The sequence below is a fragment of the Pseudomonas migulae NBRC 103157 genome (genome assembly GCF_002091715.1).
Lineage (GTDB): Bacteria > Pseudomonadota > Gammaproteobacteria > Pseudomonadales > Pseudomonadaceae > Aquipseudomonas > Aquipseudomonas migulae_A.
On sequence record NZ_BDAG01000023.1, the window covers coordinates 1 to 107,524 of the forward strand.

Annotated in this window: 88 protein-coding genes and 2 pseudogenes; 47 read left to right on the forward strand and 43 right to left on the reverse strand. The window is 59.5% G+C overall.

The annotated features are described in order from the left end of the window. Positions 1–230: GntT/GntP/DsdX family permease (locus PMI01S_RS17630; RefSeq protein ID WP_218028108.1), on the reverse strand; the 230-nt coding region annotated here is incomplete at its 3' end. Between the two features lie 403 nt (positions 231–633). Between PMI01S_RS17630 and PMI01S_RS17635 the strand changes: the two genes are divergently transcribed. Genes PMI01S_RS17635 through PMI01S_RS17645 form a run of 3 tightly spaced genes read left to right on the forward strand, consistent with a single transcriptional unit; the run spans position 634 to position 3,259 of the window. Beyond that, positions 634–1,395: a hypothetical protein gene (locus tag PMI01S_RS17635; protein WP_084321257.1), complete on the forward strand. Its 762-nt coding sequence runs from the start codon at positions 634–636 to the stop codon at positions 1,393–1,395. Positions 1,396–1,455: 60 nt separating this feature from the next. Beyond that, positions 1,456–1,782, forward strand: coding sequence for an NIPSNAP family protein (locus PMI01S_RS17640; protein WP_084321258.1), 327 nt, complete (start codon positions 1,456–1,458; stop codon positions 1,780–1,782). A 40-nt stretch (positions 1,783–1,822) separates the two neighbouring features. Continuing rightward, the gene (locus PMI01S_RS17645; RefSeq protein WP_084321259.1) at positions 1,823–3,259 is read left to right on the forward strand and encodes a M15 family metallopeptidase; all 1,437 of its coding nucleotides are present in this window, start codon (positions 1,823–1,825) and stop codon (positions 3,257–3,259) included. Positions 3,260–3,263: 4 nt separating this feature from the next. Here the strand turns inward: PMI01S_RS17645 and PMI01S_RS17650 are convergent, their stop codons facing one another. From PMI01S_RS17650 to ggt, 4 genes are all read right to left on the reverse strand, one after another. Next, the gene (locus PMI01S_RS17650) at positions 3,264–3,722 is read right to left on the reverse strand and encodes a GNAT family N-acetyltransferase (protein ID WP_084321260.1); all 459 of its coding nucleotides are present in this window, start codon (positions 3,720–3,722) and stop codon (positions 3,264–3,266) included. Further along, the gene (locus tag PMI01S_RS17655; RefSeq protein ID WP_084321261.1) at positions 3,623–4,729 is read right to left on the reverse strand and encodes a sterol desaturase family protein; all 1,107 of its coding nucleotides are present in this window, start codon (positions 4,727–4,729) and stop codon (positions 3,623–3,625) included. Before PMI01S_RS17655 ends, PMI01S_RS17650 begins: the two co-directional genes overlap by 100 nt. 410 nt (positions 4,730–5,139) lie before the next feature. After that, the gene (locus PMI01S_RS17660) at positions 5,140–5,673 is read right to left on the reverse strand and encodes a cysteine hydrolase family protein (protein WP_084321262.1); all 534 of its coding nucleotides are present in this window, start codon (positions 5,671–5,673) and stop codon (positions 5,140–5,142) included. Positions 5,674–5,742: 69 nt separating this feature from the next. Then, a complete protein-coding gene (gene ggt, locus PMI01S_RS17665; protein ID WP_084321263.1) occupies positions 5,743–7,470 on the reverse strand; it encodes a gamma-glutamyltransferase in 1,728 nt (575 codons plus the stop codon). Positions 7,471–7,620: 150 nt separating this feature from the next. On the opposite strand from ggt, the gene PMI01S_RS17670 reads away from it, so the two are divergent. After that, positions 7,621–8,133 (forward strand): methylated-DNA--[protein]-cysteine S-methyltransferase, encoded by a 513-nt coding sequence (locus tag PMI01S_RS17670; protein ID WP_084321264.1) that lies wholly within the window; start codon positions 7,621–7,623, stop codon positions 8,131–8,133. Between the two features lie 118 nt (positions 8,134–8,251). Here PMI01S_RS17670 and PMI01S_RS17675 read toward each other — a convergent pair whose 3' ends face one another. Together PMI01S_RS17675 and PMI01S_RS17680 are read right to left on the reverse strand one after the other, a co-directional pair. Further along, the gene (locus tag PMI01S_RS17675; protein WP_084321265.1) at positions 8,252–8,842 is read right to left on the reverse strand and encodes an NUDIX domain-containing protein; all 591 of its coding nucleotides are present in this window, start codon (positions 8,840–8,842) and stop codon (positions 8,252–8,254) included. Positions 8,843–8,894: 52 nt separating this feature from the next. Continuing rightward, positions 8,895–9,332 carry a hemerythrin domain-containing protein gene (locus PMI01S_RS17680; RefSeq protein WP_084321266.1) on the reverse strand — a complete coding sequence of 146 codons (438 nt, stop codon included), beginning with the start codon at positions 9,330–9,332 and terminating at the stop codon, positions 8,895–8,897. A 149-nt stretch (positions 9,333–9,481) separates the two neighbouring features. Between PMI01S_RS17680 and PMI01S_RS17685 the strand changes: the two genes are divergently transcribed. Continuing rightward, on the forward strand, positions 9,482–9,907 hold the full coding sequence (locus PMI01S_RS17685; RefSeq protein WP_084321267.1) for a GNAT family N-acetyltransferase: 426 nt from the start codon (positions 9,482–9,484) through the stop codon (positions 9,905–9,907). A 148-nt stretch (positions 9,908–10,055) separates the two neighbouring features. Here the strand turns inward: PMI01S_RS17685 and PMI01S_RS17690 are convergent, their stop codons facing one another. Next, complete coding sequence (locus PMI01S_RS17690; RefSeq protein WP_084321268.1) at positions 10,056–10,406, reverse strand: hypothetical protein; 351 nt, start codon at positions 10,404–10,406, stop codon at positions 10,056–10,058. Between the two features lie 161 nt (positions 10,407–10,567). Here PMI01S_RS17690 and PMI01S_RS17695 point away from each other — a divergent pair, with 161 nt between their 5' ends. From PMI01S_RS17695 to PMI01S_RS17735, 9 genes are all read left to right on the forward strand, one after another. Then, a complete protein-coding gene (locus tag PMI01S_RS17695; RefSeq protein ID WP_084321269.1) occupies positions 10,568–10,813 on the forward strand; it encodes a hypothetical protein in 246 nt (81 codons plus the stop codon). 20 nt (positions 10,814–10,833) lie between these two features. Next, positions 10,834–11,163, forward strand: a complete 330-nt coding sequence (locus PMI01S_RS17700; RefSeq protein WP_084321270.1) for a DUF6388 family protein — start codon at positions 10,834–10,836, stop codon at positions 11,161–11,163. A gap of 28 nt (positions 11,164–11,191) precedes the next feature. Beyond that, entirely contained in the window at positions 11,192–11,896 is a 705-nt protein-coding gene (locus tag PMI01S_RS17705) for a YoaK family protein (protein ID WP_084321271.1), read from the forward strand. A gap of 189 nt (positions 11,897–12,085) precedes the next feature. Then, positions 12,086–12,478 carry a sulfurtransferase complex subunit TusD gene (gene tusD, locus PMI01S_RS17710; protein WP_084321272.1) on the forward strand — a complete coding sequence of 131 codons (393 nt, stop codon included), beginning with the start codon at positions 12,086–12,088 and terminating at the stop codon, positions 12,476–12,478. Between the two features lies 1 nt (position 12,479). Further along, complete coding sequence (tusC, locus tag PMI01S_RS17715) at positions 12,480–12,842, forward strand: sulfurtransferase complex subunit TusC (RefSeq protein WP_084321273.1); 363 nt, start codon at positions 12,480–12,482, stop codon at positions 12,840–12,842. After that, entirely contained in the window at positions 12,842–13,135 is a 294-nt protein-coding gene (gene tusB, locus PMI01S_RS17720) for a sulfurtransferase complex subunit TusB (protein WP_084321274.1), read from the forward strand. The genes tusC and tusB overlap by 1 nt, the downstream gene beginning before the upstream one ends. Next, the gene (locus PMI01S_RS17725; RefSeq protein WP_084321275.1) at positions 13,132–13,467 is read left to right on the forward strand and encodes a TusE/DsrC/DsvC family sulfur relay protein; all 336 of its coding nucleotides are present in this window, start codon (positions 13,132–13,134) and stop codon (positions 13,465–13,467) included. Before tusB ends, PMI01S_RS17725 begins: the two co-directional genes overlap by 4 nt. Further along, positions 13,464–14,465, forward strand: coding sequence for a glycosyl transferase family protein (locus PMI01S_RS17730; protein ID WP_084321276.1), 1,002 nt, complete (start codon positions 13,464–13,466; stop codon positions 14,463–14,465). The genes PMI01S_RS17725 and PMI01S_RS17730 overlap by 4 nt, the downstream gene beginning before the upstream one ends. Positions 14,466–14,555: 90 nt before the next feature. Further along, positions 14,556–15,563, forward strand: coding sequence for a glutathione S-transferase family protein (locus PMI01S_RS17735; protein ID WP_084321277.1), 1,008 nt, complete (start codon positions 14,556–14,558; stop codon positions 15,561–15,563). A 127-nt stretch (positions 15,564–15,690) separates the two neighbouring features. On the opposite strand, the gene cysG is transcribed toward PMI01S_RS17735, so the two are convergent. The 6 genes from cysG to PMI01S_RS17765 all read right to left on the reverse strand — a co-directional run bounded on the left by cysG (position 15,691) and on the right by PMI01S_RS17765 (position 23,329). Next, positions 15,691–17,085, reverse strand: coding sequence for a siroheme synthase CysG (gene cysG / locus PMI01S_RS17740; protein WP_084321278.1), 1,395 nt, complete (start codon positions 17,083–17,085; stop codon positions 15,691–15,693). Further along, positions 17,086–18,366 (reverse strand): serine--tRNA ligase, encoded by a 1,281-nt coding sequence (gene serS / locus PMI01S_RS17745; protein WP_084321279.1) that lies wholly within the window; start codon positions 18,364–18,366, stop codon positions 17,086–17,088. 15 nt (positions 18,367–18,381) lie between these two features. After that, positions 18,382–18,756, reverse strand: a complete 375-nt coding sequence (crcB, locus tag PMI01S_RS17750; RefSeq protein WP_084321280.1) for a fluoride efflux transporter CrcB — start codon at positions 18,754–18,756, stop codon at positions 18,382–18,384. Next, positions 18,756–20,078, reverse strand: coding sequence for a replication-associated recombination protein A (locus tag PMI01S_RS17755; RefSeq protein WP_084321281.1), 1,323 nt, complete (start codon positions 20,076–20,078; stop codon positions 18,756–18,758). The genes crcB and PMI01S_RS17755 overlap by 1 nt, the downstream gene beginning before the upstream one ends. 153 nt (positions 20,079–20,231) lie before the next feature. Further along, positions 20,232–20,855 carry an outer membrane lipoprotein periplasmic chaperone LolA gene (gene lolA, locus PMI01S_RS17760; protein ID WP_084321282.1) on the reverse strand — a complete coding sequence of 208 codons (624 nt, stop codon included), beginning with the start codon at positions 20,853–20,855 and terminating at the stop codon, positions 20,232–20,234. Positions 20,856–20,920: 65 nt separating this feature from the next. Beyond that, complete coding sequence (locus tag PMI01S_RS17765) at positions 20,921–23,329, reverse strand: DNA translocase FtsK (RefSeq protein WP_084321284.1); 2,409 nt, start codon at positions 23,327–23,329, stop codon at positions 20,921–20,923. Positions 23,330–23,624: 295 nt separating this feature from the next. On the opposite strand from PMI01S_RS17765, the gene trxB reads away from it, so the two are divergent. From trxB to infA, 4 genes are all read left to right on the forward strand, one after another. Then, positions 23,625–24,584, forward strand: a complete 960-nt coding sequence (trxB, locus tag PMI01S_RS17770) for a thioredoxin-disulfide reductase (RefSeq protein WP_084321286.1) — start codon at positions 23,625–23,627, stop codon at positions 24,582–24,584. A gap of 64 nt (positions 24,585–24,648) precedes the next feature. After that, positions 24,649–25,329 carry a leucyl/phenylalanyl-tRNA--protein transferase gene (gene aat / locus PMI01S_RS17775; RefSeq protein ID WP_084321288.1) on the forward strand — a complete coding sequence of 227 codons (681 nt, stop codon included), beginning with the start codon at positions 24,649–24,651 and terminating at the stop codon, positions 25,327–25,329. Positions 25,330–25,386: 57 nt separating this feature from the next. Continuing rightward, positions 25,387–26,094, forward strand: coding sequence for an arginyltransferase (locus PMI01S_RS17780; protein ID WP_084321290.1), 708 nt, complete (start codon positions 25,387–25,389; stop codon positions 26,092–26,094). A gap of 100 nt (positions 26,095–26,194) precedes the next feature. Further along, a complete protein-coding gene (gene infA / locus PMI01S_RS17785) occupies positions 26,195–26,413 on the forward strand; it encodes a translation initiation factor IF-1 (RefSeq protein ID WP_002553999.1) in 219 nt (72 codons plus the stop codon). A 238-nt stretch (positions 26,414–26,651) separates the two neighbouring features. Here infA and clpA read toward each other — a convergent pair whose 3' ends face one another. Together clpA and clpS are read right to left on the reverse strand one after the other, a co-directional pair. Next, on the reverse strand, positions 26,652–28,922 hold the full coding sequence (gene clpA, locus PMI01S_RS17790; protein ID WP_008033994.1) for an ATP-dependent Clp protease ATP-binding subunit ClpA: 2,271 nt from the start codon (positions 28,920–28,922) through the stop codon (positions 26,652–26,654). Positions 28,923–28,952: 30 nt separating this feature from the next. Beyond that, the gene (gene clpS, locus PMI01S_RS17795; protein ID WP_015094394.1) at positions 28,953–29,315 is read right to left on the reverse strand and encodes an ATP-dependent Clp protease adapter ClpS; all 363 of its coding nucleotides are present in this window, start codon (positions 29,313–29,315) and stop codon (positions 28,953–28,955) included. A 225-nt stretch (positions 29,316–29,540) separates the two neighbouring features. On the opposite strand from clpS, the gene PMI01S_RS17800 reads away from it, so the two are divergent. Beyond that, positions 29,541–29,828: a cold shock domain-containing protein gene (locus PMI01S_RS17800; protein ID WP_084321388.1), complete on the forward strand. Its 288-nt coding sequence runs from the start codon at positions 29,541–29,543 to the stop codon at positions 29,826–29,828. A 61-nt stretch (positions 29,829–29,889) separates the two neighbouring features. Here the strand turns inward: PMI01S_RS17800 and icd are convergent, their stop codons facing one another. Next, positions 29,890–31,146 carry an NADP-dependent isocitrate dehydrogenase gene (icd, locus tag PMI01S_RS17805; RefSeq protein WP_084321292.1) on the reverse strand — a complete coding sequence of 419 codons (1,257 nt, stop codon included), beginning with the start codon at positions 31,144–31,146 and terminating at the stop codon, positions 29,890–29,892. A 494-nt stretch (positions 31,147–31,640) separates the two neighbouring features. Here icd and PMI01S_RS17815 point away from each other — a divergent pair, with 494 nt between their 5' ends. From PMI01S_RS17815 to nuoN, 22 genes are all read left to right on the forward strand, one after another. Next, a complete protein-coding gene (locus PMI01S_RS17815) occupies positions 31,641–33,866 on the forward strand; it encodes an NADP-dependent isocitrate dehydrogenase (protein ID WP_084321296.1) in 2,226 nt (741 codons plus the stop codon). A gap of 192 nt (positions 33,867–34,058) precedes the next feature. After that, complete coding sequence (locus tag PMI01S_RS17820) at positions 34,059–34,505, forward strand: NUDIX hydrolase (RefSeq protein WP_084321298.1); 447 nt, start codon at positions 34,059–34,061, stop codon at positions 34,503–34,505. A gap of 59 nt (positions 34,506–34,564) precedes the next feature. Next, on the forward strand, positions 34,565–35,710 hold the full coding sequence (gene mnmA, locus PMI01S_RS17825; protein WP_084321300.1) for a tRNA 2-thiouridine(34) synthase MnmA: 1,146 nt from the start codon (positions 34,565–34,567) through the stop codon (positions 35,708–35,710). Beyond that, positions 35,707–36,330, forward strand: a complete 624-nt coding sequence (gene hflD / locus PMI01S_RS17830) for a high frequency lysogenization protein HflD (protein ID WP_084321302.1) — start codon at positions 35,707–35,709, stop codon at positions 36,328–36,330. The genes mnmA and hflD overlap by 4 nt, the downstream gene beginning before the upstream one ends. A 126-nt stretch (positions 36,331–36,456) precedes the next feature. Then, positions 36,457–37,827 (forward strand): adenylosuccinate lyase, encoded by a 1,371-nt coding sequence (purB, locus tag PMI01S_RS17835; RefSeq protein ID WP_084321304.1) that lies wholly within the window; start codon positions 36,457–36,459, stop codon positions 37,825–37,827. Positions 37,828–37,913: 86 nt separating this feature from the next. Then, positions 37,914–39,083, forward strand: a complete 1,170-nt coding sequence (locus PMI01S_RS17840; RefSeq protein WP_084321306.1) for a ribosomal protein uL16 3-hydroxylase — start codon at positions 37,914–37,916, stop codon at positions 39,081–39,083. Beyond that, on the forward strand, positions 39,076–39,501 hold the full coding sequence (locus PMI01S_RS17845) for a GNAT family N-acetyltransferase (protein WP_084321308.1): 426 nt from the start codon (positions 39,076–39,078) through the stop codon (positions 39,499–39,501). The genes PMI01S_RS17840 and PMI01S_RS17845 overlap by 8 nt, the downstream gene beginning before the upstream one ends. Before the next feature lie 368 nt (positions 39,502–39,869). After that, positions 39,870–40,631 carry a secretin N-terminal domain-containing protein gene (locus PMI01S_RS17850; protein ID WP_084321310.1) on the forward strand — a complete coding sequence of 254 codons (762 nt, stop codon included), beginning with the start codon at positions 39,870–39,872 and terminating at the stop codon, positions 40,629–40,631. 500 nt (positions 40,632–41,131) lie between these two features. After that, positions 41,132–42,457, forward strand: a complete 1,326-nt coding sequence (aceA, locus tag PMI01S_RS17855) for an isocitrate lyase (protein WP_084321312.1) — start codon at positions 41,132–41,134, stop codon at positions 42,455–42,457. Positions 42,458–43,095: 638 nt separating this feature from the next. Continuing rightward, positions 43,096–43,509 (forward strand): NADH-quinone oxidoreductase subunit A, encoded by a 414-nt coding sequence (locus tag PMI01S_RS17860; protein ID WP_003223812.1) that lies wholly within the window; start codon positions 43,096–43,098, stop codon positions 43,507–43,509. 10 nt (positions 43,510–43,519) lie between these two features. Continuing rightward, positions 43,520–44,194 (forward strand): NuoB/complex I 20 kDa subunit family protein, encoded by a 675-nt coding sequence (locus PMI01S_RS17865; RefSeq protein ID WP_084321314.1) that lies wholly within the window; start codon positions 43,520–43,522, stop codon positions 44,192–44,194. Positions 44,195–44,266: 72 nt separating this feature from the next. After that, a complete protein-coding gene (gene nuoC / locus PMI01S_RS17870; RefSeq protein WP_084321316.1) occupies positions 44,267–46,051 on the forward strand; it encodes an NADH-quinone oxidoreductase subunit C/D in 1,785 nt (594 codons plus the stop codon). 2 nt (positions 46,052–46,053) lie between these two features. After that, entirely contained in the window at positions 46,054–46,551 is a 498-nt protein-coding gene (gene nuoE, locus PMI01S_RS17875) for an NADH-quinone oxidoreductase subunit NuoE (RefSeq protein WP_084321318.1), read from the forward strand. Continuing rightward, entirely contained in the window at positions 46,548–47,903 is a 1,356-nt protein-coding gene (nuoF, locus tag PMI01S_RS17880; RefSeq protein ID WP_017339604.1) for an NADH-quinone oxidoreductase subunit NuoF, read from the forward strand. Before nuoE ends, nuoF begins: the two co-directional genes overlap by 4 nt. Before the next feature lie 136 nt (positions 47,904–48,039). After that, on the forward strand, positions 48,040–50,754 hold the full coding sequence (nuoG, locus tag PMI01S_RS17885; RefSeq protein WP_084321320.1) for an NADH-quinone oxidoreductase subunit NuoG: 2,715 nt from the start codon (positions 48,040–48,042) through the stop codon (positions 50,752–50,754). Then, positions 50,751–51,758: an NADH-quinone oxidoreductase subunit NuoH gene (gene nuoH, locus PMI01S_RS17890; RefSeq protein ID WP_084321322.1), complete on the forward strand. Its 1,008-nt coding sequence runs from the start codon at positions 50,751–50,753 to the stop codon at positions 51,756–51,758. Before nuoG ends, nuoH begins: the two co-directional genes overlap by 4 nt. Positions 51,759–51,770: 12 nt before the next feature. Next, on the forward strand, positions 51,771–52,316 hold the full coding sequence (nuoI, locus tag PMI01S_RS17895) for an NADH-quinone oxidoreductase subunit NuoI (RefSeq protein WP_157712570.1): 546 nt from the start codon (positions 51,771–51,773) through the stop codon (positions 52,314–52,316). A gap of 9 nt (positions 52,317–52,325) precedes the next feature. Further along, positions 52,326–52,829 carry an NADH-quinone oxidoreductase subunit J gene (nuoJ, locus tag PMI01S_RS17900; RefSeq protein ID WP_084321326.1) on the forward strand — a complete coding sequence of 168 codons (504 nt, stop codon included), beginning with the start codon at positions 52,326–52,328 and terminating at the stop codon, positions 52,827–52,829. A 2-nt stretch (positions 52,830–52,831) separates the two neighbouring features. Continuing rightward, positions 52,832–53,140 (forward strand): NADH-quinone oxidoreductase subunit NuoK, encoded by a 309-nt coding sequence (gene nuoK, locus PMI01S_RS17905; RefSeq protein ID WP_007940879.1) that lies wholly within the window; start codon positions 52,832–52,834, stop codon positions 53,138–53,140. Then, positions 53,137–54,990 carry an NADH-quinone oxidoreductase subunit L gene (gene nuoL / locus PMI01S_RS17910; protein ID WP_084321328.1) on the forward strand — a complete coding sequence of 618 codons (1,854 nt, stop codon included), beginning with the start codon at positions 53,137–53,139 and terminating at the stop codon, positions 54,988–54,990. The genes nuoK and nuoL overlap by 4 nt, the downstream gene beginning before the upstream one ends. A gap of 40 nt (positions 54,991–55,030) precedes the next feature. Continuing rightward, positions 55,031–56,563, forward strand: a complete 1,533-nt coding sequence (gene nuoM / locus PMI01S_RS17915; protein ID WP_084321330.1) for an NADH-quinone oxidoreductase subunit M — start codon at positions 55,031–55,033, stop codon at positions 56,561–56,563. 7 nt (positions 56,564–56,570) lie between these two features. Continuing rightward, positions 56,571–58,034, forward strand: coding sequence for an NADH-quinone oxidoreductase subunit NuoN (gene nuoN, locus PMI01S_RS17920; RefSeq protein WP_084321332.1), 1,464 nt, complete (start codon positions 56,571–56,573; stop codon positions 58,032–58,034). A 361-nt stretch (positions 58,035–58,395) separates the two neighbouring features. Here the strand turns inward: nuoN and PMI01S_RS17925 are convergent, their stop codons facing one another. From PMI01S_RS17925 to PMI01S_RS17950, 6 genes are all read right to left on the reverse strand, one after another. Continuing rightward, positions 58,396–60,138 carry an ABC transporter substrate-binding protein gene (locus PMI01S_RS17925; protein WP_084321334.1) on the reverse strand — a complete coding sequence of 581 codons (1,743 nt, stop codon included), beginning with the start codon at positions 60,136–60,138 and terminating at the stop codon, positions 58,396–58,398. Between the two features lie 167 nt (positions 60,139–60,305). After that, positions 60,306–60,578 carry a DUF2160 domain-containing protein gene (locus PMI01S_RS17930; RefSeq protein WP_031319023.1) on the reverse strand — a complete coding sequence of 91 codons (273 nt, stop codon included), beginning with the start codon at positions 60,576–60,578 and terminating at the stop codon, positions 60,306–60,308. A 10-nt stretch (positions 60,579–60,588) separates the two neighbouring features. Beyond that, entirely contained in the window at positions 60,589–61,389 is an 801-nt protein-coding gene (locus PMI01S_RS17935; RefSeq protein WP_017339615.1) for a carbohydrate ABC transporter permease, read from the reverse strand. Between the two features lie 8 nt (positions 61,390–61,397). Further along, positions 61,398–62,264: a carbohydrate ABC transporter permease gene (locus tag PMI01S_RS17940; protein WP_084321336.1), complete on the reverse strand. Its 867-nt coding sequence runs from the start codon at positions 62,262–62,264 to the stop codon at positions 61,398–61,400. Continuing rightward, positions 62,261–63,358 (reverse strand): ABC transporter ATP-binding protein, encoded by a 1,098-nt coding sequence (locus tag PMI01S_RS17945; RefSeq protein WP_084321338.1) that lies wholly within the window; start codon positions 63,356–63,358, stop codon positions 62,261–62,263. The genes PMI01S_RS17940 and PMI01S_RS17945 overlap by 4 nt, the downstream gene beginning before the upstream one ends. Next, positions 63,358–64,452: an ABC transporter ATP-binding protein gene (locus PMI01S_RS17950; RefSeq protein WP_084321340.1), complete on the reverse strand. Its 1,095-nt coding sequence runs from the start codon at positions 64,450–64,452 to the stop codon at positions 63,358–63,360. Before PMI01S_RS17950 ends, PMI01S_RS17945 begins: the two co-directional genes overlap by 1 nt. Positions 64,453–64,832: 380 nt before the next feature. Here PMI01S_RS17950 and PMI01S_RS17955 point away from each other — a divergent pair, with 380 nt between their 5' ends. Continuing rightward, entirely contained in the window at positions 64,833–66,680 is a 1,848-nt protein-coding gene (locus tag PMI01S_RS17955; protein WP_084321342.1) for a sigma-54-dependent Fis family transcriptional regulator, read from the forward strand. Positions 66,681–66,780: 100 nt separating this feature from the next. Here PMI01S_RS17955 and PMI01S_RS17960 read toward each other — a convergent pair whose 3' ends face one another. The 4 genes and pseudogenes from PMI01S_RS17960 to PMI01S_RS17975 all read right to left on the reverse strand — a co-directional run bounded on the left by PMI01S_RS17960 (position 66,781) and on the right by PMI01S_RS17975 (position 81,157). Further along, positions 66,781–67,989: an MFS transporter gene (locus PMI01S_RS17960; protein WP_084321344.1), complete on the reverse strand. Its 1,209-nt coding sequence runs from the start codon at positions 67,987–67,989 to the stop codon at positions 66,781–66,783. Positions 67,990–68,148: 159 nt separating this feature from the next. Next, positions 68,149–77,241, reverse strand: a pseudogene (locus tag PMI01S_RS17965) (non-ribosomal peptide synthetase); the annotation flags it as partial. 815 nt (positions 77,242–78,056) lie between these two features. Beyond that, positions 78,057–79,439 (reverse strand): cysteine--tRNA ligase, encoded by a 1,383-nt coding sequence (gene cysS / locus PMI01S_RS17970; RefSeq protein WP_084321348.1) that lies wholly within the window; start codon positions 79,437–79,439, stop codon positions 78,057–78,059. Positions 79,440–79,456: 17 nt separating this feature from the next. Beyond that, on the reverse strand, positions 79,457–81,157 hold the full coding sequence (locus PMI01S_RS17975; protein WP_084321350.1) for a glutamine--tRNA ligase/YqeY domain fusion protein: 1,701 nt from the start codon (positions 81,155–81,157) through the stop codon (positions 79,457–79,459). A gap of 260 nt (positions 81,158–81,417) precedes the next feature. Between PMI01S_RS17975 and PMI01S_RS17980 the strand changes: the two genes are divergently transcribed. Beyond that, entirely contained in the window at positions 81,418–81,924 is a 507-nt protein-coding gene (locus PMI01S_RS17980; protein ID WP_084321352.1) for a peptidylprolyl isomerase, read from the forward strand. After that, the gene (gene lpxH, locus PMI01S_RS17985) at positions 81,921–82,685 is read left to right on the forward strand and encodes a UDP-2,3-diacylglucosamine diphosphatase (protein WP_084321354.1); all 765 of its coding nucleotides are present in this window, start codon (positions 81,921–81,923) and stop codon (positions 82,683–82,685) included. The genes PMI01S_RS17980 and lpxH overlap by 4 nt, the downstream gene beginning before the upstream one ends. 99 nt (positions 82,686–82,784) lie before the next feature. Here the strand turns inward: lpxH and PMI01S_RS17990 are convergent, their stop codons facing one another. The 14 genes and pseudogenes from PMI01S_RS17990 to PMI01S_RS18060 all read right to left on the reverse strand — a co-directional run bounded on the left by PMI01S_RS17990 (position 82,785) and on the right by PMI01S_RS18060 (position 101,498). Continuing rightward, entirely contained in the window at positions 82,785–84,314 is a 1,530-nt protein-coding gene (locus PMI01S_RS17990; protein WP_084321356.1) for a DHA2 family efflux MFS transporter permease subunit, read from the reverse strand. Positions 84,315–84,497: 183 nt separating this feature from the next. Further along, positions 84,498–85,700, reverse strand: a complete 1,203-nt coding sequence (locus tag PMI01S_RS17995) for an HlyD family secretion protein (RefSeq protein ID WP_084321358.1) — start codon at positions 85,698–85,700, stop codon at positions 84,498–84,500. Between the two features lie 15 nt (positions 85,701–85,715). Next, positions 85,716–87,185, reverse strand: coding sequence for an efflux transporter outer membrane subunit (locus tag PMI01S_RS18000; protein WP_084321360.1), 1,470 nt, complete (start codon positions 87,183–87,185; stop codon positions 85,716–85,718). After that, entirely contained in the window at positions 87,182–87,655 is a 474-nt protein-coding gene (locus tag PMI01S_RS18005; protein ID WP_084321362.1) for a MarR family winged helix-turn-helix transcriptional regulator, read from the reverse strand. The genes PMI01S_RS18000 and PMI01S_RS18005 overlap by 4 nt, the downstream gene beginning before the upstream one ends. A 532-nt stretch (positions 87,656–88,187) precedes the next feature. Next, complete coding sequence (locus PMI01S_RS18015; protein WP_084321389.1) at positions 88,188–89,507, reverse strand: OprD family porin; 1,320 nt, start codon at positions 89,505–89,507, stop codon at positions 88,188–88,190. 181 nt (positions 89,508–89,688) lie between these two features. Further along, a complete protein-coding gene (locus PMI01S_RS18020; RefSeq protein ID WP_084321366.1) occupies positions 89,689–90,522 on the reverse strand; it encodes a phosphodiesterase in 834 nt (277 codons plus the stop codon). Between the two features lie 22 nt (positions 90,523–90,544). Beyond that, positions 90,545–91,576: pseudogene (locus tag PMI01S_RS18025) on the reverse strand (ABC transporter ATP-binding protein). Then, the gene (locus PMI01S_RS18030) at positions 91,573–92,367 is read right to left on the reverse strand and encodes an ABC transporter permease (RefSeq protein ID WP_084321368.1); all 795 of its coding nucleotides are present in this window, start codon (positions 92,365–92,367) and stop codon (positions 91,573–91,575) included. Before PMI01S_RS18030 ends, PMI01S_RS18025 begins: the two are co-directional and overlap by 4 nt. After that, positions 92,364–93,224 (reverse strand): ABC transporter permease, encoded by an 861-nt coding sequence (locus PMI01S_RS18035; RefSeq protein WP_084321391.1) that lies wholly within the window; start codon positions 93,222–93,224, stop codon positions 92,364–92,366. The genes PMI01S_RS18030 and PMI01S_RS18035 overlap by 4 nt, the downstream gene beginning before the upstream one ends. 9 nt (positions 93,225–93,233) lie before the next feature. After that, a complete protein-coding gene (locus PMI01S_RS18040) occupies positions 93,234–94,238 on the reverse strand; it encodes an ABC transporter substrate-binding protein (RefSeq protein ID WP_084321370.1) in 1,005 nt (334 codons plus the stop codon). Continuing rightward, positions 94,222–95,241, reverse strand: coding sequence for a LacI family DNA-binding transcriptional regulator (locus PMI01S_RS18045; RefSeq protein WP_084321372.1), 1,020 nt, complete (start codon positions 95,239–95,241; stop codon positions 94,222–94,224). The genes PMI01S_RS18040 and PMI01S_RS18045 overlap by 17 nt, the downstream gene beginning before the upstream one ends. A gap of 141 nt (positions 95,242–95,382) precedes the next feature. Continuing rightward, a complete protein-coding gene (locus PMI01S_RS18050; RefSeq protein ID WP_084321374.1) occupies positions 95,383–99,057 on the reverse strand; it encodes a translocation/assembly module TamB domain-containing protein in 3,675 nt (1,224 codons plus the stop codon). Then, on the reverse strand, positions 99,054–100,781 hold the full coding sequence (locus PMI01S_RS18055) for an autotransporter assembly complex protein TamA (protein WP_084321376.1): 1,728 nt from the start codon (positions 100,779–100,781) through the stop codon (positions 99,054–99,056). Before PMI01S_RS18055 ends, PMI01S_RS18050 begins: the two co-directional genes overlap by 4 nt. 66 nt (positions 100,782–100,847) lie before the next feature. Continuing rightward, a complete protein-coding gene (locus PMI01S_RS18060; RefSeq protein WP_084321378.1) occupies positions 100,848–101,498 on the reverse strand; it encodes a GNAT family N-acetyltransferase in 651 nt (216 codons plus the stop codon). Between the two features lie 348 nt (positions 101,499–101,846). On the opposite strand from PMI01S_RS18060, the gene xthA reads away from it, so the two are divergent. Together xthA and PMI01S_RS18070 are read left to right on the forward strand one after the other, a co-directional pair. Continuing rightward, positions 101,847–102,659 (forward strand): exodeoxyribonuclease III, encoded by an 813-nt coding sequence (gene xthA / locus PMI01S_RS18065; RefSeq protein ID WP_084321380.1) that lies wholly within the window; start codon positions 101,847–101,849, stop codon positions 102,657–102,659. 152 nt (positions 102,660–102,811) lie between these two features. Continuing rightward, on the forward strand, positions 102,812–104,152 hold the full coding sequence (locus PMI01S_RS18070) for a substrate-binding domain-containing protein (RefSeq protein ID WP_084321382.1): 1,341 nt from the start codon (positions 102,812–102,814) through the stop codon (positions 104,150–104,152). Between the two features lie 156 nt (positions 104,153–104,308). Here PMI01S_RS18070 and PMI01S_RS18075 read toward each other — a convergent pair whose 3' ends face one another. Together PMI01S_RS18075 and PMI01S_RS18080 are read right to left on the reverse strand one after the other, a co-directional pair. After that, positions 104,309–104,827: an ankyrin repeat domain-containing protein gene (locus PMI01S_RS18075; RefSeq protein WP_084321384.1), complete on the reverse strand. Its 519-nt coding sequence runs from the start codon at positions 104,825–104,827 to the stop codon at positions 104,309–104,311. 96 nt (positions 104,828–104,923) lie between these two features. Continuing rightward, positions 104,924–106,762, reverse strand: coding sequence for a long-chain-acyl-CoA synthetase (locus tag PMI01S_RS18080; protein WP_084321386.1), 1,839 nt, complete (start codon positions 106,760–106,762; stop codon positions 104,924–104,926). Positions 106,763–107,094: 332 nt separating this feature from the next. Between PMI01S_RS18080 and PMI01S_RS18085 the strand changes: the two genes are divergently transcribed. Then, the gene (locus PMI01S_RS18085) at positions 107,095–107,373 is read left to right on the forward strand and encodes a DUF3509 domain-containing protein (RefSeq protein ID WP_017339634.1); all 279 of its coding nucleotides are present in this window, start codon (positions 107,095–107,097) and stop codon (positions 107,371–107,373) included. Positions 107,374–107,524 lie beyond the last annotated feature (151 nt).

The following is a 107,524-nucleotide window of genomic DNA, read 5'->3' on the forward strand; positions in this document are numbered from 1 at the left end:
ATCGTGCCCAACGCCACCACCAGCGCGATGTGCCCCAGGGTTTTACCGACACCGGCCTCGTACGCACCGACCACCCCGGACGGCGGCATGCCGGCCAGCAGTGCCAGGCCGATGGAGACCAGGGTGATCACGATGAACGGATTGAGTCGATAACGGGCGATCAGAACGATCAGGGCAATGATGGCAATGGCGGCATACACCAGCAGCCAATAGCCGAAGGACAGGGTCATGCGGTACTCCTCGAAAGGGTCACGTCGAATGGGTTGTGAAACTCATAAAACATTTCGAAGAGCGATTTTCAAACGAGGCGAAAGTAATTTTCGTAGAGGGATAAGGGTTGTCGCGTAGAGGTATGGAGGGTCGTGGTTTTTGAAATTGGGTCAGGCGGATTTTCATCGAGCACAGCCTGATTTTCTGCATCAATCTGGCAACCAGAGGTTACATAGCGGATTACCCGAGCAAGAATTGCCAGCTGGTTTTAATGGGAGGTGATCGAACATCGTCGAGCTTTACCTGGCCCGTCGTTACTGGATAATGGCAACCTGCCACTCACCTGGCCTATATCACGGTTCTTTTAACAGCCCGACATTCGCCTTCAAGCACGGACGGCTACACGACAAGGAGTTGGCAGCATTGACGCCACAACAAGATTCCCTCACAGCACCGACCCGCACGCAAAAAGTCACCTCACTGATAACCCGTGGCATGGCTGGACTCGGTGTCGTACTGGGCGCCCTCTGGGCGTTGATCACCTATGCCGTACCCGACCCCAGCGTATTCGGCTTCAGCTTCATCAGTTGGAAAAACGTGGTCTTGCTGGTCAGCACTTTCCTGTTTCTCGGGGTGGTGTCCATCGGCTGGCAAATTCGTAACTTCACACCGATGCTCAGAGGTGTGCTGCAATTTTTCATGGTCGCCGGCCTGTCGTTCGGCTTTTTCATTCTGGGTACGGAATTCGCCAAGCCCTCATTCGAGTTCGCCAAACTGCAATCAAAGGTCGTCGAAAACGAAGCTAGCAACCTGCTGGGCAAGCGCATGGAAGTGCTGGATAACGTGCGCATCGAACTGGAAGGTTGCGAAAACATTGGTCGCTTGCCCACCTGCACCTTCGAGTTGACCAACCTGAACGTCGACCGCAGCTTTCGCTTCGACGATGGCACCATGCTGTTCGACGAATCCGGTGGACCGCTCAAACCCCAATCGATCCGGGTGGGACAGGTCGAGGATAATTACTATCTTCAGTTTCAGTTGATCCGCAACGTACCGACCCGGGTTACCCTGAATTTCCAGCAGAGCAACAGCAAGTTGAGCAAAACGCCCGCGATCAAGCTGGGCTTTCGTGACGGAAATAATGATTCACTGACGCTCAAGTTCAGTGAGATTGTCATGCACTAGGCATCAGCGACTTGCGATCGCCGCGCGAGATCATCGGTTCATACAAAAGGAGAGCGAAACATGATCACCTGTTATCTGAAATACGTACTCGACCCCTACCAGATCGAGGCGTTCGAACACTATGGAAAGTTGTGGATTCCACTCGTTGAAAAATTCGGCGGCCAGCATCACGGCTACTTCCTGCCGTCCGAAGGCGCGAACAATATCGCCATGGCGATGTTCAGCTTTCCAAGCTTTGCAGCCTACGAGCGTTATCGGCAGGACTCCATGAAAGATCCTGAGTGCATCGCGGCGTTCAAGTTCGCTGAAGAGACAAAATGCATCCTCAGTTATGAGCGCAGTTTTTTCAGGCCGGTGTTTGGCGATCAGGCGCAACAACTCGCCTGATGTCGGTCGGCAGTGTGTAGCCCTCACCAGGAGAAATCGCATGGGTTCCCCTTACAAAACCGCACGATCCTGGCTGCAGTCACTGCTGTTCCTGACTATCGTCATCCCCACCGTGACCCGTGCCGAGCCACGGCCCGAGCACATGGTCTACTTGCGTACGATTGATCCGACCATCGAGCAGGACATTCGCTACGCCGGCGCCCACAACTTCACCGGCCACCCACTCGACGGTTACGCAGCCGCCGAATGCCTGATGACGCTCGACGCCGCCAAGGCGCTCGCGCGAGTACAAACAGCGCTGCGCTCGCAGGGTTATGGTTTGAAGGTCTTCGACTGCTATCGACCGAATCGCGCTGTCGCCGATATGGCGCGCTTCGCAAACGAACCGGGCGACCCGCGCAAGGCCGAGTTCTACCCGCGCGTGGACAAGCAGGATTTCTGGCGCCTGGGGTATGTGGCGCGGGTGTCGAATCACTCCCGCGGTTCGACCGTCGACCTGACACTGACCGGACCGAAAGCGTTGCCCGCCGCAACCTGGACGCCTTCGGCCGCGCAGGTCGATTGCACGGCACCCTACGCTCAACGCTGGCATGACGGCGCGCTCGACATGGGCACCGGCTTCGATTGCTTCGATGAGCGGACGCATACCGCCAACCCGACAATCAGCGCGGCCGCGAAGGACAATCGTCAGCGGCTAAGCAGTGCGATGGAAAAAGAAGGGTTTTCCGGGTACTCGAAAGAATGGTGGCACTTCACTTACGCAGGCGCCGGCGCGCCGAACGAAGTCATGAATTTCCCGATCACGCCGCTTAGCGCCAGCGAAGCACTCGACGCCAGCCATCAGCTGATTGTGGTCACCAGCAAAAACTGGGACGACATCCAGGGCACCGCCCAACGCTATGAGCGGGATGGCAAGACCTTTCGAAAATCGGGTAATGCGTTTGCCGTGGTGCTCGGCAAAAACGGCATGGCCTGGGGCAAGGGGTTGAGCAGCGTTGAGCCAGGCGAGGGGCCGGTGAAACGTGAAGGCGACGGAAAAACGCCGGCCGGGGTGTTCACGCTCGGAACGGCATTTGGCTACGACAACACGGCCGAAACGAAACTGCCTTACCTCGCTCTGACGCCGGCCATCGAATGCGTCGACGACAGCCACTCCGCACGCTACAACGAGCTGGTCGACGGCTCGAAGATCGCCAAGGACTGGAACAGCGCCGAACGCATGCGCAGCGAGGAAGGTTATCGCAAGGGCATCGTCATCGAGCACAACACACCGGCGTCCCCCGCCTCGGGCTCGTGCATTTTCTTCCACATCTGGCGCAGCCCGACCTCGCCGACGGCAGGCTGCACGGCCATGGATCAGGCGGACATCTCCCATTTGTTCGACTGGCTCGATCCTCGCCAGTCTCCCTTGCTGGTGCAAATGCCCGAGGCGCAATACGAGCACCTGCGCGAACGCTGGAATCTCCCGGAACGGTGAGACATCAGCCCTGCTTCAAATCGAGGCAATAGGTGTAGTAACCCGTTTCGCGCACGTAGCCCAGGGATTCATACAAGCGTTGTGCCTGGTGATTGTCCGTGGCCGTTTCCAGCACCATGCCTTTGGCGCCGGTCAGCAACGCGAAGGATCGTGCGGTGTTCATCAGCTGCGTCGCGACCCCGCGGCCTCGGGCGGCGGGTGCAGTGAACAGATCGCCGAGCAGCCAGGTGCGGTGCGCATCGATGGAAGAAAAAGTCGGGAACAACTGGACGAAACCCAGCGTTTCGCCGGTGGCGTCCTGGGCGAAGAAGATCACCGATTCATCCCGGGCAAGGCGCTCGGCGATAAAGTCACGCGATTGCGTCAGGTTTGAGGGTTGGCCGTAGAAACCTCGATAGGCGTCGAACAGGCTGGCGACGTTGTCGAGGTGGGTGGCGTCGGCGCGATGGACCTGGACATCCATGAGAGGGGTCTCCGTGAGGCAGCAGTGGTGTGTCGGGCAATGTCGATAAACGGCGTGACGATCAGGCTGTAGACCGTCAGGTATCGGTCGTGATCCTGTTCACCGGTGCCGAACCGGAGGACTTCAGGCCTGGACGTGGTGACGTAGAGCGTACCGAACATCCAGTCCCACAGTGACAGGTTGATACTGAAGTTTTTGTTGAAGTGTTGCGGTGCGTCGCTGTGGTGGATCTGGTGCTGGGCCGGGCTGTTAAGTACGTGCTCGAGCACTGGGCCGTACGACAGCCAGACATGGCTGTGACGCAGGTTTCCCGCCAGCGCATTGAGGATGAACACCAGATACGTCACGCCAAACAGGGAATAGCGGCTGATCTCGCCACCACAGGCATACCAGAAGACGCCGGCATAGGCGCCGATGCCGATGATCGTTGAAAGCTTTTCGACAATCTTCTCGACGAAATGAACCCGACTGGCCGTTGCCGGCACCAGCACCGGCGCCGAATGATGGACTTTGTGAAAGGCCCAGAGCCATCGGGAATGAAAGGCGCGGTGCGCCCAATAGGCCATGAAGTCTTTCACCAGGAAAACGCCGAGGCCGTAGAGCAAGCACAGTGACAGGTTCTGCTCCACTTGCACCCGCGCGCCCCACAGGTTGGTGAAAAAGGTGATGTAGTCACCGGAGCGCAGAACGATCGGGTCTACCAGGCCGACAATCGGCAACACCAACGCCACTTTCAGAATCGCCCGCACAAAGTAGTAGCGGTAATCGAGCAACGCCGAACGATGGAAATACACACGACGCCCGCCGATGAACTGTCCGAACGACTGGGCTTCGGTGAGACCTCGATGCTTTCTGAACCGAAACAGGCCGTAGGCGATGCTGTATGACGAGAACAGAAACAGTAAACCCATGCGCCCGTTCAGATCGAAAAGACCCAGGAACTGGTGAATGACGGGCTCGATCACCCACTCGGTCAGGCCGTTATAGAGCAGCGCAAGGGCATCCAAAATGGACTCGCCTCCATCAATACAAGGAATTGCCAATCATACCCTAACCGAGAACGATTCTTGAGTGTGGTTCCAGTTCGGGTCTCTGCACGTCCCTCCCCTGTGCAGTGAACTGAGGTTGCAGGCGTACATTGCATCTGGTCGGCGACGCGCACCTACTGGTGTCGGAGGGGGTGATACCGGAACGAAGGGGCTGATGTTGGCGACTTGAGGCGGTTGATTGACGGTAGGGGGCGCTTCCTGGCGATGGCGATCATGAGACGGTTATCGCCAGCAAGCCGGCGCCTACAGGATCGGGTTCTCAACGCCGCGGCCGAGGACACCGCAAAACCTTGTAGGAGCCGGCTTGCTGGCGATGGCGTTCGAAAAATCGCCATCGCCAACCAATCTGGCTCCTGCAAAAAACAACGCTAGAACGTGATGGCCGCCGCGGGCGTCACGTCGATCCGTGCCACCGAACCGGTCAGACGCGCCAGGTCCTTGTTGTGCTCGGCGATGATGTCTTCGGCGGCAAGGTTTCCGTTGTCGACAGTGGAGTGAGCGTCAGCCGCCAGCACCACGTCGTACTCCAGTTTCAGTGCCTGACGCACGGTGGCGTTCACGCAATAGTCGGTTTGCAGACCGCAGATGACCAGGCGTTCGAAATCCTCCTTCGGCAGCAGCTTTTGCAGAGTGGTCTGGTAGAACGAATCCGATGTGGTTTTGCGAACCCGCAAGTCCTTCGGCGAGACATCCAGCCCTTCGGCCAGTTGCCAGCCGTCGGCGTTAAACGCCAGCAGACTGCCCTCTTCCTCATGCTGGATCAGCACCACCGGAATCCCGGCCGTTCGGGCGCGGGCGCTGAGACCGTTGATGCGTTCGATGACGCGCGCAATCTCGAAGCACTCGTACTCACCAGCGCAGAGCGCCTGCTGGACGTCGATGATTAACAATGCGGTGGTCATGATTCCTTCCTTGATCTGTCGGTGAGTCAGGGGACAGAAACTAACTCCGTCCCCTTGCGGAAACAACCCTCAATAGCCCAGCGACAACCCGGTGTTACGACGCGGATCGTTCGCCCCGTAGAAACGGTTTTTGCCCACCGGTTTACCGTCCAGCGACGGCGCCCCGACCAGGATGGCCGCGATATGATTGGCATCTTGCGGCCCGGCGAACTTGTGCCCCCAGCTTTCGAGCAGCTTCACCGTGTCCGGACTGGTGGTGAAGGTTTCCAGGTTGGTCTCTTCCGGCAGCCACTGCTGGTGGAAACGCGGCGCATCCACCGCTTCCTGGATGTTCATGCCGTAGTCGATCACGTTGAGGATGGTCAGCAAGGTCGCGGTGATGATGCGACTGCCACCCGGCGTGCCGACAACCATCACCACTTTGCCATCCTTGGTGACGATGGTCGGGCTCATGGACGACAACGGCGCCTTGCCGGGCGCGATGGCGTTGGCCTCCCCTTGCACCAGGCCGTACATGTTCGGCACGCCGATTTTCGAGGTGAAGTCGTCCATTTCGTCATTGAGAATGACCCCGGTCTTGCTGGCCATGACGCCGGCGCCGAACCAGTCGTTCAAGGTGTAGGTCACCGAGACCGCGTTGCCCCACTTGTCGACGATCGAGTAATGGGTGGTGTTGCTGCCTTCGTGGGGCGCGACCCCGGGTTTGAGCTCGCTGGACACAGCGGCCTTCTGTGGGTTGATGGCGGCGCGGATTTTGGTCGCGTAGTTTTTATCCAGCAGATGCGCGATCGGGTTCTTCACGAAGTCCGGGTCGCCGAGGTAGCTGTTGCGGTCCACATACGCGTGGCGCATGGCTTCGATCTGGTAGTGCATGCCCTGCGCCGAGTGGTAGCCCAGGTCCTTCATCGGGTAGCCGTCGAGGATGTTCATGATCTCGCAGATGACCACGCCGCCAGAGCTTGGCGGTGGTGCCGAGACCACGTGGTAACCGCGATAGTCGCACTCGATCGGCGCCAGTTCGCGGGTCTTGTATTTGTCGAGGTCGGCCTGGGTGATGATGCCCTTGTTGGCCTGGCTGGAGGTGACGATGGCATCGGCCACCCAACCCTTGTAGAACCCGCCCGCACCTTTTTCGGAAATTTCCCGCAGGGTCTTGCCCAGGTCTTTTTGAACGAGTTTCTGCCCGACCTGCATCGGCTCGCCGTTGCTCAGGAAGATCGAGCCGGAATCCTTGATGTCCTTCTTGAACACATCGGTGGCGTACTCCAGCAAATCGACATCGCCCTGCTCCAGCGTGAACCCGTCTTCAGCGAGCTTGATGGCCGGTGCGATCACTTCCTTGCGCGGTTTGGTGCCGTACTTGCTCAGTGCCAGTTCCATGCCGGAGACCGTGCCCGGCACGCCGACCGCGAGGTGGCCGCGGGTGCTGAGGTCCGGGACGACATTGCCCGCCTTGTCGAGGTACATGTCGGCAGTCGCGGCCAGGGGCGCTTTTTCGCGGAAGTCGAGGAAGGTCTTGCGCCCGTCCGCCAGTTGAATGGTCATGAAACCGCCGCCACCCAGGTTGCCCGCCGCGGGATACACCACCGCCAGCGCATACCCGACCGCGACGGCGGCATCGACGGCGTTGCCACCGCTCTTGAGCACATCCACACCCACGTGGCTGGCCAGATGCTGGGCGGTGACCACCATGCCGTTTTCGGCGGCGACGGGCGCAACGGAGGCCGCGTGGGCCATCAGGCAGCTGAGCGCCAAGGAGGTCGCTATGAGCGATTTGGCAAAAGGTTCGAACTTCATGAGTCGGTCTCTTTTTGTTTTTAGGGTCGGTAAAAAAAACAGAGAAAACGTATCAAGAGCAGTACGCAGTATGGCTGGGATTACGTATTGCGCCTCCCCGACGAGGCAGTATGCTTGCCCCCTGCTCACCTGTTTTCGGAGTTCGCCGGCATGACGTTTACCTTCACCACCATGGCCTCCCCGGTCGGCGAATTGAAGCTGGTCGCGAACGGCTCGAGACTGGCGGCCATCCTCTGGGAAAACGACAAACCGGGTCGGGTGCGGCTCGGTCCAGTGAGCGAAGCCCCGGACAACCCGATCCTTGTTCGCGCCCGACAACAGTTGACGGAATACTTTGCCGGCACACGAAACCGCTTCGACCTGGAACTGGATTTCGTCGGGACGGACTTCCAGAAGAAGGTGTGGCAAGCGCTGTTGACCATTCCGTTCGGCGAAACCCGCAGCTATAGCCAGATTGCCCAGCAGATCGGCAACCCGAGCGCGGTTCGCGCGGTGGGTGCGGCGAATGGCAAGAACCCGATCTCGATTGTTGCGCCGTGTCATCGGGTGATTGGCGCGTCGGGGAAACTGACGGGTTTTGCAGGCGGGCTTGAGGCGAAGGAATTGTTGCTGACGCTGGAGGGCGGGCAATGGGGTGCAACGGGAAGACTGGAAGGCTTTTGATTTCGCAGGAGCTGCCGCAGGCTGCGATCTTTTGATCTTCCGGTGTTCGCAAAAACGCCAAGAATCAAGATCAAAAGATCGCAGTCTGCGGCAGCTCCTACTGGATTGTGTGCGGTTGTTAAGCCGTGAAGATGTTTTTCATCGCCGCATACTGCAGCAGCATGATGGTCTTCGCATCGCAGATTTCGCCGCGATAAAACGACTCGAGCGCTGCATCGAACGACCACTCCAGCACTTCCAGCTCTTCGGTTTCTTCCTCCAGCCCGCCACCCTCGCTGACTTTCGATGAAGCGTCATATTCGGCGATGAAAAAGTGCAGTTTTTCCGTCACCGAGCCGGGGCTCATGTAGGCCTCGAAAACCTTCTGCACATGGTGCACGCGATAACCGGTTTCCTCTTCCGCTTCATCGCGTATGCGCTCTTGCGGCGCGGCGCCTTCAAGCAACCCCGCCGCCACTTCGATCAGCAAACCGTCGTGACCATTGACGAATACCGGCAAGCGGAACTGCCGCGTCAGCACGACGGTTCTCTTTTCGCGGTTGAACAGCAGAATCGCCGCGCCATTGCCACGGTCGTAGACCTCGCGGGTCTGGCGCTGCCATTCGCCATTGTTGCGCTGATAATCAAAGGTGATTTTCTTCAGCAGGTACCAGTCGTGGGACAGTACCTGGGACTCGATGATGTTGACCCGCTCGGCTGTGTTCGGCATGACAAGGCGTCCTTATATCGTCAGAAGGCGCCCATCTTAGACGAAAATCCCCTCATGACAGTTGAGCCTTGTATTCCTTCTCATATTGCCCGGCGAGCGATTCCTTCTGCTTGTCGTCGAGCAACTTGCCGGCCATCTGGAAGAACTTCTGCTCTTCCTCCTTCAAGTGGTGATGGACCTTCTCGGAAAGTTTCTTCGCGGCCACCAGCCAGGCCGGGCTGGACATCTCGGTCTCGTCGAGTTCCTCCATCATTTCGTCCATCTCGTGGTGTTCGGAAATCGCATGGCGGCTGAGGTCGACACCGCTATCGAATGCCATCAACGGGATATAGAAATGCCGTTCTTCAGCGGTTTCGTGAGCCTGAAGTTCGGACTTGAGCTGTTTGTACGCTTCGACGCGTTCCGGGGTGTCGCCGCTGGTCTTGACCAATGCATCCGCGTAGGTGCGTTGGCGGTCATGGCTTTCGCGCAAGGCTTCAAAAATGTTCAAGGCAGGTGGCCCTCATCGGCTGAGTTCTGGAATGACGTTGTAATGGCTAGACATCTTCGCGCTGGCAACGGTTCCTCTGTTCATCAGGGGATAGAACAATCGTCGCGACCCGGATACGCTCGTGCTTCACCGCCTTAAGGATTTAGCCGATGACACTCAGCATCGAACTGTCACAAAACCCGACACCGGAAGATCGCGAAGCGATCCTTGCACCATTGCGGGCCTACAACGTCGCGCAAGCGGGTGACGGCAAAGCGCAACCGCTGGCCCTGCTGGTGCGCGATGACCAGGGTGAAATCCAGGGCGGACTGTATGGCCGGTTTTTTTATCAGTGGCTGTTTATCGAATTGCTGTCGGTGCCGGAACAGGGTCGGGGACAAGGCCTCGGCGCAAGGCTGATGCAGATGGCTGAAGACCTGGCGCGGGAGAAGGAATGCGTGGGGATCTGGCTGGACACCTTCGATTTTCAGGCGCCGGAGTTTTACAAGAAGCTCGGGTATAGCGAGTTGGGCCAGATCGTTGACTACCCGCCGGGGCATAAGCGGTTCTTTTTCCAGAAGCGCCTGCTCAACTGATCGAGCCCCATTTACCCGATCGACACCGAACAAATGTGGGAGCGGGCTTGCTCGCGAAAGCGGTGGGTCATTAAACATTGATATTGACTGAACCACCGCTTTCGCGACCAAGCGCGCTCCCACAGGGATACTGCGTCAATCCATCAGATCACAGGCAAGTCGCCAACGCCGCCAACCGGCGCTTGGCAACAAAGTCGTCATGCTGCGCGTAGTAACTCAACGTCGTACTCGACGCATCTGCGGTGATGTCCACAAAGGATTCCGCCGAGCGCGTGTAAACAGTCGATCCACCCTTCTTGCCCGGCTGCAGGTACGCGCCCGCATCGACGCCGAACACCGCCTCGTCCTGCCAGGAGAACTGCACGCACTGGGCAACGACTTTTTCCGGCTTGTCCGACGTCAGGGTTTTGTACGGAGTTCCGGTACGGGCATCGTTCATTACAGAACCCGCACATCCCGCCAGCAACGTTGCGGCCAGCGCCACCATCAGAATTCGCATTGCATGTGCTCATCAAGAAAAAGCGGACTGTATCACCGTGGGCGAGCGTATCGTTCTGCTTTACTGAATTTATACCGCGACACCGCGCAACGATTCGCGCACCCTGTCGCGCCATACGCTGCATCGCCCCTCTTTCCGGGCCCATTTTTTCTGGAACGTCCATGACACCCAACGCCGAATTTTACAAACCGACCGCTGAATATGCCGACAAGCTGATCAGCCAGATCGGTCAGACGCCTTCCTGGATCGCCAAGCGAATCGGCGTCACCGACAAGCGGATTCGTTACATCCTCGACGGCGAACGCACCGTCAAGGGCGAAACCACGCCGATCCAGATGACCTACTGCGAGCAGTTTGCCCTCGAATGCCTGGCGGCGGCGGCCAAGGCCAAGAAACAGTCTTCGTAACCCATTCTCAAGGAGCGACCATGGCGGCAACCGAACAGCAACACGAGCAAGCGCTGAAGAAGTTTCTCGATGAGCGCCCCGAATTGCAGCACGAGCTCGACAACCTCAACCCGCTGCTCGCCCAGGTCAAGGGTGAAACAGCGGCGCAATTTCGCGACGAACGCTTGCATGAAGCGTTTGAAGCCGAGGCCGAGCGCCTGGGTTTGTTCGCCTGGGAACTGACTCTGCAACTGACCGCCCCCACGCCTGAAGACTACGAGGCGCAACGCCTGAACGTGCACAGGGAAGTGGCCGAAATGGCAGGGATGGACTGGCGGGAATATTGTGAGTTATACGGATTGAATCCGTAACCGTTGCCGATCAAGGATCCTCTCGCCGATGCTGCCTTCATCCTCCACTATCCACGCCAGTCCGGGACACCTGCACATCCAGAAATGGCGCGGACGCATCGGCCTGTCGCTGGTGGCCGCGCTCTCGGTACTCGCCGGCATGACCGACGCCATCGGCTTCATGGCTAGCGGCGACTTCGTCTCCTTCATGAGCGGCAACACCACCCGCCTCGCCGTGGCGATCAGCGATGGCGACATGGGCCTGACATTGCGTCTGGTGCTCCTCGTGTCGACGTTCATCATCGGTAACGCCTTAGGCATTGTGGTCAGTCGTGTTGGCGGGCGTCGGGCGCTGCCGTTGCTGTTGTGCATCGCCATGCTGTTGTGTGGGGCCGCGACCTGGCCCTACGACGAACAACTGCCGGCGCTGCTGGCAACGATCATTGCCATGGGCATGCTCAATGCCGCTGTCGAAGAGGTGAACGGTCTGCCGGTGGGGCTGACCTACGTCACCGGCGCCCTGTCGCGTTTCGGCCGCGGCCTGGGACGCTGGATGCTCGGCGAGCGGCGTAACGGCTGGCGGGTGCAACTGATCCCCTGGACCGGCATGTTTGCCGGCGCAGTGCTGGGTGCCGTGCTGGAGCATCATCTTGGGCTCAAGGCGCTGTTTGTCAGCGGATTGCTGGCGGGTGCACTGGGGGCGCTGTCGCTGAAGATTCCGCGACGCTGGCAGTTGGGGTATATGCCGCGTTGAGAGGCGTAGCAAATCCGGCATTTAAGTCGACAGACAGACCGCCACCGCTGGCAAGCCAGCGCCTACAGGGGTTTGCGGCGGGTCACGGTCTTGCATAAGACACAGATCCTGTAGGAGCCGGCTTGCTGGCGATGGCGACAACTCGGTCCACGCCTTATCATGGCCGCAGTTTCGCTGATCGAGTCTGTCATGAAGTTCGCCATCGCGCTGTTTTCCGCCGCCCATGCGCCCTCCTCGCGCCGTGCCTTGCTGTTCGCCCAGGCTGCGCTGGCCGGCGGGCATGAAATTGTCCGGCTGTTTTTCTATCAGGACGGCGTGTACAACGCCTCCGCCGCCGTGGTCACGCCGCAGGATGAACAGGATTTGCCCAAGCAATGGCGCGCCTTTGTCACCGAGCACCAGTTGGACGGCGTGGTCTGCATCGCCGCCGCCCTGCGCCGTGGCGTGTTGAACGCAGAAGAAGCCCAACGTTATCAGCGTGAAGCGGTCGCCGTCGGCGCGCCCTGGGAACTGTCCGGGCTCGGCCAGTTGCATGACGCGGTGCAGGAAGCTGACCGCCTGATCTGCTTCGGAGGTGCGTGACATGCCCAAGTCCCTGCTGATTATCAGCCGTCAGGCACCGTGGTCCGGGCCGAATGCGCGGGAAGCGCTGGACATCGTGCTGGCCGGCGGCGCGTTCGACCTGCCGATCGGCCTGCTGTTTCTCGATGACGGGGTATTCCAGCTCACCGCGAAACAGGACGCCAAAGCCCTGCAACAGAAAGACCTGAGCGCCAACCTGCAGGCATTGCCGATGTTCGGCGTTGAAGACCTCTTCGTCTGTGGCGACAGCGCCGCTGAACGCGGTCTGGAGACGACCGGTCTGGCACTCGAAGAAGTCCAGGTACTGAGCGCCCACGACATCACCGCCCTCATTGACCGTTACGACCAGGTGATCACCCTCTGATGTCGACTTTACATGTGTTGTCTCATTCCCCGTTCGGCGACGATCGCCTGACCAGTTGCCTGCGCGTGATCGGCGCAGACGATGCGCTGCTGCTGACCGGCGACGCGGTGTACGCGTTGCAGCCGGGCACCGTGCCCTGCACCGCGCTGAATGCTCGCCACCCGACGCTGTTCGTGCTGGCCGAAGACGCCCGGGCACGCGCGTTGGAGATTCCTGACACCGCCAAGGCCATCGACTACGCAGCCTTCGTCGAACTGTCGATTCACTATGACAAGGTCAACAGTTGGCTATGAATTCACTGACCGTCGGCGCCCGCGCCATCGAGCTGGACAAGGATGGATTCCTGGTTGAACTGAGCGACTGGTCCACCGAAGTGGCCTGCGCCCTCGCCGCCGCAGAAGACATCGAGTTGAGCCCTGACCATTGGGAAATCCTCGAACTGCTGCGCAGTTTCTACGCCGAATTCCAGCTGTCCCCGGCGACGCGCCCGCTGATCAAGTACACCGCGTTGAAGCTCGGCCCGCTGAAAGGCAACAGCTTGCACCTGAACCGACTGTTCAAAGGCACCCCTGCCAAACTCGCCGCGAAACTGGCGGGCCTGCCCAAACCGACGAACTGCTTATGACCGACTACCCAGCGCTGACTCTCGAAACGCCTGCCGAACACCCGTTCGCCCAATTCGTGCGGATCCTCGGCAAAGGCAAGCGTGGCGCCCGGGACCTGACCCGGCAAGAAGCCCGCGAAGCCATGGGCATGGTGCTCGACGACAAGGTCGAGGACACCCAGCTCGGCGCCTTTCTGATGCTGTTGCGGCACAAGGAAGAAAGCGCCGAGGAGATGGCCGGGTTCACCGAAGCCTTGCGTGAACGTTTGCAGGCACCGGCATTGAATGTCGATCTGGACTGGCCGACCTACGCCGGCAAGAAGCGTCATTTGCCGTGGTATCTGCTGGCGGCCAAGTGCCTTGCGCAGAACGGGGTGCGGATTTTCATGCACGGCGGTGGCGCGCACACCGCCGGGCGGCTGTACAGCGAGCAACTGCTGGACGAGTTGAACATCCCGCTGTGCCGCAACTGGCAACAGGTCGGTTCGGCCCTCGATAACGGCGGCCTGGCGTTCATGCCGCTGGTGGATTGGGCGCCGCAACTTCAACGCATGATCGACCTGCGCAACACCCTCGGCCTGCGCTCGCCGATCCACTCCCTGGCGCGAATTCTCAATCCGTTGAACGCTCGCTGTGGCCTGCAAAGCATTTTTCACCCCGGCTATCAGGCGGTGCACCGCGATGCCAGCGGTTTGCTCGGTGACACCGCGATCGTGGTCAAGGGCGATGGCGGCGAGATCGAGATCAACCCGGACGCCGACAGTCACTTGTACGGCACCACCGGTGGCGAGAGCTGGGACGAGGAATGGCCGCAGCTGTCGAGCCAGCGTCACGTAAAACCCGCCTCGCTCGACCCCGAGCATTTAAAAGCCGTATGGCGTGGCGACGTGGTCGACAGTTATCCGCAAATGGCGCTGATCGCGACCATGGCCCTCGCCTTGCGCGGCCTCGGCAAGACTCGCGAGCAAGCCTTCGAAATCGCCCGGAAGTATTGGGACGCTCGGGATAGATCGATTTAACCGATCATAACCCTTTAAGCTTTGCGCTTTTTTATCGAACCTATCGGAATAGACTCCTCTCCAACGCTTATTGGTTAAGGAGTCTTGAACATGGGTTTGTTAGTTGAAGGTCGCTGGCATGACCAGTGGTACGAAAGCAGCAAGGACGGCGCGTTCCAGCGTGAACAGGCGCAGCGTCGCAACTGGTTGACCGCCGACGGCAAACCCGGCCCGACCGGTGTCGGTGGCTTTGCGGCCGAAGCGGGACGCTACCATTTGTATGTGTCCCTCGCCTGTCCGTGGGCGCATCGCACGTTGATCCTGCGCAAACTCAAAGGCCTCGAAAACCTGATCGACGTGTCGGTAGTCAGCTGGTTGATGCTGGAAAACGGCTGGACCTTCGACAAGCACCTGGGCTCGACCGGCGACAAGCTCGATCACTTCGACTTCATGCACCAACGCTATACCGCCGATACCGCCGACTACACCGGCCGCGTTACCGTGCCGGTGCTCTGGGACAAGCAGCAGAATCGCATCGTCAACAATGAGTCGGCGGAGATCATCCGCATGTTCAATGGTGCGTTCGATGAATTGACCGGCAATGACCTGGACTTTTATCCGGCGCCTCTGCGGGGCGAGATCGATGCGCTGAACGAACAGATTTATCCGGCGGTGAACAACGGCGTGTATCGCGCCGGGTTTGCCACGTCGCAAAAGGCTTATGAAGAGGCGTTCGATGAGGTGTTTGCCGAGCTGGATCGGCTGGAAGCGCTGTTGGACGCCAATCGTTATCTGGTGGGTGAATACCTGACGGAAGCGGACATTCGGTTGTTTACCACGCTGATCCGCTTTGATGCGGTGTACCACGGGCACTTCAAGTGCAACCTGCGGCGGATTGCCGATTATCCGAACCTGTCAAACTGGTTGCGCGAGATTTATCAGTGGCCGGGTATTGCCGAGACGGTGGATTTCACCCACATCAAGAATCACTATTACGGCAGTCACAAGACCATCAACCCGACGGGTATCGTGCCGAAAGGGCCGGAGCAGGATTTCACGGCACCCCATGATCGGACGCGGTTGAGCGGGAAAGGGGTTTGGCGCAAGGCCCAGGTTTGATCCGAAATTCGCAGCGGGCTGAGGGCCCTATCGCGAGCAAGCCCGCTCCCACATTTGACCGTATTCTTCTGTTAGAACTCGATCGAATGTGGGAGCGGGCTTGCTCGCGATGGGGGCAACTCGGTCTTCAGACCTGCGCCTGAGCCCCTTCAAACCACGCCAGTTTCTCGCGCAGTTGCACCACTTCCCCGACAATCACCAGCGTCGGCGCATGCACTTCATGCTCCGCCACCAGCCGTGGAAGATCGGCGAGGGTGCCGGTAAACACTCGCTGATTGACCGTGGTGCCCTGCTGGATCAATGCCGCCGGGGTATCCGCCCCGCGACCATGCTTGATCAACTGCTCGCAGATGATCGGCAAGCCCACCAGCCCCATGTAAAACACCAGGGTTTGCGCCGGTGCGACCAGATCGGCCCATGGCAAATCGGTGGAGCCGTCCTTCAAGTGACCGGTGACAAATCGCACCGACTGCGCGTAATCGCGATGGGTCAGCGGAATCCCGGCGTACGCCGCGCAACCGCTGGCCGCCGTGATCCCCGGCACAACCTGGAACGGGATGCCATGGGCCGCCAGTTCTTCGATCTCTTCACCGCCGCGTCCGAAAATAAACGGATCACCGCCCTTCAACCGCACGACACGCTTGCCCTGTTTGGCCAGATCCACCAATTGCTGATTGATCTGATCCTGCGGCACGGCGTGATCGGCGCGACGCTTGCCGACGTAGACCCGCTCGGCATCGCGACGGCATAACTCCAGAATCGCCGGCGCCACCAGACGGTCATACAGCACCACATCGGCTTGCTGCATCAGGCGCAAGGCGCGGAAGGTCAGCAGATCCGGATCACCCGGCCCCGCCCCCACCAAATAGACTTCGCCCACGGCAACAGGCGCTTCGCCATCGATTTTTGCCTGTAACAGACGCTCGGCTTCGGCGCCCTGCCCGGCCAGTTGCCGGTCGGCAATCGGGCCCTGGAACACCTCTTCCCAGAACGCCCGGCGCTGCTGCACATCCGGGAACAGACCTTTGACCTGGTTGCGAAAACGCGCCGCCAGCCCGGCCAGTTGACCGTAGGTCGAAGGAATCCAGGTTTCGATTTTCGCGCGGATCAGACGCGCCAGCACCGGCGCATCACCGCCGCTGGACACGGCGATGATCAGCGGCGAACGGTCGACGATGGCCGGGAAAATCACGCTGCACAGCGCAGGCGCATCCACCACATTGACCGGCACGCAACGCCGATGGGCATCGGCGGACACCTGCGCGTTCAGCGGTTCGTCATCGGTGGCGGCAATGATCAGCCCGCAACCCTGCAGATCCGCTTCGACGTAGCCACGCAACAGGCACTCGCCACCGCTGCCGGTAACCAGCTCACGCAGTTGCGGTTCGATTTCAGGTGCGACCACCCGCAGCAGCGCACCGGCTTCGGCCAGCAGGCGGGATTTGCGCAAGGCAATCTCCCCCCCACCGACGACCAAGACACGACTGCCGCGAAGGTTATGGAACAGCGGCAGATAGTCCATTTAGCCGATGACCTCGAGGCCACCCATGTACGGTTTCAGCACTTCAGGCACTCGGATCGAGCCGTCGGCCTGCTGGTAGTTTTCCAGCACCGCCACCAGCGTACGACCGACCGCCAGACCAGAACCGTTCAGGGTGTGAACCAGTTCAGGCTTGCCGGTTTCCGGGTTACGGAAACGGGCCTGCATACGACGGGCCTGGAAGTCGCCGCAGTTGGAGCACGACGAAATCTCGCGGTATTTGTCCTGGCTCGGGATCCACACTTCCAGGTCGTAGGTCTTGACCGCGCTGAAGCCCATGTCGCCGGTGCACAGGGCAATCGTGCGATAAGGCAGCTCCAGCAGTTGCAGGACTTTTTCGGCGTTGGCAGTCAGGCCTTCCAGCGCTTCCATCGAGGTCGATGGCTCAACGATCTGGACCATTTCAACCTTGTCGAACTGGTGCTGACGGATCATGCCGCGGGTATCGCGACCCGATGCGCCGGCTTCGCTACGGAAGCACGGGGTGTGAGCGACGAACTTGATCGGCAGCAGTTTCGAATCGACGATTTCGCCGGCGACGATGTTGGTCAGCGACACTTCGGCGGTCGGGATCAGGTACAGATCGGCCTCGCCTTCACGAGCGATCTTGAACAGGTCTTCTTCGAATTTCGGTAGTTGACCAGTGCCTTGCAGCGCCGGCGCCTGGACCAGATAAGGCGTGTAAGCCTCTTCGTAACCGTGTTCGCTGGTGTGCAGGTTGATCATGAATTGCGCCAGGGCGCGGTGCAGACGCGCGATCGGGCCGCGCAGCAGGGCGAAACGGGCGCCGGACAGTTTGGCGGCGGTTTCAAAGTCCAGCCAGCCGAACTTCTCGCCCAGGGCGACATGGTCCTGGACCGGGAAATCGAACGCGGTCGGGGTACCCCAGCGGCGCACTTCGACGTTGCCGTCTTCGTCATCGCCGATCGGCACAGACTCGTGCGGCAGGTTCGGGATACCGAGCAGGATCGAATCGAGATCGGTCTGGATCGCGTCCAGCTCGACTTTGCCGGCGCTCAACTCGTTGGCCATGCGCTCGACGTCCGCCATCAACGGCGCGATGTCTTCGCCGCGCTGCTTGGCCTGACCGATGGATTTGGAGCGCGCATTACGTTCAGCCTGCAGTGCTTCGGTGCGGGTCTGGACGGTCTTGCGCTGTTCTTCCAGCGCTTCGATGCGCGCAACATCCAGCGTGTAGCCACGGGATGCCAAGCGGTCCGCTACGTCCTGAAGGTTGCTACGTAACAGTTTGGAATCGAGCATGTCGGTCTCTCGTTATCAAAGTTTGGTCAAGGACAGGCCAGCCCAGGTGGCGAGCAGCCCGCCGAATACGCTGATGCCCGCATAGACTATAGCCAGCGGCATTTGCCCCGTTTCCAGCAGGCGCACCGTATCCAGTGAAAAGGATGAAAAAGTCGTCAGCCCCCCGAGGAAGCCGACCATCAACCCGGCACGCACCTCGATCGGTACTTCCGGGCGTATCAAAAACAGACCGTATAGAACGCCGATCAGCAAACAGCCCACGATATTAACGGCCAGCGTCGCGGTATAGAAGTGCCGCGGCCAATTAGCGTTGATCCAGTTACCTGTGGCAAAGCGCAACAGCGTGCCGGCAACACCGCCGACGGAAACCGCAACGATCAATGGAAGCACTATTTTCTCCGTTGCCGGGGGCTGAGACGGTCCAGTTGCGCAAGGTGATTGAGCTTTTCGCCGATCTTCAACTCCAGGCCACGCGGCACCGGCTGATAGAACGGTTGTGGCTCAAGCTCTTGCGGGAAGTAATCTTCGCCAGCGGCGTAGGCATCTGGCTCATCGTGGGCATAACGGTATTCGTCGCCGTAACCGAGTTGCTTCATCAGCTTGGTCGGCGCGTTTCGCAGGTGCAACGGCACTTCCAGCGAACCATGTTCGGTGGCGCTGCGCATGGCCGCCTTGAAACCCATGTACACCGCATTGCTTTTCGGTGCGCAAGCCAGGTAAGTGATGGCCTGTGCCACCGCCAATTCGCCTTCCGGGCTACCGAGGCGCTCCTGCACTTCCCATGCCGCCAGGCACAGGCTCAATGCGCGCGGATCGGCGTTGCCGATGTCTTCGCTGGCCATGCGCACCACGCGCCGGGCGAGGTACAGCGGATCGCAACCGCCATCGATCATCCGCGCGAACCAGTACAGCGCGCCGTCCGGGTTGGAGCCACGCACCGATTTATGCAGCGCGGAAATCTGGTCGTAGAACGCTTCACCGCCCTTGTCGAACCGGCGACGGGTATCGCCCAATAGGCTTTGCAGCAGATCGACGCCGATCTCGCTGTTGTCTTCGGCGAGGTCCGAGGCGTTTTCCAGCAGATTGAGCAGGCGCCGGCCATCGCCATCGGCGGCGGACAACAGCATCTGGAAACCTTCATCGCTGAGGGTCAGTTGCCGTTTGCCCAGGCCACGCTCTTCGGTGAGCGCGCGATGCACCAGCTTGCGCAGCGCCGCTTCGTCGAGGCTTTTGAGCACGTAGACGCGGGCTCGGGAGAGCAACGCATTGTTGAGTTCGAACGAGGGGTTTTCCGTGGTCGCGCCGATGAAAATCAGCGTGCCGTCTTCAACGTACGGCAGAAACGCATCCTGCTGCGACTTGTTGAAACGATGCACTTCATCGACGAACAGGATGGTGCGCTTGCCGTACTGCCCGGCCTGCTGCTTGGCGATTTCCACCGCCTGGCGGATTTCCTTCACGCCGGCCAGGACTGCCGAGACCGTTTCGAAGTGCGCATCCGAGACTTCCGCCAGCAACCGCGCCAGCGTGGTTTTGCCCACGCCCGGCGGCCCCCAGAAAATCATCGAGTGCAGGGCACCCTGCTCGAGCGCTTCGCGCAATGGCTTGCCGCGAGCGAGCACGTGTTCCTGACCGACGTACTCGTCCAGATTGGCTGCGCGCAAACGGGCGGCCAAAGGCTGAGCTATCGGGGCACTGCGAAACAGGTCCATCACTACCTATAAAACCTCACTATGAACACCGCACTCCCCTGTAGGAGCCGGCTTGCTGGCGATGGTGGGTCAGTCGACATTAATGTTGAATGACAAACCGCTATCGTCGGAGCGCCGCCCGCAGCAAGCCGGCTCCTACAAGGGTTTTGCGGTTTATTCCTGGATCACGTCCGCGCCTTTAGGGATGTCGAACTTGAACTTGGACGCCGGGATCGGCTCGTTGGCCTTCACGCCAGTGAACAGGATATTGGTGCGCTGACCGACGCTGTCGATCAGTTGCATGTCATTGACCAGGCCATTGCGGAACGACAGGCGCAGGCTGTCGAACAGGGTGTCCTTGGATTTCGGCTTCAAGGTGAAGTCAATCACGCCGCCGGCTTCCTTGGCGCTGATGGCGAAGCTCTGGCTGATCTTGGACACGTCACCGGACAGCAACAACGCCGGCGTCTGGCTCAGGCGCAGGTCCAGGGTCTTGATGGTGGCCTGTTCCAGGTCCGGGTCCCACAGCGTGACCTTCTTGCCGTCGGAAACCACGACTTGCTCGGCCGGCGCATCGGTGTGCCAGTAAAACAGGCCAGGACGCTGCAGCGACATTTCACCGGCCGTTTCCTGCAGCTGGGTGCCGCTGCCATCGAGCGTCAACTGCGAGAAGCGCGCGGTCAGGGTCTGGGATTTTTCCAGCAGTTGAGTCAGACGTGCCACGTCCTTGTCATCGGCGTGGGCCGAGAGCGTGGTCAAAGCCAGTACCGGCAGCAACAGCATGCGGATAAGACGCATGGGAGTCCTCATAACATTCGTGGGAGTTCGGACGGTGCGTCACCGCACCATCCTTGCAAATCAAATCAGTCGCGTACCGGGCCAGGCGCCAGGACTTCACGCGAACCGTTGGTATTCATGGACGTCACGACCCCGGCCATTTCCATGGCTTCGATCATGCGTGCGGCCCGGTTGTAGCCGATTTTCAGTTTGCGCTGAACCGCAGAGATGGATGCACGACGGCTTTCCAGCACGAACTGCACCGCTTCGTCGTACAGCGCGTCGGTTTCGGCATCGTCATCACCGCCACCGCCGCCGTTCTCAAAGCCACTGCCAGCCTCTTCGACACCGGCCAGGATCTCGTCGTTGTATTCCGGCGCACCGCGCAGCTTCCAGGCTTCAACCACCCGGTGAACTTCGTCATCGGACACGAACGCACCGTGAACCCGAATCGGCAGACTGGTGCCCGGCGGCATGTAGAGCATGTCACCGTGGCCCAGCAGTTGCTCGGCGCCGCCCTGGTCGATGATGGTCCGGGAGTCGATCTTGCTCGACACCTGGAATGCCATGCGCGTCGGAATGTTCGCCTTGATCAGACCGGTGATCACGTCAACCGACGGACGCTGGGTCGCAAGGATCAAGTGGATACCGGCCGCACGGGCCTTCTGGGCGATACGGGCAATCAGCTCTTCAACCTTCTTGCCGACGATCATCATCATGTCGGCAAATTCGTCGACGACCACAACGATGGTCGGCAGCTTGGTCAGCAGCGGAGCTTCGTCGTGAATGCTTTCGCGCTTGTACAACGGGTCGGTCAGCGGCGTGCCGGCGTCCTGGGCTTCCTTGACCTTGGCATTGAAGCCGGACAGGTTTCGCACGCCCATCTTCGCCATCAGCTTGTAGCGACGCTCCATCTCCGCCACGCTCCAGCGCAGGGCGTTGGCCGCGTCCTTCATGTCGGTCACGACCGGGCACAGCAGATGCGGAATGCCTTCGTAGATCGACAGCTCAAGCATTTTCGGGTCGATCATGATCAGCTTGGCGTCTTCCGGGCCGGACTTGAACAGGATCGACAGGATCATTGCGTTCACACCCACCGACTTACCGGAACCGGTCGTACCGGCCACCAGCAAGTGGGGCATTTTCGCCAGGTCGGTGATGACCGGTTTGCCGCCGATGTCGTGGCCCAGGGCCAAAGTCACCGGGGACTTGAAGTTGTCGTATTCAGGGGTCGACAGCACTTCGGAGAAGCGCACGATCTGCCGGTCTTCGTTCGGAATCTCGATACCGACGGTGGTCTTGCCCGGAATCACTTCCACCACCCGCACGCTGGTCACGGCCAGGGAACGCGCCAGGTCTTTCGCCAGGTTGGCGATACGGCTGACCTTGACCCCGGCCGCAGGCTGGATTTCGTAACGGGTAATCACCGGCCCCGGATGAATCGAATCCACCGAGACTTCGACGCCGAATTCCTTGAGCTTGATTTCCAGCAAATGGCCAACGGCTGCCAGGGATTCAGGCGAGTAATTGAGTTGTTTCTTTTCCGCGGGATCGAGAATCGAGATCGGCGGCAAAGTGCCTTCGACGGCACTGTCGACGAACAGCGGCGCCTGTTTCTCTTTTTCCACGCGCTGGCTTGGCGCGGCGGGTTTCGGCGGTGCGGGGGCAATCACCGGCGGCACCTGCTTCTCGCGATCCGACATGTGCTTGCTCAGGGCCTGCTCGCGCTCGATCAGGCGTTCCTTGACCTTGGCTTGCTCACGCTTGTCGGTAACGGTCGGCGCGACCACGTCATGCACGCGATCGTCGACTTCGCGCAACTGCGCAACCAGTTGCTTGCGCTCGACACGGGCGGCCCACCAGCGATTGGCCGCGCCCTGGAACAGTTCGAACAGGTCGAGGGTGATCTTGCCGGTGACGTCCATCACCTTGAACCACGACAGGTCGGTGAATACCGTAAGGCCGAACAGGAACAGTGCGATGAACAGCAAGGTGCTGCCCTGAATGTTCAACGCGTTCCTGGCCAGGTCGCCAAGGCTTTCGCCCAGCGCACCGCCCGCACCGGCCGGCAGACCGGTCGCGGCATGGAAGTGGATATGCGCGAGCGCCGCGCCCGACAGCACGAGGAACACCAGACCGATCAGACGCCAGGAGAACAGCCAGCCGCTCCACTGCCACGGCTCGTGGCGTTGACGGAAGATCTGATAGGCCTTGATCGCCAGCAACAGCGGGAAGATGTAAGCGAAGTAACCCAGCACCATGAACAGGATATCGGCGCTGTAGGAGCCGACCGGTCCGCCGAAGTTTTGAACATCGTCGATCTTGCTGTTATGGCTCCAGCCCGGATCGTCCTTGCCGTAAGTCAACAAGGCCATCATCAGGAACAGGCACAAGCCGCCGATGGCGATCAATGCACCTTCCTTGAGTCGGTAGTGCAAATGCTGGCGCCAAAGCGGAACGACGGCTGGTTTAGGTGCTGCGGTGGATTTCTTCAAAACGCTTCTTTTCCTGCGCCTTTGGCGCGTCCATCTGTTGAATGACTATAAAAAACTGCCCAATCCAGGCAGGTAAAAAAGTTAACAGGCGCAACTGGGACTACTTTTAACACTGCACTCCGGTTTTTATAAACACGGCGTGCACTGAATATTCAAGTGACCGGCTCGCATTGTACGGGTTTGTTCGTACGATGCCATGCTGGCAGGCTATGGATCAGCATAGCTAACCGCGCACCACCTGCGATTCAATTTGAGCACGCATTCTCTTTTGTGACAAAGGCTTATGAGGTGTTTTATGAGCGAATCCAAGCATTGCCGCCTGATCATTCTGGGTTCCGGCCCTGCCGGTTACAGCGCGGCCGTTTATGCCGCCCGCGCCAACCTCAAACCGGTGGTCATTACCGGGATACAGGCAGGTGGCCAGCTCACCACCACCGTCGAAGTCGACAACTGGCCCGGCGATGTCGAAGGCCTGACCGGGCCGGTACTGATGGAACGCATGCAAAAACACGCCGAGCGCTTTGACACAGAGATCGTTTACGACCACATCCACACAGCCAAGTTGCAACAACGCCCGTTCGAACTTACCGGTGACGGCGGCACTTACACGTGCGATGCACTGATCATCGCCACGGGCGCTTCGGCGCAATACCTGGGCCTGCCCTCGGAAGAAGCCTTTGCCGGCAGAGGGGTTTCAGCCTGCGCGACGTGTGACGGGTTCTTCTATCGCAATCAGGTGGTCGCCGTCATCGGTGGCGGCAATACCGCCGTTGAAGAAGCGCTGTACTTGTCCAACATCGCCAAGGAAGTTCACCTGATCCATCGACGCGACAAGTTGCGCTCGGAGAAAATCCTTCAGGACAAACTCTTCGAAAAAGCCGCCAATGGCAATATTCGCCTGCACTGGAATCAAAATCTCGACGAAGTCCTGGGCGATGCCAGCGGCGTGACCGGCGCCCGCCTGCGCGACAGCCATACCGGCGAAACCAGCGAACTGTCGCTGGCCGGCGTGTTCATCGCCATCGGTCACAAGCCCAACACTGACCTGTTCATCGGTCAACTGGACATGCACGACGGCTATCTGCGCGTCAGGGGCGGCAGCGAGGGCGATGCCACGGCCACCGAGATCCCCGGCGTGTTTGCCGCCGGCGATGTAGCGGATCACGTTTATCGCCAGGCCGTCACCTCCGCCGGGGCCGGTTGCATGGCCGCGCTGGACGCCGAAAAATACCTCGACGACATTCCGACCGTTTGACGGCAAACTTCACGGTGGGCGCACCCGCCCACCACTGCCCTCCCCTTCTGTAAGCCCGGATGCCATGCTGACTTGGTTACAACGCAACACCCTGACGTTCCCGCCGCTGGAAAAAGCCATGCGCGATCCCAACGGATTGCTGGCTGCGGGCGGCGATCTGTCCGCCGATCGCCTGATTCAGGCTTATCGCCACGGCTGTTTTCCCTGGTTCTCGGAAGGCCAGCCGATTCTCTGGTGGTCGCCGGATCCGCGCACCGTGCTGTTTCCCGACGAACTGCATGTTTCGCGCAGCCTCAACAAACTGCTGCGTCAGCAACGCTATCAAGTGACCTTTGATCAGGATTTTGCCGCGGTCATTCGCGCGTGCGCTGCACCGCGCGATTATGCCGACGGGACCTGGATCACCGAAGCGATGCAAAACGCCTATCTCGCGCTGCACCAGCGGGGCTACGCGCATTCGGTGGAGGTCTGGGATCAGGGTGAACTGGTCGGCGGGCTCTACGGCCTGGCGATGGGTCAGCTGTTTTTCGGCGAATCCATGTTCAGCCGCGCCGACAACGCCTCCAAATTCGGCTTTGCCACCCTGGTCAAACATCTGAAAGACTCGGGTTTCGTACTGATCGACTGCCAGATGCCCACCGACCATTTGCACAGCCTGGGCGCCCGCGCCATTCCTCGTCGCGAGTTTGCCCGCTATCTTGCGCAGCATCTGGACCAACCCAGCCGTGCCACCTGGGTTTGCTGAGCGACTTTTGCATCAGTGGCTTACACTTAATTCAAAGCTTATCCCCGAGGGTTGATCATGACCGAGTTGGCGCGTTTGAAGTTTTATGCCACTCAGCCCCACTCTTGCAGTTATCTGCCCGAGGAGCAGGCCACAACGCTGTTCCTCGACCCTAGCCAGCCCATGGATGTGCATGTCTATGCAGACCTGTCTGAAATGGGTTTTCGTCGCAGCGGCGATCATCTTTATCGGCCACATTGCCAGAATTGCAATGCGTGCGTGCCGGCGCGTATTCCGGTGACGCAATTTACGCCCAACCGCCAGCAGAAACGCATTTTCAAGCGCAACGCTGACTTGCAGATACGCCCTGCCAAACCCAAGTTCAGCGAAGAATACTTCGACCTGTATCAGCGCTACATCGAACAGCGCCATGCCGATGGCGACATGTACCCGCCGAGTCGTGACCAGTTCTCGACGTTCCTGGTGCGTGACCTGCCGTTTTCGCGTTTTTACGAATTTCGCCTGGAAGGCCAACTGCTGGCGGTGGCCGTCACCGACTTGCTGCCGAACGGTCTGTCGGCGGTCTACACCTTCTACGAACCCTCTGAAGAACGCCGCAGCCTGGGGCGCTATGCGATCCTCTGGCAAATCGCCGAGGCGCAGCGCCTGGGGCTTGAAGCGGTCTACCTCGGATACTGGATCAAGAACTGCAAAAAAATGAGCTACAAGACCCAATATCGCCCGATCGAACTGTTGATTAATCAGCGCTGGGTCATCCTGAACTAGAACCCCTTGGCTTAAACCCCATTTTTCGGGCACAATGCACGCCGCTTTTGCCTGGCGCAGTTGCACCGGGCCATTCATTGGACACCGAGGGCTTTACTGCATGTCGAAAGAAGACAGCTTCGAAATGGAAGGCACTGTCGTCGACACCCTGCCCAACACCATGTTTCGCGTGGAGTTGGAAAATGGGCACGTCGTAACCGCGCATATCTCCGGCAAGATGCGCAAGAACTACATTCGTATTCTTACCGGTGACAAAGTGCGCGTCGAGCTGACGCCCTATGACTTGAGCAAAGGGCGCATCACTTACCGCGCTCGCTAATCAAGTCAATACAAGACGCCCGGCTTATGCCGGGCGTTTTTGTGTCTGCGTGATTTAAGGCTGCACACTCGACCAATGTGGGAGCCGGCTTGCTCGCGAAAGCGGTGTATCAGTCGACACTTGTATTGGCTGATACACCGCTTTCGCGAACAAGCCCGCTCCCACAGGGGATCGGTATACATCCGGCATACAGCAAAAAGGCGCCTTTCGGCGCCTTTTGCTTTGTTGCGATTTAACGTCAGGCCATTTCAGCCGTGGTTTCGAACTCGAAGGTCAGCTCGCCGTCCTTCAGGTCGATGTGTACCACGCCGCCATGGTCGGCCAGTTCGCCAAAGAGAATCTCTTCCGCCAGCGGACGCTTGATCTTGTCCTGGATCAAACGCGCCATTGGTCGAGCGCCCATTGCCGAGTCGTAGCCGCCCGCCGCCAGCCAGCTGCGGGCCGCGTCGGTCACTTCCAGCTGCACGCGCTTGTCTTCCAGTTGCGCCTGAAGCTCGGTAAGGAACTTGTCCACCACGCTTTTGATGACCTCATGGCTGAGGCGACCAAACTGGATAATGGTGTCCAGACGGTTGCGGAACTCCGGCGTGAAGCTCTTCTTGATCACTTCCATCGCATCGGACGAGTGGTCCTGATGGGTGAAACCGATCGAAGCACGCGCTGCAGTCTCGGCACCGGCGTTGGTCGTCATGATGACGATCACGTTACGGAAGTCCGCCTTGCGCCCGTTGTTATCGGTCAGCGTACCGTGGTCCATGACCTGCAGCAGCAGGTTGAAGACTTCCGGATGCGCCTTCTCGATCTCATCGAGCAACAGCACGCAGTGAGGCTGCTTGGTGATGGCTTCGGTCAGCAGACCGCCCTGATCGAACCCGACATAGCCAGGAGGCGCACCGATCAGACGCGATACGGTGTGGCGCTCCATGTACTCGGACATGTCGAAGCGAACCAGCTCGATCCCCAACGCCTTGGCCAACTGACGCGCCGCTTCGGTTTTACCGACGCCGGTCGGGCCTGCGAACAGGAACGAACCGACAGGCTTGTCAGGCGACTTGAGGCCGGCACGGGACAGTTTGATCGCAGTCGACAGCGAGTCGATTGCAGCATCCTGACCAAATACCGTCAGCTTCAGGTCACGCTCGAGGTTACGCAGCAGTTCTTTATCGGAACTGGTGACGTGCTTGGGCGGAATCCGCGCGATTTTCGCGACGATGTCCTCGACCTGAGGCACTTCGATGCGTTTCACGCGTTTCTCGATCGGCTGCAGACGCTGGTAAGCGCCCGCCTCGTCGATCACGTCGATGGCCTTGTCCGGCATGTGCCGATCATTGATGTAACGCGAAGCCAGTTCGGCAGCGGCGCGCAGGGCTTCATCACTGTATTCGATATTGTGATGGAGCTCGAAGCGCCCTTTCAGGCCGCGCAGGATGCCGATGGTGTCTTCCACCGACGGCTCCGACACATCCACTTTCTGGAAGCGTCGTGCCAGGGCACGATCCTTCTCGAAGATCCCGCGGAATTCCTGGAAGGTGGTCGAACCGATGCAACGGATATCACCGGACGACAGCAGCGGCTTGAGCAGGTTCGAGGCATCCATGACGCCACCGGACGCAGCACCCGCACCGATGATGGTGTGGATCTCGTCGATGAACAGGATTGCCTGCGGACGTTTTTTCAGCTCGTTGAGCAACGCCTTGAAGCGTTTCTCGAAATCGCCGCGGTATTTGGTCCCGGCCAGCAAGGCGCCCAGATCGAGGGAATACACCACGCTGTTGGCCAGCAGGTCCGGCACCTGGTTGTCGACAATGCGTTTGGCCAGGCCTTCGGCAATCGCGGTTTTACCCACGCCCGCCTCGCCCACCAGCAGCGGATTGTTTTTGCGACGGCGCGCGAGGATCTGCGCGACACGCTCCACTTCGAGCTCACGACCGACCAGCGGATCGATACGACCCTGGCGCGCGAGTTCGTTGAGGTTACTGGCATAAGCATCCAGAGGATTGCCTGAAGAAGAAGACTCACCGCCCTCGTCGTCCTGCATATCTTGCTCACCTTCAGAGTGATCGCCATGCCCCGGCACTTTGGAAATGCCGTGAGCGATGTAATTGACGACATCAATGCGTGCAACGCTCTGCTGTTTCAGCAGGAACACTGCCTGACTTTCTTGCTCACTGAAAATGGCAACCAGCACATTGGCGCCAGTCACTTCGCGTTTGCCCGAGCTCTGTACGTGGAAAACAGCACGCTGCAGAACACGCTGGAAGCCCAGGGTAGGTTGGGTCTCGCGATCCTCGTCATGAATGGGGATCAGCGGCGTGGTGGAGTCGATGAACTCCTGCAGATCATGCTTGAGTTTGTCGAGGTTGGCGCCGCAGGCACGCAAAACGGTGGCGGCAGCCTCATTGTCCAATAAGGCCAGCAGAAGATGTTCGACAGTCATGAACTCATGACGCTTCGAACGGGCCTCCTTGAAGGCAAGATTGAGGGTGACTTCGAGCTCGCGGTTTAACATAGCTTCACCTCATACCCAAGTGGTCGGCGATTAACCGTCCTTCTCGATTTCACAGAGTAGCGGATGCTGGCTTTCCCTGGCGTACTGGTTGACCTGCATGGCCTTGGTCTCGGCAATGTCGCGGGTAAACACTCCACATACTGCCCGCCCTTCTGTGTGGACGGCCAGCATGACCTTGGTCGCCAGCTCGCGATTCAGGTTAAAAAACACCTCGAGCACTTCGACGACGAAATCCATCGGTGTGTAGTCATCATTGAACAAAACCACCTTGTACATCGGCGGCGCCTGTAAAGCAGGCTTGGCCTCCTGAACAGCAATGCCTGCGGAATCGTCGTCGTGTAAATCAGGGCGATCCTGATTGAATGTTAGTCGAATCTGGCTGATTGCATGCATGGAAAGAAAGGTTCGTCAGTTGTGCGAATACAGTAGTGGGGCCTGTTGTGAACGATTTCAACACCGACTGCCCGGTCACCTTGACTATCGGCAAAACGGTGTTACAACCAATAGAGCCCACAGTGGGTAAAAAAGGTCCGCGGAGTCAATCTTATTTACAGGATTCGACTGCGGATGTACTGGATGATACTCCAGTGATGGAGTCTGTTGCAGAGGGATATGAGCATGGCGGTCGGTAAGGTGAAATGGTTCAACAATGCCAAAGGGTTCGGTTTCATTAACACCGACGCCAGAGAAGGTCGTGACGAGGATGGTAAGGATATCGATTTCTTTGCCCACTATTCGGCCATTGAGATGGACGGATACAAGACCCTCAAGGCCGGGCAAATCGTAAATTTCGAGATCATCCAGGGCCCCAAAGGCTTGCACGCCGTGAAGATCACGGCAGCGCCTGCTGAGCATGATCACGCCAAGCCCTCCCATCATGGCCATCATGAAAAGGTATCGAACTGACGCGACCGATCTTCCAGTCATAAAAAAACCGCCCGAAGGCGGTTTTTTTGTGCCAACTCGCTTACATGTGCGAAATCAGCGCGTCGCCGAAGCCGGAAGAAGACACCAGTTTGGCGCCCTCCATCAGACGTTCGAAGTCATAGGTCACGGTCTTCGCGGAGATCGCACCATTGGTGCCCTTGATGATCAGGTCGGCGGCTTCGGTCCAGCCAAGGTGACGCAGCATCATCTCGGCGGAAAGAATCAGCGAACCCGGGTTGACCTGGTCCTTGCCGGCATACTTCGGCGCAGTACCGTGGGTCGCTTCGAACATGGCGATGGTGTCGGACAGGTTGGCACCCGGCGCGATACCGATACCGCCCACTTCCGCCGCCAGGGCGTCGGAGAGGTAGTCGCCGTTCAGGTTCAGGGTCGCGATCACATCGTATTCGGCCGGGCGCAGCAGGATCTGCTGGAGCATGGCGTCGGCGATGGCGTCCTTGACGATGACGTTCTTGCCGGTTTTCGGGTTTTTGAACTGCATCCACGGACCGCCATCGAGCAGGGTCGCGCCGAATTCTTCAGCCGCCACTTCGTAGGCCCATTCCTTGAAGGCACCTTCGGTGAACTTCATGATGTTGCCTTTGTGCACGATGGTCAGCGAGTCGCGATCGTTGTCGACCACGTACTGCAGAGCCTTGCGCGCCAGACGCTTGGTGCCTTGCAGGGACACCGGCTTGACGCCGATACCGCAATTTTCGTCGAAACGGATCTTGGTGACGCCCATTTCTTCTTTGAGGAACTTGATGACCTTGGTCGCTTCCGGCGAACCGGCCTTCCACTCGATACCGGCATAAATGTCTTCCGAGTTTTCGCGGAAGATGGTCATGTCGACGTCGCCTGGTTTCTTGACCGGGCTAGGCACGCCTTCGAACCAGCGCACCGGGCGCAGGCAGACATAAAGGTCGAGTTGCTGACGCAGGGCCACGTTCAGGGAACGGATGCCACCGCCGACCGGCGTGGTCAGAGGGCCCTTGATGGAAACAACGTAATCCTTGACCGCGTCCAGGGTTTCCTGAGGTAGCCAGGTGTCCTGATCGTAAACCTGAGTCGCTTTTTCCCCGGCGTAGACTTCCATCCAGGAAATTTTGCGCTCGCCGCCGTAAGCCTTCTTAACAGCAGCATCGACAACCTTGATCATGACCGGGCTGATATCAACGCCAATACCATCGCCTTCGATGAAGGGGATGATCGGGTTGTTAGGAACATTGAGAGAATGGTCCGCGTTGACGGTGATTTTGTCGCCGACTGCTGGAACCTGAATCTTCTTGTATCCCATGCTGAACTCCATTGTTTGGATTGAACATCTGGCTTCGTTCGAGCGTACCCCAGTTAAATCGGCACGCAAACCCTATGTTCCATCCATCTGCCGCAAAGCTGCACAGTTCGCGACGTACAAGCCTGAATGCAAAGGGAAAAGCGCCAAACTCAAGCACGGTGCAAGACTCTACGCCCCACGCTCCCCTGCGACCTTTAGACCAATGGACGAGAATCGTTGCATATGAACCATCGGCAGATTGCCAGCTACCTATGTATAATGCCGCCCGCTGACCACAGAGTCACGACGGCCGACCTCTCTACTACGAGGCTTGGGGCCTGAAAAAGCAGGGTTGTTACCGCAGCCCACCCGCTTGACGCTTGACCGATGCACCCAACATCACAGCAACGAAACCTCGACATTCGGCTCATGGATGACTTTGAACGAACGCGCTTACCCGGCGCCCCTCGAGTTTCTGCGCACGCTTTAGCAAAGAAGAGAGAGTTAATCCGAATATGCCCACCCGCTCGAAGATCATCTATACCTTCACCGACGAAGCTCCCGCCCTCGCCACCTATTCACTGTTGCCTATCGTAGAAGCGTTCACCGCTTCGGCTGATATCGCCGTTGAAACCCGCGATATCTCTCTTGCAGGGCGCATCCTGGCCAGCTTCCCCGAGCAATTGGGTGACAAAGCCGTAGCCGACCACCTCGCCGAACTGGGCGACCTGGCCGTTACGCCTGAAGCCAACATCATCAAGCTGCCGAACATCAGCGCTTCGGTTCCGCAACTGCAGGCCGCGATCAAAGAGCTGCAAGCCCAGGGCTTCGCACTGCCGGACTACCCGGAAACCGTGACCAGCGACGCCGACAAAGAAGCCAAGTCGCGTTACGACAAGATCAAGGGCAGCGCCGTGAACCCGGTTCTGCGCGAAGGCAACTCCGATCGTCGCGCCCCGCTGTCGGTCAAGAACTACGCACGCAAGCACCCGCACAAAATGGGCGCCTGGGCTGCGGACTCCAAGTCCCACGTCGCGCACATGAGCACCGGTGATTTCTACGGCAGCGAAAAAGCTGCCCTGATCGACGCCGCTGACGCCGTCAAGATCGAACTGATCGCTCAAGACGGCACCATCACCGTCCTGAAAGAAAAGACCACCGTGCAAGCCGGTGAGATCCTCGATTGCGCGGTCATGAGCAAAAACGCGCTGCGCAGCTTCATCGCTGCCGAGATCGAAGACGCCAAAGCCAAGGGCGTGCTGCTGTCGGTTCACCTGAAAGCCACCATGATGAAGGTCTCCGACCCGATCATGTTCGGCCAGATCGTTGCCGAGTTCTATAAAGACGCACTGGCCAAGCACGCTGACGTGCTGGCACAGATCGGCTTCAACCTGAACAACGGCATCGGTGACCTGTACGCTCGCATCAAGGCTTTGCCTGCCGAGCAACAAGCGCAGATCGAAGCGGACATCCAGGCGGTCTACGCCGTTCGTCCGTCGTTGGCCATGGTCAACTCCGACAAAGGCATCACCAACCTGCACGTGCCAAGCGACGTGATCGTCGACGCCTCGATGCCGGCGATGATCCGTGACTCCGGCAAGATGTGGGGCACTGACGGTCAGCTGCACGACACCAAGGCTGTGATCCCGGATCGCTGCTACGCCACCATCTACCAGGCGGTGATCGAAGACTGCAAGCAACACGGCGCTTTCGATCCGACCACCATGGGCAGCGTGCCGAACGTTGGCCTGATGGCGAAAAAAGCCGAAGAGTACGGCTCGCACGACAAGACTTTCCAGATCAAGGCAAACGGCGTTGTTCGCGTTACCGACAGCAAAGGCAGCCTGCTGCTGGAGCAATCGGTTGAAGCCGGCGACATCTTCCGCATGTGCCAGACCAAAGACGCGCCGATCCAGGACTGGGTCAAACTGGCCGTCAACCGCGCTCGCGCAAGCAGCACTCCGGCGATTTTCTGGCTGGACCCGATGCGCGCCCACGACGGCGTAGTGATCGAGAAAGTTCAGGCTTACCTGAAGGATCACGACACTGCCGGCCTGGACATCCAGATCATGGCGCCAGTTGACGCGATGAAGTTCACTCTGGACCGTACTCGCGCAGGCAAGGACACCATCTCGGTGACCGGCAACGTATTGCGCGACTACCTGACCGACCTGTTCCCGATCATGGAACTGGGCACCAGCGCCAAGATGCTGTCGATCGTTCCGCTGATGAATGGCGGCGGTCTGTTCGAAACCGGCGCTGGCGGTTCGGCACCGAAGCACGTTCAGCAGCTGCTGGAAGAGAACTTCCTGCGCTGGGATTCCCTGGGCGAGTTCCTGGCCCTGGCCGCCTCCCTCGAGCATCTGGGTGTTACCTACAACAACCCTAAAGCGCTGGTGCTGGCCAAGACCCTGGACCAGGCCACCGGTCAGTTCCTGGACAACAACAAGTCGCCATCGCGCAAAGTCGGCAACATCGACAACCGCGGGAGCCACTTCTACCTGGCGCTGTACTGGGCTCAGGCCCTGGCCGCCCAGACTGAAGACGCGGCACTGCAAGCGCAGTTCGGCGAACTGGCCAAGACCCTGACCGAGAACGAAGCAACCATCGTTGCCGAGCTCAACGCCGTTCAGGGCAAGCCAGTGGACATCGGCGGTTACTACCACGCCAATGCCGAGCTGATCAGCAAGGCCATGCGCCCGAGCAACACCTTCAACGCCGCGATCGCTGCGCTGGTTTAAGGTTGTAAGGATGCAAAGAAGCCCCGGCCCAGTGCCGGGGTTTCTGTTTCTGCCTGCGCCCCCCTGCAGGAGCCGGCTTGCTGGCGATAGCGGTCTACCATTCAAGATTTTTATTGATTGACACACCACTATCGCCAGCAAGCCGACTCCTACAGAGATCAGTTTTCACAATTCAACATTTGAGGAAGCCTCATGGATTGGAAACCCCACATCACCGTCGCCACCATCGTCGAAGACAACGGCTGTTTCCTGATGGTCGAAGAAACCAAACACGGACGAACGGTACTCAACCAGCCCGCGGGTCACCTCGACCCGGACGAAACCCTGATCGAAGCCGCCGTACGCGAAACCCTTGAGGAAACCGGCTGGGACGTCGAGCCGACTGGCGTGGTGGGCATTTACCTCTACACTGCCCCAAGCAACGGCGTGACCTACCAGCGGGTCTGCTTCAGTGCAAAACCGCTCAAGCATCACCCCGACTATCAGCTGGACGACGGTATTGTCGGCGCAAAATGGCTGACACGTGACGAACTGCTGGAACAGCGCGCAAACTGGCGCAGTGAGCTGATCATCCGCTGTATCGATGATTATCTGGACGGCAAACACTTCAGTCTCGAACTGATCCGCCCTTCTCTTTAGCCTTGCGGGCTTCGGCCTGCTAGAATCGCGTCCTTTTTCAAGACACTCATTGAATCCCTATGCGTGATCCAGCCCCTTCTGACACACAAAAGAAGCGCGTCATTGTCGGTATGTCCGGCGGCGTGGACTCTTCCGTTTCCGCTCTCCTGCTGATCGAGCAGGGTTATGAGGTGGAAGGCCTGTTCATGAAGAACTGGGAAGAAGACGATGGAACGGAATACTGCACCGCCATGGATGACCTGGCGGACGCCCAGGCCGTGTGCGACAAGATTGGCATCAAGCTGCACACCGCCAACTTCGCCGCCGAGTACTGGGACAACGTGTTCGAGCACTTCCTCGCCGAATACAAGGCCGGTCGAACGCCAAACCCGGACATCCTGTGCAACCGCGAGATCAAGTTCAAGGCGTTCCTCGACTACGCCATGGTGCTGGGCGCCGACCTGATCGCCACCGGTCACTACGTGCGCCGCCGCGACATCGATGGCCGCACCGAGCTGCTCAAGGGCCTGGATCCGAACAAGGACCAGAGCTATTTCCTGCACGCCGTCGGCGGCGAACAGATCGCCAAGACGCTGTTCCCGGTCGGCGAACTGGAAAAACCCCAGGTCCGCGCGATTGCCGAGAAATACGAACTGGCGACCGCAAAGAAAAAGGATTCCACCGGGATCTGCTTTATCGGCGAGCGCCGTTTCAGCGATTTCCTCAAGCAATACCTTCCGGCCCAGCCCGGCGAAATCAAGACCACCGAAGGTGAAGTCATCGGCCGCCACCACGGCTTGATGTACCACACCATCGGCCAGCGCCAGGGCCTCGGCATCGGCGGCTTGAAAGACGCCAGCGACGAGCCGTGGTACGTGCTGATCAAAGACCTGGAGCACAACGAATTGATCGTTGGCCAGGGCAATGACCACCCTTACCTGTTTTCCCGCGCCCTGCTCGCCTCGGACATCTATTGGGTCAACCCGATCGACCTGACCGAGCCGCGCAAGCTGACCGCCAAAGTCCGCTATCGCCAGAGCGACCAGCCTTGCACGCTGGAAAAGACTGCCACCGGCTACCGCGCGACCTTCGATGACCCGCAACGCGCGGTCACCCCGGGTCAGTCCGTGGTGTTCTACGACGGTGAAATCTGCCTTGGTGGCGGCGTGATCGAAGTGGCGGAACCGTGGACCAGCAAAGGCACTCTTCAAGGCGCGCAGCAATGAGCCCGACTCAAGAGCAACTGACGGCGCTGGGCGGCGTATTTCTCGCTGCCGTGCTGGTCGACAAGATCGCCAAGACCGGCCAGACCACCGAAGCCGGCCTGACGTGCATGCTCGGCAGCCTGTTGATTCGCGACCCCAAGGACACGCTGGAAGTCTACGGCGGCGACGACATCAACTTGCGCGAAGGCTACCGCGCCTTGATTGGTGCCCTTGAGCGCGACCCGAGCACCCTTCAGCGCGAACCGCTGCGTTACGCCCTGGCGATGCTCGGGCTGGAGCGCCAACTGGCCAAGCGCAGCGACATGCTGGACGTAATCGGCAAGCGCCTGCCGCAGATTCAGTCTCAGGTCGAGCACTTCGGCCCGGCCCACGAAAACGTGATCGCGGCGTGTGGTGCGCTGTATCAGGACACGCTGAGCACCTTGCGCCAACGGATTCAGGTTCACGGTGACATGCGCAACCTGCAGCAACCGAGCAACGCCTCGAAGATCCGCGCGCTGTTGCTGGCGGGGATTCGCTCGGCGCGCCTGTGGCGGCAGTTGGGCGGTCATCGCTGGCAGTTGGTGGTCAGCCGTCGCAAGTTGCTCAAAGAGCTTTACCCGCTGATGCGCAGCAGCTGAACCGCGCCCGCAACACTGCTTTAAATCTGTAACGCGTAATACGCCGGTCAGTTGGCAACGGACCGGCGGATTTTTTCATGTATGATACGCGCCCCATTTCGTTGCCCGACTGTCCGAGAACACCCCATGCAGCTTTCTTCGCTCACTGCGGTTTCCCCTGTTGACGGCCGCTACGCCGGCAAAACCCAGGCCCTGCGCCCAATTTTCAGCGAATACGGTCTGATCCGTGCTCGCGTTCTGGTTGAAGTGCGCTGGCTCCAGCGCCTGGCCGCTCACCCTGCCATCAGCGAAGTGCCGGCGTTCTCCGCCGAAGCCAACGCAGTGCTGAACACCCTGGCGGAAAACTTCTCTCTGGAGCACGCCGAACGCGTCAAAGAGATCGAGCGCACCACCAACCACGACGTCAAAGCCATCGAATACCTGCTCAAAGAGCAAGCGGCCAAGCTGCCTGAACTGGCTGCCGTCAGCGAATTCATCCACTTTGCCTGCACCAGCGAGGACATCAACAACCTGTCCCACGCCCTGATGCTGCGCGAAGGCCGTGATGACGTGATGCTGCCGCTGATGCGCCAGACCGCCGACGCCATCCGCGAACTGGCCATCCGCTTCGCCGACGTGCCAATGCTGTCGCGCACCCACGGTCAGCCGGCCTCGCCGACCACCCTGGGCAAAGAGCTGGCAAACGTGGTTTACCGTCTGGAGCGTCAAATCGCTCAGGTCGCTGCCGTTCCGCTGCTGGGCAAGATCAACGGCGCTGTCGGCAACTACAACGCTCACCTGTCGGCCTACCCTGAGATCGACTGGGAAGCCAACGCCCGCGCCTTCATCGAAGACGAACTGGGCCTGGGCTTCAACCCGTACACCACGCAGATCGAACCGCACGACTACATCGCCGAGCTGTTCGACGCGATCGCCCGTTTCAACACGATCCTGATCGACTTCGACCGCGACATCTGGGGCTACATCTCCCTGGGTTATTTCAAGCAGCGCACCATCGCTGGCGAAATCGGTTCGTCGACCATGCCGCACAAGGTCAACCCGATCGACTTCGAAAACTCCGAAGGCAACCTGGGTATCGCCAACGCACTGTTCCAGCACCTGGCGAGCAAGTTGCCGATCTCCCGCTGGCAGCGCGACCTGACCGACTCCACCGTCCTGCGTAACCTCGGCGTCGGTTTCGCCCACAGCGTGATCGCGTACGAAGCCAGCCTCAAAGGCATCAGCAAACTGGAGCTCAACGCTCAAAAGATCGCTGCTGACCTCGACGCTTGCTGGGAAGTCCTGGCCGAACCGATCCAGACCGTCATGCGTCGCTACAACATCGAAAACCCGTACGAGAAGCTGAAAGAGTTGACCCGCGGCAAGGGCATCAGCCCTGAAGCGCTGCAAACTTTCATCGATGGCCTGGACATGCCTGCCGCTGCCAAGGCCGAGCTGAAATTGCTCACCCCGGCGAACTACATCGGCAACGCTGTAGAGCAAGCCAAGCGCATCTGATCGACCGCTTTACCCGTTTGAGACGCCCGGCAGCGCCGGGCGTTTTTATTCCCGTCTGAAAAGTGCTTTTTTTCAATAGGTTACACATGAATCCTGATATTCCTCTTCAACTTCTGGGTGGCATCACGGCGCGCGAATTCCTGCGTGACTACTGGCAGAAAAAACCGCTGCTGATCCGTCAGGCGATCCCTGATTTCGAAAGCCCGATCGACGCCGACGAACTGGCCGGCCTGGCGCTGGAAGAAGAAGTTGAATCGCGCCTGATCATCGAACACGGCGAGCGTCCTTGGGAATTGCGCCGCGGCCCGTTCGCCGAAGATGAATTCAGCAAATTGCCGGAACGCGAGTGGACCCTGCTGGTTCAAGCGGTTGACCAGTTCGTGCCGGAAGTCAGCGAATTGCTGGAACAGTTCCGCTTCCTGCCGAGCTGGCGCATCGACGACGTAATGATCAGCTTCGCCGCCCCTGGTGGCAGCGTCGGTCCGCACTTCGATAACTACGACGTGTTCCTGCTGCAGGGCCACGGCAAGCGCAACTGGAAAATCGGCCAGATGTGCAACTCCGAGAGCCCGCTGCTGCAACACGCGGACCTGCGCATCCTCGCCGACTTCGAAGCCACCGATGAGTGGGTACTGGAACCGGGCGACATGCTGTACCTGCCGCCGCGCCTGGCTCATTGCGGCGTGGCCGTTGACGATTGCCTGACCTATTCCGTCGGTTTCCGTGCGCCGAGCGCCGCTGAAGTGCTGACCCACTTCACCGACTTCCTCAGCCAGTTCCTGACGGACGAAGAGCGTTACACCGACGCCGACGCCCTGCCTGCAGTCGATCCGCATCAGATCCAGCACGACGCCCTTGATCGCTTGAAAGGCCTGCTGGCCGAGCACATGAGCGATGAGCGCCTGCTGCTGACCTGGTTCGGCCAGTTCATGACCGAGCCGCGCTACCCGGAACTGGTGGTCGGCCCGGAAGAAATCGAAGAAGAAGACCTGCTCGCCAGCCTCGAGCAAGGCGCTGTGCTGATCCGCAACCCAAGTGCACGCCTGGCATGGTCCGAAGTCGATGACGACCTGCTGCTGTTCGCCAGTGGCCAGAGCCGTTACCTGCCGGGCAAGCTGCGCGAGCTGCTGAAAATGATCTGCGCCGCCGATTCGCTGCACATCGACAACCTCGGCGAGTGGCTGAGCGATGAAGACGGTCGCGGCCTGCTGTGTGAACTGATCAAGCAAGGAAGCCTGGGGTTCGCTGATGAATAAAATTCACGTACGTGTCGCAGACTGGCAAAAGGACAACGCCGAGGTCCGGCGCATTCGTGAGACGGTGTTCATCGCCGAGCAATCCGTTCCGCCCGAGCTGGAATGGGATGCCGATGACGCAACAGCGGTGCACTTTCTGGCCTTCGAAGGCGACTTTCCGATTGGCACCGCCCGCCTGTTGCCCGACGGGAATGTCGGCCGGGTGTCGGTGCTGAAAGACTGGCGTGGCTTGAAGGTAGGCGATGCGCTGATGCAAGCGGTGATCGGTGAAGCCGAGAAGCGCGGGCTGAAACAGCAGATGCTGAGCGCGCAGGTTCAGGCTACGGCGTTCTATGAGCGCCTGGGCTTCAGCCTGGTCAGTGAGGAGTTCCTGGAAGCCGGGATTCCGCATGTGGACATGGTGCGGCACTCGGCTTAAAACCGCGGCGCAGCCTTCGCGAGCAAGTCGAATCGTCGCACCATCGCTCCCACACTGGATTGATGGTGCTGCTGCAATTTGTCACAACACCCTAATCCCTGTGGGAGCAGGCTTGCCCGCGAAGAGGCCCGAAAGAACGCCACAAAACGCCCCGCCATTTTCGGATGCCGGGGCGTTTTGCTGCCTGTGGTTCAACTTGCCCCACGACGGGCCGACAAACTGGCAATATCAACACACTCTGTAGGAGCGAGCTTGCTCGCGAAAAATTCACAGGCGCCGCATTTTTCCAGAGAGCACGCGCCATCGTTCACGACCATCGCGAGCAAGCTCGCTCCTACACACAAACCTCAAGGCCGGAGATAACGGATATGTCCCTACGCACCCTGCTCACCACGCTGCTACTGACCTGCAGTTTTTCGGTCATGGCCGCCACCGAGATCGTGCCGTTGAACTACCACACCAGCGCCGACATGCTGCCGATGGCCCAGGATTTCATCGGCAAGGATGGCCAGGTCAGCGCCTACGGCAATCAACTGATCGTCAATGCCGATCAGCGCAAGATCGACGAACTTAAGGCGCTTATCGCCCAACTCGACACTCAGCCAAAGCGTTTGCTGATCACCGTCGACACCAACGAAAACAACTTCCAGGACGACCAGGGCTATTCAGTCAATGGCGCCAAACCGAGCCAGACCCGAATCATCAATCGCAGCACCGAAAGCCGTGACGGCGGCATTCAGCAAGTCCAGGCCAGCGAAGGCGCACCGGCACTGATCCAGGTGGGCCAAAGCGTGCCGCTGACCAGCACGCAGATCGATGCCTATGGCGATCCTCGCAGCCAGACCGAATACCGCAACGTCACCCAGGGCTTCTACGTCACCGCGAGCGTCACCGGCGACATCGTTCACCTGTCGATCAGCACAAACCGTGACCGCATGAGCCAGGAGCGTCCCGATGTAGTGAACGTGCAAAGCACCGACACAACCGTCACCGGACGCCTCGGCGAATGGATCACCCTGGCCGGCGTGAACCGCCAGACGCAGGCCGACAAACAGGGCCTGACCCGCAGCTACTCGACTCAGGGACGGGATGACATGACCCTGCGGGTGAAAGTCGATACTTTGGACTAAGCCACCGAAAACTGACTGATTAGTCGTATTAGACCAAAGATGTAGTGCTTGAAAAAAAGCACTACAAAACGTTTGACGAGCCAAAAAAGCGAAGGCATGATGGCCTCGCTCCCGCTAATCAGGGGCCCTGGCAAGGGCCTTCGAAGCGATGCTCGTATCTACCCCGCGAGCCGTTTCGTGTCTGTACCGCCCACAAGGTGTGTTTGACGAGGTTGCCGACTGGAACGAAGTTGTCCCGAGGGACGGAAGCGTATTTAGGTAAACCCGGCATCACACTGAAGTTCGTAAAAAGGCCCACGACGCCCGAATGCGCTCGCCAGTTCGCCCTTACCTGCTCACTTCCCCTCGAGCCCATCGTTCATCCCGTCGCCAACCCCGCCGAATCCGACTTGACCGCCTAAGCTTCTGGTCAGCGAGCAGCCTTTTACGCCTTTCAAATATGCGTAGTTGGCAGGAGCAGGAATTTTCCACCCAAGACCTATGCGACGAGGTTTATCTCCATGGCACTGACACGCGAACAGCAAATTGCAGCCCTCGAAAAAGACTGGGCTGAAAACCCACGCTGGAAAGGCGTGACACGCGCTTACTCCGCTGCTGACGTCGTCCGCCTGCGTGGCTCGGTTCAACCTGAGCACACCTTTGCAAAAATGGGCGCCGAGAAGCTCTGGAACCTGGTAACCCAGGGTGCCAAGCCGTCCTTCCGTCCTGAGAAAGATTTCGTCAACTGCATGGGCGCCCTGACCGGCGGCCAGGCTGTACAACAAGTCAAAGCCGGTATCCAGGCGATCTACCTGTCGGGCTGGCAAGTGGCTGCGGACAACAACTCCGCCGAATCGATGTACCCGGACCAGTCGCTGTACCCGGTGGACTCGGTTCCAACCGTGGTCAAGCGCATCAACAACTCGTTCCGTCGTGCCGACCAGATCCAGTGGAAAGCCGGCAAGAACCCGGGCGACGAAGGTTACATCGACTACTTCGCACCCATCGTGGCTGACGCCGAAGCCGGTTTCGGTGGCGTACTGAACGCTTACGAGCTGATGAAGAGCATGATCGAAGCAGGCGCCGCCGGCGTTCACTTCGAAGACCAACTGGCCTCCGTGAAAAAATGCGGCCACATGGGCGGCAAGGTACTGGTTCCTACCCAGGAAGCTGTACAGAAGCTGACCGCTGCCCGTCTGGCGGCAGACGTTGCCGGTACTCCGACCATCATCCTGGCCCGTACCGACGCTAACGCAGCTGACCTGCTGACTTCCGACTGCGACCCGTACGACCAGCCATTCGTGACTGGCGAACGTACCCAGGAAGGCTTCTACAAAGTGCGCGCCGGCCTGGACCAGGCAATCGCTCGCGGCCTGGCTTACGCACCGTACGCCGACCTGATCTGGTGCGAAACCGCCAAGCCGGATCTGGACGAGGCTCGTCGCTTCGCTGAAGCGATCAAAAAGGAATACCCGGACCAACTGCTGTCGTACAACTGCTCGCCTTCCTTCAACTGGAAGAAAAACCTGGACGACGCGACCATCGCCAAGTTCCAGCGCGAATTGTCCGCCATGGGTTACAAGCACCAGTTCATCACCCTGGCCGGCATTCACAACATGTGGCACAGCATGTTCAACCTGGCGCACGACTACGCCCGCAACGACATGACTGCCTACGTGAAGCTGCAAGAGCAGGAATTCGCTGACGCCGCCAAGGGTTACACCTTCGTGGCTCACCAGCAGGAAGTGGGCACCGGCTACTTCGACGACATGACCACCGTGATTCAAGGTGGCACGTCTTCGGTAACCGCGCTGACCGGTTCGACTGAAGAAGAACAGTTCCACTGATCTGACTCACCGAAACAAACGGCCGTTGCGGACCGAATAAAAAGCTAACCGCAACGCCGCGCATCTGACGCCCCGACTGGTTCGGGGCGTTTTTTTGCCCGCGATTTACCTGCCACCACAACACCCTGTGGGAGCGGGCTTGCTCGCGAAAGCGGTTTATCATTCAACATCTCTGCTGACTGGCCTACCGCTTTCGCGAGCAAGCCCGCTCCCACAGGGGGGTGGTGATTCAGGGAAAATCCTTGATCCAGAGCAGTTTCAAGAGCAGGAAAAAAGGGTAAAAAGACCCCGCCCGCTACTTGCAGTAACGCGCATATAAGACAACTTCCCGGCCGCCCACCCGTTAAACAGTTTAAAAACCAAGCCAAACAATATTGATTATCATTTAGCAACAACTATGTTCGTTACATTCCCTACAAAACATAATTGATGAAAACCCGGCTAATGCCCGCAACGCATGGGCTGCGTGGGTCTGGAGGCTCGCTATGTCCTTATTCCGCTAAATAATTTCGCTATCTGAATTTTACTTGCACGGTGTTGTGCCATAAAATCAGCGGGATTGATTGCTGCGACATATCGTCACTGCTTTGTTTCTTTTCAAGCTCAGAGACCTTTGCTCTCTGTTAAGGATTACCAGCATGCCCGAAGCGACAGGACTCATGGCCCACAACTGGGGCTTTGCCATTTTCCTTCTAGGCGTCGTCGGCCTCTGTGCCTTCATGCTGGGTGTTTCCAGCCTCCTCGGGTCAAAAGCCTGGGGCCGCAGCAAAAACGAACCGTTCGAGTCCGGCATGCTACCTACAGGTGGCGCCCGCTTGCGGCTCTCAGCCAAATTCTATCTGGTCGCGATGCTCTTCGTGATCTTCGATATCGAAGCCCTCTTTCTCTTTGCCTGGTCTGTGTCCGTCCGCGAAAGCGGCTGGACCGGATTCGTCGAAGCTCTCGTTTTCATAGCAATTCTGTTGGCAGGCCTTGTCTACCTATTCCGAGTGGGCGCCCTTGACTGGGCTCCGGAAGCTCGTCGTAAGCGGCAAGCGAAGCTGAAACAATGAGGCTTTGGCAATGCAATACAATCTCACCAGGATCGACCCCGATGCTCCTAACGAGCAGTATCCGATTGGCGAACGGGAAACCGTTTCCGATCCGTTAGAAGATCAAGTCCACAAAAACATCTTCATGGGCAAGCTCGAAGACGTGCTTAACGGCACGATCAACTGGGGGCGCAAGAACTCCCTGTGGCCGTATAACTTCGGTCTTTCGTGCTGCTACGTGGAAATGACCACCGCCTTCACGGCGCCCCACGACATCGCGCGCTTTGGCGCCGAGGTTATCCGGGCATCGCCGCGCCAGGCGGATTTCATGGTTATCGCCGGTACCTGCTTCATCAAGATGGCGCCGATCATCCAGCGTCTCTACGAGCAAATGCTCGAACCTAAATGGGTAATCTCCATGGGTTCGTGCGCCAACTCCGGTGGCATGTACGACATCTACTCTGTCGTTCAAGGGGTGGACAAGTTCCTGCCCGTGGACGTCTACGTGCCTGGCTGCCCGCCCCGCCCTGAAGCTTTTCTGCAAGGCTTGATGCTCTTGCAAGAGTCGATTGGACAGGAGCGTCGTCCGCTTTCCTGGGTCGTTGGTGATCAAGGCGTATACCGCGCCGAGATGCCTACCGAGAAGGAAAAGCGCCGCGAACAGCGAATCGCAGTCACCAACCTGCGCAGCCCCGACGAAGTCTGATCCAGATCTGCTTCTTTAATAGAACGAGACACTGGCTTCATTCTTTACGTTGACCGAAAGCGATAAATAACCATGACTACAGGCAGTGCTCTGTACATCCCGCCTTATAAGGCAGACGACCAGGATGTGGTCGTCGAACTGAACAACCGTTTTGGTCCCGAGGCGTTCACCGCCCAGCCTACCCGCACCGGCATGCCGGTGCTTTGGGTTGCCCGTGCCAAACTCGTCGAAGTCCTGACCTTCCTGCGCAACCTGCCCAAGCCGTATGTCATGCTCTATGACCTGCACGGCGTGGACGAGCGTCTGCGCACCAAGCGTCAAGGGCTGCCGAGCGGCGCCGACTTCACTGTGTTCTATCACCTGATGTCGATCGAACGTAACAGTGACGTGATGATCAAGGTCGCCTTGTCCGAGAGCGACCTCAGCGTACCGACCGTGACCGGCATCTGGCCGAACGCCAACTGGTACGAGCGTGAAGTGTGGGACATGTACGGCATCAACTTTGCCGGCCACCCGCACCTGACCCGCATCATGATGCCGCCGACTTGGGAAGGTCACCCGTTGCGCAAGGACTTCCCGGCCCGTGCCACCGAGTTCGACCCGTTCACCCTGAACCTGGCCAAGCAACAGCTTGAGGAAGAAGCCGCGCGCTTCAAGCCTGAAGACTGGGGCATGAAGCGTTCCGGTGCGAACGAGGACTACATGTTCCTCAACCTCGGCCCCAACCACCCTTCCGCGCACGGTGCGTTCCGCATCATCCTGCAGCTGGACGGTGAAGAGATCGTCGACTGTGTGCCGGACGTCGGTTACCACCACCGTGGTGCCGAGAAGATGGCCGAGCGTCAGTCCTGGCACAGCTTCATCCCGTACACCGACCGTATCGACTACCTCGGCGGCGTGATGAACAACCTGCCGTACGTGCTCTCGGTCGAGAAGCTGGCCGGTATCAAGGTGCCCGAGAAGGTCGACGTCATCCGCATCATGATGGCCGAGTTCTTCCGGATCACCAGCCACCTGCTGTTCCTGGGGACGTACATCCAGGACGTCGGCGCCATGACTCCGGTATTCTTCACCTTCACCGACCGCCAGAAGGCGTACACGGTGATCGAAGCCATTACCGGTTTCCGTCTGCACCCGGCCTGGTACCGCATCGGTGGCGTCGCGCACGACCTGCCGCGCGGTTGGGAAAAACTGGTGAAAGACTTCGTCGAGTGGATGCCAAAGCGTCTGGACGAGTACCAGAAAGCCGCACTGGACAACAGCATCCTGCGTGGCCGGACCATCGGCGTCGCGGCCTACAACACCAAAGAGGCCTTCGAATGGGGCGTCACCGGTGCAGGCCTGCGTTCGACCGGTTGCGATTTCGACCTGCGTAAAGCCCGCCCGTACTCCGGGTACGAGAACTTCGAATTCGAAGTGCCGCTGGCCGCCAATGGCGATGCCTACGATCGTTGCATCGTGCGCGTCGAAGAAATGCGCCAGAGCATCAAGATCATCGAGCAGTGCATGCGCAACATGCCGGAAGGCCCGTACAAGGCGGATCACCCGCTGACCACGCCGCCACCCAAAGAGCGCACCCTGCAACACATCGAGACCCTGATCACGCACTTCCTGCAAGTTTCGTGGGGCCCGGTCATGCCGGCCAACGAATCCTTCCAGATGATCGAAGCGACCAAGGGCATCAACAGTTATTACCTGACGAGCGATGGCGGCACCATGAGCTACCGCACCCGGATTCGCACCCCAAGCTTCCCGCACCTGCAGCAGATCCCTTCGGTGATCAAAGGCAGCATGGTCGCGGACTTGATCGCGTACCTGGGTAGTATCGATTTCGTTATGGCCGACGTGGACCGCTAAGCATGAATAGCACGCTTATCCAGACAGACCGTTTCACCTTGAGTGAAACCGAGCGCTCGGCCATCGAGCACGAGCTGCATCACTACGAAGACCCGCGCGCGGCGTCGATCGAAGCCTTGAAGATCGTCCAGAAGGAACGTGGCTGGGTGCCTGACGGCGCGCTCTACGCCATCGGCGAGATCCTCGGCATCCCGGCGAGCGACGTTGAAGGCGTGGCAACGTTCTATAGCCAGATCTTCCGTCAGCCTGTCGGCCGCCACATCATTCGCGTCTGCGACAGCATGGTCTGCTACATCGGCGGCCATGAATCGGTGGTCAGCGAAATCCAGAGCAAACTCGGCATCGGCCTGGGTCAGACCACCTCCGACGGTCGTTTTACCCTGCTGCCGGTCTGCTGCCTCGGCAACTGTGACAAGGCGCCGGCGTTGATGATCGACGACGACACTTTCGGTGATGTGCAGCCTGCCAGCGTTGCCAAATTGCTCGAGGGCTACGTATGACCCTGACTTCCTTCGGTCCTGCCAACCGCATCAAGCGTTCGGCCGAGACTCACCCGCTCACCTGGCGTCTGCGTGACGACGGCGAAGCTGTCTGGCTCGACGAGTACCAGGCCAAGAACGGTTACGCCGCTGCGCGCAAGGCCTTCGCCGACATGGCTCAGGACGATATCGTCCAGACCGTGAAAGACGCCGGCCTCAAGGGTCGCGGCGGTGCAGGCTTCCCCACCGGCGTGAAGTGGGGCCTGATGCCGAAAGACGAATCCATCAACATCCGCTACCTGCTGTGCAACGCGGATGAAATGGAGCCGAACACCTGGAAAGACCGCATGCTGATGGAGCAACTGCCCCATCTGCTGATCGAAGGCATGCTGATCAGTGCCCGCGCACTGAAAACCTACCGTGGCTACATCTTCCTGCGTGGCGAATACACCACCGCCGCCAAGCACCTCAACCGTGCCGTGGAAGAAGCCAAGGCAGCCGGCCTGCTGGGCAAGAACATCCTGGGCAGCGGCTTCGATTTCGAGCTGTTCGTCCACACCGGCGCCGGACGTTACATCTGCGGTGAAGAAACCGCACTGATCAACTCCCTCGAAGGCCGCCGCGCCAACCCGCGCTCCAAGCCGCCCTTCCCTGCCGCCGTTGGCGTGTGGGGCAAGCCGACTTGCGTGAACAACGTTGAAACCCTGTGCAACGTCCCGGCGATCATCGCCGACGGCGTGGACTGGTACAAATCGTTGGCGCGCGAAGGCAGCGAAGACATGGGCACCAAGCTCATGGGCTTCTCCGGCAAGGTCAAGAACCCGGGCCTGTGGGAATTGCCATTCGGCGTCACCGGTCGCGAGCTGTTCGAAGACTACGCCGGCGGCATGCGCGACGGTTACAAGCTCAAGTGCTGGCAGCCAGGCGGCGCCGGTACCGGTTTCCTGTTGCCGGAACACCTCGACGCACAAATGTACGCCGGCGGCATCGCCAAAGTGGGCACCCGTATGGGTACCGGCCTGGCCATGGCGGTGGACGACAGCGTCAACATGGTGTCCCTGCTGCGCAACATGGAAGAGTTCTTCTCCCGTGAGTCGTGCGGTTTCTGCACCCCGTGCCGTGACGGTCTGCCGTGGAGCGTCAAGCTGCTGCGCGCAATCGAGAACGGTGAAGGGCAAGCCGGCGACATCGAGACCCTGCTGGGTCTGGTCGGTTTCCTCGGCCCAGGCAAGACCTTCTGTGCACACGCACCGGGCGCCGTGGAACCGTTGGGCAGCGCAATCAAATACTTCCGCCATGAGTTCGAAGCCGGCATCGCGCCTACCAGCGCCGTCGTCCCGCCTCTGGCAAGGCCGATCGTAGTCGGCGCTTAACGCTTAAAAAGGCGAAGGGTCCGTGCCCTTCGCCTTTCGTTCGATGACGCCTTTTATGGGCTGTTTGGATTCGGACGAATAACAAGATTCCATTAGCCACGCCCGCTGACACCGGGCCAACGAAGAACTTTGAACCATGGCCACTATCCACGTAGACGGCAAAGAGCTCGAAGTCGATGGGGCAGACAACCTGTTACAGGCATGTCTGTCGCTAGGCCTCGATATCCCATATTTCTGCTGGCACCCAGCCCTTGGCAGCGTTGGCGCTTGCCGCCAGTGTGCGGTCAAGCAGTACACCGACGAGAACGACAAGCGTGGTCGGATCGTCATGTCGTGCATGACGCCAGCTACCGACGGCAGCTGGATCTCCATCGACGACGAAGAAGCGAAAGTATTCCGCGCCAGCGTCGTTGAATGGCTGATGACCAACCACCCGCACGACTGCCCGGTCTGTGAGGAAGGCGGTCACTGCCACCTGCAAGACATGACGGTGATGACCGGCCACAACGAGCGCCGTTATCGCTTCACCAAGCGTACTCACCAGAACCAGCAACTGGGCCCGTTCATTTCTCACGAGATGAACCGCTGCATCGCTTGCTACCGCTGCGTGCGCTTCTATAAGGACTACGCCGGCGGCACCGACCTCGGTGTGTTTGGCGCCCACGACAACGTGTACTTCGGTCGCGTTGAAGACGGCACCCTGGAAAGCGAGTTCTCCGGCAACCTCACCGAGGTCTGCCCGACCGGTGTGTTTACCGACAAGACTCACTCCGAGCGCTATAACCGCAAGTGGGACATGCAGTTCTCGCCGAGCATCTGCCATGGCTGCTCCAGCGGTTGCAACATCTCCCCGGGCGAGCGTTACGGTGAACTGCGTCGTATCGAAAACCGCTTCAACGGTTCGGTCAACCAGTACTTCCTGTGCGACCGTGGCCGTTTCGGCTATGGCTACGTCAACCGCGAAGACCGCCCGCGTCAGCCTTTGCTGGCCAACGGCACCAAGCTGAGCCTCGACGAAGCGCTGGATAAAGCCGCTGACCTGCTGCGTGGTCGCAACATCGTCGGTATCGGGTCGCCGCGTGCCAGCCTCGAAAGCAACTACGCGTTGCGCGAGCTGGTCGGCGCCGAGCACTTCTACTCCGGTATCGAAGCCGAGGAGCTTGAGCGCATTCGCCTGGTCATGCAGGTGTTGAAAGACAGCCCGCTGCCGATCCCGAACATGCGCGACATCGAAGACCACGACGCGATCTTCGTCCTCGGTGAAGACCTGACCCAGACTGCCGCCCGCATGGCGCTGTCCCTGCGTCAATCGGTCAAGGGCAAAGCCGAAGACATGGCCGATGCCATGCGCGTTCAGCCTTGGCTCGACGCCGCGGTGAAGAACATCGGTCAGCACGAACTGAACCCGCTGTTCATCGCCAGCCTGGCTGAAACCAAGCTCGACGACATCGCCGAAGAATGCGTTCACGCAGCTCCCGACGACCTGGCCCGCATCGGTTTCGCCGTGGCTCACGCCCTCGACGCCAGCGCCCCTGCCGTTGAAGGCCTGGACGCTGAAGCCGTTGAACTGGCTCAGCGCATCGCCAATGCCCTGCTGGCCGCCAAGCGTCCGCTGATCATTGCCGGTACGTCCCTGGGTTCCAAAGCGCTGATCGAAGCGGCGGCGAACATCGCCAAGGCCCTGAAGCTGCGCGAGAAGAACGGCTCCATCAGCCTGATCGTGCCAGAGGCCAACAGCCTCGGCCTGGCCATGCTCGGTGGCGAATCGGTCGATGCAGCCCTGCAAGCGGTGATCGAAGGCCGTGCCGACGCCATCGTCGTGCTGGAAAACGATCTGTACACCCGCACCGACAAAGCCAAGGTTGATGCTGCCCTGACCGCCGCGAAAGTGGTGATCGTGGCGGACCATCAGAAGACCGCTACCAGCGATCGCGCGCACCTGGTTCTGCCAGCCGCCAGCTTCGCTGAAGGCGACGGTACGCTGGTCAGCCAGGAAGGTCGTGCCCAGCGCTTCTTCCAGGTCTTCGACCCGAAATACATGGACGCGAGCATCCTGGTTCACGAAGGCTGGCGCTGGCTGCATGCCCTGCGTGCCACCCTGCTGAACCAACCGATCGACTGGACCCAACTGGACCACGTCACCGCTGCCGTCGCTTCGAGCACACCGCAACTGGCGCGCATCGTCGATGCCGCACCGTCCGCCGCGTTCCGCATCAAGGGCATGAAACTGGCCCGCGAACCGCTGCGTTACTCGGGTCGTACCGCCATGCGCGCCGACATCAGCGTGCACGAACCGCGTACCCCGCAAGACAACGACACCGCGTTCAACTTCTCGATGGAAGGTTACTCGGGCTCGGTCGAACCGCGTCAGCAAGTACCATTTGCCTGGTCTCCGGGCTGGAACTCGCCGCAAGCCTGGAACAAGTTCCAGGACGAAGTCGGTGGTCACATCCGCGCTGGCGACCCGGGCACCCGCCTGATCGAAAGCAGCGGCGACTCGCTGAACTGGTTCGCCGCTGTTCCGCGCGCATTCAACCCGGCGCCGGGCACCTGGCAGGTCGTGCCGTTCTTCCACCTGTTCGGCAGCGAAGAGAACTCTTCGAAAGCCGCTCCGGTTCAGGAACGCATTCCGGCTGCCTACGTGGCGCTGGCCAAGTCCGAAGCCGATCGTCTGGGTGTCAATGACGGCGCCATGCTGAGCTTGAACATCGCTGGCCAGACCTTGCGTCTACCGCTGCGCATCAACGAAGAGCTGGGCGCCGGTCTGGTTGCATTGCCTGCGGGCATCGCCGGCATTCCGCCAGCGATCTTTGGCAAATCCGTTGACGGTCTGCAGGAGGCAGCGCTATGACTTGGTTCACTCCTGAAGTGATCAGTGTGATCATCTCGGTCATCCAGGCCATTGTGATCCTGCTCGCCGTTGTGGTGTGCGGCGCGCTGCTGAGCTGGGTCGAGCGTCGTTTGCTCGCCCTCTGGCAGGACCGTTATGGTCCGAACCGCGTCGGCCCGTTCGGCGCGTTCCAGATCGCGGCCGACATGATCAAGATGTTCTTCAAGGAAGACTGGACGCCACCGTTCGCCGACAAGATGATCTTCACCCTGGCACCGGTCGTGGCCATGAGCGCCCTGCTGATTGCCTTCGCGATCATCCCGATCACCCCGACCTGGGGCGTGGCGGACCTGAACATCGGCATCCTGTTCTTCTTCGCCATGGCCGGTCTGTCGGTCTACGCGGTGCTGTTCGCCGGCTGGTCGAGCAACAACAAGTTCGCCCTGCTGGGCAGCTTGCGTGCCTCGGCGCAAACCGTGTCGTACGAAGTGTTCATGGGTCTGTCGCTGATGGGCATCGTGATCCAGGTCGGCTCGTTCAACATGCGCGACATCGTTGATTATCAAGCCCAGAACCTGTGGTTCATCATTCCGCAGATCTTCGGTTTCCTGACCTTCTTCATCGCCGGCGTCGCCGTGACTCACCGTCACCCGTTCGACCAGCCGGAAGCGGAGCAGGAACTGGCCGACGGTTACCACATTGAATACGCCGGCATGAAATGGGGCATGTTCTTCGTCGGCGAGTACATCGGTATCGTGCTGATTTCGGCGCTGCTGGTGACCTTGTTCTTCGGTGGCTGGCACGGTCCGTTCGGCATTCTGCCGCAGATCCCGTTCATCTGGTTCGCGCTGAAAACCGCGTTCTTCATCATGATCTTCATCCTGCTGCGCGCCTCGATTCCGCGCCCACGGTATGACCAAGTGATGGATTTCAGCTGGAAGTTCTGCCTGCCGCTGACCCTCGTCAACATGCTGGTGACCGCTGCGATCGTGTTGCTCAACACGCCCGCCGTCGCGGCTCAGTGAGGATAGAGAATCATGAAGTACATATTTGACATCGTGCATGGCTTCTTCACCCAGCTTCGCAGCCTGGTGATGATTTTCGGCCACGCCTTCCGCAAGCGCGACACGCTGCAGTACCCGGAAGAAGCCGTGTACCTGCCGCCGCGCTACCGTGGCCGTATCGTCCTGACCCGCGACCCTGATGGTGAAGAGCGTTGTGTAGCCTGCAACCTGTGCGCCGTGGCGTGCCCGGTCGGGTGCATCTCGCTGCAGAAAGCTGAAACCGAAGACGGTCGCTGGTACCCGGACTTCTTCCGCATCAACTTCTCGCGCTGCATTTTCTGCGGCCTCTGCGAGGAAGCCTGCCCGACCACCGCGATCCAGCTGACACCGGATTTCGAGATGGCCGAGTTCAAACGTCAGGACCTGGTTTACGAGAAAGAAGATCTGCTGATCTCCGGCCCCGGCAAAAACCCTGATTACAACTTCTATCGTGTTGCAGGTATGGCGATTGCCGGGAAGCCGAAAGGCTCCGCGCAGAATGAAGCCGAACCGATCAACGTGAAGAGCTTGCTGCCTTAAGGAAGAAAGATGGAATTCGCTTTCTATTTCGCATCGGGTATCGCTGTGGTGTCCACGCTTCGCGTGATCACCCACACCAACCCTGTGCACGCCCTGCTCTACCTGATCATTTCGCTGATCGCCGTGGCCATGACGTTCTTCGCCCTCGGCGCACCGTTTGCCGGTGTTCTGGAAGTGATTGCCTACGCTGGCGCCATCATGGTGCTGTTCGTGTTCGTGGTGATGATGCTGAACCTGGGCCCCGCCTCGGTTCAGCAAGAGCGCGTCTGGCTCAAGCCCGGCATCTGGCTCGGCCCGGTGATTCTCGGCACCCTGCTGCTGGTTGAACTGCTGTACGTACTGTTCAGTCACCAGAGCGGCCAAGCCATCGGCCACACCACCGTAGACGCCAAGGCCGTGGGCATCAGCCTGTTCGGTCCGTATCTGCTGGTGGTCGAACTCGCCTCGATGCTGCTGCTGGCCGCAGCCGTCACGGCGTTCCACTTGGGCCGCAACGAAGCCAAGGAGCAATGACGATGCCTGCTATCCCTTTGGAGCATGGTCTGGCGGTCGCCGGCATCCTGTTCTGCCTCGGTCTGGTCGGCCTGATGGTCCGCCGCAACATTCTCTTCGTGCTGATGAGCCTGGAGGTCATGATGAATGCCTCCGCGTTGGCGTTCATCGTTGCCGGTAGCCGCTGGGCGCAGCCGGATGGACAGATCATGTTCATCCTGGTGATCAGCCTGGCAGCCGCCGAGGCCAGTATTGGCCTGGCGATCCTGCTGCAACTGTATCGCCGCTTCCACACGCTCGATATCGACGCTGCCAGTGAGATGCGCGGATGAATCTTCTCTATCTGACTTTCGTATTCCCTCTCATAGGTTTCCTGCTGCTGTCGTTCTCCCGTGGACGCCTCTCGGAAAACCTGTCGGCGCTGATCGGCGTCGGTTCCATCGGTTTGTCTGCCATCGTTACGGCCTACGTGATCTGGCAATTCAACGTCGCGCCACCTGAAGGCGGTCACTACACCCAGGTGTTGTGGCAGTGGATGGCGGTGGAAGGCTTCACGCCTAACTTCGCGCTGTACCTGGACGGCCTGTCCGTGACCATGCTCGGCGTGGTGGTCGGCGTCGGCTTCCTGATCCACCTGTTCGCGTCCTGGTACATGCGCGGTGAAGCCGGTTACTCGCGCTTCTTCGCCTACACCAACCTGTTTATCGCCAGCATGCTGTTCCTGGTGCTGGGCGATAACCTGTTGTTCCTGTACTTCGGCTGGGAAGGCGTGGGCCTGTGCTCGTACCTGTTGATCGGTTTCTACTACAGCAACCGCAACAACGGTAACGCCGCACTGAAAGCCTTTATCGTCACCCGCATCGGCGACGTGTTCATGGCCATCGGCCTGTTCATCCTGTTTGCCCAACTGGGCACGCTGAACGTCCAGGAACTGCTGGTGCTGGCACCGCAGAAATTCCAGGCCGGCGACTTCTGGATGGTCATGGCCACCCTGATGCTGCTGGGCGGCGCTGTCGGTAAATCGGCGCAACTGCCGCTGCAAACCTGGCTGGCGGATGCGATGGCCGGTCCTACCCCGGTTTCGGCACTGATCCACGCCGCGACCATGGTGACCGCCGGTGTCTACCTGATCGCCCGGACCCACGGTCTGTTCACCCTGGCGCCAGAAATCCTGCACCTGGTCGGCATCGTCGGTGGCGTGACCCTGGTTCTTGCCGGTTTTGCCGCACTGGTCCAGACCGACATCAAACGTATCCTCGCCTATTCGACCATGAGCCAGATCGGCTACATGTTCCTGGCGCTGGGCGTGGGTGCCTGGGATGGCGCGATCTTCCACCTGATGACCCACGCATTCTTCAAGGCCCTGCTGTTCCTTGCCTCCGGTGCGGTGATCGTTGCCTGCCACCACGAGCAGAACATCTTCAAGATGGGCGGCCTGTGGAAGAAACTGCCTCTGGCCTACGCCAGCTTCATCGTCGGCGGCGCGGCCCTGGCGGCCCTGCCACTGGTGACCGCAGGCTTCTACTCCAAGGACGAAATCCTCTGGGAAGCGTTCGCCAGCGGCAACAATGGTCTGCTGTACGCAGGTCTGGTCGGTGCGTTCATGACCTCGCTGTACACCTTCCGCCTGATCTTCATCGCGTTCCACGGTGAAGCGAAGACCGAAGCGCACGCCGGTCACGGCATCGCTCACTGGCTGCCACTGTCGGTGCTGATCGTATTGTCCACCGCCATTGGCGCGATGATCGTTCCGCCGCTGCACGGTGTGTTGCCGGAAAGCGTCGGCCACGCTGGCGGCGAAGCCAAGCACAGCCTGGAAATCGCCTCGGGTGCAATCGCCCTGGCCGGTATCCTGCTGGCCGCGCTGCTGTTCCTCGGCAAGCGTCGTTTCGTCACTGCAATCGCCAACAGCGGCATCGGCCGCTTCCTTTCGGCCTGGTGGTTCGCTGCCTGGGGCTTCGACTGGATCTACGACAAACTGTTCGTCAAGCCATACCTGGCGATCAGCCACGTACTGCGCAAAGACCCGCTCGACCAGACCATCGGTCTGATCCCGCGTATGGCCAAAGGCGGTCACACCGCCCTGAGCCGTACCGAAACCGGTCAACTGCGTTGGTACGCGGCATCGATGGCAGCCGGCTCCGTGCTGGTCATCGGCGCCATCGTGCTGGTAGCGGTCTGAATATGAACCTTGCGAACTTGCGAAAGGAATTGAGCCCGTCATGATTCTGCCTTGGCTAATCCTGATCCCCTTCATCGGCGGCCTGCTGTGCTGGATGGGTGAGCGCTTCGGCGCCACCCTCCCCCGCTGGATTGCGCTGATCACCATGTCCCTGTTGCTCGCCCTCGGCCTCTGGCTGTGGGCCAACGGCGACTATTCATTTGCACCAAAGCCTGGCGCCGATCCGACCTGGGTGCTTGAGTTCAAGCACATCTGGATCGAACGCTTCGGCATCAGCGTGCACCTGGCCCTCGACGGCCTGTCGCTGCTGATGATCATGCTGACCGGTCTGCTGGGTGTGCTTTCGGTACTCTGCTCGTGGAAAGAGATTCAACGTCACGTTGGCTTCTTCCACCTGAACCTGATGTGGATCCTGGGCGGTGTCGTCGGCGTATTCCTCGCCCTCGACCTGTTCATGTTCTTCTTCTTCTGGGAAATGATGCTGGTGCCGATGTACTTCCTCATCGCGCTCTGGGGTCACAGTTCTTCGGACGGCAAGAAAACCCGGATCTACGCGGCGACCAAGTTCTTCATCTTCACTCAGGCGTCCGGCCTGATCATGCTGGTGGCGATCCTGGGTCTGGTCCTGGTCAACTTCAACGACACCGGCGTGATTACCTTCAACTACGCCGACCTGTTGAAAACCAAGATGTCGCTGACCACCGAGTACATCCTGATGCTCGGCTTCTTCATCGCCTTCGCGGTGAAGCTGCCAGTGGTGCCGTTCCACTCCTGGTTGCCTGACGCTCACGCCCAGGCGCCAACCGCGGGTTCGGTCGACCTGGCCGGTATTCTGTTGAAAACCGCTGCCTACGGTCTGCTGCGTTTCGCCCTGCCGCTGTTCCCGAATGCCTCGGCCGAGTTCGCGCCGATCGCCATGACCCTCGGTCTGATCGGGATTTTCTACGGCGCGTTCCTGGCCTTCGCACAAACCGACATCAAGCGTCTGATCGCCTTCTCGTCCGTTTCCCACATGGGCTTCGTACTGATCGGCATCTACTCCGGCAGCCAACTGGCGCTGCAGGGCGCGGTGATGCAGATGCTGGCGCACGGTCTGTCGGCCGCGGCACTCTTTATCCTCAGCGGTCAGTTGTACGAACGCACCCACACCCGCGACATGCGTGAAATGGGTGGCCTGTGGTCGAAGATCGCTTACCTGCCGGCCCTCAGCCTGTTCTTTGCAGCGGCGTCCCTGGGCTTGCCGGGTACCGGTAACTTCGTCGGTGAGTTCCTGATCCTGATCGGCACCTTCCCGATCGCTCCATGGATCACCATCATCGCGACGTCGGGCCTGGTGTTCGGTTCGGTCTACTCGCTGATCATGATCCACCGTGCGTACTTCGGTCCGGCCAAATCGGACGCGGTACTGCATGGCATGGACGGTCGCGAACTGATCATGGTGGTCGGGCTTGCGGCGCTGCTGATCTACATCGGCGTGTACCCGCAACCGTTCCTCGATACCTCTGCTGCGACGATGCATGGCGTGCAGCAATGGCTCGGCACCGCCTTCACTCAACTCGCTTCGGCCCGGTAAGAGCGCTATGGAATTCACGACTCAACACTTTATCGCGCTAGCGCCGTTGTTGATCACCAGCGCCACGATCATCGTGGTGATGCTGGCGATTGCCTGGCGCCGCAACCACTCGCAGACCTTCCTGATTTCCGTGGCGGGTCTGAACCTGGCGCTGCTGTCGATCCTGCCAGCCCTGAAAGTCGCACCACTGGCGGTGACGCCACTGCTGCAGATCGATAGCTTCGCCTGCTTGTACATGGCGCTGATCCTGGTCGCCACCCTCGCCTGTGTCACCCTCGCCCACGCCTACCTCGGCGATGGCGGTTCGGGTTATCCGGGCAACCGCGAAGAACTGTACCTGCTGATCCTGATGGCCGCCGCCGGTGGCCTGGTTCTGGTCAGCGCGCAGCACCTGGCCGGGTTGTTCATCGGTCTGGAACTGTTGTCGGTGCCGGTCTACGGTCTGGTGGCTTACGCCTTCTTCAACAAGCGTTCGCTGGAAGCCGGTATCAAGTACATGGTGCTGTCGGCCGCCGGTTCCGCGTTCCTGTTGTTCGGTATGGCCCTGCTCTACGCCGACTCCGGCAGCCTGAGCTTCGTCGGCATCGGCCAGGCCCTCGCGGCCACCGGCCTGCCAAGCTCCCTGGCGCAACTGGGCCTGGGCATGATGCTGATCGGTCTGGCGTTCAAACTGTCGCTGGTACCGTTCCACCTCTGGACCCCGGACGTTTACGAAGGTGCTCCGGCACCGGTGGCGGCGTTCCTGGCGACTGCTTCCAAAGTCGCTGTGTTCGCGGTGATGGTGCGTCTGTTCCAGATCTCGCCGGCGGCGAGCAGCGGTGTACTCAGCGACGTGCTGACCATCATCGCCATCGCGTCGATCCTGTTCGGTAACCTGCTGGCACTGACCCAGAGCAACCTCAAGCGTCTGCTGGGTTACTCGTCCATCGCTCACTTCGGTTACCTGCTGATCGCCTTGGTGGCGAGCAAGGGTCTGGCCGTGGAAGCCATCGGCGTGTACCTGGTCACTTACGTGATCACCAGCCTTGGCGCGTTCGGCGTGATCACCCTGATGTCCTCGCCGTACAACGGCCGTGACGCCGATGCGCTGTACGAATACCGCGGCCTGTTCTGGCGCCGTCCGTACCTGACCGCCGTCCTGACCGTGATGATGCTGTCCCTGGCCGGTATCCCGCTGACCGCGGGCTTCATCGGCAAGTTCTACATCATCGCCACCGGTGTCGAGTCGCACCAATGGTGGCTGGTCGGTTCCCTGGTACTGGGCAGCGCCATCGGCGTCTTCTACTACCTGCGCGTCATGGTCACGCTGTACCTGATCGAACCGAACCTGCGTCGCCACGATGCGCAACTGCACTGGGAACAACGTGCAGGCGGCGTGATGCTGCTGGCCATCGCCGTCCTGGCGTTCTTCCTCGGCCTGTACCCACAGCCGTTGCTGGTACTGGTTCAGCAGTCGGGGTTGGCGGGTTGATCGCTTAGCGATACCCGGTAGAAAACAGAAACGGCACCTTCGGGTGCCGTTTTTGTTATTGAGTCAACATCAAAAGATCGCAGCCTTCGGCAGCTCCTACTTTGGAACGAGGTACACCCTGTAGGAGCTGCCGAAGGCTGCGATCTTCTAACCTTCATACATTTGACCGTCCATTAGATATCGATTGCCAGAGACGGCCTCTTCGCGGGCAAGCCCGCTCCCACAGTTGATCTGCAGTGACCACAAAACTTGAGTCCGACGCCGATCTAATGTGGGAGCGGGCTTGCTCGCGAAGAGGCCTTATCAGACACAAATGAAAACGGCACCTTCCGGTGCCGTTCGCATTTCACCTTCCAAACTTTTACTTACGTGCCGCCTCCCACGATTTCAGCAGTTCGGCATAGTTCACGGTTTCACCCTTAGGCTTCTCGTTCGCCAGTTTCGGTTTCGGTGCACCCGGCTGATCGAACCAGTATTGCGCGTCGCGTTCAGGGTTCATCTTCGGTGCGCAGGTGGCTTGTGCCTTCGAGCGTTCCAGACGGGTCATGATCGCGTCCTGATCCTTGGCCAGGCCATCAAGTGCCTGTTGCGGGGTTTTCTCGCCACTCGCGGCTTCGGCGATGTGGCTCCACCACAGTTGCGCCAGACGCGGATAGTCCGGCACGTTGGTCCCGGTCGGGGTCCACTGCACACGGGCCGGGCTGCGATAGAACTCCACCAGGCCACCGAGTTTCGGTGCCAGGTCGGTCATGGCTTGCGAGTTGATGTCCGACTCGCGGATCGGGGTCAGGCCGACGATGGTTTTCTTCAGCGAAACGGTTTTCGACGTCACAAACTGCGCGTAGAGCCAGGCGGCGAGTTTCTGTTTCTCAGGCGTGGATTTCATGAACGTCCAGGAACCCACGTCCTGATACCCCAGCTTCATGCCCTCCTCCCAGTACGGTCCACGTGGAGATGGCGCCATGCGCCATTTCGGCGTGCCATCGGCGTTCATCACCGCCAGGCCCGGTTTGGTCATGTCGGCAGTGAACGCGGTGTACCAGAAGATCTGCTGGGCGATGTTGCCCTGGGACGGCACCGGACCGGATTCGGAGAAGGTCATGCCTGCCGCTTCCGGTGGCGCGTACTTCTTCAGCCAGTCGACGTATTTGGTGGTGGCAAACACTGCCGCCGGGCCGTTGGTGTCGCCGCCGCGGGTTACGCTGGAGCCGACCGGATGGCAGTCCTCCACGCGGATGCCCCACTCGTCCACCGGCAAACCGTTGGGGATGCCTTTGTCGCCGGCACCGGCCATGGAGAACCAGGCATCGGTGAAGCGCCAGCCCAGGGAGGGGTCTTTCTTGCCGTAGTCCATGTGCCCGTAAACGCGCTTGCCGTCGATTTCCTTGACGTCTTCGCTGAAGAATTTGGCGATGTCTTCATAGGCCGACCAGTTGACCGGTACGCCCAACTCGTAACCGTATTTTTCCTTGAACTTGGCTTTCAGGTCCGCGCGTTCGAACCAGTCGGCACGGAACCAGTACAGGTTGGCGAACTGCTGGTCGGGCAACTGATAGATCTTGCCGTCCGGCGCGGTGGTGAAGGAGATACCGATGAAATCCTTGATGTCCAGGGTCGGCGAGGTGAAGTTCTTGCCCTCATTGGCCATCAGATCGGTGATCGACTCGGTCTTGCCGTAGCGAAAGTGCGTACCGATCAGGTCCGAGTCGTTGACCCAGCCGTCATAGATGTTTTTGTCCGATTGCATCTGGGTCTGCAGCTTTTCCACCACGTCGCCTTCCTGCAGCAGGTCGTGGGTCAGCTTGATCCCGGTGATTTCGGTGAAAGCCTTGGCCAGCGTTTTGGATTCATATTCGTGGGTGGCGATGGTTTCCGACACCACCTTGATGCTCATCCCGCGAAACGGCTCGGCCGCCTTGATGAACCACTTCAACTCTTCGAGTTGTTGTTCGGCCGTCAGCGTGGACGGTTTGAACTCACTGCCGATCCATTTCTTCGCGGCGTCTTCGTAGGCATCGGCCCAGGCCGAAGCGCTCAAACCGCTGAGTGCCAGCATGGCTGCCAATGAAATGCTATGTCGCAGCTTATTGTTTTTGTCGAACATAAGACCTCCTTATTGGTTTTCGGAGCAGGCTCTGTACGAGAGCTGCCTGCGCGTCGATCAGGCTGCGTTAAAAACAGGCTCGGTATGCTCATTGACTGACGTCAACTCCGCTACCTCGCCTGTTTTTGCCTTGCCTGATCGCCGCTCGGCGAGCTCTCGTACAGACCCTAACCCCAACGCATCACAGCCAACAGCCACACCAGGGACAACGCGGACGCTACCCAGATGCTCCAGTCGGTGACGCCGATTACCAGCAAATGCAGGTAGGCGCTGCCGAGAAGACCGATAAACAGCCGATCGCCACGGGTGGTGGCAATCGGCAAAAAACCACGCCGAAGAATGCTCGGCGAACGCAATTCCCAGGTCGTCATGCCGACCAGGATCAAGGCTATGACACAGAAAAACGTTGCCGTCGGGACGGTCCAGCTCATCCATTCCATCATCAGTTCCTCATACCCGGCCCAGGGCAAAGCCCTTGGCCACGTGGTTACGGACAAACCAGATCACCAGCATGCCCGGCAGGATGGTTAACACCCCTGCCGCCGCCAGCACGCCCCAGTCGATGCCGGATGCCGAGACGGTGCGGGTCATGACCGCCGCAATCGGCTTGGCATTCACCGACGTCAGCGTTCGCGCCAGCAGCAGCTCGACCCAGGAAAACATGAAGCAGAAAAACGCCGTCACACCGATCCCCGAGCCAATCAGCGGCACGAAAATCTTCACGAAGAACTTGGGAAAACTGTAGCCATCAATGTAGGCGGTTTCGTCGATTTCCTTCGGAACGCCGGACATGAAGCCCTCGAGAATCCACACCGCCAACGGTACGTTGAACAGGCAATGCGCCAATGCCACCGCGATGTGCGTGTCGAACAGACCGATCGAGGAATACAGCTGGAAGAACGGCAACAGGAACACCGCCGGCGGCGCCATACGGTTGGTCAGCAGCCAGAAGAACAGGTGCTTGTCGCCCAGAAAGCGATAGCGCGAGAACGCATATGCCGCCGGCAACGCCACGCTCAGCGAGATCACCGTGTTCAGACTCACGTAGTACAGCGAGTTGAGGTAACCGGTGTACCAGGCCGGATCGGTGAAGATCACCTTGTAGTTGGCGAACGTGAAATCCTGCGGAAACAGCGTCAGGCCGCTGAGGATTTCGGTGTTGCTCTTGAAGGACATGTTCAGCAGCCAGTAGATCGGCACCAGCAGGAACAGGATGTAGATCAGCAATGGGATCAGCTTTCTCTTGCTCATGATGGGCCTCAGCGGTTGGTGTCAGAGTGAGTCATGGCGGTGTAGAACAGCCAGGACACCAACAGGATGATCAGGAAGTACACCAGCGAGAAAGCCGCCGCCGGGCCCAGGTCGAACTGCCCGATGGCCATCTGCGTCAGGGTCTGGCTGAGGAAGGTCGTGGCATTCCCCGGCCCGCCGCCCGTGAGCACGAACGGCTCGGTGTAGATCATGAAACTGTCCATGAACCGCAGCATCACCGCGATCAACAGCACGCTCTTGAGCTTGGGCAACTGGATGTGTCGGAAAACCGCCCAGGCGGATGCCCGATCAATCCGAGCGGCCTGGTAGTACACGTCCGGAATCGCCCGCAGACCCGAGAAACACAACAACGCCACCAACGACGTCCAGTGCCAGACGTCCATCACCAGCACCGTCACCCAGGCGTCCATGGTATTGGCCGCATAGTTGTAGCTGATGCCCATCGCATTGAGGCTCGACCCGAGCAAACCAATGTCGGCCCGACCGAAAATCTGCCAGATCGTCCCGACCACGTTCCACGGAATCAGCAGCGGAATCGCCAGAATGATCAGCACCAGCGACGACCAGCGCCCCTTGGTCGGCATGGTCAGGGCGATGGCGATACCCAGCGGGATTTCGATCAACAGCACACAGCCGGAATAGATGAACTGACGGAGTAGCGAGTCGTGCAAACGGGGATCGAGCAGCACCTGCCTGTACCAGTCGGCACCGACGAAATAGCGGCTGGACTGGTCGAAGATGTCCTGCACCGAATAGTTGACCACGGTCATCATCGGGATCACCGCACTGAACGCCACCAGCAAAAACACCGGCAGGACCAACCACCAGGCCTTGTTGTTCTGCACCTTGTTCATGGCAGTACCTCCAGCAGGTATTCGTCGGCATAAACCATCAACCACTGCGCAGGGAAGCTGATATACGCCGTGCCTTCCGGCACCGGCTTGTCCTCGGCAAGACGCACTTTCAACGGCGCGCCGTCGAGGTTCAGGGTCATGATCTTGTAGGTGCCAAGGTCTTCGACGTGTATGACCTGTGCCTGCATCGCGTCATCAAACGGCTCGTCCCACACATGCACGAACTCCGGACGGATGCCGACCTTCAAGGTTTTCCACTCGGACTCAGCGATGCGCTGCTGCTGCGCGTCGGACAACGGCAGGTGCGTCGAGGCGAATCCGACGCCACCCGGTTGCGGCTGCACCTCGATCAGGTTCATCCCCGGGCTGCCGATGAAGTAGCCGACAAACGTGTGGCTCGGCCGCTCGAACAATTCTCGCGGCGTACCGAATTGCACGATCTGCCCGCCGTACATCACCGCAATCTTGTCGGCAAAGGTCGAGGCCTCCAGCTGATCGTGGGTGACGTAGACCATGGTGATGTTGAACTGCTCGTGGATCTGCTTGAGCTTGCGCCGCAGCTTCCACTTCAGGTGCGGGTCGATCACGGTCAGCGGTTCATCGAACAGGATCGCCGACACGTCATCACGCACCAATCCGCGACCCATGGAGACTTTCTGTTTTTCGTCGGCGGTGAGGTTGCGCGCCTTTTTGCTCAGCAGCGCCTGGAGGTCGAGCACCTCGGCAATTTCCTGCACCTTGCTGTGAATTTTCGCTTCGGCCATGCCCTGATTGCGCAGCGGAAAGGCCAGGTTATCGAACACCGTCATGGTGTCGTAGACCACCGGAAACTGAAAAACCTGGGCGATGTTGCGCTTCTCCGGGGTCAGGTCGTTGACCGCTTTACCGTCGAACAGGACATGGCCCTGGGACGGACTGAGCAACCCGGAAATGATGTTGAGCAAGGTCGACTTGCCGCAGCCCGAAGGCCCGAGCAAGGCATAGGCTCCGCCCTGCTCCCAGATGTGGTCCATTTCGCGGATCGCGTAATCCTCGGGACCGCTCGGCGTGCGTGTGTAACTGTGGGCGAGGTTCTGCAAACGGATTTCGGCCATCAGGCAACCCTCGCGATACGGCGGCCGGGCGCCTGGACAAGCCGTCCCTGCGCATCGAACACAAACAGTTTATGGGTCGGGATGTAGATGCGAATCGGCGCATCGACGTCGTACTCGTGGACCCCAGGCAAATGCAGCACCAGCAGGAAATGCTCGTTGCGCACGTGCAGGAAGGTTTCCGAACCGCTGATCTCGGCGACCTCGACGGTCACCGCCAGTTCGAGGTCATCGTCGTTGCTCGGCACCAGCGAGATATGACTGGGGCGCACACCAAAGCGAAACTCGCCCTCGCCCACCGGACGCAAATCCACGTTCAGCGGGAAGTGCACGAAGTTGGCGAAGCTGACTTCGTTCCCAGCGATGCGCCCAGGCATCAGGTTGATCGGCGGTTCGGAGAACAGCTCCGCCGCCAGCACGGATTGCGGCTGGTGATAGACCTCGGAGGACTTGCCGCTCTGGATCACCCGGCCTTCATGAAGAATGGTCGTGGTGCCGCCCAGCGCCAGCGCTTCGTTAGGCTCGGTGGTGGCGTAGATGGCGATGGTGTGCCGCGCCTTGAACAGCTCGCGCATTTCCTGGCGCAGCTCTTCGCGCAGTTTGTAGTCGAGGTTGACCAGCGGCTCGTCGAACAGGATCAGCTCGGCGTCCTTGACCAATGCGCGGGCCATGGCCGTGCGCTGTTGCTGACCGCCGGAGAGCTCCAGCGGGTAGCGCTGCAGAAACTTCTCGATGCGCAGCATCTTCGCGGTTTCCAGCACTTTGCTCTGGATCAGCTCGTTGGAAACGCCGCCCTGGCGCAACGGCGAGGCGATGTTCTCGAACACCGTCATGGTCGGGTAATTGATGAACTGCTGATAGACCATCGACACGTTGCGCAACCGCACCGGGCGTTGGGTGACGTCGACGCCGTTCATCAGGATGCGCCCGCTGTCGGGCTTGTCCAACCCGGCCATCAGGCGCATGAGGCTGGTTTTGCCGGACAGCGTGCGGCCGAGCAAAACGTTGAAGGATCCGGGTTCAAAACTTAGGCACGCATCGTCGATCCAGGTCTGACCCTCGACGGTGCGGCTGACGTGCTCCAGAGTGAGTGACATGGCTCGGCCTTTTTATTATTGGAGTCAAGCGACCGGAGCTACAGAGCGACTTTCGTGCCAGAAATTGCAAGTGATTGATGTGGCTTGGAATTCCTTCAACAAGAGAAAAAACGGGGTTCGTTGCTGAACAGAAATGAACAACCGCGACTGAACAATTGAACAGTTCAACGGTTGACAATGAACAATAGTGAACAACACTCTACGGACTGTTCACGGTCCCTGCAGGAGCCGGCTTGCTGGCGATGTCGATGTCGATGACGCCATCGCCAGCAAGCCGGCTCCTACAAAGATGTGGCGCGTCTGAACCATCACGTGCGAAATTCAATGTGATGTGCAAAAAACCATAAAAACAATAAAAGCTTGCTCAGAGATCGACTGCCATGGCCGCACCCGCCTCGCCGCTCTCCCACGACGCCATCATCCAGGACTCCTGGTCCCGTTGCCGCGCGTTCGGTCTCGATCACCAAAGCCCCCCCGCCTTCGATCAACTGCCGGCCGAAGGCATTGCGCAGTTGCTGGAAAGCCAGCATTCACTGGTGCAAACCACCCATCAGGAAGTCCTGCCCTACTACGAGAACATTCTGAGCAATTCCAATTGCCTGATCATGCTCGCCGACAATCAGGGCCAGGTCCTGACTTCCTGGGGCACCCAGCGGTTTATCGAGCCGAGCCTGACCCGCGGTTTCAGCGCTGGCGCGAGCTGGATGGAACGCTGCAGCGGCACCAATGCGATCGGCACCGCACTGGCCTGCGAGCAGGCGGTGCACATCGAGCACGACGAACATTTCCTCAAGGCCAACCGTTTCATGACCGGTTCCGCCGCACCGATTTTCGATGCCGAACGCAAGGTCATCGCTGTGCTGGATGTGTCCAGCGACAGCTACCTGCCGCCGTCCCACACGCTCGGCATGGTCAAGATGATGAGTCAGACCGTGGAAAACCGGCTGATCCTCAACCTGTTCCATGGCCAACATTTTCAACTGACGTTCAACACCGGTTTGAATAACCTCGACAGCCAATGGGCGGGGTTGCTGATTTTCGATGAGAGCGGCCAGGTGCTCTCAGCGAATCGCCGGGCCGACAACTTGCTCGGCATCAGTCTGTCGCGGGTCAGTGTCGAGAGCCTGTTCAAGGTGTCGCTGCTGGAACTGCTGAATCAGCCGGATGGTCTGCCCTTCTCCCTTCAGGCCTCGGGGCGTAACCGCTTCCAGTGTCTGTTGAAGCGTCCGAAACAGGCACCGATTCAGGCGCGACTGTTCTCAGAAACAAAGAGCGCGCAAACCAAGAGCGCTGAACCGGCCACGATCAGCCTCAATACGCTGCACTTCGGTGACAGTCGCGTGGAAAAAGCCGTGCGCCAGGCCGAGCGCTTGCTGGAGAAAGACATTCCACTGTTGATCCATGGCGAAACCGGCGTCGGCAAGGAAGTCTTCGTCAAAGCCCTGCATCAGGCCAGCTCTCGCAGCAAGCAACCGTTCATTGCCGTCAACTGTGCAGCGATCCCCGCCGAACTGGTGGAATCCGAGCTGTTTGGCTACGAGAAAGGTGCGTTCACCGGTGCGAATCAGAAAGGCAGCATCGGGCTGATCCGCAAGGCTGACAAAGGCACGCTGTTCCTTGATGAAATTGGCGACATGCCACTGCCGACTCAGGCGCGGCTGTTAAGGGTTTTGCAGGAACGTTGCGTTCAACCGGTGGGCAGCAGCGAGTTGTTCCCAGTGGATATCCGGATCATTTCGGCCACCAACCGCTCGTTGCGCGAGCAGGTTCAGCTCGGGCGGTTTCGTGAAGATCTCTATTACCGGATCGGCGGTTTGACCCTCGAATTGCCACCGCTACGCGAACGCAGCGACAAGCAGGCGCTGTTCAAGCGTCTGTGGGAACAGCATCGCGAGCCATCGCAGTGGGCCGGGTTGAGCCGCGAGGTGCTCGAACTGTTCGGCCGTCATCCGTGGCCGGGGAATTTGCGCCAGGTCAGCAGCGTGATGCAGGTGGCGCTGGCCATGGCCGAGGAACAACCGGTGCGGCCGGAGCATTTGCCGGATGACTTTTTTGTCGACCTGGAGATGGAGCCGGTGGAAACAACGGAGCCGTTGGCAGTGGATTTGAATGATGTGGAGGATTTGAATCGGCAGTTGCAGGCGGCTGGGGGGAATATCTCCCATTTGGCCCGCAGGCTCGGGGTTAGCCGAAATACTCTTTATAAACGGTTGCGCCAGGCTGAGTGATGAACCAATTCACAATAGGCGTAGCAAACTCATTGCCATAGCTGAGTTGAATCACCCCCTGTCAGTGCTGCATCCATCTGTCCAAGCTGGACATTGCCAATTACTGGAAGATCGGCTCGGCATACGTCGCTGACGCGGCACCAAGGGTGCGCAGGCCAATAAGCACGATTGCCACCATTATGAGCCCTGCGGCAATGGCTACACCGAACCCTGCTCGTGCGCCATAAGTATCGATGATCAGGCCCGAAAGTACTCCACCGAGCGCTACGCCGATGCTGATACCTGTTGTCATCCATGTCAGTCCTTCGGTGATCCTGGACGGTGGAACAATGATCGTACCGAGATTCATGACGACGACCATCGTTGGCGCAAATGACACACCAGCCACAAACAGCATCCCCGAAAGGATGTAGACGTCCGGTGAGAAAATGGGCAACACGGCTGTGACTGCTGTTATCAGAACCCCGATAAAGAACTGCTTTTCAATCGGCAAGGAAATCCTTAGCGCACCAAACGTCAGGCCCGCGATCATTGAGCCGAGCGCATAGGCTGCCAGGATTAAGCTAGCAGACGCTGGCCAGCCTTGAGCGTTGGCGAAGGCAACAACCGCCACGTCGATTGATCCGCCAATCACACCCATCGCCAGGAGTGCCAGAACGATGGTACGAACGCCGGGGATAAGCAGGGTTGAACTTGCGCTCCTTTTAATGCCAACGACCACCTTCGGTTCTGTCTGCCGCTGCATAAGAAAAGCCGTCACGCCGACAACCAGCAACAAGACGGCTACAAGCGGCCCGGCTTCGGCGAAAAAGCTGACGCTCAAACCAATGGCAAGTGGGGGGCCGATGATAAAGGCGAGTTCAGTTAGAACCGTATCCAAAGAGAAGGCCGTGTGTAATTGCGGCTTGCCACGGAAAAGCTGCGTCCAGCGAGCTCTTATCATCGCGGGCATGCTCGGCATCGTGCCCGCCAATGCCGCAAGAATAAAAAGCAGTGGGGCCCGAGCCCTCAGATAGACAGCGATTATCAGCGCCAGCAACATGCCAATGCTGAAGGCCGTGACAAAGGGCAGAACCCGACTCTGGCCCCGTTGATCAACGAGTTTTGATACTTGCGGGCCGAAAAGCGCATTCGCCAAGGTAAAAGTAGCGGCGACCGAGCCAGCCAGCCAATAAAGACCCGTCTGCTGCACCAACATGGTAATGATGCCGATGCCGATCATTGCCTGTGGCAAACGGGCAATGGAACTCGCGATCACTAACCCCATGACGCCCGGGGTGGTGAGAAGTTCGCGGTAGGGATTTGCCATGATTTCTCCTTTTTATAGTTCGACGCTGATGAGTAGCCCGCTGCATGCGACGCAAACTAATGGGGCGACATATTGGCGCCTGAATGGTTATTTGAACAAGGCTACAAGTGGGCGTTACAAACCCACTTGCATGTAGTGAGCGAAATGCTCAATCACCTCTTACAAAAGCGCTCGATTGATTGCTTCAGCCAAGTGTATGCGATTACTGACGTCCTCCATCATCGACCCATGCCCGCCTGGAATTGAAACAGAACTAATCGCTAGATCAGGCAAGAGTTCTCTCCACCCGCCTACCCTATCAACCTGCGGCAGAGGGGTACGCTCACGATCAGCCGCGTAGAAATGATAGAGATTGATCGGCAATGGAGATGGTTTATAGGCGCCGGCGATGTGTGAGAAATGATAAATGGCTTGCCATTTGACTATTTCCAGCGAGAGGTCTGCATTTAAATCATAGCCTCCCAAATCCTGTGCTTTTTTAATCAGCTCAGCAAACTCATCACCCTCATTTAACACATCGAATTTATGACGCTCCGCCTCGGAAGCCACCGTCTTAACATGCTCAATAAAATACTGCTTAATACCCTGGTTTTTATAAAGCAACTTATGCGGCGCGGGAACATCAATAAAGCCTAAAAATCCAACGCTGGCCTCTTTGCACATAAGCGCATGGGCGATGGCATAAGCGAGAATCCCTCCAGAGGAATACCCCGCAATGCGATAAGGCCCTTCAGGCTGGATCGCCTGGATGAGCGGTATCATTCTTTCGGCCATATCCTCCATTGAATGAGCCAGAGAGTCGCCAATCGCCGACCATGGCAATACATGAATCGGGCAGCTAACGCGAATTTGTTGGGCCAGCGAAATAGCATACGAATAATCGGCTAATCCCGAGGGCACGAAAAAGACCGGGGGCTCGGTCCCGCCAGCACGCACCGTGATCGCCCCGATCTGCGGGTTGAACACAGGGGACTGTGCGATCCGAGCGGCAAGGTTAGCCAATCGCGGGTGTTCAAAAATGTCGCTCAACGAACACTCCAAACCATAACTCCTGACTTTCTGCATCAGCTGGACGGCCATGAGCGAATGGCCGCCGAGGGCGAAGAAGTTGTCATGGCGACCGATCTGCTCAACACCAAGCAACCCTGACCAAAGCGCTGCCAGGATCGTCTCGGTCTCACCGTGCGGTGCCTCATACGCCGCATGAGCAAAGGCCTCACCCTCGGGAACAGGTAACGCCCGCCGATCAAGCTTGCCATTCGGGGTTAGCGGTAAGCGTTCAATCAGCACAAAGGCAGACGGCACCAAGTAGTCAGGTAGACGCTCACTCAGATAATCACGCAGTCGTCCTGCAAGCGGTAAACCCGCCTCCGAGTCGGCATTTCCCAATACCTCTGACTGAGCCACTACATAAGCGACCAGTCGCTTGTCCGGGTCAACGCCTTGCGCCTCAACAACCGCCTCGCGGATGGAGGGATGCTCGGTCAATCTGGCTGCAATTTCACCTGGTTCAATCCGCAAGCCGTGGATCTTGACCTGGTCGTCATTGCGCCCCAGGAACACCAGGTTCCCGTCCGGCAGATAACGGGCCAGGTCCCCCGTCTTATACATACGCGCATCAGGCCCGCCGGCAAATGTATCGAGCAAGAAACGCTCAGCCGTCAGTTCGGCGAGGTTCAGATATCCACGCGCAACACCCATGCCCCCGATGTACATCTCACCCACCGCACCCAGCGGAACAGGCTCGCCATGCGCGTCCAGAAGGTAAATGCGGGTGTTTGAAACCGGACGACCTATCGGAACCGGATCAACGTCATCGGATGAACAGCGATAGACCGCCGCCCAGACTGTCGCCTCCGTCGGACCATATTCATTGAACAATTCCACGGATGTAAAGGCTGAAGTCACTTCCTGGATCAGCTTCGCAGGACACAATTCGCCCGCCACGATCACCTGAAGCAGTTGTCCATATCCGAGTTGGGCAACTTGCGGCAGAACCAGTCTTGCCAGAGACGGCACCAGCAGCACCGACGTGACTTTGTTTTCAATCAAATGGCGACTGATGATGTGTGGATCGACGACGGCTTTTCCACCTGGTAAACACAAAGCACCACCGGTTGTTAACGTTCCGAAAATGCCTGCCACGGAACTGTCAAACGCCATCGATGACAGCAGTAAAAATACAGCGTCGGAACTCGGCTTATAGACCGTGGTTCTTGCCAGTGTCGATGCGATTAATCCACGGTGTTCGATCATGACGCCCTTGGGCTGTCCGGTTGAACCCGAGGTATAGATCAGATAAGCGAGGTTGCGCGGTGTCAGGCCGGGGACCTGGAAATTGGCATCAGCCTTCGTCAGGATTTCATTGGGATCTAGCACGGTGTGGGACTGCAACACCTCACCCAGCACCTGCCTCCCGGCCGCATCCGCCAGCACCAGGACCGGCGCAGTATCGGCAAGAATGTAAGCCAATCGATCTCCCGGATAGGCCGGATCAAGCGGCACATAGGCGCCGCCCGCCTTCAGGATCGCCATAAGACCAACAACCATGGCCGCTGAGCGCTCGACACAGATCGCCACCCGCTGGTCTGGCCCGACGCCCTGCTCGATCAGCCGATGTGCCAGTCGATTTGCTCTGGCATTGAGCTCACCGTAACTGAGCGCCTCGCCCTCAAAGATCAGCGCCGTTGCCTCTGGACTGCGCGCTACCTGCTCTTCAAACAAATGATGAATACACAGATGATCCGGGCAGGATGCATCCGTCGCGTTCCACGTCTTGAGCAGCAAGGTACGTTCAGACGCAGGCAGAATGTTCAGCTGTCGAACCGGGCGGTGCGGCGAGCGCTCCAGGGTCTGCGCCAGACTGTCCAACGCCTGCTCCATGTAGCCACACACACGATCGGAATCGAACGGCGTGACCACTTGGGTCGTCAAACCCAGTGAGTGACTGAAATCTTCCACAGACAATGTGAACGGATAATTGGTCCGCTCTTGTTCACTCAAGAACTCGACGCCCTGCATTTGCCCCATGGTCTGGACAATGTTGTCCGCACCCGCCAGGTCATTGTGCCGATAGTTGAGCAATGCGCTGAACAGCGGCGTACCTGTAGCGACGCCACTGCACCTTTGTGCCAGCGCCAGCGAGGCATGCTCGTGGGCGAGCAACTCGGCCAGTCGGGCATGAGCCTGCCGGACACTTTCAGCGGTATCAATGCCGCCTGAGTCGAATCGTATCGGCAGCGTGTTGATGAACATGCCCATGGCTCGATCTGACCCATGGCCCGCTTGCATGCGCCCAAACAGCACCGTACCGAACACAACCTTTTCCTGGCCGCTGGTGCGCGCCAGTACCTGGGCAAAGGCAACGTGGCACAGACTGGCGAGACTCACATTCAATCGCTTCGCCTGCCCCCGCAGCCGATCATTGAGTTCGGCCGAAACCATGCGGTGGGTCTGGCCCACCTGCGCGCCGTCCAGATGCACTTCCGCCAATCCAAAGGGCAGCGTCGGCTCTTCTATGTCAGCCAGCATCGATCTGAAGAAACGTTCATGTTCCGCCACGCTCTTACCCAACCGCACCTGACCGATCAGGTTGCGGAACGGTTGAGGCGACGGCAGTTTCTCACCGCGCCCGGCGAGGAAAGCCTGCACTTCGTTATAAAAAAACTGCAATGAAGAAGCATCGTCAATCAAGTGATGCTGCAGCTGCATCAGAATAAAGCGGCCTGCGACAGGATCACGGGCCACGATAAAGCGCAGCACCGGCGCCTGGGTCAGGTCAATTCGGTGCCGACATGAATCAAAGCGCCGGGAAAGCTGGTCGGTAATGGGGCCATCCGCCGGATCGAGAACAACATCAGTGACGGAGAGTGGAGCCTGTCGCCAGATAACTTGCGCGGCGCGAGATAACCCTTCCCAAACAAAAGCGGTACGCAAAATGTCATGGCGGTCTACAACCCGTTGAACGGCGCCGAGATAGCGTTCCAATGTTCCACGATCAGCGAAGGCCATCTGTGTCACCAGCAAATAGGGGTCACCTTCCTTTGCCAGCATGTGGTGGAACAGGATGCCGTCCTGCATGGGTGAGAGCGCATAGATATCTTGGATGTTGGCTGCCCCCCCAGGTACCTGTGAAACGATCAGGTCGATATCCGATTGGCTGAGATCGATCAACGGCAGCAGGTCGGGCGTGATTCTGCACGTCTCGAACTTGATCAGATTGGGTGACACCACCACATCACGGTGTTGGCCAAGCGTACTGGCTAGCACCGACAACACGGGCGTCTGAAACAGATCACGCACAGCAAGGCTCAAGCCCTGGCGGCGCAACCGCTCGATCAGCCGCACAGCCAAGAGTGAGTGGCCGCCCAAGGCGAAGAAGTTGTCATGACGACCGACTTGTTCAACGCCAAGCAGCGCTGACCAGATCCCGGCAAGGGTGACCTCGATTTCGCCCAACGGCGCCTCGTAGGCCGCATGGGCAAAGGCATCGCCCTCTGGAACCGGCAACGCCCGCCGATCAAGCTTGCCATTAGCCGTCAGCGGCAAGCTTTCCATCTGCACAAAGGCAGACGGCATCATGTAGTCGGGTAAACGGCTGCTCAGGTAATCACGCAGCGCTCCCGCAAGTGCCAGGCCAGACTCTGAGTCGATCGACGTGTCCTGAACCTCGGACTGCGCCACCACGTAAGCCACCAGACGCTTGTCGGTCTTATCGCCTTGCGCCACCACCACCGCCTCGCGGATGGAGGGATACTCGGCCAATCGGGCCGCAATTTCACCCAGTTCAATCCGGAAGCCGCGGATCTTCACCTGGTCGTCATTGCGGCCAAGGAACGCCAGATTGCCGTTCGGCAGGTAACGGGCCAGGTCCCCCGTTTTATACATCCGCGCTTCAGGTTTACCAGCGAAGGGATCGCGCAGGAATCGCTCGGCCGTCAGCTCGGGCCGGTTCAGGTAGCCACGCGCAACACCGGCGCCGCCGACGTACATCTCACCCACGGCCCCCGTCGGAACAGGCTGGCCAAACGCGTCGAGAAGATAGAGATTCAAATCCGGCAGACGCCGACCGATCACGCTGTCGTCTTGTCGCGCATCGGATGAAGTCAGGGGGTAATAGGAGACGTGGACCGTGGTTTCCGTGATCCCGTACATGTTCACCAGTTGTGGGGCGGATTCGCCACGCACGCCATACCAGTCGCGCAGGGTCGACGGTTGCAGCGCTTCGCCGCCAAAAATGACATAGCGCAGGCGGTCCGATGACGGTTGTGTATACGCCATCAAGGCGGTAAAGGCGCTTGGGGTCTGGTTCAGGACGGTGACGCCCTGCTCACAAATCAACTGATAGAACGCTTGCGGAGAACGGGTAATAGCCTGCGGGACCAACACCAGCGTGCCGCCATAACGAAGGGCCCCCCAAACTTCCCAGACCGAGAAGTCGAAGGCAAAAGAGTGGAACAGGCACCAGACGTCACTGGCCGCAAAACCAAAGTCGGCATGTGTCGTGTCGAACAGACGCACCACCTGAGCATGCTCGATCATGACCCCTTTGGGCTGTCCGGTTGAGCCCGAGGTGTAGATGATATAAGCGAGGTTATTGGGGGTAAGGCCTGGAACTTCAGGGTTAGCGTCCGCCCCGATCAACGCTTCAGCGTGGGCCTCATTGGGGTCGATTACGGTACGAGCCTGCAAAGCGTCCCCGAGCGCTTGGCGCCCGGCCGCATCAGCCAGCACCAAAACCGGAGCCGTATCGCCAAGAATGAACGCCAGTCGCTCCCCCGAGTACTCCGGATCAAGCGGCACATAGGCGCCGCCCGCCTTCAGGATCGCCATCAAGCCAACAACCATTACCGCAGAACGCTCGACACAGATCGCCACGCGCTGGTCAGGCTTGACGCCCAAAGCAATCAGCCGATGCGCCAGCCGATTGGCCCTGGCGTTGAGTTCGCCATAGCTGAGCGACTCGCCCTCAAAGACCAGAGCCGTTGCCTCAGGATTGCGCGCAACCTGCTCCTCGAAAAGCTGATGCATACACAGATGAGCCGGGCAGGATTCATCCATCGAGTTCCATGTCTTGAGCATTAAGGTGCGCTCAGACGCATCAAGCAGGTCTATTTTGGCGACAGTCTGGCTGGCATCCCGGGTCATCTCGGCAAGGACAGTCTTCAGATAGCCCACGTGGCGCTCGATCGTGGCTGCGTCAAACAACGCCGTCGCATAGCCAAGCGCACCCACGATTCGATCGCCCGCCTCGGCCAGGTTCAGCTCCAGATCGAACCGGGCGACCTCATAGGAAGACCCCACCGGACTGGCTTCAAGGCCGGGCAAGGCCCATTGGCCTGCATCGTAGTTTTGCCAGGCAAATACCACTTGAAACAGTGGCGTATGGCTCAACCGTCTTGGCGGCTGCGTTATCTCCACCACCTGCTCGAACGGTAGATCCTGATGATCCTGGGCCTTGAGTGCCCGCTCGCGTACTTGAGCAATGAGTTCGGTAACGCTCGGGTTATCGCCAAGGTCAATCCGCAACGCCAGTGTGTTGACGAAGAAGCCGATCAGCGGCTCAATGTCGCAATGGCCCCGGTTGGCACTTGGCGCGCCGATCACAATGTCTTCCTGTCCCGACAGGCGTGACAGCACTGTTGCCCAGGCTGACAACACCGTCATGAACAGCGTCACACCTTGCTGCTGGCTGAAACGCCTGAGGGCCGTTGTCAGCTCGGCACCGAGTTCGATTGGCACAGAGGCGCCCACAAGGGACTGCTGCTCAGGCCGCCGCCGGTCTGTTGGCAGGTCGAGCAGCGTCGGTGCATCGGCCAGCGCCTGCTCCCAGTAAGCCGCCTGCTCATTCAAACGCTCCCCCGACAGCCATTGCCGCTGCCAGGCGGCATAGTCCGGATACTGGATTGCCAGCGGCGGCAATGGACTGGCCTGATGGTTGCTGAAAGCCGTGTACAGCGCACTCAGCTCAGGCAAAAGTATGCCGAGCGACCAGCCATCCGAGACGATGTGGTGTTGTGTGAGCAGCAATACATGCTCATCTGCAGATGAGGCGACCGGCACCCGGAACAGGCAAGCCCGAATCAGCGGGCCTGTAGCGAGATCAAAGGGCGCTCGGGCTTCGTCGGTACAAAGCCTTGCAAGCTCGGCTTCTGCGTCCGATCCAGGGAGATCAATCTCGCGCAATGTCAAACCCTGGTCGCTGGCCAGCAGACGCACTTCGACCTCGCCCTCTTGGGTGACAAAGACCGAGCGCAATGCCTCATGGCGCGACCACAGTGCATCAAGGGCCTGCTGCAAGACCGTCACGTTCAACTGGCCGCGCAATCTCAGGGCCAAGGGGATGTGATAGGCGTCGCTGAACCCACTGTCGAGTTGCGCCAGAAACCACAGTCGCTGCTGAGCGAAAGACAACGGCAAGGACTCATCGCGAGAGAGGGTCCGGATCGATGCACGCGCCACAGCGCCGCCGTCGCGCTGGGCTTCAATCGCCAACGCCACAGCCTGGAGCGTTGGAGAGGCGAACAAGGTTGCGAGCGGCAATTCAGCCCCAAAGGCTCCTATGCGACTGACCAGCCGCACGGCCATGAGCGAATGGCCGCCGAGGGCGAAGAAGCTGTCATGGCGACCGACCTGTTCAACGCCAAGCAGCTCCGACCAGATCTCGGCAAGGAGGACCTCTGCCTCGCCCAGCGGCGCTTCGTAGGCCTCACGGGCAAAAGCACCCTCCTGCGGAACCGGCAACGCCTTGCGATCAAGCTTGCCATTGGCCGTCAGGGGGAAGCTTTCCATCCGCACAAAGGCAGACGGCACCATGTAGTCGGGTAAACGGCCACTCAGATAGTCACGCAGCGCTCCCGCCAGCGCCAAGCCAGTTTCAGAATCTACCGATGCGTCATGAACCTCGGACTGCGTCAAAACATAAGCAACCAGGCGCTTGTCGGTCTCCTCGCCTTGCGCCACGACCACCGCCTCGCGGATGGAGGGGTGCTCGGCCAATTTGGCCGCAATCTCACCCAGCTCGATCCGGAAACCACGGATCTTCACTTGGTCGTCATTGCGACCCAGAAACACCAGATTGCCGTTTGGAAGATAACGGGCCAGGTCCCCCGACCTGTACATCCGCGCGTCAGCTTTCCCCGCAAAGGGGTCGTGCAGGAAACGCTCTGCCGTCAGCTGGGGACGGTTCAGATAGCCGCGCGCCACACCGGCGCCGCCGACGTAAATTTCACCCACTTCCCCCATCGGAACAGGCTGGCCATGCGCGTCGAGTAGATAGAGATTCAAATCCGGCAGACATTGACCGATCACGCTGTCGGCTTGTTGCGCATCCGATGAAGTCAGCGGGTAATAAGTGACGTGGACCGTGGTTTCGGTGATCCCGTACATGTTGACCAGTTGTGGGACAGATTCTTCACGCACCCCATACCAGTCGCGCAGGGTCGACGGCTGCAGCGCTTCGCCGCCAAAGATGACGTAGCGCAGATGGTCCGATGACGGTTGTACGTATTCCATCAAGGCTGTGAAGGCGCTCGGGGTCTGGTTCAGGACAGTGACGCCCTGCTCACAAATCAGCTGGTAGAACGCTTGCGGAGAACGGGTAATAGCCTGCGGGACCAGCACCAGCGTGCCGCCATAACGAAGGGCGCCCCACAATTCCCAGACCGAGAAGTCGAAGGCAAAAGAGTGGAACAGGCACCAAACGTCACGGGCCTCAAAACCAAAGGATGGATGTGTCGTGTCGAACAGACGCACCACCTGAGCATGCTCGACCATCACCCCTTTGGGTTGTCCGGTTGAGCCCGAGGTGTAGATGATATAGGCGAGGTTATCGGGGGTAAGGCCGGTGACTTCAGGATTGGCGTCCGCTTCAGCGTAGACATCACGGGGATCAAGGACGGTATGAGCCTGCAAAGCAGCCCCGAGCGCTTGGCGCCCGGCCGCGTCAGCCAGCACCAGGACCGGAGCCGTATTGGCAAGAATGAACGCCAGCCGTCCCCCCGAATATTCCGGATCGAGCGGCACATAAGCACCGCCCGCCTTCAGGATCGCCATCAGGCCAATAACCATCGCTGGGGAGCGCTCGACACAGATCGCCACAAGCTGGTCAGGTCCAACACCCAAGGCAATCAACCGATGGGCCAGCTGGTTAGCCCTGGCGTTGAGTTCGCCATAGCTGAGCGTTTCCCCCTCAAAGACCAGTGCCGTTGCCTCAGGGTTGCGCGCAACTTGCGCCTCGAATAAATGGTTAATGCACAGATGATCCGGATATTTAGACGTAATCTTCACCTTTACCTCCTGGAAACGAAAACTCCATTTTTATCGATTGATTGCACCTAAGTTCGGACAAGTGCAGATTCTATGTAATATTACCCATTGAACCACACCTCTCATACATCGTTACGACCTCCCCATTGGAAAAACAGCGAATAAGGCAAAATCCTACTCATCCGTCAGAAAGTTCCGACAATAATGACAGAGAGCCTATATTAATTAAAAATACAAACACCAACAACTTTAGAGACTCAGCCCCGCACACTTTTATACACTCGACAGACTTATATAAAACACGACCACGCACTCTTATCCCCCATCAAGGTTTATCGTATTTTTTATACCGAATGACTTACGCCAACAACACTTCAAAAACACTGAAATCTCCAAGACCAAGGATAATTATTATTCTCTAAACAGTCTGAGCATCTCGAATGATTAGTTGCTTGAATTTTTTAACACAACGACAACAGCAAATAAAACTCTAAAAACAAAAAACACTTACACCTATTGAAATACCAATCAAAGCCTAACTCTCGATAACATCTTAAAATAACGTAACCCGTTTCATTCAACACCAACAAAAACAATTTTCTCGCCACCCTAAAATCAGGAATCTACCGAAGAGGCTCAAAAAAAATATCCTTATGTTATGAGACATGCATCATTATCTGGACCATCGTGCTCGGACTTCATCAGAACTTTTACCCGCAACATTATCCCCTGCCAGACGCCCCTCCCAAAAAAACAAAAACCCGCACAAGGCGGGTTTTGTTTTGCAGCAATCACAGCAATCAGTCAGCCAGACGCCAGGTCGTTCCGCCCTTGCCGTCTTCCAGCACCACGCCCATGGCGGTGAGCTGGTCGCGGATACGGTCGGATTCGGCCCAGTCTTTAGCCGCACGAGCCGCCAGACGCGCCGCAATCAGCGCATCAACCTCAGCCGCATCGACCCGCCCTTCAGCGCCGGCCTGCAGGAAGTCATCCGCCTCGAGCTGCAACACGCCCAGCACGCTGGCCAGTTCCTTCAAGCGCGCCGCCAGACCCGCCGCCGCATCAAGATCGCTCTCGCGCAGACGGTTGATCTCGCGAACCATCTCGAACAGCACCGCACAGGCCTCCGGCGTGCCGAAGTCGTCGTTCATCACCTGGGTGAAGCGCTCGACAAAGGCTTCGCCGCCAGCCGGCGCCACGCTCGGCAGGCCTTTCAACGCATGGTAGAAACGCTCGAGTGCGCCTTTGGCGTCCTTGAGGTTGTCTTCCGAATAGTTGATCGCGCTGCGGTAGTGGCTCGACACCAGCAGGTAACGCACGACTTCCGGGTGATACTTTTCCAGCACGTCGCGAATGGTGAAGAAGTTGTTCAAGGACTTGGACATCTTCTCGCCATTGATGCGAATCATGCCGCAATGCATCCACGCGTTGGCGTATGTCTTGCCGGTGGCCGCTTCGCTCTGGGCGATTTCGTTTTCGTGGTGCGGGAACTCCAGATCGCTGCCGCCGCCATGAATGTCGAAGGTCTCGCCGAGGCAGCAGGTCGACATCACCGAGCATTCGATGTGCCAGCCCGGACGCCCGTCGCCCCACGGCGACGGCCAGCTCGGTTCACCCGGCTTGGCGCCTTTCCACAGCACGAAGTCGAGCGGGTCCTGCTTGGACTCGTCGACTTCGATCCGCGCGCCGATGCGCAGGTCTTCGATCTTCTTGCGCGACAGCTTGCCGTAGCCCATGAACTTGGCGACGCGGTAGTACACGTCGCCATTGCCCGGAGCGTAGGCATAACCCTTGTCGATCAGGGTCTGGATCATGGTCTGCATGCCAGCGATATGATCGGTGGCCCGCGGTTCCATGTCAGGCTTGAGGATATTGAGGCGCGCCTCGTCCTCGTGCATTGCGGTGATCATGCGCTCGGTCAGCACGTCGAACGGCTCGCCGTTCTCCTTGGCCCGATTGATGATCTTGTCTTCAATGTCGGTGATGTTGCGCACATACGTCAGGTTATAACCGCTGAACCGCAACCAGCGGGTCACCAGGTCGAACGCAACCATGCTGCGGCCATGGCCAATGTGGCAATAGTCGTACACGGTCATCCCGCAGACGTACATGCGCACATTGTTGCCATCCAGCGGCTTGAAGACTTCTTTGCTCTTGGTGAGCGTGTTGTAGATCGAAAGCACGTTAGAGGTTCCTTGAATCACTGGCCCCACGAATCACGCAAGGTCACGGTACGGTTGAACACCGGACGACCGGGTTTCGAGTCCTTGATATCCGCGCAGAAGTAACCTTCGCGCTCGAACTGGAAACGGTCTTCCGGCTGTGCATCGCCAAGCGAAGGCTCAGCACGACAACCGGTCAGCACTTGCAGCGAGTCAGGGTTGATGTTGTCCAGGAAACTGGCGCTGTCTTCGGCCTTCTCAGGGTTCGGTGAGCGGAACAGGCGATCGTACAGACGCACTTCGCATTCAATGCTGGCCGCGGCCGGCACCCAGTGAATCACGCCTTTGACCTTGCGGCCTTCAGGGTTCTTGCCGAGGGTTTCCGGGTCGTAGGAGCAACGCAGTTCGACGATGTTGCCATCGGCGTCCTTGATCGCTTCGTCGGCACGGATCACGTAGCTGCCGCGCAGGCGCACTTCGCCGTTCGGCTCCAGGCGCTTGTAGCCTTTTGGCGGCTCTTCCATGAAGTCATCGCGGTCGATGTAGATTTCACGGGAGAACGGAAGCTTGCGCACGCCCAGTTCTTCTTTTTGCGGATGACGCGGCAGCTCGAGGTGATCGACCTTGTCTTCCGGATAGTTGGTAATCACGACCTTCAGCGGACGCAGCACGCACATGGCGCGCGGAGCGTTCTGGTCCAGATCCTGACGGATGCTGAACTCAAGCATGCCGAAGTCGACCACGCCGTCGGAACGGTTGGTGCCGACCATGTCGCAGAAATTGCGGATCGACGCCGGCGTGTAGCCACGGCGGCGGAAGCCGGACAGCGTGGACATGCGCGGATCGTCCCAACCGTGAACGTGCTTTTCATCAACCAGTTGCTTGAGCTTGCGCTTGCTGGTGATGGTGTAGTTCAGGTTCAGGCGGCTGAACTCGTACTGACGCGGTTTCGCCGGGACGGGCAGGTTCTCGAGGAACCATTCGTACAGCGGACGGTGGCTTTCGAACTCCAGGGTGCAGATCGAGTGGGTGATGCCTTCGATAGCGTCCGACTGACCGTGGGTGAAGTCGTAGTTCGGATAAATGCACCACTTGTCGCCGGTCTGGTGGTGATGCGCGTGACGGATGCGGTACATGATCGGGTCGCGCAGGTTCATGTTCGGCGAGGCCATGTCGATCTTGGCCCGCAGCACGCGTGCGCCGTCAGGGAATTCACCGGCACGCATGCGGGCGAACCAGTCGAGGTTTTCTTCCACGGAGCGATCACGGAACGGGCTGTTCTTGCCCGGCTCGGTCAGGCTGCCACGGTATTCCTTGGCCTGTTCCGGGCTCAAGTCATCGACGTAGGCCTTGCCGGCCTTGATCAGCTCGACGGCCCAGTCGTGCAGCTGGTCGAAATACTGCGAGGCGTAGCGCACTTCGCCGGACCATTCGAAGCCCAGCCATTTGACGTCGCTTTCGATCGCGTCGATGTATTCCTGGTCTTCCTTGGCCGGGTTCGTGTCGTCGAAACGCAGGTGGGTGACGCCGCCAAACTCCTGGGCTAGGCCGAAGTTCACACAGATCGACTTGGCGTGACCGATGTGCAGGTAACCGTTGGGCTCAGGCGGGAAACGGGTGACGATCTGCGTGTGCTTACCCGAGTCCAGGTCCGCCTGGATGATCGGGCGCAGGAAATTGACCGGCACGGCAGGGCCGGTCTTGGAATTCGAGGTAGGGTCGACAGTGGGCTTGCTCATAGGATCCTTGAACGTACAAGTGCGCGGCCAGTTGGCCAAATCAAAGCGGCGGTTAAATCAAAGGGGCTTATCATAGCCGATGCCGTCAAGTCGCTGACAGAGCAGGCCCGAAAACGGCTGCATTTAATCGGATGCAAATGAAAAACAGCCTCGAAATTCGCGCCCGGCACGCTAAACTGCGCACCTTGGCCGACATCGGCCGGACCGGTTGAGGGCTCAACGGCCCTGAAACCCAAGAATTCCCTGAAAGAGTACCGATCATGACCCAAGTCAAACTGACCACCAACCATGGCGACATCGTCCTGGAACTGAACGCTGAAAAGGCACCGCTGACCGTTGCCAACTTCATCGAGTACGTTAAAGCCGGTCACTACGAAAACACCGTTTTCCACCGCGTCATCGGTAACTTCATGATCCAGGGCGGCGGTTTCGAGCCAGGCATGAAAGAAAAGAAAGACAAGCGCCCAAGCATCCAGAACGAAGCCGACAACGGCCTGCCGAACGAAAAATACACCGTCGCCATGGCCCGCACCATGGAGCCGCATTCGGCTTCCGCCCAGTTCTTCATCAACGTCGCTGACAACAGCTTCCTGAACCACAGCGCCAAGACCGTTCAGGGCTGGGGCTACGCAGTATTCGGTAAAGTCGTTGCCGGCACCGACGTTGTCGACAAGATCAAAGGTGTTTCCACCACCATGAAATCCGGCCACCAGGACGTGCCAGCAGAAGACGTGATCATCGAGAAAGCCGAGATCATCGAAGCGTGATACTGCTGATTTCAGACTTGCATCTGGAAGAGGAGCGCCCGGACATCACCCGGGCGTTTCTGGATTTGCTCGCCGGACGCGCCCGCTCGGCGAGTGCGTTGTACATCCTGGGCGACTTTTTCGAGGCGTGGATTGGCGACGATGCCATGACGCCCTTTCAGCGTTCCATCTGCCAGGCCCTGCGCGACCTCAGCGACAGCGGCACGGCCATTTTTCTGATGCATGGCAATCGCGACTTCATGCTGGGCCAGGCCTTTTGCAAACAGGCCGGCTGCACATTGCTGAAGGACCCGAGTGTCGTGCAGTTTTACGGCGAGCCGGTGCTGTTGATGCACGGCGACAGCCTCTGCACCCGCGACGAGGCTTACATGAAGCTGCGTCGCTACCTGCGCAACCCGATCACCCTGTTCATCCTGCGCCACCTGCCCCTTGGCACCCGGCAAAAACTCGCACGCAAGCTGCGCAGTGAAAGCCGTGCGCAAACGCGGATGAAAGCCAACGACATCGTCGATGTCACCCCGGAAGAAGTGCCGCGGATCATGCAGGCCAATGGCGTGAAGACGTTGATCCATGGACACACCCATCGCCCGGCGATTCACAAGTTGCAGATTGGCGAGCAAGCGGCCAAGCGCATTGTGTTGGGGGATTGGGATCGTCAGGGCTGGGCGCTGCAGGTGGATGAGCACGGCTTTGCGCTGGCGCCATTTGATTTCGCCCCGCCGCCGCAACTTCCGGCCCTGTCGAACACAAAACCTTTGTAGGAGCCGGCTTGCTGGCGATAGCGGCTTATCATTCAACAACTTCATTGACTGAAAAACCGCTATCGCCAGCAAGCCGGCTCCTACAGAATTGTGTTGCGCTTAATGGCCGGAGGCCGCAGGCCCCGCCTTCGCTGCAAACGGCGGCTTCGCCAACCACACAATCACGATCAACCCCATGAACGCCCACCCCAGCAACGTGAAGTAATCCACGGTGGAGAGCATGTACGCCTGACTGGTCAGCACATGATCGAGCTGCGCATACGCCGGGTTGCTCGCACCGCCCAGGCTGTTCAACGCCTCGCGGGTCGCGGGTTCATAAGTGCTGATGCTTTCGCTCATGTAGGCATGATGCTGATCCGCCCGGCGAATCCAGATCCAGGTCGTCAACGACGCCGCAAAACTGCCGCCCAACGTCCGCAGGAATGTCGCCAGGCCCGCGCCATCGGCGATCTGGCTTGGTGGCAGGTCCGACATCAGAATGCTCAAGGTCGGCATGAAGAACAGCGCCACGCCAATGCCCATGAACAGTTGCACCAGAGCGATGTGCTGGAAGTCCACTTCGTTGGTGAACCCGGCACGCATGAAGCAGCTCAGGCCAATCGCCAGGAACGCCAGGCCAGCCAATAACCGCAGGTCGAACTTATGCGCGTACTTGCCGACAAATGGCGACATCAGTACCGGCAGAATCCCGATCGGCGCCACCGCCAGTCCGGCCCACGTTGCCGTGTAGCCCATCTGGGTTTGCAGCCATTGCGGCAGGATCAGGTTGATCCCGAAGAACCCGGCGTAACCCAACACCAGCACAATCGTGCCGATGCGAAAGTTGCGGTAAGCGAACAGCCGCAGATTGACCACCGGGTGTTTATCGGTCATTTCCCAGATCACGAACACCGCCAGCGCTATCACTGAAATGGCGGCGCCGATGAGGATGAAGCTCGATTCGAACCAATCCAGATCGTTACCCTTGTCGAGGATCACCTGCAACGCGCCGACGCCAATGATCAGCGTAATCAAACCGACGTAATCCATCGGTTGGTAACTGGTTTCCACCGGCCGTGCCTTGAGTTGCTGGCGCACCACCATCACCGCGAAAACGCCGATCGGCACGTTGATAAAGAAGATCCACGGCCAGCTATAACTGTCGGTAATCCAGCCGCCAAGAATCGGCCCGGCAATCGGCGCGACCACCGTAACCATTGCCAGCAATGCCAGGGCCATGCCGCGCCTGGCGGGCGGATAGACCGCGATCAGCAGCGTCTGGGTCATCGGGTACAACGGCCCGGCCACCAGGCCCTGCAGCACCCGAAAGCCGATCAGCTCCGGCATCGAGGTCGAGATACCGCACAGAAACGAAGCGAGCACGAACAGAATCGTCGCCCAGAGAAACAGCTTCACCTCACCGAAACGTCGGCTCAGCCAACCGGTCAGCGGCAACGCGATGGCGTTGCTCACCGCAAACGAAGTGATCACCCAGGTGCCCTGCTCCGAACTCACGCCGAGGTTGCCGGAAATCGTCGGCAACGCCACGTTGGCGATGGTGGTGTCGAGCACTTGCATGAAGGTCGCCAGCGACAGGCCAATGGTGCTGAGCAGCAGGCTGGGCGGCGTGAAAGACGCGTTATTGCTCATCGCGAATCCTTTGAGACCTGATAGGCGCTGCGCCCGTTAAAGACACAGCTGGACCCTTGTGGGAGCGGGCTTGCTCCGGGCGGCGTTCCGACGAAGCGGTTTTCTATTCAACATCTCTGTTGACTGAACCACCGCTTTCGTCGGAACGCCGCCCGGAGCAAGCCCGCTCCCACAGGGTCGGTGTCAGCGTTGGGCGGTTTTGCTGACCGCTGCGCTGTTGTCGTGGATCAATTGCGTGATCATCGCGTCGGCCTCGGCCAACTGACGGTCATAGACGCTGGTGCTGAACGAAGCCTTTTGCGGCGGCTGTTGCGCCAGCACCGGGCCGCTCTGGTCGCGCAGGTTCACATCGACCTGAGTGGACAGACCAACGCGCAACGGGTGTTTGGCCAGTTGTTCGGCGTTGATGTGGATCCGCACCGGTACGCGCTGCACGATCTTGATCCAGTTACCGGTGGCGTTCTGCGCCGGCAGCAGGGCAAACGCGCTGCCGGTGCCGGCGCCGAGGCTGTCGATGGTGCCGCTGAACTTCACGTCGCTGCCGTAGAGGTCGGCCTGGATATCGACCGGCTGGCCGATACGCATGTCGCGCAGCTGGGTTTCCTTGAAGTTGGCGTCGATCCACAGCTGATCCAGCGGAATCACCGCCATCAGCGCGGTGCCCGGCTGAACCCGTTGACCCAGTTGCACAGAGCGCTTGGCGACGTAACCGGTCACCGGCGCAATCAAGGTGCTGCGGGAATTGTTCAGGTACGCCTGACGCAATTGCGCGGCGGCCGCCATCACGTCCGGGTGCGACGACACCACAGTGTCATCCACCAGGGCGCTGGTGGTTTTCAGTTGCTGCTTCGCATTGGCGAGGGCGTTTTGCGCCGAGGTCAGGTCATCGCGAGCGTGGGACAGTTCCTCCTGGGAAATCGCCCCGCCAGCGGCGAGATTTTTCCGGCGATTGAAGTTGTCCTGGGCCTTTTGCACTTCCGCCTGCTGGGCGTTGACCTGGGCTTTCATGCCGTCGACATTGCTGTACAAACCGCGCACCTGACGCACGGTGCGGGCCAGATTGGCCTGGGCACTTTGCAGGCCGACCTGTGCGTCGTTCGGGTCGAAGTTGATCAGCACCTGGCCTTCATGGACCAGGTCGCCATCGTCGGCGCCAATGCTGACCACGGTGCCGGTGACCAGCGGCGTGATTTCCACCACGTTACCGTTCACATAAGCGTCGTCGGTGCTCTCGTTCCAGCGCCCGTAGAATTCGTGATAACCCCAGACGCCGACACCAGCGAGGATCACCACGATAGCCAGAACGACCAGCATGACCTTGCGTTTGCGCGGGTTACCGGTGTCTTGCGCGTTGCCAGGGGTTTGGGTGTTTTCTGCAGTGGCCATGACCATTACCTTGAATTAATTGTGCTGCGTGGCTGGGGATGCGTTGGCCGCGGTCAGGGTTTCGCCCTGAAAACCGCCGCCCAGCGCTTGCATCAGTTGGATCGACAGATCGATCTGCTCGGCATTCAGGTTGGCCAGCTGACGCTGGGCCTGGAGCAATTGCTGCTCGATGCTGAGCACGTCCAGGTAGTTGCCGATGCCGGAGCCGTAACGCTGGACCACGGTGTTGTAAGAATCCTGGGCAATGTCGGTGGCGTGCTGTTGAGCACCGATTTGCCGGCCGATATCGCGCAACTGGTTGATGGTGTCGCTGACATCACCCAGCGCTCTCACCAGGCTTTTGTTGTACTGCGCCACCGCGAGGTCGTAATCGGCGTCGCGGGAATCGAGGTCGGCGCGCAGTCGGCCGCCGTCGAAAATCGGCACCGAGATCGTCGGCGCGATGTTGAAGAAACGACTGGCGGAACCGAACATCGCGTCGCCCAGCAACGATTCGGCACCGGCCGCCGCGCTAAGGTTGAGGTTGGGATAGAAGCGGGTTTTGCTGGCGTCGATGTTCTTGCTCGCGGCCTCGACCCGCCAGCGTGCGGCAACCAGATCCGGGCGACGACCGAGCAACTCGGCGGGCAGGACCGACGGCAACGCGACAGCGCTGGCCTGAAGGATCTTCGGCCGGGCGATGTCGTTGCCACGATCCGGACCTTTGCCGAGCAACACCGCCAAGGCGATTTTCGCGCTTTGCAGGCGTTTCTCGGCGTCGATCAGGCTGGCTTCGGACGTGGCTTCGAGGCTTTCGGTTTGCTGGAACTGGTACTGACTGTCAATACCGGAGCTCAGGCGACGCTGGCTCAGGTCGAGCATTTGTTTGGTGCGCTTGAGGTCTTCCTGGGCCAGGTCATGGACGATATGCGCCTGCCCCAGATCGCTATAAGCGCGGGCAACGTCGGCGGACAATGTCAGTTGCGCCGCTTGCTGATCGACTTCGGCAGCGCGGGCCTGGCCCAACGCAGCTTCCCAGGCGTCACGCTGACCGCCCCAAAGGTCGAAGTTGTAATTGAAACTGGCACCGATGTTGCGCACGGTGGAGTACGCATCGCCCTCGCCTCGCGGGTCTTGATCACGCGCCAGCCGCGAACGGCTGACGCCGGCGCTGGCATCGAGGGTCGGCATCCGCGCGGCGTCGGCGGCGTACGCAGCCGCACTGGCCTGATGGGCGCGGGCATCGGCGATCTGCATGTCGGGGCTGTCGTGCAGGGCTTCGCGAATCAGACCGTCGAGCTGTGGGTCGCCGAGGCTTTTCCACCAGTCGCTTTTCGGCCAGGCCGCGGGCGACAGGGTCACGCCACTGAGGGATTGCCCGGCCTTGAGGGTTTTCGCATCGAGGCTTTTGCCTTCGGTGGTCAGGCCGCTGTAGCTGACGCAACCGGCCAGGGTCATGGCCGCCAGCACCAGGCTCAGGCCGGCACGCAAGGTTTTGCTGCTCATTTGTCACCTACCCGCAGCAGCGTGATCGAGTCACCCGCTGCCACCAACATTTTCTTCAGGATCCGCTCCAGGGTTTTCAACTCTTCCGGGGTGATCGCGCCGGCCAGTTCGTTCATGGCGTCGGCGCCGATTTCCGGCAGGCGATCGGTCAACTGCTGGCCTTGCTCAGTTAACACAAGCTGCACCTGACGGCGATCCGCCGCAGAACGCTGGCGGGCGAGAAAACCTTTCTGTTCCAGACGATCGAGCATGCGGGTCATCGAACCACTGTCGAGCGACAGGTGGCGGCACAGCTCGGCCGGGGTATCAACACCGAACTGAGCCATGATGATCAGCACTTTGAACTGCGCGGCGGTGATGCCGTGGGGTTCCATGTGCGTATCGATGATCCGGTCCTTGAGCAGCGCAGCGCGCCCGAGCAAGAGGCCGAGATGGCATGTGTGGAATTCGTCCGGAGTGAAATGTTTCATCTGACCACCAATTAGCTGCCTAGGCAGAGAATGTATGTCGAGATGTTACTGCCTAGGCAGCGAATGTCCAAGCATTAGTTAGCTAGCTTTTTATTTAATTGACAGAAGGTGATCTCCAGGCATGCGGTAATCCCTGCAGGAGCGGGTTTGCCCGCGATGGAGGCCAACGATGACGCGGGCTGCCTGGATGTGCGTGTTGTTCGGGCGCTTTTCGCGAGCAGGTTCGCTGTTCTGTGCAGAGGGCACCGCGCAAGGGATGCCGCGGCAGCCGCCCCGGCCATGGATGGCCGACGGCGGCGGGTTCACGGAGCAGGATCGGAGAGTGGGAACCCTGCCCAGACGAAGGGCCGGACGTCAGGGGCGAGGCCTGTTGGTTACCTTTGGGCCGCAAAGTGACCCGCCGTAAGCGAGGAAACCTTAGCGACCGTAACCGCAGGAATGGATATGTACACCAGCAGGAGCAGGGTCGGCTGCCTGGCCGCCATCGAGAAGGCTCACCCCCACGGGGCTCGCCTTTTCGGTGGGGGTCGGGTTACAACAACGGAATCGAATAACTCACGAACAATCGATTCTGGTCCTGATCACGTGCAACCTCGCTTCGGGATAAGCCGTTACGCCAGCCAAAGCCCACGTTCTTCAACGGACCACTTTGAATCACATAGTCCAGCGAGATATCGCGCTCCCACTCGCTCGCATCTTGTCCTCGGGCGGTTTTGATGTTGTCGCCTTTGAGGTACATGACCGACGCCTTCAACCCGGGAATACCCAATCCCGCAAAGTCGTAGGCGTATTGCGCGAAGGCCGTGCGCTCGCCGGCCTGGATGAAGGTCTGCACGGTTCGGTCGGTGTACAAGTAAAGACTGGCACCGCCCTCGCCTTTGCCGACCAGCCCACCCTGATTGAGTTGGGTGAAGTTACTGTCATCGGAAACACTTTGATAACCCGCCGTGATGGCATGGCCACCCAATGAATAGATGAACGCCGCACTCCAAGTGTCGTTATCGATTTCACCGGTTCCGCCCTTGGTGTAACCGCCAAGCTTGTAACCACTGGCGCGACCGGCAGCACTGCCGTTCTTGCCATCAGACGTGGTCTTGAAATAGCGCAAGTCTGTTTTCAGCGAGCCGTATTCACCCAGCGGCAAGACATGCAACAACCCGGCGAAGTGTTGCTGGTAATAATCTTCCAGGTTCGCGTAGTAATACTGCGCAGTCAGGTCCTTGGTAAGTTTGTAATCACCACCGGCAAACATGAACTTGTTGCTTTCCTGGGTGCCCCCCGCGACTGCCAGGCCGGAACGGTCGCTGGAACCACGACCAGTGGCATGTTCCAGTTGGCCGGCAGTCAAGGTCAGGTTATCGAGTTCGTTGCTGGTGATCTGCCCTCCCTCGAAGGTTTGCGGTAGCAATCGACCGTCGTTCGCCACCAGAATCGGCAACTTCGGCTGCAAGGTGCCGTAGCGCAACTCGGTTTTGGAGAAGCGCGCCTTGGCCGTCGCACCGAGACGGCTCCATTGGTCAGCAGCCTCGGCGCCATCGCTGGGGATCATCGAACTGCCGACATGCCGCCCTTCGCCGCTGTCGAGGGTAATACCCAGCAAACCGATGGCATCCAGACCGAAGCCCACCGTTCCCTCGGTGAACCCCGACTGGTAGTTGAGCATGAATCCCTGACCCCACTCTTCGGTTTTCGACGGCGCGGCGGTCCCGTCACGGTTGTCGTTGTTGAAATAGAAATTACGCATATTCAAGCTGGCTTTGCTGTCATTAATGAAATCAGCAGACGCCAATGGGCTCAAGGCCATGCTCAAACCACCGGTCAAAACACTTAATACTTGAAACGGAACTTTCATCAGGGCGAACTCCAGCGCAGAAGCCATGTTCTGTGCGCAGTAAAAAAAACAGCAGGAAGCAACCGACCAACTCAAGGATTGGCCAGTGCGGATAAGTCATCGTTGAACTAAACGTCGTGTAACTGCGTTAAGCGTCTGTCGTTAATATTTCCCCAGTTTTACAAAGACAGTCCCGGTGGTATCAGTCGATCAATCCATGAGCGTCATAAAACGGATAAGGCCCGGCGTATTCGCCGAACACGGCGGTGTGGGTTACCAGACCTTGTTGCGGATGCCAGCGATGCAACAGATACCCTGCCGGTTCCAGATTGAAATGGGCCGGCGCCGACTCCTGCAGGTCCAGCACGATCTGATGGGACGTGCCTGGACACACACAACTGAGCGTACCGCCGAAGCGGCGCTGCATCGGCCGATGCAAATGCCCGCAGAGCAAGCGCTCGATCTGCGGGTGTCGAGCGACGACCGCCTGCAGCGCGGCCACGTTGATAAAAGGCTCGCGGTCCATGTGGCCGATCCCGGTAATGAAGGGCGGATGGTGCAGAATCAACAGCGTCGGTGTATCGGGACGACGGGACAATTGCTCATCGAGCCACAGCAACTGGCTGTCCAGCACCTGACCGCCATGGCGACCCGGAATGGTCGAGTCCAGGCCGATCAGTCGCACCGGATGCTCCTCGACCACCCAATCGAGCGGCACATTGGCGTTGGTTGGCAGATAAGCATGATGGGGAAACGCGGCCAGTAAATGTTCGCGGTCATCATGATTGCCGGGCACCAGATAGAAAGGTATGTGCAACCGTGCCAGTTCCGCCCTGAGCACGGCGTACTCGTCCGGACGGCCAAAATCCACCAGATCGCCGCTGATCACCACGATGTCGGGGCGCGGCTGACTGGCATTCAAGTGTTCCACTGCACGACGCAACGCGCCCAGGCTATCGACCACACCGTAGGTCAGATTGTGATCGGCTTTAAGGTGCAGATCGCTGATCTGCGCAACAAGAAACGGACTGTTCAAAATAGAGGCTCTAAAAAAGACTTTACGAATGCAGGGTGAACAACACTTGGGGTTCGACGGACAGGGCAATCAGCGCGCCCGTGGCATGTACGACGTTCTCGGTGCTATCGACCAGCAACGGCTACGCCCCCCCCACATCCACCAGCAAACGACTTTGCGCGCCCTGGAAAAACTGCCCGACCAGCCTTCCGCGCAGATGTCCACCGTCGTCCATCACCCGCAGATGCTCGGGTCGGCAATACACCGTCGTCGGCGCCTGGATGCCCTTCCACGGCAACTCCCCACCGCTGACCTTCAAGCCATGGGCCGTCGGTTCGATAACCGGGAACGCATTGAGGTTTCCGACAAAACTGGCGACAAAGGCATTGGCCGGCTGCTGGTAGATATCCCGCGGCGTGGCCAGTTGCGCGACGCGCCCGCGATCCATGACCAGGATTCGATCGCCCAGCGCCATGGCCTCGCCCTGGTCGTGGGTGACAAACACCGAAGTGATGCGCAGGCTGCGCAGCAGTTGGTCCAACTCGCTGCGCAGACGTTCACGCAACTGTGCATCCAGCGCCGCCAGCGGCTCGTCGAGCAGCAACACCCGCGGCCTGGGTGCAAGGGCGCGCGCCAATGCCACGCGTTGGCGCTGACCACCGGACAACTCATGAATGTGCCGTTGGCCGTGATCCTGCAATCCGACCAGTTCCAGCAACTCGGCGCAGCGCTTGTTGCGCTCGGCGGGCGACAGGCCGCGGATCTTCAGGCCGTAGATAATGTTGCCGGCCACATTCAGGTTCGGAAACAACGCATAGTTCTGGAACACCATGCCCACATCGCGACGCTCAATGGGCAGGCGGGTGACGTTGCTGTCGCCGAAGAACACTTGCCCGGTATCCGGGCGCTCAAAGCCGGCGATCATGCGCAGCGTGGTGGTTTTGCCACAACCGGACGGGCCGAGGATCACCAGGGTTTCCCCCGCCTCGATAGTCAGGTTCAGATTGTCTACTGCAACGGTGCCGTCAGTGAATGCCTTGCGGCAGCCCTGCAGGCGAATGGTGGTTCCACTCATCGACGCTCTCCACGAGAAAGACGGGCGCTGATGGCCTGCAACGCAATCAACAGCGGCACGATCATCAACAGAAATATCAGGGTGTAGGCGCTGGCCACTTCCAGCCGTGCCGAGGCGTAGCTGTCGGCCAGGCCCACCGGCAAGGTCTTGGTCATCGGCGTGTGGAGCATCCAGGTCAGGTTGAACTCACCCAGCGACAGGGTGACGACCATGAGCACACCCGCCAGTATCCCGGCTCGACAATTAGGAACCACGACACTGAAAAAGCGCTTGATCGGCCCCGCGCCGAGGCTGGCCGCCGCTTCCTCGAGCGTCGGCAATTGCTGGCGCTGCATCACCGCCATCACCGGGCGCACCAGAAACGGCAAGGTGAACAGCACGTGGCCCACGAGGATAAACAGCCAGCTGCGGCGCAATTCGCCGAACTGCCCATAGGTCAACAGCAAGGCCAAGGCGCTGGCCAGGCCCGGCATGGCCACCGGCAGGACCATCAGTTCCTCGAAGGCGCGACTGAATCGATTGTTCATCCGCACCAGAGCATACGCCGCAGGTACGCCTATCACGCAGACGCACACGGCGCAGGACACGGCCAATTGCAGCGACAACCAGACCGTCGGCGAGTACGCCTGCCAGACCTGGACCAACCAGTCCAACGTCAGGCCGCCGGACACGCCCACGAAGTAATTGCGCGTCAGCCCGGCCAGCAACGACAGCAGCACCGGCACCAACATGAAGGCACAGACCAGCAGGGTAAAAACCAGCTGAGCGAAAAACAGTGTTGAGCGCTTCACAGAACCGTCCCCGATTGTCCGGCCAGCCGTCTTGCCAGCAACAACACCGCCCACGTGACGGCGCCAAGGATGACAGACAGCGCCGCAGCCACGGTGAAATTGGCGTAGTTGGTGAACACGTTATAGATCGCCACAGGCGTAACATTCAGCCGCGTGCCCAGGGTGAACGCGGTGCCGAACGCGCCCATCGACGTCGCGAAACAGATCGCGCCGCATGACACCAGCGCTGGCGCCAGCCCCGGTACGATCACATCGCACACCACCCGCCAATGCCCGGCCCCCAGCGAGCGTGCGGCTTCTTCCAGGCTGCGATCGAGGCTTTCGCAGGCCGCCATCACGGTCAGAATCACCCGCGGGATCGAGAAGTACAGATAGCCCAGAAACAACCCCATCAGCGAATAGGCGAAAACCCAGCGCTCACCAGCCAGCTCCATGCCCAGGGCGGCGAACAGGCCTTGCCGACCCGCCAGCAGAATCACCAGGAAGCCGACCACCACGCCGGGAAAGGCCAGCGGAAACGTCAGCAACGCGACCAGCGCCGAGCGGCCGAAAAACTGCTGCCGCGCCAGAAATACCCCGCTGATCCCCCCGACCAGCAACGCCGCGCCTGTAACCACCGCTGCCAGCACACAGGTCTGCGCCAGGCTGCCGAGGTATTGCGCGCTGTTCAGCACCTGCCAATAGCCGCTGTCGCCGCCGTCACGGTGCTGCCCGCCAAGCACCACCAACTGCGCCAGCGGCAGTAGCCAGAACGCGAGCAGCACCGCCGCGGCCGGGGCCAGCGCCCAGGCCGCAGTCGGTCGCAGGCGATGCAAAATATCGCGACGTGACGAAACACTCAGCGCATTGAACCGCACAGTGGTCACTTACTTGACCTCGTTCAGGTAACGAGCAGCGAAGGCTTCCTGCACCGCGGCCATTTTTTCGTAATCGACCACGCCCGCGCGGGCATAGTCGCTGTCAGGCAGGAACTGTGCGGCGACGTCAGCCGGCATCTTCATCTGGCGAACCGGACGCAGGTACGCCTTGGCCCACAATGCCTGGCCCTCATCAGAGAGGACGAAATCCAGAACCTTCTCGGCGTTGGCGCGATGCGGCGCATTGCCCACCAGACTCATCACGTAAGGCACGCTGACGCTGCCTTCCTGAGGGATCACGAAAGCGACGTTGGCCTTGTCCTTGTAGCGCGCCCGGTAAGCGTTGAAGTCATAGTCGACCAGGATCGGCAGCTCGCCGGACAGCACCCGTGCGTACGCGGTCTGCTTCGGCACAATGGGGGCGTTTTTCGCCAGTTTGCGGAAGTAATCGATGGCCGGCGCGAAGTTATCCAGATCCCCGCCCATGGCCCGGTTGATTGCCACCGCCGAGACGTAGCCGACGAAGGCGCTGGACGGATCGAGGTAACCGACCATGCCTTTGTACTCGGGCTTGAGCAGGTCGGCCCAGCTCTGTGGAACCGGCAAGCCGCCCAGCGCGTCGACATTGACCATGATCCCGAGAGTGCCGGAATGAATCGCGAACCAGTGCCCCTGCGGGTCCTTCAACCCGGTCGGGATCTGATCCCAGCCTTTGGGCTTGTAAGTCCCGACGACCCCGGCCTTCTGTGCCTGCAAACCGAACGTCACGCCGTAATACACCACGTCAGCCACCGGCGCCGCCTGCTCGGCCACCAACTGCGCCAGGGCCTGGCCGGAGTTCTTGTTGTCAAGTGGCACTTGCACGCCGGTGCTGTCGGCAATCGCCTTGAGCTGGGTGCCCCAGTCCGCCCATTCCGGTGGGCAGTTGTAGCAAATCGCGGTTTCAGCAGCCTGGGCCAGACTGGCTGCCGCGCACAGGCCTAACGCCGCCAGGGTTTTAGTGAAGCGGATCATCGAGCGACTCCTCGTAGGGTTGAGTACTTTCACCCGGCCGGACATGGCAGGGCAGACAATGGGAAACCGGATCGGCACCGGCAATTTGCGCCAGCAACTGCTCTATCACGGTGCTTGCCAGGGTTGCGATCGGCTGTACCACCGTGCACAGCGTGGGATGCATTTGCGTGCCCAGAGCGATGCCATCAAAACCGATCACTGACAGTTGCCCCGGCACGCTCCAGCCGTGCCGACGCAGTTCGGCGATCAGGCTGATCGCCAACAGATCGTTGGAGCAGACCAGCGCACTGGGCGCCTGCGGTCCGGACAAATAGGGTTCCAGCGCTGCGAAATCGGCCTGGGTATGGGCAGGCATTTCAATCACCGGCAGGCTGTCCTGGCCGTGCGCTGCCATCGCCTCGCAATAACCGGCGTAACGCAACCGTGCGCGGTCCGACTGCAACGCCGGACCGGCGACCATGCCGATCCGTCGATGCCCCGCGTCCAGCAGGTAACGCGTGGCCAGGGCCATCCCGGCACGGTTATCCACCGATACGGCGCTGTAATCCGGATTGCCCGGCTGGTGATAGGCCAGCACGAAAGGCGTGTCTTCGCTGGCGAGGCTTTGCAGCACGCGATTGCTCTCGGCATCCGTGACCGTCAACACCAGCCCGTCGACCCGCTGGCGCAATAATTCTTCGACCACGACGCTTTCGCGTTCGCTGTCGTAGTCGGTGGTCGCCAGCAACAAGTTGTAGCCACGCAAGCGCGCCGCCTGCTCCATGGCCTGGAACTGTTCGGCGAACACCGGGTTAAGCAGATTGGGTACCACCACACCGATCAGGTTGGTGGTTTGCAGGCGCAGTTGGCGGCCGAGACGATTGGGACGGAAACCCAATTCGCGAGCAGCGGCAAACACCTGTTCGCGGGTCGCCGGGCGCACCACTTCAGGGGAGGCAAAGGTCCGCGCGGCGGTGGCCCGCGAGACACCGGCCAGTCGTGCAACTTCTTTTAAATCGGTCATTGTCACTCGCTTGAGATCGATCTCATTGGCGAGGACATTACTCAGCGAACATGGCGTTCACGCGATAAAATAGTGACATTTTGATGTCAGGCGGACCACGACGCTACATTGGACGCCGCGGTCTGATTGACGAAACGGGGTCTAGAAATCCCGCTTGTAGAAGATATCCAGCGAACTGGCCACGCCACCCGCCGCTTCGAGGTAAACCTTCTTGCTCAGCTTGTAGCGCAAGGCAATGGTGTTGGCCGGCTCGAACACGCCTACGCCATAACGCAGGCTGAGCTTCTCGGAGATATTGCCGCTGGCGACCACGCTGGTCGTGTTGCCGCTGCCTTCGGTATCGAGCTGGAAATCCTGAATCCCCAGATTGCTGGCCAGTTTGCCGGTCAACCCGGAACTGCCCATCAAACCCAGACCGAGCGCGGCCTGCGCCAGCATGTTGTTGTCTTCACCCGTGGTGCTCAGCGGACGCCCGAGCACCAGATAGGACAAGGCCTGTTCCTGACTCATCGCCGGTTCGGAGAAAATCTGCGTGGTCGGCTGCTCGGCGCTGCCGCTCAGGCGAATACCGGCGATGACGTCGTCGGTCTGGCGAATCGCCTCGATGTCCAGATACGGCTGATCGATCGGGCCGGCAAACAGCAAGCGCGCCCGGCGCACCGTCAAACGCTGGCCGTAGGCGCGATAACGCCCGTCGTTGAGCCAGAGCTCGCCGCGGGTGTCCATGTTGTCGCCGATGTGCACATGCCCTTGCAGGTTGGCGGTGAGGCCAAATCCGGCGAAGCTCAGTTTGTCCTCGCCGACCGCCACATCGATGTCCATTTTCATCGCCAGCGGCGGTTTGCCCTCTTCGGTTTGCTGACCGATGATCACCGTGTCATCGGACACTTTGACCGTCGATGGCGGCAACTCGCGCACAGTGATTTCACCCCGCGGTACCAGCACTTTGCCGACGATGGCCAGCTCGTCACCCTTCATCGAGATCTTCAGGTCCGGCGCCACTTCAAGCTTGGCGTACGGCTCGACCGTGACGGGCAATTGCGTGCCCTTGAGCGCCAGATCCACCACCAGTGCCTGACCCCAGCCGATATTGCCGTTCAGGCTGCCCTGCCCGCTCTTGCCGCTTTTCCAGCCACCGTTCAATTGCACGGTTTCGCCGGCGATCACCGCTTGAAGCTGCAAGGCTTCAATATCCATCGGCAGCTCGGGCCCGGAGATTTCACCCTCGCTGAGCAGCAGGTTGCCGTTTACCAGAGGCGCCATCAGCGTGCCCGCGATCGTGCCGCTGCCATTCAGGCGCCCGCTCAGTTTCTCGACCATCGGCACAAACGGTCGCGCCACGGACAAGTCGAGGCCATTGAGACGGAACGCGCCGGTCAGCGGTTTGTTCTTTGCCAGCGGATTGATCTGCGCCTGCACACTCAACTCGCCGAGCTTGCCGCCGACGAAACTGAGGTCGGTGTCGATGCGCTTGGGCGTGAGTTTGCTGGTGAGTTTCAGGGTCTGGTACGGGAAGTCCAGCCACTGATCCTTGTCCTTGATGCGCAAGGTGCCACCGCTGGCATCGAGGCTGATCTGGCCGTTCGGGCCGCTGGCCGGCAGGTCCAGTTGCAGGTCGGCGTTGAGCCGGCCCTTCCAGGCGAAATCCTTTGGCAGCCACTGCGCCAGGCTGTCGATCGGGAATTGCTTGAGGTGGTAACGCAGCTTCGGCTCCGGCATCAGGCGCTGGTCTTCACCGCACAGACTGGCCGGCCCGGACGTCCAGCAATGGGCGCCGAAGTTGATTTTGCCGTCCGCCAGCCGTTCGAGTTTCGCCGGCCCCTGCAGCTTCCAGTCCTGACCGCCGGCCTGGATACCGCCATTGGCCAGGCGACCACGCCAGTTGCCTTTGTCCAGATTGCCGTCGAAACCAAGGGCCAGTTTCAGCTGCGGACCTAGCAGATCGAGCGTCAGCTTCTGGTTTTTGATATCCCCGCTGCCGCTGGCGGTCAGCGTCCCCAGTGACGTATCGCCGGCCTGAATGCCGCTGCCCTTGAGGTCGATTTTCGCCCGTTGCGCGCTGTCGAGGGTGGCGTCGAGGTTCAGGCTTTGCAGGCGATTGTCTTCGAAGGCCAATTGCGTGCCCTGCAACCCGAGCTTGCCTTGCGGCGCCTTGAGCGTGCCAGCGACATCGACGCGGCCGTTGAGTTGACCACGCAGTTGCGGCCAGAGCTGGGCCAGGCGCGACAGCTTGACGTCGATCTGGCCGGTGAGTTTCTGTTGCAGGCTGCCCTTGCCGGTGATGCTGTTATCGCCCAGGCGGATTTGCAGCGCGCTGAGGCTCCATAGCTCACCGGCGCCATCGGCCTTGGCTTGCAGAATGGCCGGCTGGCCACGCAACTTGCCCTTCAGGTCGAGGTCTGCGTTCAGGCTGAGTTTTTCATTCTTCATTTCGCCTTTGCTGCGCAACGGTCCGGCCAGGGTGCCCGGCAATTCCGCGACCCAATACGCCGGATTGATCGCGGAGAGGTCGAGCGCGGTGTCCCAGGCAATGCCATCGGCAAATTGCAGGTTCAGGTGCCCATCGGCCTTGCCCTGCCCGGCTTCGAGCTGGATTTGTTGCAGGTAGATTTTCGTCAGGTCACCGGCGAACGGGCTGCTCAGGTTGAACGCCCCGGCCGGGCCATCCAGCGCAGCCTTGAAGTTGCCGAGGTATTTGCCGTCGGTGTAAGAGACCTCGCCGTTGAAGCTGCGCAACGCCACTTCAGGTTCGTCGATCAGCGGATAAAGCCGATGCCAGGGGAAATCCAGCCAGTCGATTTTCGCCGTGGCGTTCAGGCCTTTGCTCCAGTCCAGTACGCCGGTGAGCTTGAGGCTTTGCTTGTCGTTGGCGGTCAGGTCCAGCGCGGCGATCTGCGCGCCGTTGGCGTCGACCTTGCCTTGCAGCGACAACGCGACCGGGCCTTGCTCGGCGGGCAACGTGGCGTTGCCGCGCAACTGGTAGCCGTTTTTCAGGTCGCCGTCGCCGGTGAGCTCAACCTGATTGAGTTGCAGCGTATCCGGCAGATCGGCGCTCGGTTTGAAGCCATCAGCGGTGATCCGCACCTTGGCTGGCAGGTTGTCCACCAGCGGCTGAAACTCGCCGGTCAGTTGGCCGTTCAGGTAACCGCTGCTGTCGGCTTTCAGGTGCAGGGTTTTCAGCAGGTCGCCGTCAATCTTCAGGGCTAGCGCCCAAGGCTCGGGGGCCGGCAGGGTCAGTTTGCCCTCGGCCTCGAGCGGCCAGTTGCCGCCGGGTTGCAGCACACCGGACAGGTTCAGGCTCAGGGCGTCGCGTTGCAGTTGCACGGCGTCGATCTGCAACCCTTGTTCGGTCCAGTGCGCCGCCAGTTGCAAGCCTTTGAGTTCTTCGCTGCCGTTGTACAGCAGACTGCCGATCTGCACGTCGCCCAGCTCGATCGCCAATGGCAACTTCAGGTCCGGCAGACTGATCGGGCCGCTGCTGTCTTCTTCGGTGCCCGGCGGAAATTGCAGGCTGACCTGATCGGCTTTCAACTGCTCGATACACAATGTCATGCGCGTCAGGCACAACGGCGACCAGGCGAAAATCACTTTATCCAGCTCAACCCGGCTGGTGTCTTGCTGCCAGACCACATGGTCGGCGCTCCACTGCCCGCCCAGACGTCCCTGGAAATTTTCGACGTTCAGCCCCGGCACAAACCCGAGCGCCCAGCGGCTGCCGGTCGCCGTGCCCAGCACCGTGGTCACGGTCAGCAGCACCAGCATCAGCATCAGCAGTGCCAGAGTCGCCAGCAGCGTTACTTTCAAACCACGCTTCACAGCTCAGGCCCCATGGAAAAGTGCAGTCGAATGCCGCCGTCGTCGTCCATCGCGTGGGCCAGGTCGAGGCGAATCGGCCCCACCGGTGATACCCAGCGCACGCCGATACCGACGCCGGTCTTGAGGTCGGGCAGTTCGAGTTTGTTGAAGGAGTTGCCCTGGTCAATGAAGGTCGCGACCCGCCATTTTTCGGCGATGGAATATTGATACTCGACGCTGCCGGCAATCATGTAGCGGCCACCGATGCGGTCACCGTCGGAGTTTTCCGGGGACAGGCTCTGATAGTCGTAACCGCGCACGCTCTGATCGCCACCGGCAAAGAAGCGCAGCGACGGCGGCACCGATTTGTAGCCGTTGGTGGCGCTGCCGCCCACCTGCACCCGACCGAGGAAGCGGTGTTTATCGAACACCGTGGTCAAGCCTTTTACCAACGCCGTGCCGTACAGCAGGTTGGTATCGGAACCCAACCCTTCCTTGGCGACTTTGGTTTCGAATTGCAGGCGATAGCCGTTGTGCGGATCGATGCGGTTGTCGCTTTTAAGGTACGAATAGCTGACGCCGGGCATCAGTAGAGTGCTGAGCCCCGAGTCGTCGCCGAGTCGGTATTCCTCACGCTGCCATTTCAGTGACACCACCCGCTGCCAGCCGCTGGGCAACTTGCTGTGCCACTCGGGACCGAGGGTCAGCAACTTGCTCAGGCTGTCCTTGTCGGCAATTTCTTCACTTTGATAGCCACCGGCGAAGCGCAGCTTGTCGGTCAACGGCGGGTCGAGCGGAATGTCGTAGAACAGCCCGACGTTCTGCCGTGGCGCCGAGACTTCGGTTTCCCAGCCATAGCTGTGGCCTTGGGGGTTGACCCAGTGCCGGGTCCAGTTGGCCTTGACCCGAGGGCCGACGTCGGTGGAAAAACCCAGACCGAGACCCATCGTCCGTGGCTTTCGGGTTTCGAGTTTGACGTCCACCGGGATCACGTCGTTCTTGGACGCCGTTGGCGCAGCATCAACGCGCACGCCTTCGAAATAGCCGCTCGATTGCAGATTCTGATTCAGCTCGGCAATCAGTTCGGAGTCATAAGGCGCACCCGCCTTGAACGGCACCATGCGTTGCAGCAGCTCTTCGTCGAACGGCGTATCGCCTTCGAAACTGACGTTGCCAAGGGCATAACGCGGGCCGCTTTCATAGATCAGTTCGATGTCCGCAACACCCGCTCGCGGATCGACCGAGAGCTTCTGTCGAGTGAAGTAGCCACTGAAAAAGCCGAAACGCGAAGCCTGGTTCTGGATCAGCCGCTTGGCGTCTTCGTAGCGCCCATGATTGAGCACCGCGCCGGTTTTCAGCGCGTCGCTTTTCGGTACACGAAAGGATTTGAGGGAAGCGGCCGGGCCGTCTATGCGAATAGTGACGTTGCGCAAATGCACCGGCTCGCCGGGATCGATGTTCATGACCAGGCGTGGCGTCTTGCCGCCCTTCACGTCCGTGTCGATCTGCGGCTGGTAATAACCCAGGGCCTGGGCGGCCTTGCGCGCCTGTTCTTCGGCGCCACGACTGAAGCGCAACAAGGCTTCTTCATCACGATCGCCGAGGCTGCCGATATAGCCTTCTATATTGGCTTTCAGTTCGTCGTTGGACGGTTTGATCCGCACATCCAATTCACTTTGCGCCAGCGCCGCGCAGCTGGTAATCAGCATCAGCACGCCGCTGGTAATTCTTCCTGGAAACTTCATAGGCGCGGATGCTATCACGAGCTTGGGAGCGTGATAGAGCCTCGCGTCCTGCAAAAGTTCTGCCGTTTAAGCCGAGGCGGTTTGCAACACCTGCGGATTGGCGTGGAAAAACACGTGCTCGCGGATCGGTCCTACGGCGACCTCACCGATTTCTTCATAGCCCTGACGCTTGTAGAACTCCAGATAACGCGGATTCCCGGTATCCAGCACCACCCCTTCCGAGTGCTCATCGACCGCACACCAGTTATGCACCGCTTGCAACAACTGCTCGCCGAAGTGCTTGCCCTGGAATTGCGGATGAATCCCCAGCAACGGCAGCAAGTGCACCGAGTCGGACGGCACGCACGCCATCACCGCATCGTGGTACTCGAGGTAGCGGCGCGTGCAGCGAAACCCGGTGCTGAGCACCATCCGCAGGCGCCAGGCCCAGCTTTCGGTAATGCCCAGGCGTCGTTGCGGCGGCGCGATCAGGGCGATGCCGATCAAGCGGTCGTTGACCAGCAGGCCGATGGCCGGCAAATCCTGCACAAAGTGTTGCTTGACCAGTTCGCGCACGGTGGCGCGGACCCGCTGTTCATAGCCGGGGCGCTCGGCTTCGAAGAGGTAGCCGAAGGTCGGTTCGTGCCGGTAAGCCTGGTACAACAGGGAACGGGCTTCGCGGGAATAGCCGCTGTCGAGCATGTGGATATCGGCGATGGCGGTCGAGGTTTCGGGCATAACGGTAGATCTCCCCGGGGCGCAGGTCAGATGACTGCACTCTTATTGGTACGAGCCTATAAGCGTCGGCACAGTTCCTTGCTGATCCGAAATCAGTATCGGGGCCTAAGCCGTCTTCGCGAGCAAGTCGGATCGCCGCACCGCCGCTCCCACAAGTTATAGACCAGTCACAAAAACTTCGGTGTGACATCAATCAATGTGGGAGCGGCGGTGCGGCGATCCGACTTGCTCGCGAAGAGGCCGGCACTGCCAGTAGAGATCTGACAGAACACAGTAATTCGCCCCACCCCACCCTAGCCCCAATCCCACAGGTCAGCTAGCATCGCCCTTTTGCCAGGACTGCCGACCATGAAGATCGTCTCCTTCAACATCAACGGGCTGCGCGCTCGCCCCCATCAGCTGGCGGCGCTGATCGAAAAGCATCAACCCGACGTCATCGGCCTGCAGGAAACCAAGGTGCATGACGACCAGTTCCCGCTGGCAGAGGTTCAGGCGCTGGGCTATCACGTGTATTTCCACGGGCAAAAGGGTCACTACGGTGTTGCCCTGCTCTCTCGCCAGGAACCGCTGGCGCTGCACAAAGGTTTCGCCACCGATGAAGAAGACGCTCAGCGCCGCTTCATCTGGGGCTCCTTCGCCGACGCCAATGGCGTGCCGGTGACCATCATGAACGGCTACTTCCCACAGGGCGAAAGCCGCGACCATCCGACCAAATTCCCGGCCAAGGAACGTTTCTACAACGATCTGCAGCACTTGCTGGAAAGCCAGTTCAACAACGAACAGCCGCTGGTGGTGATGGGCGACGTGAACATTTCCCCGGAAGACTGCGACATCGGCATCGGCCCGGACAACATGAAACGCTGGCTGAAAACCGGAAAATGCAGCTTCCTCCCGGAAGAACGCGAGTGGATGGCCCGCCTGAAGAACTGGGGCCTGGTGGACAGCTTCCGTCACCTGAACCCGGATGTGTCCGACCGTTTCAGCTGGTTCGACTACCGCAGCCGCGGTTTTGAAGATGAACCCAAGCGCGGGCTGCGAATCGACGTGATCATGGCGTCCCACGGCTTGTTGCCACGGGTGAAGGATGCCGGCGTGGATTACGAACTGCGCGGGATGGAAAAACCTTCGGACCATGCGCCGATCTGGCTTGAGTTGAGCTAACAAGCAAAAGATCGCAGCCTGCGGCAGCTCCTACGGGGAAATGCATTCCAAAGTTGGAGCTGCCGCAGGCTGCGATCTTTTTATCTGTCATCTTTCGGAAACCTAACTGACTTAATCTCCCGGCACTTTCTTTGGCTTTACAAGGTGCCGGCATGACGCTGCGCGTTTTATTCCTGTTAATGCTGTGCGCCGGGCTGCCAGTCACCGTATCGGCCAGTGACTTGCCGACGCCCAAACAGGGGCCGGTGCTGCGCATCCAGGGTTCCAACACCATAGGCGCGGCATTGGGTCCGGCGCTGGTCGAGGGTTTGATGCGCGAGCAAGGCTTGCTCAAGGTCCACAGCGAAGCGCCGGACACCGCCAACGAATTGCGCGTAGTCGGCGAAACCGCACAGGGGCGCAGGGTCGAGGTGGAAGTCGCGGCCCACGGCTCCAGCACCGGCTTCAACGCGCTGAAAAATGCCACTGCGGACCTTGCCGCCTCTTCGCGCCCGATCAAAGACAGCGAACTGCTGGCCCTGCAATCCCTCGGCAATCTGAAGAGTCCCGGCGCCGAGCAGGTCATCGCCATCGACGGCCTGGCAATCATCCTTCATCCGCAAAACCCGCTGAATCAACTCGACACCGAGCAACTGGCGCGCATCTTCAGCGGCGAAGCCCGCACCTGGGAAGAACTCGGCGGCAGCGGCGGAGCCATTCACCTGTACGCGCGGGATGACCAATCGGGCACTTACGACACGTTTAAGGAAGTGGTCCTCAGCCGTCGTGGGAAAACGCTGAACAGCGCAGCGAAACGTTTCGAATCCAGCGAGCAATTGTCCGACGCCGTCAGCCTCGACCCGCAAGGCATCGGTTTCATCGGCCTGCCCTACGTGCGCCAGGCCAAAGCCGTGGCCATTGTCGATGGCCAGTCCCAGGCCATGCTGCCGCTCAACAGCCTGATCGCCACCGAAGACTATCCGTTGTCGCGCCGACTGTTCTTTTACCTGCCGCCCAATGGCAAAAATCCCTGGGCGGATGCTTTGGTGGCGTTCGCCCAAAGCAGCAAAGGCCAAGCCATCGTCGCGGCCAACGGGTTTATTGCCCAGACCGTCCAGGCCATGGCCGTCACACCGAATGCGCTGATGCCCGAGGGCTATCAGGCACTCAGCCGCCACGCCCAGCGTTTGACCGTGAATTTCCGTTTCGAAGAAGGCAGCGCGACACTGGATAACAAGGCCCGGCAGGACCTGACGCGGGTGCTCGATTACATCCGGCAGAACGAGAAGACCAACCGGCAGGTGACGCTGGTGGGGTTTGGCGATGCCAAAAGCGATCCGGCGCGGGCCGACCTGCTGTCGAAACTGCGGGCCATGGCGGTGCGGCGGGAACTGGTGAAAAGCGGCGTGGTGTTTCGCGAGATTCGCGGCTTTGGCGCCGAGATGCCGGTGGCGGCCAACAGCGCGGATGAAGGGCGGATCAAGAATCGGCGGGTTGAGGTTTGGGTGTATTGACATCACGACACTTGGAATGTGTAACAACCCTGTGGCGAGCGAGCTTGCTCGCGCTTGAGTGCGCAGCACTCACAAAAATCTGCAATTCATGAAAGATTTTGGGGCCGCTTCGCGACCCAGCGGGAGCAAGCTCCCTCGCCACAGGGTATTGCAAAATCAGCCGAGCAATTTCTCAAGCTGCGCCGTGGTATCCACCGCGCCCAGCGTTTTAGCGGCATCCAGCGCAGACACGCCATTGGCATCCTTGGCTTTCGGATCGGCGCCTTTGCTGATCAGGTAATCGACGATCTCAACGCGGTTGAACATCGCCGCCATCATCAACGCCGTACGGCCATCGAACGACGAGCCTTCCACTTGCGCGCCACCTTCGACCAGCGCCTTGACCACGGCCAGGTCACCCTTGAACGCCGCGCCGGCAATCGGGCTCTGGCCGTTGTCGTTGCGGATCTCCGGGTCGGCCTTGTGCTCGAGCAGCACTTTCACGGTATCCACATGGCCGTGGTAAGCGGCCAGCATCAACAAGGTGTCACCCTTGTGGTTGCGCAGGTTCGGCGGCAGGCCTTTGGTCAGCAGCGCAGCCATCATGGCCGCATCGCCCTCGCGCGCCTTGTTGAAGACCTGTTCGGCAAACTCGGCGGCTTCTTCGGGGGTCATCTGGCGGCTTTGATCGGACATTGGAGACTCCACTCACAGTTATTCGCAAAGCCGACAGTTTCCCGAGCGGCCCCGACACTGTCACTTCTTTTTTCTCAAGGCAGGCCATAGCCACATTCAATAGCGATACTTGCCACCGTGAATGTCCGCCAGCAATTGTTCAGTGACCTGCACGTAAGTCTCGGTTCCCGGCAACCAGGCGTAAATCGGATCATCTCCGGTTTTGCCAGGGTCGAAGGCTTCGTCCTTGAGCCGGGTCTTCTGGTATTTGAAGGTGCCGGTGGTCTCCATTTTCACTTTCACCCGCAAAAACAACGGCACCGCATACGCCGGCATGTGCTCGCGGGCGAAGGCCAGCAGTTCACTGAAATCCAGGGTCGCCAGGGATTCGGCAGGCGTGATCGCCGCCATTCCGGCGCGCCCATTGGTATTGCGCACTTCCACGCCATAGGCCACGGCTTCGGAAATGTTCGGGTGCTGCAGCAGGATGTTCTCGACCTCGGTGGTCGAGACGTTTTCACCCTTCCAGCGGTAGGTGTCACCGAGGCGATCGACGAATTGCGCGTGGCCAAACCCGATGTTGCGCAGCAGGTCGCCGGTGTTGAAGTAACGGTCGCCCTTTTCGAACACGTCGTGGAGCACGACTTTTTCGGTCTTCTGTGGATCGGTGTAGCCGTCCAGTGGCGCCTTGTCGTCGATCTTCGCCAGCAACAACCCCTGCTCGCCCTTGGCCACCTTGCGCATGAAACCCGTGGCGTCCCGCGTCGGCGCACCGCTGTCGTGGTCGTAGGCCGCCAGCTCCCAGGACATCAGGGAAAAACCGACAGTGTTGTCGAAGTTGAGGATGTTGGTAAAACCGATATTGCCGTCGCTGGCGGCGTACAACTCGCAGATGTGGTCCACGCCAAAACGCGTCTTGAATTCGCGCCATGCGCCGGGACGCAGGCCATTGCCGATCATTTTCGTCACGCCGTGCTGGTTGTCGTCGGCGCTCGGTGGCTGATCGACGAGGTAACGGCACAATTCGCCGACGTAACCGAGGGTGGTCGCGCGGTAGTTGCGCACATCGCTCCAGAACTGACTGGCGCTGAACTTGCGGCGAATGGCAAACCCCGACGCGCCGCTGATGGCCGAGCCCCAGCACACGCACAGCCCGGTGGCGTGATAAAGCGGCAAGGTGCAATAGACGATGTCCTCGGGGCGCATGTCCAGCGCGATCAAGCCGAAGCTCGCGGAGCTGCGCATCCAGCGACCATGCTTGAACACGCCGGCCTTGGGCAACCCCGTGGTGCCCGAGGTGTAGATGTAGAAACACGGGTCGTCGAGAAAAACCTGCTGGCTGCTGGCGGGGTTGTCGCTGGGGCTGTCCACCGTTGCCGACATCAGGTTGATGAAGCCGTCGGGCGCAATGCCCGGCTGGTTGTAAGTGTCTCGGTCGGCAACAAACCAGGTGCGCGCCGCGGCGATTGAAACCCGCTCGCGCACCGCCGAAAACGCCGGCACCAGCTCCTCACCGACGACGATCGCCGCCGGGGCCACCAGATTCAGGCTATGGGCCAGGGTATCGCGAGTCTGCGAGGTGTTGAGCAAGGCGCTGATTGCGCCGACCTTGGCCACCGCCAGGATCGTCACCAGCAATTCCGGGCGGTTCTCGATGAAGACTGCCACCACGTCGCCCTTGTGGATGCCTTGGGCAATCAAGTGATGGGCAATGCGGTTGGCCCACTGATTGACCTGCGAATAGCTGAGCTTCACGGCGCCCTGCAGCAATGCCGGCCCCTCGGGATTGCGCAGCGTTGCCTGCTCGAAGCTCCAGCCCAGGCCACACGGTTGGGTCGGATCCTTGACGTTGGCGGCCTTCATGCCCTTCACCACCCGCGGGATGGCCTTGGCTATCGTAGGCAGCTTGCGGAGCATCATGCCCCAGGTGATCGTGTCGTTCGTCGTGCGGCTCATGGTGATTCCCGTGCGATTTTTTATTGTCGGGCGACGGTGATTGAGCCCGAAAATACGTCAACGGTTCTTGAGCTGTACACGCGGTTTTTGAAATGTTTTGTATCCGCACCGACAGCGTGATCGCCGCCGCCTGAATTGGTTCCATGCAATCGACGCGAACCTCGCAAAATGCAGGATGCACGATGGCCATTCATGCAGATTGCACGAAAACAAAAAACCGACAAAAAATTAACTTATTGATTTACAAGGATTTTTAAAAATATCGGTGCTGGCACAATCACTGCAACTACCTCTGCATGCTTGCCATTCAAGAGCTTACGGAGCTGATAGACATGAACCTGATACAAGAAAAATTTTCGTCCCTGTTCTCCAACTTCGAAGTCACCACCCAGCCTCGTCCGGACGGTGGCATTCTGCTGACCTTGCGCAGCACCGAAGGCAAAGTGTTCAAACGCTCGATTTCCTACCAGCAATTGCATGCCGGTGATCAGCTGTCGTGGGTGATCAGCGCCATCCGCCGTGACCTGGCTGAACAAGCCAGCGAACTGCCGCAGATTTCCATGCTGCAAAGCCAGCAGCGGTTTGCATTGCCGACTTATCATTCGGCATAAACCGTTTCAACGCCGCAAACAAACAGGCCGTGAAAGCTCTCGCTTCACGGCCTGAGTTGTTTTGACGGAACGCACATCGATGTAGGAGCCGGCTTGCTGGCGATGGCGTCTATGAAACCGCCATCGCCAGCAAGCCGGCTCCTACAAGGGG

Excerpts from the sequence above, each read along its gene's own strand:
- PMI01S_RS17865 (WP_084321314.1), top strand. The coding sequence starts at position 43,520 with ATGCAATACAATCTCACCAGGATCGACCCCGATGCTCCTAACGAGCAG.
- PMI01S_RS18005 (WP_084321362.1), bottom strand. The coding sequence starts at position 87,655 with ATGAAACATTTCACTCCGGACGAATTCCACACATGCCATCTCGGCCTC.
- purB (WP_084321304.1), top strand. The coding sequence starts at position 36,457 with ATGCAGCTTTCTTCGCTCACTGCGGTTTCCCCTGTTGACGGCCGCTAC.
- PMI01S_RS17815 (WP_084321296.1), top strand. The coding sequence starts at position 31,641 with ATGCCCACCCGCTCGAAGATCATCTATACCTTCACCGACGAAGCTCCC.
- trxB (WP_084321286.1), top strand. The coding sequence starts at position 23,625 with ATGAGCGAATCCAAGCATTGCCGCCTGATCATTCTGGGTTCCGGCCCT.
- PMI01S_RS17995 (WP_084321358.1), bottom strand. The coding sequence starts at position 85,700 with ATGGCCACTGCAGAAAACACCCAAACCCCTGGCAACGCGCAAGACACC.
- cysG (WP_084321278.1), bottom strand. The coding sequence starts at position 17,085 with ATGGACTATCTGCCGCTGTTCCATAACCTTCGCGGCAGTCGTGTCTTG.
- PMI01S_RS18075 (WP_084321384.1), bottom strand. The coding sequence starts at position 104,827 with ATGTCCGATCAAAGCCGCCAGATGACCCCCGAAGAAGCCGCCGAGTTT.
- PMI01S_RS17840 (WP_084321306.1), top strand. The coding sequence starts at position 37,914 with ATGAATCCTGATATTCCTCTTCAACTTCTGGGTGGCATCACGGCGCGC.
- tusC (WP_084321273.1), top strand. The coding sequence starts at position 12,480 with ATGCCCAAGTCCCTGCTGATTATCAGCCGTCAGGCACCGTGGTCCGGG.
- PMI01S_RS17670 (WP_084321264.1), top strand. The coding sequence starts at position 7,621 with ATGACGTTTACCTTCACCACCATGGCCTCCCCGGTCGGCGAATTGAAG.
- PMI01S_RS18080 (WP_084321386.1), bottom strand. The coding sequence starts at position 106,762 with ATGAGCCGCACGACGAACGACACGATCACCTGGGGCATGATGCTCCGC.
- clpA (WP_008033994.1), bottom strand. The coding sequence starts at position 28,922 with ATGTTAAACCGCGAGCTCGAAGTCACCCTCAATCTTGCCTTCAAGGAG.
- PMI01S_RS18000 (WP_084321360.1), bottom strand. The coding sequence starts at position 87,185 with ATGAGCAGCAAAACCTTGCGTGCCGGCCTGAGCCTGGTGCTGGCGGCC.
- PMI01S_RS17800 (WP_084321388.1), top strand. The coding sequence starts at position 29,541 with ATGGCGGTCGGTAAGGTGAAATGGTTCAACAATGCCAAAGGGTTCGGT.
- icd (WP_084321292.1), bottom strand. The coding sequence starts at position 31,146 with ATGGGATACAAGAAGATTCAGGTTCCAGCAGTCGGCGACAAAATCACC.
- PMI01S_RS17700 (WP_084321270.1), top strand. The coding sequence starts at position 10,834 with ATGGCGGCAACCGAACAGCAACACGAGCAAGCGCTGAAGAAGTTTCTC.
- PMI01S_RS17695 (WP_084321269.1), top strand. The coding sequence starts at position 10,568 with ATGACACCCAACGCCGAATTTTACAAACCGACCGCTGAATATGCCGAC.
- PMI01S_RS18060 (WP_084321378.1), bottom strand. The coding sequence starts at position 101,498 with ATGCCCGAAACCTCGACCGCCATCGCCGATATCCACATGCTCGACAGC.
- serS (WP_084321279.1), bottom strand. The coding sequence starts at position 18,366 with ATGCTCGATTCCAAACTGTTACGTAGCAACCTTCAGGACGTAGCGGAC.
- hflD (WP_084321302.1), top strand. The coding sequence starts at position 35,707 with ATGAGCCCGACTCAAGAGCAACTGACGGCGCTGGGCGGCGTATTTCTC.
- PMI01S_RS17940 (WP_084321336.1), bottom strand. The coding sequence starts at position 62,264 with ATGAACAAGGTGCAGAACAACAAGGCCTGGTGGTTGGTCCTGCCGGTG.
- PMI01S_RS17990 (WP_084321356.1), bottom strand. The coding sequence starts at position 84,314 with ATGAGCAATAACGCGTCTTTCACGCCGCCCAGCCTGCTGCTCAGCACC.
- lolA (WP_084321282.1), bottom strand. The coding sequence starts at position 20,855 with ATGCGTCTTATCCGCATGCTGTTGCTGCCGGTACTGGCTTTGACCACG.
- nuoC (WP_084321316.1), top strand. The coding sequence starts at position 44,267 with ATGACTACAGGCAGTGCTCTGTACATCCCGCCTTATAAGGCAGACGAC.
- nuoF (WP_017339604.1), top strand. The coding sequence starts at position 46,548 with ATGACCCTGACTTCCTTCGGTCCTGCCAACCGCATCAAGCGTTCGGCC.
- PMI01S_RS18055 (WP_084321376.1), bottom strand. The coding sequence starts at position 100,781 with ATGAAGTTTCCAGGAAGAATTACCAGCGGCGTGCTGATGCTGATTACC.
- nuoG (WP_084321320.1), top strand. The coding sequence starts at position 48,040 with ATGGCCACTATCCACGTAGACGGCAAAGAGCTCGAAGTCGATGGGGCA.
- PMI01S_RS17945 (WP_084321338.1), bottom strand. The coding sequence starts at position 63,358 with ATGGCCGAAATCCGTTTGCAGAACCTCGCCCACAGTTACACACGCACG.
- PMI01S_RS17735 (WP_084321277.1), top strand. The coding sequence starts at position 14,556 with ATGGGTTTGTTAGTTGAAGGTCGCTGGCATGACCAGTGGTACGAAAGC.
- PMI01S_RS17930 (WP_031319023.1), bottom strand. The coding sequence starts at position 60,578 with ATGGAATGGATGAGCTGGACCGTCCCGACGGCAACGTTTTTCTGTGTC.
- nuoK (WP_007940879.1), top strand. The coding sequence starts at position 52,832 with ATGCCTGCTATCCCTTTGGAGCATGGTCTGGCGGTCGCCGGCATCCTG.
- PMI01S_RS18045 (WP_084321372.1), bottom strand. The coding sequence starts at position 95,241 with ATGACCGATTTAAAAGAAGTTGCACGACTGGCCGGTGTCTCGCGGGCC.
- PMI01S_RS17955 (WP_084321342.1), top strand. The coding sequence starts at position 64,833 with ATGGCCGCACCCGCCTCGCCGCTCTCCCACGACGCCATCATCCAGGAC.
- aceA (WP_084321312.1), top strand. The coding sequence starts at position 41,132 with ATGGCACTGACACGCGAACAGCAAATTGCAGCCCTCGAAAAAGACTGG.
- PMI01S_RS17640 (WP_084321258.1), top strand. The coding sequence starts at position 1,456 with ATGATCACCTGTTATCTGAAATACGTACTCGACCCCTACCAGATCGAG.
- PMI01S_RS17755 (WP_084321281.1), bottom strand. The coding sequence starts at position 20,078 with ATGGACCTGTTTCGCAGTGCCCCGATAGCTCAGCCTTTGGCCGCCCGT.
- PMI01S_RS17925 (WP_084321334.1), bottom strand. The coding sequence starts at position 60,138 with ATGTTCGACAAAAACAATAAGCTGCGACATAGCATTTCATTGGCAGCC.
- PMI01S_RS17820 (WP_084321298.1), top strand. The coding sequence starts at position 34,059 with ATGGATTGGAAACCCCACATCACCGTCGCCACCATCGTCGAAGACAAC.
- PMI01S_RS18070 (WP_084321382.1), top strand. The coding sequence starts at position 102,812 with ATGACGCTGCGCGTTTTATTCCTGTTAATGCTGTGCGCCGGGCTGCCA.
- nuoN (WP_084321332.1), top strand. The coding sequence starts at position 56,571 with ATGGAATTCACGACTCAACACTTTATCGCGCTAGCGCCGTTGTTGATC.
- PMI01S_RS17975 (WP_084321350.1), bottom strand. The coding sequence starts at position 81,157 with ATGAGCAAGCCCACTGTCGACCCTACCTCGAATTCCAAGACCGGCCCT.
- PMI01S_RS17690 (WP_084321268.1), bottom strand. The coding sequence starts at position 10,406 with ATGCGAATTCTGATGGTGGCGCTGGCCGCAACGTTGCTGGCGGGATGT.
- PMI01S_RS17935 (WP_017339615.1), bottom strand. The coding sequence starts at position 61,389 with ATGAGCAAGAGAAAGCTGATCCCATTGCTGATCTACATCCTGTTCCTG.
- nuoE (WP_084321318.1), top strand. The coding sequence starts at position 46,054 with ATGAATAGCACGCTTATCCAGACAGACCGTTTCACCTTGAGTGAAACC.
- clpS (WP_015094394.1), bottom strand. The coding sequence starts at position 29,315 with ATGCATGCAATCAGCCAGATTCGACTAACATTCAATCAGGATCGCCCT.
- PMI01S_RS18015 (WP_084321389.1), bottom strand. The coding sequence starts at position 89,507 with ATGAAAGTTCCGTTTCAAGTATTAAGTGTTTTGACCGGTGGTTTGAGC.
- nuoH (WP_084321322.1), top strand. The coding sequence starts at position 50,751 with ATGACTTGGTTCACTCCTGAAGTGATCAGTGTGATCATCTCGGTCATC.
- PMI01S_RS17845 (WP_084321308.1), top strand. The coding sequence starts at position 39,076 with ATGAATAAAATTCACGTACGTGTCGCAGACTGGCAAAAGGACAACGCC.
- infA (WP_002553999.1), top strand. The coding sequence starts at position 26,195 with ATGTCGAAAGAAGACAGCTTCGAAATGGAAGGCACTGTCGTCGACACC.
- PMI01S_RS17980 (WP_084321352.1), top strand. The coding sequence starts at position 81,418 with ATGACCCAAGTCAAACTGACCACCAACCATGGCGACATCGTCCTGGAA.
- PMI01S_RS17645 (WP_084321259.1), top strand. The coding sequence starts at position 1,823 with ATGGGTTCCCCTTACAAAACCGCACGATCCTGGCTGCAGTCACTGCTG.
- PMI01S_RS17685 (WP_084321267.1), top strand. The coding sequence starts at position 9,482 with ATGACACTCAGCATCGAACTGTCACAAAACCCGACACCGGAAGATCGC.
- PMI01S_RS17725 (WP_084321275.1), top strand. The coding sequence starts at position 13,132 with ATGAATTCACTGACCGTCGGCGCCCGCGCCATCGAGCTGGACAAGGAT.
- PMI01S_RS17860 (WP_003223812.1), top strand. The coding sequence starts at position 43,096 with ATGCCCGAAGCGACAGGACTCATGGCCCACAACTGGGGCTTTGCCATT.
- PMI01S_RS17660 (WP_084321262.1), bottom strand. The coding sequence starts at position 5,673 with ATGACCACCGCATTGTTAATCATCGACGTCCAGCAGGCGCTCTGCGCT.
- PMI01S_RS17950 (WP_084321340.1), bottom strand. The coding sequence starts at position 64,452 with ATGTCACTCACTCTGGAGCACGTCAGCCGCACCGTCGAGGGTCAGACC.
- nuoL (WP_084321328.1), top strand. The coding sequence starts at position 53,137 with ATGAATCTTCTCTATCTGACTTTCGTATTCCCTCTCATAGGTTTCCTG.
- aat (WP_084321288.1), top strand. The coding sequence starts at position 24,649 with ATGCTGACTTGGTTACAACGCAACACCCTGACGTTCCCGCCGCTGGAA.
- PMI01S_RS17850 (WP_084321310.1), top strand. The coding sequence starts at position 39,870 with ATGTCCCTACGCACCCTGCTCACCACGCTGCTACTGACCTGCAGTTTT.
- xthA (WP_084321380.1), top strand. The coding sequence starts at position 101,847 with ATGAAGATCGTCTCCTTCAACATCAACGGGCTGCGCGCTCGCCCCCAT.
- nuoI (WP_157712570.1), top strand. The coding sequence starts at position 51,771 with ATGAAGTACATATTTGACATCGTGCATGGCTTCTTCACCCAGCTTCGC.
- PMI01S_RS17730 (WP_084321276.1), top strand. The coding sequence starts at position 13,464 with ATGACCGACTACCCAGCGCTGACTCTCGAAACGCCTGCCGAACACCCG.
- PMI01S_RS18040 (WP_084321370.1), bottom strand. The coding sequence starts at position 94,238 with ATGATCCGCTTCACTAAAACCCTGGCGGCGTTAGGCCTGTGCGCGGCA.
- PMI01S_RS18085 (WP_017339634.1), top strand. The coding sequence starts at position 107,095 with ATGAACCTGATACAAGAAAAATTTTCGTCCCTGTTCTCCAACTTCGAA.
- PMI01S_RS17650 (WP_084321260.1), bottom strand. The coding sequence starts at position 3,722 with ATGGATGTCCAGGTCCATCGCGCCGACGCCACCCACCTCGACAACGTC.
- tusD (WP_084321272.1), top strand. The coding sequence starts at position 12,086 with ATGAAGTTCGCCATCGCGCTGTTTTCCGCCGCCCATGCGCCCTCCTCG.
- PMI01S_RS17780 (WP_084321290.1), top strand. The coding sequence starts at position 25,387 with ATGACCGAGTTGGCGCGTTTGAAGTTTTATGCCACTCAGCCCCACTCT.
- nuoJ (WP_084321326.1), top strand. The coding sequence starts at position 52,326 with ATGGAATTCGCTTTCTATTTCGCATCGGGTATCGCTGTGGTGTCCACG.
- nuoM (WP_084321330.1), top strand. The coding sequence starts at position 55,031 with ATGATTCTGCCTTGGCTAATCCTGATCCCCTTCATCGGCGGCCTGCTG.
- ggt (WP_084321263.1), bottom strand. The coding sequence starts at position 7,470 with ATGAAGTTCGAACCTTTTGCCAAATCGCTCATAGCGACCTCCTTGGCG.
- PMI01S_RS17675 (WP_084321265.1), bottom strand. The coding sequence starts at position 8,842 with ATGCCGAACACAGCCGAGCGGGTCAACATCATCGAGTCCCAGGTACTG.
- PMI01S_RS17960 (WP_084321344.1), bottom strand. The coding sequence starts at position 67,989 with ATGGCAAATCCCTACCGCGAACTTCTCACCACCCCGGGCGTCATGGGG.
- PMI01S_RS17705 (WP_084321271.1), top strand. The coding sequence starts at position 11,192 with ATGCTGCCTTCATCCTCCACTATCCACGCCAGTCCGGGACACCTGCAC.
- mnmA (WP_084321300.1), top strand. The coding sequence starts at position 34,565 with ATGCGTGATCCAGCCCCTTCTGACACACAAAAGAAGCGCGTCATTGTC.
- tusB (WP_084321274.1), top strand. The coding sequence starts at position 12,842 with ATGTCGACTTTACATGTGTTGTCTCATTCCCCGTTCGGCGACGATCGC.